The 115343-nt window shown below is 39.1% G+C and carries 118 protein-coding genes, 4 pseudogenes and 2 riboswitches (2 of these 124 only partly in view); of the genes and pseudogenes, 42 read left to right on the forward strand and 80 right to left on the reverse strand.

Annotation, left to right across the window (positions count from 1 at the left end):
* The 14 genes from thrS to rsgA form a co-directional block, all read right to left on the reverse strand.
* Window positions 1–871, reverse strand: partial view of a threonine--tRNA ligase gene (gene thrS, locus PYW30_RS08335; protein WP_023889894.1) — the 5' portion only. 1070 nt of this gene lie to the left of the window's left edge; only the first 871 of its 1941 coding nucleotides appear in the window; the start codon lies at window positions 869–871; the stop codon falls past the left edge of the window.
* Between the two features lie 363 nt (window positions 872–1234).
* Window positions 1235–2182, reverse strand: a complete 948-nt coding sequence (hemH, locus tag PYW30_RS08340; protein WP_042219582.1) for a ferrochelatase — start codon at window positions 2180–2182, stop codon at window positions 1235–1237.
* A gap of 190 nt (window positions 2183–2372) precedes the next feature.
* The gene (locus PYW30_RS10715) at window positions 2373–2456 is read right to left on the reverse strand and encodes an LPXTG cell wall anchor domain-containing protein (protein WP_231844129.1); all 84 of its coding nucleotides are present in this window, start codon (window positions 2454–2456) and stop codon (window positions 2373–2375) included.
* A 50-nt stretch (window positions 2457–2506) separates the two neighbouring features.
* Entirely contained in the window at window positions 2507–2812 is a 306-nt protein-coding gene (locus PYW30_RS08350) for a hypothetical protein (RefSeq protein WP_023889896.1), read from the reverse strand.
* A gap of 356 nt (window positions 2813–3168) precedes the next feature.
* Window positions 3169–3486: an ATP cone domain-containing protein gene (locus tag PYW30_RS08355; protein WP_003133409.1), complete on the reverse strand. Its 318-nt coding sequence runs from the start codon at window positions 3484–3486 to the stop codon at window positions 3169–3171.
* 204 nt (window positions 3487–3690) lie between these two features.
* Window positions 3691–4299 (reverse strand): nitroreductase family protein, encoded by a 609-nt coding sequence (locus PYW30_RS08360; RefSeq protein ID WP_042219585.1) that lies wholly within the window; start codon window positions 4297–4299, stop codon window positions 3691–3693.
* A gap of 150 nt (window positions 4300–4449) precedes the next feature.
* Window positions 4450–5079 (reverse strand): uracil phosphoribosyltransferase, encoded by a 630-nt coding sequence (upp, locus tag PYW30_RS08365; protein WP_003133406.1) that lies wholly within the window; start codon window positions 5077–5079, stop codon window positions 4450–4452.
* Between the two features lie 74 nt (window positions 5080–5153).
* Window positions 5154–6281: a cation:proton antiporter gene (locus PYW30_RS08370; protein WP_042219587.1), complete on the reverse strand. Its 1128-nt coding sequence runs from the start codon at window positions 6279–6281 to the stop codon at window positions 5154–5156.
* A 90-nt stretch (window positions 6282–6371) separates the two neighbouring features.
* The gene (locus PYW30_RS08375) at window positions 6372–7241 is read right to left on the reverse strand and encodes an aldose 1-epimerase family protein (protein ID WP_042219589.1); all 870 of its coding nucleotides are present in this window, start codon (window positions 7239–7241) and stop codon (window positions 6372–6374) included.
* A 15-nt stretch (window positions 7242–7256) separates the two neighbouring features.
* Window positions 7257–8201, reverse strand: coding sequence for a 3'-5' exoribonuclease YhaM family protein (locus PYW30_RS08380; RefSeq protein WP_003133400.1), 945 nt, complete (start codon window positions 8199–8201; stop codon window positions 7257–7259).
* A gap of 1 nt (window position 8202) precedes the next feature.
* A complete protein-coding gene (locus PYW30_RS08385) occupies window positions 8203–9489 on the reverse strand; it encodes a DNA recombination protein RmuC (protein ID WP_023889897.1) in 1287 nt (428 codons plus the stop codon).
* Window positions 9486–10145 carry a ribulose-phosphate 3-epimerase gene (gene rpe, locus PYW30_RS08390; RefSeq protein ID WP_003133398.1) on the reverse strand — a complete coding sequence of 220 codons (660 nt, stop codon included), beginning with the start codon at window positions 10143–10145 and terminating at the stop codon, window positions 9486–9488. The genes PYW30_RS08385 and rpe overlap by 4 nt, the downstream gene beginning before the upstream one ends.
* An 8-nt stretch (window positions 10146–10153) precedes the next feature.
* On the reverse strand, window positions 10154–10360 hold the full coding sequence (locus PYW30_RS08395) for a hypothetical protein (protein ID WP_003133397.1): 207 nt from the start codon (window positions 10358–10360) through the stop codon (window positions 10154–10156).
* Window positions 10332–11213, reverse strand: a complete 882-nt coding sequence (rsgA, locus tag PYW30_RS08400; protein WP_042219591.1) for a ribosome small subunit-dependent GTPase A — start codon at window positions 11211–11213, stop codon at window positions 10332–10334. The genes PYW30_RS08395 and rsgA overlap by 29 nt, the downstream gene beginning before the upstream one ends.
* 170 nt (window positions 11214–11383) lie before the next feature.
* On the opposite strand from rsgA, the pseudogene PYW30_RS08405 reads away from it, so the two are divergent.
* The 3 genes and pseudogenes from PYW30_RS08405 (at window position 11384) to PYW30_RS08415 (ending at window position 12670) form a co-directional block, all read left to right on the forward strand.
* Window positions 11384–11566, forward strand: a pseudogene (locus PYW30_RS08405) (helix-turn-helix domain-containing protein).
* A gap of 112 nt (window positions 11567–11678) precedes the next feature.
* Window positions 11679–12452, forward strand: a complete 774-nt coding sequence (locus PYW30_RS08410; RefSeq protein WP_003133394.1) for an XRE family transcriptional regulator — start codon at window positions 11679–11681, stop codon at window positions 12450–12452.
* A gap of 23 nt (window positions 12453–12475) precedes the next feature.
* Window positions 12476–12670: a hypothetical protein gene (locus PYW30_RS08415; protein ID WP_003133392.1), complete on the forward strand. Its 195-nt coding sequence runs from the start codon at window positions 12476–12478 to the stop codon at window positions 12668–12670.
* A gap of 64 nt (window positions 12671–12734) precedes the next feature.
* Here the strand turns inward: PYW30_RS08415 and PYW30_RS10670 are convergent.
* From PYW30_RS10670 to PYW30_RS08455, 6 genes and pseudogenes are all read right to left on the reverse strand, one after another.
* Window positions 12735–14373: pseudogene (locus PYW30_RS10670) on the reverse strand (hypothetical protein).
* A gap of 446 nt (window positions 14374–14819) precedes the next feature.
* Window positions 14820–15851: a 3D domain-containing protein gene (locus tag PYW30_RS08435; RefSeq protein WP_042219395.1), complete on the reverse strand. Its 1032-nt coding sequence runs from the start codon at window positions 15849–15851 to the stop codon at window positions 14820–14822.
* Between the two features lie 158 nt (window positions 15852–16009).
* Window positions 16010–18418 (reverse strand): phenylalanine--tRNA ligase subunit beta, encoded by a 2409-nt coding sequence (pheT, locus tag PYW30_RS08440; RefSeq protein WP_042219393.1) that lies wholly within the window; start codon window positions 18416–18418, stop codon window positions 16010–16012.
* Between the two features lie 114 nt (window positions 18419–18532).
* Window positions 18533–19573, reverse strand: a complete 1041-nt coding sequence (gene pheS / locus PYW30_RS08445) for a phenylalanine--tRNA ligase subunit alpha (protein WP_042219391.1) — start codon at window positions 19571–19573, stop codon at window positions 18533–18535.
* Window positions 19574–19907: 334 nt separating this feature from the next.
* Window positions 19908–20291, reverse strand: coding sequence for a hypothetical protein (locus tag PYW30_RS08450; RefSeq protein ID WP_232254534.1), 384 nt, complete (start codon window positions 20289–20291; stop codon window positions 19908–19910).
* An 8-nt stretch (window positions 20292–20299) separates the two neighbouring features.
* On the reverse strand, window positions 20300–20683 hold the full coding sequence (locus PYW30_RS08455; RefSeq protein ID WP_232254533.1) for a hypothetical protein: 384 nt from the start codon (window positions 20681–20683) through the stop codon (window positions 20300–20302).
* A gap of 448 nt (window positions 20684–21131) precedes the next feature.
* On the opposite strand from PYW30_RS08455, the gene PYW30_RS08460 reads away from it, so the two are divergent.
* Window positions 21132–21704, forward strand: a complete 573-nt coding sequence (locus tag PYW30_RS08460) for a TetR/AcrR family transcriptional regulator (RefSeq protein ID WP_014025367.1) — start codon at window positions 21132–21134, stop codon at window positions 21702–21704.
* A 64-nt stretch (window positions 21705–21768) separates the two neighbouring features.
* On the opposite strand, the gene PYW30_RS08465 is transcribed toward PYW30_RS08460, so the two are convergent.
* Window positions 21769–23058 carry an adenylosuccinate synthase gene (locus PYW30_RS08465; RefSeq protein ID WP_017368598.1) on the reverse strand — a complete coding sequence of 430 codons (1290 nt, stop codon included), beginning with the start codon at window positions 23056–23058 and terminating at the stop codon, window positions 21769–21771.
* A gap of 307 nt (window positions 23059–23365) precedes the next feature.
* On the opposite strand from PYW30_RS08465, the gene hslO reads away from it, so the two are divergent.
* From hslO to PYW30_RS08485, 4 genes are all read left to right on the forward strand, one after another.
* Window positions 23366–24250, forward strand: a complete 885-nt coding sequence (gene hslO, locus PYW30_RS08470; RefSeq protein ID WP_023890052.1) for an Hsp33 family molecular chaperone HslO — start codon at window positions 23366–23368, stop codon at window positions 24248–24250.
* Window positions 24247–25791, forward strand: coding sequence for a ClC family H(+)/Cl(-) exchange transporter (locus PYW30_RS08475; RefSeq protein WP_014025370.1), 1545 nt, complete (start codon window positions 24247–24249; stop codon window positions 25789–25791). Before hslO ends, PYW30_RS08475 begins: the two co-directional genes overlap by 4 nt.
* 87 nt (window positions 25792–25878) lie before the next feature.
* Window positions 25879–26874: a tRNA dihydrouridine synthase DusB gene (gene dusB / locus PYW30_RS08480; protein WP_003133380.1), complete on the forward strand. Its 996-nt coding sequence runs from the start codon at window positions 25879–25881 to the stop codon at window positions 26872–26874.
* Window positions 26875–26940: 66 nt separating this feature from the next.
* Window positions 26941–27183 carry a hypothetical protein gene (locus tag PYW30_RS08485; protein WP_023889911.1) on the forward strand — a complete coding sequence of 81 codons (243 nt, stop codon included), beginning with the start codon at window positions 26941–26943 and terminating at the stop codon, window positions 27181–27183.
* Window positions 27184–27223: 40 nt separating this feature from the next.
* Here the strand turns inward: PYW30_RS08485 and PYW30_RS08490 are convergent, their stop codons facing one another.
* The 8 genes from PYW30_RS08490 to yfmF all read right to left on the reverse strand — a co-directional run bounded on the left by PYW30_RS08490 (window position 27224) and on the right by yfmF (window position 36692).
* Window positions 27224–28105 (reverse strand): YitT family protein, encoded by an 882-nt coding sequence (locus PYW30_RS08490; RefSeq protein ID WP_017368602.1) that lies wholly within the window; start codon window positions 28103–28105, stop codon window positions 27224–27226.
* A gap of 122 nt (window positions 28106–28227) precedes the next feature.
* Window positions 28228–29091 (reverse strand): YitT family protein, encoded by an 864-nt coding sequence (locus PYW30_RS08495; RefSeq protein WP_016171050.1) that lies wholly within the window; start codon window positions 29089–29091, stop codon window positions 28228–28230.
* A gap of 10 nt (window positions 29092–29101) precedes the next feature.
* Window positions 29102–30850: an aspartate--tRNA ligase gene (gene aspS, locus PYW30_RS08500; protein WP_023889912.1), complete on the reverse strand. Its 1749-nt coding sequence runs from the start codon at window positions 30848–30850 to the stop codon at window positions 29102–29104.
* A 45-nt stretch (window positions 30851–30895) separates the two neighbouring features.
* Window positions 30896–32179 carry a histidine--tRNA ligase gene (gene hisS / locus PYW30_RS08505; protein ID WP_003133373.1) on the reverse strand — a complete coding sequence of 428 codons (1284 nt, stop codon included), beginning with the start codon at window positions 32177–32179 and terminating at the stop codon, window positions 30896–30898.
* Window positions 32180–32624: 445 nt separating this feature from the next.
* Window positions 32625–33176 (reverse strand): CDP-diacylglycerol--glycerol-3-phosphate 3-phosphatidyltransferase, encoded by a 552-nt coding sequence (gene pgsA / locus PYW30_RS08510; protein ID WP_003133372.1) that lies wholly within the window; start codon window positions 33174–33176, stop codon window positions 32625–32627.
* A gap of 47 nt (window positions 33177–33223) precedes the next feature.
* The gene (locus PYW30_RS08515; RefSeq protein WP_042219385.1) at window positions 33224–34132 is read right to left on the reverse strand and encodes a helix-turn-helix domain-containing protein; all 909 of its coding nucleotides are present in this window, start codon (window positions 34130–34132) and stop codon (window positions 33224–33226) included.
* A 51-nt stretch (window positions 34133–34183) separates the two neighbouring features.
* Window positions 34184–35467, reverse strand: a complete 1284-nt coding sequence (gene yfmH, locus PYW30_RS08520; protein WP_042219383.1) for an EF-P 5-aminopentanol modification-associated protein YfmH — start codon at window positions 35465–35467, stop codon at window positions 34184–34186.
* Window positions 35448–36692 carry an EF-P 5-aminopentanol modification-associated protein YfmF gene (gene yfmF, locus PYW30_RS08525; RefSeq protein WP_023889915.1) on the reverse strand — a complete coding sequence of 415 codons (1245 nt, stop codon included), beginning with the start codon at window positions 36690–36692 and terminating at the stop codon, window positions 35448–35450. Before yfmF ends, yfmH begins: the two co-directional genes overlap by 20 nt.
* A 133-nt stretch (window positions 36693–36825) precedes the next feature.
* Here yfmF and PYW30_RS08530 point away from each other — a divergent pair, with 133 nt between their 5' ends.
* From PYW30_RS08530 to PYW30_RS08540, 3 genes are read left to right on the forward strand one after another with little or no spacing between them, the layout of a single operon-like run.
* Entirely contained in the window at window positions 36826–37188 is a 363-nt protein-coding gene (locus PYW30_RS08530) for an RNA-binding S4 domain-containing protein (RefSeq protein ID WP_003133368.1), read from the forward strand.
* 2 nt (window positions 37189–37190) lie between these two features.
* Entirely contained in the window at window positions 37191–38285 is a 1095-nt protein-coding gene (recF, locus tag PYW30_RS08535; RefSeq protein ID WP_023889918.1) for a DNA replication/repair protein RecF, read from the forward strand.
* On the forward strand, window positions 38257–38478 hold the full coding sequence (locus PYW30_RS08540; RefSeq protein ID WP_003133366.1) for a transcriptional regulator: 222 nt from the start codon (window positions 38257–38259) through the stop codon (window positions 38476–38478). The genes recF and PYW30_RS08540 overlap by 29 nt, the downstream gene beginning before the upstream one ends.
* Window positions 38479–38499: 21 nt before the next feature.
* Here the strand turns inward: PYW30_RS08540 and PYW30_RS08545 are convergent, their stop codons facing one another.
* Window positions 38500–39960, reverse strand: a complete 1461-nt coding sequence (locus tag PYW30_RS08545; RefSeq protein WP_042219379.1) for a basic amino acid/polyamine antiporter — start codon at window positions 39958–39960, stop codon at window positions 38500–38502.
* A gap of 366 nt (window positions 39961–40326) precedes the next feature.
* The gene (locus tag PYW30_RS08550; protein WP_042219377.1) at window positions 40327–40521 is read right to left on the reverse strand and encodes a hypothetical protein; all 195 of its coding nucleotides are present in this window, start codon (window positions 40519–40521) and stop codon (window positions 40327–40329) included.
* A gap of 263 nt (window positions 40522–40784) precedes the next feature.
* Between PYW30_RS08550 and PYW30_RS08555 the strand changes: the two genes are divergently transcribed.
* The 11 genes from PYW30_RS08555 (at window position 40785) to PYW30_RS08605 (ending at window position 47926) form a co-directional block, all read left to right on the forward strand.
* Entirely contained in the window at window positions 40785–41612 is an 828-nt protein-coding gene (locus PYW30_RS08555; protein WP_042219375.1) for an endonuclease/exonuclease/phosphatase family protein, read from the forward strand.
* A 2-nt stretch (window positions 41613–41614) separates the two neighbouring features.
* Complete coding sequence (locus tag PYW30_RS08560) at window positions 41615–41827, forward strand: hypothetical protein (protein ID WP_042219373.1); 213 nt, start codon at window positions 41615–41617, stop codon at window positions 41825–41827.
* Window positions 41824–42042 carry a hypothetical protein gene (locus tag PYW30_RS08565; protein WP_042219370.1) on the forward strand — a complete coding sequence of 73 codons (219 nt, stop codon included), beginning with the start codon at window positions 41824–41826 and terminating at the stop codon, window positions 42040–42042. The genes PYW30_RS08560 and PYW30_RS08565 overlap by 4 nt, the downstream gene beginning before the upstream one ends.
* The gene (locus tag PYW30_RS08570; protein WP_042219367.1) at window positions 42035–42229 is read left to right on the forward strand and encodes a hypothetical protein; all 195 of its coding nucleotides are present in this window, start codon (window positions 42035–42037) and stop codon (window positions 42227–42229) included. The genes PYW30_RS08565 and PYW30_RS08570 overlap by 8 nt, the downstream gene beginning before the upstream one ends.
* Complete coding sequence (locus PYW30_RS08575) at window positions 42222–43649, forward strand: FtsK/SpoIIIE domain-containing protein (protein ID WP_080719686.1); 1428 nt, start codon at window positions 42222–42224, stop codon at window positions 43647–43649. Before PYW30_RS08570 ends, PYW30_RS08575 begins: the two co-directional genes overlap by 8 nt.
* Window positions 43624–43794 (forward strand): hypothetical protein, encoded by a 171-nt coding sequence (locus PYW30_RS08580; protein WP_180752996.1) that lies wholly within the window; start codon window positions 43624–43626, stop codon window positions 43792–43794. The genes PYW30_RS08575 and PYW30_RS08580 overlap by 26 nt, the downstream gene beginning before the upstream one ends.
* Window positions 43795–43981: 187 nt before the next feature.
* Window positions 43982–44338: a hypothetical protein gene (locus tag PYW30_RS08585; protein ID WP_042219365.1), complete on the forward strand. Its 357-nt coding sequence runs from the start codon at window positions 43982–43984 to the stop codon at window positions 44336–44338.
* A gap of 361 nt (window positions 44339–44699) precedes the next feature.
* Window positions 44700–46001, forward strand: coding sequence for a Rep family protein (locus PYW30_RS08590; RefSeq protein ID WP_042219364.1), 1302 nt, complete (start codon window positions 44700–44702; stop codon window positions 45999–46001).
* Window positions 46002–46020: 19 nt separating this feature from the next.
* A complete protein-coding gene (locus tag PYW30_RS08595) occupies window positions 46021–46215 on the forward strand; it encodes a DUF3173 family protein (RefSeq protein WP_080719688.1) in 195 nt (64 codons plus the stop codon).
* A 1-nt stretch (window position 46216) separates the two neighbouring features.
* On the forward strand, window positions 46217–47359 hold the full coding sequence (locus PYW30_RS08600) for a tyrosine-type recombinase/integrase (protein WP_042219361.1): 1143 nt from the start codon (window positions 46217–46219) through the stop codon (window positions 47357–47359).
* 114 nt (window positions 47360–47473) lie between these two features.
* Window positions 47474–47926: a hypothetical protein gene (locus tag PYW30_RS08605; RefSeq protein WP_042219359.1), complete on the forward strand. Its 453-nt coding sequence runs from the start codon at window positions 47474–47476 to the stop codon at window positions 47924–47926.
* Window positions 47927–47990: 64 nt separating this feature from the next.
* On the opposite strand, the gene PYW30_RS08610 is transcribed toward PYW30_RS08605, so the two are convergent.
* The 11 genes from PYW30_RS08610 to PYW30_RS08660 all read right to left on the reverse strand — a co-directional run bounded on the left by PYW30_RS08610 (window position 47991) and on the right by PYW30_RS08660 (window position 59802).
* Window positions 47991–48215: a hypothetical protein gene (locus PYW30_RS08610; RefSeq protein ID WP_042219358.1), complete on the reverse strand. Its 225-nt coding sequence runs from the start codon at window positions 48213–48215 to the stop codon at window positions 47991–47993.
* 242 nt (window positions 48216–48457) lie between these two features.
* A complete protein-coding gene (gene galE / locus PYW30_RS08615; RefSeq protein WP_042219355.1) occupies window positions 48458–49447 on the reverse strand; it encodes a UDP-glucose 4-epimerase GalE in 990 nt (329 codons plus the stop codon).
* Window positions 49448–49518: 71 nt separating this feature from the next.
* On the reverse strand, window positions 49519–50997 hold the full coding sequence (gene galT, locus PYW30_RS08620) for a UDP-glucose--hexose-1-phosphate uridylyltransferase (RefSeq protein ID WP_042219352.1): 1479 nt from the start codon (window positions 50995–50997) through the stop codon (window positions 49519–49521).
* Between the two features lie 11 nt (window positions 50998–51008).
* Window positions 51009–52208, reverse strand: a complete 1200-nt coding sequence (locus tag PYW30_RS08625) for a galactokinase (protein WP_003133362.1) — start codon at window positions 52206–52208, stop codon at window positions 51009–51011.
* Window positions 52209–52218: 10 nt separating this feature from the next.
* Window positions 52219–53247, reverse strand: coding sequence for an aldose epimerase family protein (locus PYW30_RS08630; RefSeq protein WP_042219350.1), 1029 nt, complete (start codon window positions 53245–53247; stop codon window positions 52219–52221).
* 51 nt (window positions 53248–53298) lie between these two features.
* Window positions 53299–54696 (reverse strand): glycoside-pentoside-hexuronide (GPH):cation symporter, encoded by a 1398-nt coding sequence (locus PYW30_RS08635; protein WP_003133358.1) that lies wholly within the window; start codon window positions 54694–54696, stop codon window positions 53299–53301.
* 247 nt (window positions 54697–54943) lie between these two features.
* Window positions 54944–55681, reverse strand: a complete 738-nt coding sequence (locus PYW30_RS08640) for a MurR/RpiR family transcriptional regulator (RefSeq protein WP_014025383.1) — start codon at window positions 55679–55681, stop codon at window positions 54944–54946.
* 10 nt (window positions 55682–55691) lie between these two features.
* A complete protein-coding gene (locus PYW30_RS08645; protein WP_016171051.1) occupies window positions 55692–56564 on the reverse strand; it encodes an adenylyltransferase/cytidyltransferase family protein in 873 nt (290 codons plus the stop codon).
* 22 nt (window positions 56565–56586) lie between these two features.
* Window positions 56587–57876, reverse strand: coding sequence for a peptidase U32 family protein (locus tag PYW30_RS08650; protein ID WP_042219348.1), 1290 nt, complete (start codon window positions 57874–57876; stop codon window positions 56587–56589).
* 67 nt (window positions 57877–57943) lie between these two features.
* Window positions 57944–58882, reverse strand: a complete 939-nt coding sequence (locus tag PYW30_RS08655) for a zinc-binding dehydrogenase (RefSeq protein ID WP_080719685.1) — start codon at window positions 58880–58882, stop codon at window positions 57944–57946.
* Window positions 58879–59802 (reverse strand): peptidase U32 family protein, encoded by a 924-nt coding sequence (locus PYW30_RS08660; protein ID WP_042219346.1) that lies wholly within the window; start codon window positions 59800–59802, stop codon window positions 58879–58881. The genes PYW30_RS08655 and PYW30_RS08660 overlap by 4 nt, the downstream gene beginning before the upstream one ends.
* A gap of 172 nt (window positions 59803–59974) precedes the next feature.
* On the opposite strand from PYW30_RS08660, the gene PYW30_RS08665 reads away from it, so the two are divergent.
* Complete coding sequence (locus PYW30_RS08665; RefSeq protein WP_003133353.1) at window positions 59975–60253, forward strand: DUF3270 domain-containing protein; 279 nt, start codon at window positions 59975–59977, stop codon at window positions 60251–60253.
* A gap of 43 nt (window positions 60254–60296) precedes the next feature.
* Here the strand turns inward: PYW30_RS08665 and PYW30_RS08670 are convergent, their stop codons facing one another.
* A complete protein-coding gene (locus PYW30_RS08670; protein WP_042219343.1) occupies window positions 60297–61106 on the reverse strand; it encodes a putative RNA methyltransferase in 810 nt (269 codons plus the stop codon).
* A gap of 217 nt (window positions 61107–61323) precedes the next feature.
* Here PYW30_RS08670 and PYW30_RS08675 point away from each other — a divergent pair, with 217 nt between their 5' ends.
* The gene (locus PYW30_RS08675) at window positions 61324–61950 is read left to right on the forward strand and encodes a copper homeostasis protein CutC (RefSeq protein ID WP_042219340.1); all 627 of its coding nucleotides are present in this window, start codon (window positions 61324–61326) and stop codon (window positions 61948–61950) included.
* Between the two features lie 197 nt (window positions 61951–62147).
* On the opposite strand, the pseudogene PYW30_RS10720 reads toward PYW30_RS08675, so the two are convergent.
* The 4 genes and pseudogenes from PYW30_RS10720 to PYW30_RS08705 all read right to left on the reverse strand — a co-directional run bounded on the left by PYW30_RS10720 (window position 62148) and on the right by PYW30_RS08705 (window position 66186).
* A pseudogene (locus PYW30_RS10720) lies at window positions 62148–63777 on the reverse strand (hypothetical protein).
* A 141-nt stretch (window positions 63778–63918) separates the two neighbouring features.
* A complete protein-coding gene (locus PYW30_RS08695) occupies window positions 63919–64212 on the reverse strand; it encodes a hypothetical protein (protein WP_275090561.1) in 294 nt (97 codons plus the stop codon).
* Window positions 64213–64433: 221 nt separating this feature from the next.
* Window positions 64434–65453 carry an ABC transporter permease gene (locus tag PYW30_RS08700; RefSeq protein ID WP_042218417.1) on the reverse strand — a complete coding sequence of 340 codons (1020 nt, stop codon included), beginning with the start codon at window positions 65451–65453 and terminating at the stop codon, window positions 64434–64436.
* Window positions 65446–66186: an ABC transporter ATP-binding protein gene (locus PYW30_RS08705; protein ID WP_026063900.1), complete on the reverse strand. Its 741-nt coding sequence runs from the start codon at window positions 66184–66186 to the stop codon at window positions 65446–65448. Before PYW30_RS08705 ends, PYW30_RS08700 begins: the two co-directional genes overlap by 8 nt.
* A gap of 254 nt (window positions 66187–66440) precedes the next feature.
* Here PYW30_RS08705 and PYW30_RS08710 point away from each other — a divergent pair, with 254 nt between their 5' ends.
* Both PYW30_RS08710 and PYW30_RS08715 read left to right on the forward strand, forming a co-directional pair.
* Entirely contained in the window at window positions 66441–66836 is a 396-nt protein-coding gene (locus PYW30_RS08710; protein ID WP_003133345.1) for an HIT family protein, read from the forward strand.
* Complete coding sequence (locus tag PYW30_RS08715) at window positions 66833–67060, forward strand: hypothetical protein (RefSeq protein WP_042218420.1); 228 nt, start codon at window positions 66833–66835, stop codon at window positions 67058–67060. Before PYW30_RS08710 ends, PYW30_RS08715 begins: the two co-directional genes overlap by 4 nt.
* A 475-nt stretch (window positions 67061–67535) precedes the next feature.
* On the opposite strand, the gene rplA is transcribed toward PYW30_RS08715, so the two are convergent.
* From rplA to typA, 16 genes are all read right to left on the reverse strand, one after another.
* Window positions 67536–68225, reverse strand: a complete 690-nt coding sequence (rplA, locus tag PYW30_RS08720; RefSeq protein ID WP_003133341.1) for a 50S ribosomal protein L1 — start codon at window positions 68223–68225, stop codon at window positions 67536–67538.
* A gap of 89 nt (window positions 68226–68314) precedes the next feature.
* Window positions 68315–68740 carry a 50S ribosomal protein L11 gene (rplK, locus tag PYW30_RS08725; RefSeq protein WP_003133340.1) on the reverse strand — a complete coding sequence of 142 codons (426 nt, stop codon included), beginning with the start codon at window positions 68738–68740 and terminating at the stop codon, window positions 68315–68317.
* A 127-nt stretch (window positions 68741–68867) separates the two neighbouring features.
* Window positions 68868–69497: an ABC transporter ATP-binding protein gene (locus tag PYW30_RS08730; RefSeq protein ID WP_042218425.1), complete on the reverse strand. Its 630-nt coding sequence runs from the start codon at window positions 69495–69497 to the stop codon at window positions 68868–68870.
* Between the two features lie 6 nt (window positions 69498–69503).
* Window positions 69504–71564, reverse strand: coding sequence for a DUF1430 domain-containing protein (locus PYW30_RS08735; protein WP_042218427.1), 2061 nt, complete (start codon window positions 71562–71564; stop codon window positions 69504–69506).
* 6 nt (window positions 71565–71570) lie between these two features.
* Window positions 71571–71969, reverse strand: coding sequence for a hypothetical protein (locus PYW30_RS08740; protein WP_042218429.1), 399 nt, complete (start codon window positions 71967–71969; stop codon window positions 71571–71573).
* 232 nt (window positions 71970–72201) lie between these two features.
* Window positions 72202–72573: a lactoylglutathione lyase gene (gloA, locus tag PYW30_RS08745; protein ID WP_003133332.1), complete on the reverse strand. Its 372-nt coding sequence runs from the start codon at window positions 72571–72573 to the stop codon at window positions 72202–72204.
* Window positions 72574–72589: 16 nt separating this feature from the next.
* Window positions 72590–72805 carry a YozE family protein gene (locus PYW30_RS08750; protein ID WP_003133330.1) on the reverse strand — a complete coding sequence of 72 codons (216 nt, stop codon included), beginning with the start codon at window positions 72803–72805 and terminating at the stop codon, window positions 72590–72592.
* Window positions 72802–73317: a peptide-methionine (S)-S-oxide reductase MsrA gene (msrA, locus tag PYW30_RS08755; RefSeq protein ID WP_003133327.1), complete on the reverse strand. Its 516-nt coding sequence runs from the start codon at window positions 73315–73317 to the stop codon at window positions 72802–72804. Before msrA ends, PYW30_RS08750 begins: the two co-directional genes overlap by 4 nt.
* Before the next feature lie 157 nt (window positions 73318–73474).
* Entirely contained in the window at window positions 73475–74335 is an 861-nt protein-coding gene (locus PYW30_RS08760) for a CvfB family protein (RefSeq protein WP_042218433.1), read from the reverse strand.
* 107 nt (window positions 74336–74442) lie between these two features.
* Window positions 74443–75000, reverse strand: coding sequence for a ribosome recycling factor (frr, locus tag PYW30_RS08765; protein WP_003133324.1), 558 nt, complete (start codon window positions 74998–75000; stop codon window positions 74443–74445).
* Window positions 75001–75029: 29 nt separating this feature from the next.
* Window positions 75030–75746, reverse strand: coding sequence for a UMP kinase (pyrH, locus tag PYW30_RS08770; RefSeq protein ID WP_042218435.1), 717 nt, complete (start codon window positions 75744–75746; stop codon window positions 75030–75032).
* 90 nt (window positions 75747–75836) lie between these two features.
* A complete protein-coding gene (locus tag PYW30_RS08775) occupies window positions 75837–77030 on the reverse strand; it encodes an acetate kinase (RefSeq protein WP_042218438.1) in 1194 nt (397 codons plus the stop codon).
* Between the two features lie 118 nt (window positions 77031–77148).
* Window positions 77149–78342 carry an acetate kinase gene (locus tag PYW30_RS08780; RefSeq protein ID WP_042218440.1) on the reverse strand — a complete coding sequence of 398 codons (1194 nt, stop codon included), beginning with the start codon at window positions 78340–78342 and terminating at the stop codon, window positions 77149–77151.
* 84 nt (window positions 78343–78426) lie between these two features.
* The gene (locus PYW30_RS08785; RefSeq protein ID WP_014025404.1) at window positions 78427–79362 is read right to left on the reverse strand and encodes a class I SAM-dependent methyltransferase; all 936 of its coding nucleotides are present in this window, start codon (window positions 79360–79362) and stop codon (window positions 78427–78429) included.
* A gap of 45 nt (window positions 79363–79407) precedes the next feature.
* The gene (locus PYW30_RS08790) at window positions 79408–79638 is read right to left on the reverse strand and encodes a DUF3165 family protein (protein ID WP_003133314.1); all 231 of its coding nucleotides are present in this window, start codon (window positions 79636–79638) and stop codon (window positions 79408–79410) included.
* Between the two features lie 74 nt (window positions 79639–79712).
* Window positions 79713–81554: a translational GTPase TypA gene (gene typA, locus PYW30_RS08795; RefSeq protein WP_003133313.1), complete on the reverse strand. Its 1842-nt coding sequence runs from the start codon at window positions 81552–81554 to the stop codon at window positions 79713–79715.
* 320 nt (window positions 81555–81874) lie between these two features.
* Here typA and PYW30_RS08800 point away from each other — a divergent pair, with 320 nt between their 5' ends.
* The 3 genes from PYW30_RS08800 to PYW30_RS08810 are packed head-to-tail and all read left to right on the forward strand — an operon-like array spanning window position 81875 to window position 83445.
* Window positions 81875–82087 (forward strand): YqgQ family protein, encoded by a 213-nt coding sequence (locus PYW30_RS08800; protein ID WP_003133311.1) that lies wholly within the window; start codon window positions 81875–81877, stop codon window positions 82085–82087.
* A complete protein-coding gene (locus PYW30_RS08805) occupies window positions 82080–83045 on the forward strand; it encodes an ROK family glucokinase (RefSeq protein WP_003133309.1) in 966 nt (321 codons plus the stop codon). The genes PYW30_RS08800 and PYW30_RS08805 overlap by 8 nt, the downstream gene beginning before the upstream one ends.
* A 19-nt stretch (window positions 83046–83064) precedes the next feature.
* A complete protein-coding gene (locus PYW30_RS08810) occupies window positions 83065–83445 on the forward strand; it encodes a rhodanese-like domain-containing protein (RefSeq protein WP_017368654.1) in 381 nt (126 codons plus the stop codon).
* A gap of 37 nt (window positions 83446–83482) precedes the next feature.
* Here PYW30_RS08810 and PYW30_RS08815 read toward each other — a convergent pair whose 3' ends face one another.
* On the reverse strand, window positions 83483–83929 hold the full coding sequence (locus PYW30_RS08815; protein ID WP_003133306.1) for a Dps family protein: 447 nt from the start codon (window positions 83927–83929) through the stop codon (window positions 83483–83485).
* 110 nt (window positions 83930–84039) lie between these two features.
* On the opposite strand from PYW30_RS08815, the gene PYW30_RS08820 reads away from it, so the two are divergent.
* Window positions 84040–84549 (forward strand): prepilin peptidase, encoded by a 510-nt coding sequence (locus tag PYW30_RS08820; protein WP_232254528.1) that lies wholly within the window; start codon window positions 84040–84042, stop codon window positions 84547–84549.
* A gap of 93 nt (window positions 84550–84642) precedes the next feature.
* Here PYW30_RS08820 and dinB read toward each other — a convergent pair whose 3' ends face one another.
* The 4 genes from dinB to PYW30_RS08840 all read right to left on the reverse strand — a co-directional run bounded on the left by dinB (window position 84643) and on the right by PYW30_RS08840 (window position 91181).
* Complete coding sequence (dinB, locus tag PYW30_RS08825) at window positions 84643–85740, reverse strand: DNA polymerase IV (RefSeq protein WP_042218446.1); 1098 nt, start codon at window positions 85738–85740, stop codon at window positions 84643–84645.
* Between the two features lie 184 nt (window positions 85741–85924).
* Window positions 85925–87256: a UDP-N-acetylmuramate--L-alanine ligase gene (gene murC, locus PYW30_RS08830; RefSeq protein WP_042218448.1), complete on the reverse strand. Its 1332-nt coding sequence runs from the start codon at window positions 87254–87256 to the stop codon at window positions 85925–85927.
* A gap of 50 nt (window positions 87257–87306) precedes the next feature.
* A complete protein-coding gene (locus tag PYW30_RS08835; RefSeq protein ID WP_003133299.1) occupies window positions 87307–87936 on the reverse strand; it encodes a hypothetical protein in 630 nt (209 codons plus the stop codon).
* A gap of 134 nt (window positions 87937–88070) precedes the next feature.
* Window positions 88071–91181, reverse strand: a complete 3111-nt coding sequence (locus PYW30_RS08840; RefSeq protein ID WP_003133297.1) for a DEAD/DEAH box helicase — start codon at window positions 91179–91181, stop codon at window positions 88071–88073.
* Between the two features lie 560 nt (window positions 91182–91741).
* Here PYW30_RS08840 and PYW30_RS08845 point away from each other — a divergent pair.
* Complete coding sequence (locus PYW30_RS08845; protein ID WP_042218450.1) at window positions 91742–93082, forward strand: amino acid permease; 1341 nt, start codon at window positions 91742–91744, stop codon at window positions 93080–93082.
* A gap of 73 nt (window positions 93083–93155) precedes the next feature.
* Here PYW30_RS08845 and PYW30_RS08850 read toward each other — a convergent pair whose 3' ends face one another.
* A complete protein-coding gene (locus PYW30_RS08850; RefSeq protein WP_042218452.1) occupies window positions 93156–94100 on the reverse strand; it encodes a serine hydrolase domain-containing protein in 945 nt (314 codons plus the stop codon).
* Window positions 94097–94873 (reverse strand): CppA family protein, encoded by a 777-nt coding sequence (locus PYW30_RS08855; protein ID WP_042218454.1) that lies wholly within the window; start codon window positions 94871–94873, stop codon window positions 94097–94099. Before PYW30_RS08855 ends, PYW30_RS08850 begins: the two co-directional genes overlap by 4 nt.
* 77 nt (window positions 94874–94950) lie before the next feature.
* On the opposite strand from PYW30_RS08855, the gene PYW30_RS08860 reads away from it, so the two are divergent.
* The 4 genes from PYW30_RS08860 to PYW30_RS08875 all read left to right on the forward strand — a co-directional run bounded on the left by PYW30_RS08860 (window position 94951) and on the right by PYW30_RS08875 (window position 97425).
* Complete coding sequence (locus PYW30_RS08860; protein WP_042218457.1) at window positions 94951–95739, forward strand: CPBP family intramembrane glutamic endopeptidase; 789 nt, start codon at window positions 94951–94953, stop codon at window positions 95737–95739.
* Window positions 95740–95773: 34 nt separating this feature from the next.
* Window positions 95774–95872, forward strand: a riboswitch (TPP riboswitch).
* Window positions 95873–95928: 56 nt separating this feature from the next.
* Complete coding sequence (thiT, locus tag PYW30_RS08865) at window positions 95929–96465, forward strand: energy-coupled thiamine transporter ThiT (RefSeq protein WP_042218459.1); 537 nt, start codon at window positions 95929–95931, stop codon at window positions 96463–96465.
* Between the two features lie 12 nt (window positions 96466–96477).
* Window positions 96478–96957, forward strand: coding sequence for an aminoacyl-tRNA deacylase (locus PYW30_RS08870; RefSeq protein WP_003133285.1), 480 nt, complete (start codon window positions 96478–96480; stop codon window positions 96955–96957).
* Window positions 96958–97065: 108 nt separating this feature from the next.
* Entirely contained in the window at window positions 97066–97425 is a 360-nt protein-coding gene (locus PYW30_RS08875) for a DUF3397 domain-containing protein (protein ID WP_003133283.1), read from the forward strand.
* 70 nt (window positions 97426–97495) lie between these two features.
* Here PYW30_RS08875 and PYW30_RS08880 read toward each other — a convergent pair whose 3' ends face one another.
* A complete protein-coding gene (locus PYW30_RS08880) occupies window positions 97496–97711 on the reverse strand; it encodes a YdbC family protein (RefSeq protein ID WP_003133281.1) in 216 nt (71 codons plus the stop codon).
* Between the two features lie 46 nt (window positions 97712–97757).
* A complete protein-coding gene (locus PYW30_RS08885) occupies window positions 97758–99023 on the reverse strand; it encodes a UDP-N-acetylglucosamine 1-carboxyvinyltransferase (RefSeq protein WP_003133278.1) in 1266 nt (421 codons plus the stop codon).
* A 231-nt stretch (window positions 99024–99254) separates the two neighbouring features.
* On the opposite strand from PYW30_RS08885, the pseudogene PYW30_RS08890 reads away from it, so the two are divergent.
* Window positions 99255–99973: pseudogene (locus PYW30_RS08890) on the forward strand (hypothetical protein).
* Between the two features lie 94 nt (window positions 99974–100067).
* Here PYW30_RS08890 and PYW30_RS08895 read toward each other — a convergent pair.
* Together PYW30_RS08895 and PYW30_RS08900 are read right to left on the reverse strand one after the other, a co-directional pair.
* The gene (locus tag PYW30_RS08895; RefSeq protein WP_042218462.1) at window positions 100068–102161 is read right to left on the reverse strand and encodes an ABC transporter ATP-binding protein; all 2094 of its coding nucleotides are present in this window, start codon (window positions 102159–102161) and stop codon (window positions 100068–100070) included.
* Between the two features lie 53 nt (window positions 102162–102214).
* On the reverse strand, window positions 102215–103948 hold the full coding sequence (locus tag PYW30_RS08900) for an ABC transporter ATP-binding protein (protein WP_042218464.1): 1734 nt from the start codon (window positions 103946–103948) through the stop codon (window positions 102215–102217).
* A gap of 315 nt (window positions 103949–104263) precedes the next feature.
* Between PYW30_RS08900 and PYW30_RS08905 the strand changes: the two genes are divergently transcribed.
* The 3 genes from PYW30_RS08905 (at window position 104264) to PYW30_RS08915 (ending at window position 107227) form a co-directional block, all read left to right on the forward strand.
* Window positions 104264–105478: a cation diffusion facilitator family transporter gene (locus tag PYW30_RS08905; protein ID WP_019298976.1), complete on the forward strand. Its 1215-nt coding sequence runs from the start codon at window positions 104264–104266 to the stop codon at window positions 105476–105478.
* Window position 105479: 1 nt separating this feature from the next.
* A complete protein-coding gene (locus PYW30_RS08910; protein ID WP_003133267.1) occupies window positions 105480–105938 on the forward strand; it encodes a MarR family winged helix-turn-helix transcriptional regulator in 459 nt (152 codons plus the stop codon).
* A gap of 95 nt (window positions 105939–106033) precedes the next feature.
* Window positions 106034–107227 carry an MFS transporter gene (locus tag PYW30_RS08915; protein WP_042218466.1) on the forward strand — a complete coding sequence of 398 codons (1194 nt, stop codon included), beginning with the start codon at window positions 106034–106036 and terminating at the stop codon, window positions 107225–107227.
* An 11-nt stretch (window positions 107228–107238) separates the two neighbouring features.
* Here PYW30_RS08915 and PYW30_RS08920 read toward each other — a convergent pair whose 3' ends face one another.
* Both PYW30_RS08920 and PYW30_RS08925 read right to left on the reverse strand, forming a co-directional pair.
* On the reverse strand, window positions 107239–107778 hold the full coding sequence (locus PYW30_RS08920; RefSeq protein ID WP_042218468.1) for a folate family ECF transporter S component: 540 nt from the start codon (window positions 107776–107778) through the stop codon (window positions 107239–107241).
* Window positions 107779–107821: 43 nt separating this feature from the next.
* Window positions 107822–107920, reverse strand: a riboswitch (THF riboswitch).
* A gap of 156 nt (window positions 107921–108076) precedes the next feature.
* Window positions 108077–110617 (reverse strand): M1 family metallopeptidase, encoded by a 2541-nt coding sequence (locus PYW30_RS08925; protein WP_042218469.1) that lies wholly within the window; start codon window positions 110615–110617, stop codon window positions 108077–108079.
* Between the two features lie 234 nt (window positions 110618–110851).
* Here PYW30_RS08925 and PYW30_RS08930 point away from each other — a divergent pair, with 234 nt between their 5' ends.
* Window positions 110852–111652, forward strand: coding sequence for a hypothetical protein (locus PYW30_RS08930; RefSeq protein ID WP_042218471.1), 801 nt, complete (start codon window positions 110852–110854; stop codon window positions 111650–111652).
* A gap of 9 nt (window positions 111653–111661) precedes the next feature.
* On the forward strand, window positions 111662–112138 hold the full coding sequence (locus PYW30_RS08935) for an effector binding domain-containing protein (protein WP_003133261.1): 477 nt from the start codon (window positions 111662–111664) through the stop codon (window positions 112136–112138).
* 35 nt (window positions 112139–112173) lie between these two features.
* On the opposite strand, the gene tsaD is transcribed toward PYW30_RS08935, so the two are convergent.
* Genes tsaD through tsaB form a run of 4 tightly spaced genes read right to left on the reverse strand, consistent with a single transcriptional unit; the run spans window position 112174 to window position 114849 of the window.
* Window positions 112174–113193 (reverse strand): tRNA (adenosine(37)-N6)-threonylcarbamoyltransferase complex transferase subunit TsaD, encoded by a 1020-nt coding sequence (gene tsaD / locus PYW30_RS08940; protein ID WP_003133260.1) that lies wholly within the window; start codon window positions 113191–113193, stop codon window positions 112174–112176.
* 1 nt (window position 113194) lies between these two features.
* Window positions 113195–113629 carry a ribosomal protein S18-alanine N-acetyltransferase gene (gene rimI / locus PYW30_RS08945; RefSeq protein WP_014025420.1) on the reverse strand — a complete coding sequence of 145 codons (435 nt, stop codon included), beginning with the start codon at window positions 113627–113629 and terminating at the stop codon, window positions 113195–113197.
* Window positions 113619–114155 carry a ribosomal protein S18-alanine N-acetyltransferase gene (gene rimI, locus PYW30_RS08950; protein WP_017371110.1) on the reverse strand — a complete coding sequence of 179 codons (537 nt, stop codon included), beginning with the start codon at window positions 114153–114155 and terminating at the stop codon, window positions 113619–113621. Before rimI (PYW30_RS08950) ends, rimI (PYW30_RS08945) begins: the two co-directional genes overlap by 11 nt.
* Window positions 114139–114849: a tRNA (adenosine(37)-N6)-threonylcarbamoyltransferase complex dimerization subunit type 1 TsaB gene (tsaB, locus tag PYW30_RS08955; protein ID WP_042218474.1), complete on the reverse strand. Its 711-nt coding sequence runs from the start codon at window positions 114847–114849 to the stop codon at window positions 114139–114141. Before tsaB ends, rimI (PYW30_RS08950) begins: the two co-directional genes overlap by 17 nt.
* Before the next feature lie 422 nt (window positions 114850–115271).
* Between tsaB and PYW30_RS08960 the strand changes: the two genes are divergently transcribed.
* On the forward strand, window positions 115272–115343 hold the start of the coding sequence (locus tag PYW30_RS08960) for a DNA-directed RNA polymerase subunit epsilon (RefSeq protein WP_017369648.1). It continues 159 nt past the right edge of the window; 72 of the gene's 231 nt are visible here — the first part of the coding sequence; it begins with the start codon at window positions 115272–115274; the stop codon falls past the right edge of the window.

Raw genomic sequence — 115343 nt, forward strand, 5'->3', positions numbered from 1 at the left:
AGTAACCTGCAGCGATTTCACGGTCTTCTACGAAACGTTGGATTGTACGGCGAATAGTTGCACCATCTGGAAGCCAATAAGCTGTACCTGCTCCCAAAGAAGCTTCATTGAAGAAGAGGTCTAATTCACGACCGAGTTTACGGTGATCACGTTCTTTCGCTTCTTCACGCATTCTCAAGTTTTCTTCTAGGTCTTCTTTATTAAACCAAGCAGTACCGTAAACACGTTGCATCATCGCGTTATCACTATTTCCACGCCAGTAAGCTCCTGCCACGTTAAGCAATTTGAAGAATTTAATGAAACCAGTTGACGGTACGTGTGGGCCACGGCAAAGGTCAGTATATTCGCCTTGGCTATAGATTGTTAAACCACCTTCATCTTCATTGTGTTCTTCGATAAGCTCAAGCTTATAAGGATCACCAGCAAAGATTTCTTTCGCTTCTTCTTTTGTAACTTCTTTACGAATTGAAGGGAAATTTTCTTTGGAGATACGACGCATTTCTGCTTCGATTTTTTCCAAATCGTCGTTTGAAATTTGTCCTTCTTCATTATCAGTATCGTAGTAGAAGCCATTTTCAATAGCTGGACCTACACCAAGGTGAATATTTGGAAAATGACGACGTGCTGCTTGAGCAAATAAGTGAGCTGCGGAATGACGAAGTAAGCCAAAAGCATCTTCATGTTCAGGTGTTACAATTTCAAAAGTTGCATCTTCTTTGATTGGGCGGGTCACGTCAATAAGCTTGCCGTTGACTTTACCAGCCAAGGCTTTTTTTGCCAAACCAGGTGAGATTGATTTTGCGATTTCAAGTGTTGAGATGCCTGCCTCAAATTCTTTGACAGCACCATCTGGGAAAGTGATTTTAATCATATAAGCCTCCAATTTTTTTGTTAACATATTTTAGGGTTGGGGATGAGCACTGAGGAAATAAAAAAACGCAGATCAGCTTCCTCTTAAAGGACGCGATCTGCGTGTTACCACCTTCTTAATTTTTTCGGCACAAAAAGCCTCAAAAATATCTCATCTTTGACGTAACGTGTCAGCCGCGCTTTCTGTTCTCAGAAAGAATTATCAGAGTGGTATCTTTAGCAATCACAATACGAGTTCACACCACACACTCGCTCTCTTGGAAAGAATTGGTTAAAGACTTGTCTCTAATGACCATTTTAGGATTTTCTTTATCTTTTGTCAAGCCCTTTGGAGTAAGTTTTTTGATTTTTTAGAAAATAATGTTTATTTTTTCTCTGCAATCTCTTTGACAAGCTCAGCAAAAGCCATATCTTCATTGAAAGGTGAGACATAAACATACTTTTCACCACCATTTTCAAGGAAGTATTCTTTATTTTCTTCTTCAAGCTCTTCAATTGTTTCTAAACAATCTACCACAAAGCCAGGCGCAACGATAAGAATTTTTTTGATCCCTTGCTCGGGTAGTTTCTTCAAGGTATCGTCTGTTGCGGGAGTTAACCATTCAGCGGGCCCAAATTTCGACTGGTAAGTTTGATAATGTGGGAAATCGCCAAGTTCTTCCATAATTAAGCGTGTTGTTTCCGTGCATTCCTCTGGATAAGTGTCACCATCTGTGACGTAAGAAAGCGGAATACCGTGGTAAGAAAAGACAACAGCTTCAATGTCTTCTTCCTTTACCAGGGTTTCTTTTATCTTCTGCGCAAAATAGCTGATATAGAGAGGTTCTTTATAAAATGAGCGTATAAACTTTAAATCGACAATATGATCTTTTTTCAAAAAGAAGTTCATGACACTGTCAAAAACCGACCCCACTGTCGTCCCAGAATATTGTGGATACATAGGAAGAACAGTTAAGTCCTCCACACCTTTACTCAAGAGAGTTTCCAAGCTGCTTTCAATGCTAGGATCACTGTAGGACATCCCCATAGCTACTTCAACCTCAGGCCAAAGTTCCTGCAGATTTTTTTCCTGTGCTGCTGTGTAAGTCAGTAGCGGAAATTCACCATCTCTGACAATTTTTTCGTAGAGCTTGGCGGATTTTTTCGGGCGCGTATTAAGAATAACCCCGTTGAGAAGCGGTTGCCAGAGCAAAGGATGGGTTTTAATCACGCGTCGGTCAGATAAAAATTTCTTCAGGTATTTTCTTAGAGCTTGGGGCGATGTATTCTCGGGTGTCCCAAGATTAACCAAGAGGATGCCTCTTTTTTTCATGCGATATATGTCTCCTGTATTTTCTAAAATTCAACGGACAATCCAATAGTCCTATTTTCTATTTTACCTGAATTTCAAAAGTTATTCATTAATAGTTCGAGAAAATCTATGACTTAAGGCAAAATGTGCAAAAAAAACGAGAAAATTCATAAACATTCTCGTTTTCAAGTCCTGTTTTTCGGAATAACTCTTACTCTTTTCTCTTCTTTTTTCGTAAAATGGCTGCGCTGGCAAGAGCGATTAAACCAGCAATACCAAGTCCTGAGCCAATCATTTCTCCTGTACGAGGTAATTGGGTTCCTTCTTCTTGTTCCTCCTCCCTTGTTACCGGATCTTCTGTAGGAGTTTCCTCCTTACACGTACTGCTTGTGTCCGCGTAACGGGCAATTCTTGAGCCTTCAGAATACGTCCTATCATTTCAACCTCTTCATCAAAGACATACTCATAGTTACGGTTAATATTGCCTTGCTCATCACGCAACTCTACACGAACATCTCCTCTTCCCACTTCTTTGCCTTGTGCATCAACAAATACCAGCTCATCTTCAGCTACATGGGGTTGACCATTTGCCAAACGTGACATCTGATCCACAATGCGTAACGTTAGGTAGTAATCTCCAATGGCATTCATCGGTTGTCCTGTTTCTACATTTATCCATTTTTAGCGTTGCTACTGGTGCTCCCTTGGACATCACAAGTGGCAGCATTGCAGCGACAGTCCCTACTTTTTTGAGGCGCGCACGGCGTATGGCTTGCCTCTTCACTTTGATTACTTTTCTTTCTGTCATATATTCTTCTCCTGACCTTTTGAAGATCTCATAATACTTTTTAAATGTAACCGCTTTGTTTCTTATATTACAAATTATACCAAACATTACAATTACAAAGAAACTATATTACATTCCTTATTTTTAATTAAAGAACACAAAAAAAAGCAGATTCCAATAGAATCTGCTTTTTACTTTCAATAGAGTATCGTCCAGCTATTTAGTGCTTACGATTAATTTCTTGTTTAACTTTATATTCAAGGAAATCTTTTGCTACTTCTTTGTCAAAGTCATTGAGTTGGTTGACCACTTGGTTTTGAATGGTGTCAATCTCAATCTTATCAAAGGGAATTTCAGCGATGACTTTCTCAACAACCTTAGCAACATTATTGGCAATCATATTGGCATGCAAAGGTTTGTCTTTGTATTTTCCATTGATTGCAGCTTTAAAAACTGCTGTTTGTATACGAAATGAATCCCAGTCGACAACGCGACCATTACGTTTTATCACTACTTTATTGAGCAATTTTGCTTCCATATCTTCTCCTTTATATGCTGTATCTGGCGTCCTTAATGCTAAGGAATTTTTCGAAATCATATTTTGGCTCATATCTTGATTATTTCAAAATATTTTATTGCCTCAAACAGTAGCAACGCTAGTCTTTTCGAGTAGTATTACTTTCTTTTATTATAGCAAATTATCATTTTTCCTACAAAAAAAAGCCCTAAGGCTTTTATTAACTTATTTTACGATAATGAAACGGTCATCATCTGCCATGTAAGTTTTTTCTCCTGCTTCATCTTCGATAGAGCCGAATACAAGTTGGCCACGTAATTTCCAGTTTGCTGGAATGTTCCATTCTTTAGCAACTGCTTCGTCAATAACTGGATTGTAGTGTTGCAAGTTTGCACCAATACCAAGTTCAGCAAGAGCAGTCCATGCGTTGACTGAAGTAATACCTGAAGCTTGTTCGCTCCATACTGGGAAGTTGTCTGCATAAAGGGCAAATTGTTCTTGCAAGCCTTTAACAACATCTTGATCTTCAAAGAAGAGAGCTGTACCATAAGCAGCTTTGAAGCCATCAAGTTTTGCTTTTGTACTTTCCCAAGCTGACTCAGGAACGCCTTGTGCTTTCATTGTTGCTTTCAATTCATCAGCCACGATTTGGCCCCAAAGTTTTTCTTGAGCTTCACCTGTAACGATAAGCACACGTGTTGTTTGGCTGTTGAAAGCTGATGGGCTGTGTTTTACTGCTTCTTTAATTGTTTCGATAGCTTGGTCTGCATCTTTAACATTTTTGCCAAGTGCGTAGATTGAACGACGGTTTTTGAGTGAGTTGATAAATGACATAATAATGTCTCCTTTTATTTTCTTATTTATGTTTACAAATGTAATCTTAACACATGAATTTACGTTTGTAAACTATTTAGCTCAGAATTTTTATTTTTTTATAAAAAAAACGCTAGAAAGCTTTTCACTCTCCAACGTTTTAAGTTATTATTATTTTGTTCCGAACAAACGGTCGCCAGCATCACCAAGTCCTGGGACGATGTAGCCATGTTCGTTAAGGTGATCATCAAGTGCAGCCACATAGATATCGATATCTGGATGTGCTTCTTGGACTGCTTTTACACCTTCTGGTGCTGCAACAAGACACACGAACTTGATGTTGTTCGCATTACGTTTTTTAAGGCTATCAATTGCAAGAATTGCTGAACCACCTGTGGCTAACATTGGGTCAACCAAAAAGATTTGGCGCTCAGCAATGTCAGTTGGAAGTTTAACCAAGTATTCAACTGGCTTGAACGTTTCTTCATCACGATACATACCGATGTGGCCCACACGCGCTGCTGGGATAAGTTTCAAAATCCCATCTACCATTCCGATCCCTGCACGAAGAATTGGCACAACGGCTAATTTCTTACCTGCAAGTTCTTGCGCTGTCATGTGCGCAACAGGAGTATCAATTTCGACATCTTGTACAGGCAAGTCACGAGATACTTCGTAAGCCATAAGCATACCAATCTCATCAACGAGTTCACGGAACTCTTTTGTTGAAACGTCTGCACGACGCAAGATTGAAAGTTTGTGTTGGATAAGTGGATGTTTTACTACTTGACAGTTTGACATAAGAAACCCCTTCATTTTATATACTTTGACTATTTTATCATTTTTCTTGTCATAAGTCTGTTATTATTGTTATTTTAGTCTTTTTTCAAAGAGAGATTGATCAGGAACGGTGCAATCAAAGTGCTGAGGATAATCACGATGACGAGCTCGGAATAAATATCGCTATTAATCACTTGCGAAGCAAGACCAATTTGCGCGATGATTAAGGCCATTTCGCCACGAGAGACCATTCCTGTGCCGACCAAAGCACTGTCTGAGCTTGTAAGTCCCGTCGATTTACCAATGAAATAAGCCGGAATAAACTTCGTCAATACGGCCAATAAAGTAAAGAAGAGAATCAAGATTGGATGTTCAAAGATGCTCTCGAAAGTTACGGAAATCGCAATGGAAACAAAGAAAACGGGGATGAAGACGACATAAGCAATAGCAGAACTGTATTCCTCAATCTTATGAGAAACGTCGGTTTGACTCAAGGCTAATCCCGCAAAGAAAGAGCCAATCACAGCCGACATACCCGCTGCATCAGCGAGCAGGCTTAAAACCAAGCAGAGAATAAGTGCCGCTGTTGTGTTCTTCGCATATACCGGAAGTTTCTCCACAAAACGCCAAACTTTCGGAATGGACTTGTGTACCAAGACAAGGAAAAGAAGGAAAAGGAATTCCATGAAAAACTGCTTGGGCAAGTTGCCGGAAGAACTCTGTGTAGATGTGAAGATAGATAAAGCTAAAACAGCCAGAATATCGTCTACAACAGCCGCACCCAAGATAATGGAGCCTGCCTTTGTAGAAAGTTTACCGTACTCTTGCAAGACTTCAACTGTAATCGAGACAGAGGTTGCTGCAAAGACGATACCATAAAAGATAGCTGTTGAGAAGGCGTAGCCCATCATCGTCGTCACGCCCCAGAAAACCAGTAAAGGTACAAGGACACCCGCTAGGGCAACCAGTAATGCAGGTTTAAAGTTTTTCTTTAATACCCCAAGGTCACTCTCTAGCCCTGCCAGGAACATGAGCAGAATCACCCCAATTTCGGAGAGGACCTCAATGGTGTGTCCTCCTTGCAACCATCCCAAAGCAGCTGGTGCCAAGACAATACCAATCAGTATTTGACCGACTACTGCGGGAATTCTTATTCTTCTTGCGATCAGCGTTGCGACCAAAGAAGCAACTAAAATCAGTGTAAGTTGGAAAATATCATTCATACTTTCTATTATAGCAATTTACAGCTTCTTTTTCTCGCGGTCTTTCTTTAAAATTTAGAAAAAGATAGACTTACTGTCTATCTTTTTGACTTAGTTTATTTCAATGACATATTCACAGCTAAACATTTCATGTGGTGCAAGTTGATTCATGCCAAATTTTTCGGTAAGTTCACCTGTTGTATTCACTTCATCAGCAATACCAACCCAAGGTTCGATACAAACAAAAGGCGCTTCAGCTGGGTAGGGACTCCAAAGGCCAAAGAAGGGCATATTTTCCCATGTGACTTTCACACTTCGGCTATCCAAACGGTTTGTTAAGGCCACTGACATTTCATCTGATGATGTATAAACGAGAGCATCTTTAGCAAAGCGTTCATGGTTGAGTGCTATATCACTTACCTCAACTTCGGATTGGTCTTCTCTTTTAAGCGTACCCGTTGGCAAATCCAAAGGAATAAAAGTACGTTTTTCTGCTGGAGCAATCGTCAAGGTGTAATCTTCAAAGCTGCCTTTTTCTAGAGGAACGTTAAAAGCGGGATGCGCACCAACACCAAAAATCATTGTCTTTTCATCTTTATTTTCTACTTGATAACGTACGCGCACTTGATTTCCGGTTAATTTGTAACTTACCTTGAAGCTAAATTCAAAGGGATATTGGGCAAGTGTATCCGCATTTGCAGTAATTTCATAGACCAACTCATCTTCTGTTTCCTGTACAAGTGTGAATTCTGTATCACGTGCAAAGCCATGGCCTGACATCTCATAGTTTTTACCTGAGTAGCTGTAGTGTCCGTCTTTTAACTTCCCAACAATCGGGAAGAGAACAGGAGCATGCCGTCCCCAAAATGCAGGATCTGCTTGCCAAAGATATTCGATACCCTCTTTTTGAACAGAGTGTAGTTCTGCACCAAAAGTATCAACTGCAACCGTTAATGTATTGTTTTTAAGTGTGTGTTTCATCTTTTCTTCTTCTCTTTAGTTATCCAATGGTTTATAAAAGTTACGATTTTCTAAGGCAAAGACGCGTTGACTTGATTGCCCTGGCTCAACATTATTCAGAGCGGTCATCATCATCATCATGCTCGCATCCATCATATCAATCTGATGGATGATTTCTGCTTCCATGATTTTAGGGCGGACCGGGCTACCGTATTCTAACTGCCCGTGATGACTCAGCAAGACGTGGCGCAGTAAAAGCAAGTCCTCTTTCTCATCACTAATGTCAAGTTCGATGGCTGCTTTACTGACTTCTTCGTCGATAAGAACGATATGGCCTAAGAGATTTCCACGTAAGGTATAACTTGTATTTTCATAACCCGTAAACTCTAAACATTTGGCCATGTCATGCAAAAGAATACCGGCAAACATCAAAGATTCATTGAGCTGTGGATAAACTTCGCATACTTTTTCGGCCAGTTGGAGCATCGTTGTGGTGTGATAAGCCAATCCACCTTCAAAAGCATGATGATTGGTTTTCGCAGCAGGAAACTGATAAAATTCACGGTCAAATTTTTTCAAGATATGACGAACGATACGGTTCCACGTTGCATTTTCAATACGGAAAACAATACTTTCAACATATTTACGGAGATCCGTCTCATTTACCGGTGATTTTTCACGATAATCTGCAGGATTAGCTGGTTCGTTACCTTCTGGCAAACGCAGGCTAATGCGATTGACCTGTGGCATACCATTGTAGAGTTCCTTTAAAGCTTTCATATGAACAACGCGACCTGCAACAAACTGCTTGACAGCTTTAGGATTGGCATCCCAAATATTGCCTGAGATTGTTCCCGTACGATCTTGAAAAACAATCGCAAGGAAGTCTTTACCTGCGCGTGTTCGACGAAGCTCAACTGATTTTATCAGGTAGAATCCTTCAAAAAATTCTCCCATAGCTATGTTTTTTATCAGAACCATCTTAGTCCCCTTCTATTTCTAAAAGCGCAGCACTCGTGTCTTTGTCAACGGCATCAATCGTGCGCAATTTACGATTCATGACATTCGTTCTTGTCGTAATCAGCGTATTGATTTCTTTTTCGGACTGTTGCAAACGTTCGTGAACTTTCTTAAGCGAGGTTTCAAACTTACCAAATTCGGTCTTAACCGCTCCAAGCATTTCATAAACTTCACTTGATTTTTGCTCTATTTGTAGCGTTTTAAAGCCCATTTGCAAGCTATTCAAAACTGCTGTCATGGTCGTTGGACCCGTAACATTTACTTTATAATCACGGCTGAGTTGTTCATAAAGCTCTGTATTATTCACCACTTCCATGAAAAGCCCCTCAATAGGTAAAAACATGATTGCAAAGTCCGTGGTCTTTGGCGGGAGAATATATTTCTCAGAAATTGATTTTGCCTGAGCTTTAACTGCTGCAAATAAGGCTTTTCGTGATGCTTCAATAGCCAACATATCGTTTGTTTCAAGCGCGGTTTGCAAACGTTGGTAGTCTTCCAAGGGAAATTTTGAGTCAATCGGCAATAAAACATCACTGCCTGCTACTTTACCGGGCATGGTAACCGCAAAGTCGACTGCATTTCGCTCTTGAATGTTGACTTGCTCCTGATACTGACTTGAAGTAAAAATTTGCTCTAAAATACGGCCAAGTTGTACCTCACCAATGATGCCTCGCGTTTTCACCCCTGTCATTACTTTTTGTAGACTGTCCACATCACTCGCAAGGTTACGCATCTCGCCTAATCCTTTATCGACTGAAGTCAGAAGGTTTGTAACCTGCTCAAAGCTTTGGGAAATTCTTTTGTTCAATGTTTCCTGAAGCTTTTCATCCACCGTGTTCTGGATTTGACTGAGCTTTTTATCATTCGCTTCTTGCAACTCCTGAAACTTACGGTCAAATTTATCCGTAATAGATGCTGACATTTCTGCTAAGTTGAGCGCAATTTTATCTAGTTTTTGCTCGTTGGAACTTTGTAAATCCTTAAACTGATAATCAAATTTAGCATTGATATTTTCTGTCAGATTTCCTAAGTTTGCATTCATATTATGCGATAAGCTTGAAACTGTTCCAGAAATTTCTTGGCGGTTTTGACCCAACTGTTGCGACATTTCTATACGTAACTCTGTCAAGTTTGAAGACAGGTTTTCGACCCGCGCATTCAGTTTGGTGTTAGATGCGGGCTTTTTGAAAAAATTAGCAATCCCGATCAGAATAGCTAAAATCAAAAGAATAATAATGACGATGTTCATAATCTATCTCTTAACTTTTGAATGTTCGCAGCCACATCTCCCTTAAAGACAAAAGATCCAGCTACAAATACATTAGCTCCTGCTTCGCGTGCTTGGTCAACCGTTTTATCATCAATACCACCGTCAACTTCAATATCAAATTCAAGCTGTTTAGCTTCACGTAATTTCACAAGTTCACGAATTTTATCCATTGTTTCAGGAATGAAGGCTTGACCTCCAAAACCAGGATTGACCGTCATCACCAAGACCATGTCCACCATATTGAGAACAGGTTCAATCATTGAAACGGGTGTTCCAGGATTGATAACCACGCTTGCTTTCATTCCAGCAGCTTTAATCTTTTGCAATGCACCATGGATATGTGCTGTCGCTTCAACATGAATACTCATGATATCCGTACCGGCTTTTGCAAACTCTGTTACGTATTTTTCAGGATTTTCGACCATCATGTGCACATCCAAAACCATATCTGTATGTGGGCGAAGTGCAGCAACGACACCAGAGCCAAAAGTTAAGTTGTCCACAAAGTGACCATCCATAACATCAATGTGTACATAATCAGCACCGGCAGCATCAATCTTTGCGACTTCTGCTGTAAAAGCACCAAAGTCCGCAGCGAGAATAGACGGTGCGATTTTATTTGTAAATTCTTTCATGTTTCCTCCTATTTTTTCAAGCCAAAGAAAGCTTTATTGATTTGGTATAAGCCCCAAATAGTCAAGACAACAAGCAGGCCAAAGAGTGGCCACTTCCAGTCTCCCAAACTATTTTTAAACAGAATGATCAGGCCCCAAAGAATCACTAAACCTAAAAAGCCGGCTTGCTTCATCCAAATGTTCCCTTTAATTTTGTTTTTTTCTTTGCTTGGCATAAGTTTCCCTCGTGTTATTTATTTCGGTTAATAGTTGTAGGTAGTTCTCATAGCGACTCGATAAAATCCTGCCTTCTTCAAGTGCCTCCTTGACAGCACAAGAAGGTTCATGTGTATGGGTACATTCTCTAAACTTACACCCATGACTTTCTCGTAAAATTTCTGGAAAGGCCGCATTTAAATCAGGTTGGTTAGAGACATCATAGTCTAGATTTGAAAATCCTGGAGTATCTGCAATTAAGCCCGATGCAACTTCAAAGAATTCCACGTGGCGCGTGGTGTGACGTCCGCGTCCTAGTTTGTCGGAAGTCTCTCCCGTAGCCAAGTTCATACCTGGCGCAATCAGATTCAACAAGGTTGTTTTTCCAGCACCCGTTTGCCCCATAAAGACCGTGACTTTATCTGCTAATACTTGAGTCAGCTCTTTCCAGTCAAAGAAAACCTGATAACCAATCGCTTCATAATTTTTCTTGAACTGGTCATATTCACTTCTATCCTCAAGCAAATCGAGTTTCGAAATGTAGATGAGGGGCTGAATATCTTTATGTTCCAGAAATACAAGGAAACGATCCAACAGATTCAAGGAAAAATCAGGATTAACCGTTGACATGATGATGACAGCCTGATCGATATTCGCAATGGAAGGGCGAATCAAGCTGTTTCTGCGTTTGTGTATATCTAGGATATAACCTTCTGAATTTTCTTCAGCTGAAAAGTCCACAAAATCACCAACGATTGGCTTCATTCCTTTCTTACGAAAGTTACCACGTGCCCGCGTTTGATAAACTTGTCCTTCAGATTCTACATTGTAAAACCCTGCTAAAGATTTAATAATACGTCCTTTTTTTACCATACTGATATTTTAACACATTTCATATAATTATTATTCTCTGCTCCTTGAAACTCTTACGACTATCTTTCATATAAAAATCAATTGTTCTTTACATGAGAACATTTATACACACAAAATCATGCTCAACCCCTATCGCACAACGATATTTTCATAAAGTACACACAGATCGCATGCTTTTAGGACGTGAAATGTCCGTGATTGAACGTTCAGAACGCGTGGGTATCACAGGGGCTAACCTTTCTATTTAAAAAAATGGTAAGGCTAAAGCAATACGCTTCTCTACACTTGAAGCACTTTGCAAAGCACGCGATTGTCCACCTAAAGCTCTCCTTGAATATCGAGAAGATAAATAAAATGCAAGGAAGCAAGCCCGCTTCCTTTTATTGACGCATTCAATTTTTCAGCTTGACTTCTCTTCTATTTTAGCTTATAATATTGATAAATTCAATAAACGAGGATGGAAGCATGAATCTAGGACAAACTTTAAAAAAGCTACGTAAAGAACATCAGTTTACTCAAAAAGAAATTGCTGAGATGCTTGACATCACTCAAGGGACTTATGCGCTTTGGGAAAAGAAAACCAGCAATCCTGCTTTAGAAATGATGACTAAACTTGCCGATATTTACAATACCCCCATTGATCTTATCCTCAATGAAAATCAAGGGCATTCTCCTTTTATTGAGCTTCTCAATATTTACAAACAGTTAGATGCTGAACAACAAAAAAATGTCATGAATTTTTCACAGTTTCTTGCCAGTCAAACGCCACAAACTCTCCCTACCCCTGATAATATCATTCCTTTACGCACTTACCGTCGTGAGGAACTCTATACGATTGAGGTAGCAGATGAACAATTATCCGCTGGTTTTGGTCAAGCTTTGAATGATACTCAGGAAACGTACACCATCTTTACAGACGTACGTCCTGGCCGTTATGATGGGGCTGCGCGTATCAAAGGGGACTCCATGCAACCAGAGTATCCTAACTTCTCTATTGTCACCTTTGTTACGACAGGCTTTGATAGAGACGGCGATATTTATGTTATTTCAGAGGGCGGACCTGGGGAAGAACAGCTGTATTGTAAACAAGTTTTCCGAGACGGAGAAAGTTTCCGCTGTCACTCACTCAATACCGATCCGCAATATAAGGATTTTTACTTAGATGAAGAAACTTCAAGAATCGTCGGCCCTGTCGTTGATTGTATCGAAGAAATAAACCCCGAATTAATCGAGAACTAAGAATATTATAAAAGAAGGTCACCATGGAATTTATAGAAATTGTTTTAATGTTTGGAGGAATAGGCTTAGGTTTTGCTGCGCTCTATGAAATCGCCCTCTGGTTTAGTCCGGAGGAGAGAGATTTACGCAAGTCTAAAAAGGCAAAACAAGTCAAAGCACAAAAATTCATTACTCTGCCAACCGTAATCAAGTTAAAAACAGGTCAAAAAGTTTCATGAAAGAAAGATGGGGCTATACCTGTAGATGAAAAAAACGTTCACCGTGAGTGAGCGTTTTTTTGCTTTAGTTTGATTGGTTGATGATGAGGGCGGGGCGGACTCCTCCAGTCGAGTATGTACTCCCCAAAGGATAAGCTTCCAGATTACTGTTTCTCAGACGCAGTACCCAAGCTCTATTAGGTTGAGCAGGGGTACGCGTCCACCACGAACCATAACGTGCACCCACACGCTGTCTAGGATTCGGGAATGGCCCTGTTTCGGTAGACAGATGGACAACATCTGCCAGTGAAAGCGCGAAAGCTTGTGGTGTACCAGAATTATTCACAGCTGTTCTATCTGCTCTGACAGCGTCAAATCGACTAGTTGCCCACTCTGCAGGTAACCACTGTGATACTTCACCAAAAGTTGTCCAAGGCGCAGCTCCGGTATCTGAAATACCCGGAACAGGTTCTGGTAGAGATACAGGCTGTACCATAGCCTGAACAGCTGGTGTGAGTCCTGCATAGAAATCTGATAAAACTTGTGGCTGGAAATGGTAGGCTGTGTGGCGAATAGGATCATGACGAATAATCATATGATTACCATTGCCCATGTCTTCAAGATAGAGGTACTCTTCCCCTGCCATGGTGAAGACACGGCCAGGAAGCATAGTGTCAAAGTTAAAATCTGACGGTGGAGAGTCAACCTCATAACGTGGGTTTGTCGTTCCCTCATCATTCATCGAGTTGTTCTTAATTCCTGTAAGGAAAGCTTCTAAACGGCTGTCGCCACCCGGGAGAAACTCCTCACTGTTATCCGGGCTGATCAGTTGGCTGTCCACATGGATACCATAATAATAGCTGCCGTTAAAGACTGTATCTTCGATGACCTCGGTCAGTTCTGCGGCATCCAGAAGGTAAGAGCTGGCCTTTCCGGGCTCCAAGAGCGAGGCCCAATAGGCCCAGCCTGTGGTGTGGTCCACCACCCAGAAGTCCCCAATTTGTTGGTAAGGGAGGAGATTAGATCACTGTTCAATGGTCATTGGGGCACGTTGCTGGCGCAGGTTTTGTGCGGCTTCATTTTCAAGGGTAGCCCCCGGCCATATCCCTGCACTGTTATCAAAGGTATCCCCACTTGACCAGTAGGCATCCGTACCATCCCCAGGGTGGGTGGTACCATCGGTTGTCCCATCGGTCGCCCCTGCGCCTGCGATATAGTCCCGGGCATGACCGGCAGCTGCAGTCCTTAGATCTAAGTTGTCATGGTTGAAGGTTGGCATGTACCACGGGGCTGTTTCGCCTTCACGGCTCCAGCCAAAGGTCAGCTGAGCGTAGCGGTTAAAGGCGCTAGAGTTCCCGGTATCGGCACGCTGATTGATATTGTTTGCGCTTGGGATCCAAGTGATCCAAGTCGCTAAGTTGTTGCGTTCACTGCCAGCAACGAGCGGTGTAAAGGACTCGTCCTCTTTGGTACTCCAAGAACTCGGACAGGCGGATACGGGCCATGATGGGACGTTCGCCATAGTTTTTCACAAAGACATCCTTGTTTTCGGTGTCTCTATTGTAGTAGTCGTGGACACGGCCACCGACATTGACCTGTACAGTGTTTTCTCGGTCATTGATGGCTTGTTGGTTAAAGGCTTGGAAGGCCATGGTCCCGCCAATTAAGCCAAGCAAGGAGAGGAGTGCAATGTTCCGTAGTTTTCGTTTCTTTTCTGGTGTCATAATAATACCTTTTCCCTTTCTTTATGATTCTTTATGATTTTTTTATCTTTACCTGACCCTCCGCACGAAGGGTCAGAGGACGGAAAAAACGCTCCAGTGGTCCAGAGCGTTTGGGGGCAAGCAAAAAGAGGCGGTTATTATCTACCGCGTGCTGTGCTGTGCTGTGCTGTGCTGTGCTGTGCTGTGCTGTGCTGTGCTGTGCTGTGCTGTGCTGTGCTGTGCTGTGCTGTGCTGTGCTGTGCTGTGCTGATTATAAGTCATAGCATTTCCCTCGTCAAGTATTTTGTTATCACTAAGCAACATAAATAACATTTATATAATATTATTGTAATGTTTTCTTATGATTTTCAAAATAATATCAGAAGAGTGAGCAGATGAGAAATAGGGATTGAAACCACAAAAAACCCCTGTGAGCAGGAGTTTTTGACTTATTTATTCAAAAATTTTTAAGAAAGTACATTAATCTGAAGTGTTTTACGTCCCCAAGCTTGCGCTTGAGCTGTTGTGGGAAGATGCACATCAATAATATTTCCCCTGATAGCTCCACCTGTATCGCCTGCAATAGCGATACCATAACCTGGCACTTCAACCATCTTTCCTAAGGGAATGACGGAAGGATCAACGGCAATACACATTGGATTTTGGTGCAAGTTAATGCCTGTTGCTGTGATAAAGCCTAAGCCGTTATCTGAGGAATAAGCTGTAGCTGAGACTGTCAAGGAAGTTCCACCCTCACTACTCGGAGTTGTAATTGTAGTATCTTTAGACTCCGAAACTTTAGGTTCTTCTTTTTTCTTTGAAGCCAAGGCCTCTATTGTTGGCTTATCGGCATCCTCGTCTACGGGAGTATCTTTATCCATTTCTGCTTTGGCTTTCATCTCTTCCAGTATATTCTGGTTGTCGGCCATTTTGTTTTTTAGCATATGGATACGCTCTTCCAGGTTCTCTGTTTGCGCTTGGTAGTCGGCCTGAGCGGTTTTTAACTCCTCTTTCGTTTGCAGAAGAGAGCTTTGCATTGTTTCCAAATTTTTCTGCGTGTCGACTAAATCCTTAGCTTGTGCATCCTCAGCGCGTAATATGACACTCAAGTTTGTCCAAGCCTGTATCGCTTCATGAAAATCATTCGCATTCAAGACTACGTTGAGAACAGAAGCTGAGGCACCTCCGTGCGCTTGCATGGCACGCATTTGCTTTGCTACTGTCTCTTTTAAGGAATTGTATTTTACCTCAGTTCTCTCAATTTCTTGATCCAGACTTTCAATCTTTTCTTGCGTTAATTTGAGCTTGTTTTGTGAAACAGTTGCTTTCGCATAGATTGCATTTGTCTGAGAAAGTTCCGAGTTGAGCTGTTGCTGAAAGTTCTCGATATCTTTATTGATCGTACTTTCGTCAGCATTAGCAACTTGTAGGCCCATTGTCAGCATTCCAACTGACACTCCAAGTAAAGTTGCTCCTTTTTTCCAATTGTTCTTTTTCATATTTTACCATTCTAACACAAAAAGAGCCCTGTTTGATTGCATTTTGATTACGTATGGTTATTGAAACTTAATGTAAACCGCTTTTATTAATACTTTATCTCTTGACTTTTTTTAAAACTTACAATAAAACCTTGGAAAAAATTCCAAGGTTTTATGATTTAACGAATTTCAACTGCTAAAGTTTCTACAAGATTTTTAGTAATTTTGGCCATTGCTTTTGCAATTTCTTCTTCCGTCATGGTCTTTTCACGACTTTGGAAAGTTAGACTGTAAGCCATTGATTTCTTACCATCAGGTAAATTTTCTCCTTGATAAATATCAAAAAGTTCTACCTTACTTAAGGTTTTAACTTTACTTGAGGTGATTGTGTCAACGATTTCGGCATGTGTTTTATCTGTATCTACCAACATCGCGATGTCACGATGGACAGCTTGGACTTTTGGAATTTCCACAAATACTGTCTGTGCTGGCGCAAGCTCAAGCATTGCATCCAAGTCCAGTGAAGCCACATAAGTTTCTTTAACATCATAAGCTTTTGCTGTTGCAGGATGAACTTGCCCTACGAAACCAACTTGACGGTCGCCGAGAAGAACACGTGCCGTACGTCCTGGGTGCATTTCTTTGATTTCAGAATAAGCTTCAAACGCAAGATTATCATAGCCTGCTAAAAGTTGTTCAACAATAGCTTTTGCATGATAAAAGTCCACAGCTACAGCATCAGAACTGTAAGTTTTGTCTTCGACATTTCCAGAAATCGCAAAGGCAAGATGAGGAATTTCAAGAGGACGTGTATCTTCAGAATCAGTCGCTACAAAGATATTACCTACTTCATAAATCGCAACATCTGCATTTTTGCGGTTTTGATTGTAATTCACAATATCTAAGAGACCTGGAATTTGACTCCCACGTAAGGTCTGACGATCTTCTGTCATTGGCAGCATCAACGATGTTGTTGCTCCTTGTTTTTCCACAAACTCTTGCGCTTTTTCTGCTGTAGTTAAAGAATAACCAATAACTTCTGAAAGTCCTGCTGCTTCAACGTGTGTGCGGACCTTGCGACGTAATTTTTGCATAGCCGTTAATTCACCTGCTGTCGCACCTGAAGGTAAGGTACTTGGCAAATTATCATAGCCATAAATACGCGCTACTTCTTCCACGATATCGGCTTCAATCTTAATGTCCCAACGACGTGAAGGAATTTGAATATTAAATTGGCCTTCTTTTTCTTGTGTTTCAAAACCTAGTTGCGCTAAAATCGCAAGTACTTCTGCTGCTTCAAGTGATGTTCCTAAAGCTGCATTGATACGGTCCAAAGTAATGTTAACTTCTTGGGGCTCTGGCATGAAGTCATTTGACTCTACTACACCTGCAAGAACTTCTCCACCAGCCAGTTCTTGAATCATCGCTGCTGCAAAGTCTAATGCTTCGCGTACTGTCCCTTGGTTGATTCCTTTTTCAAAACGGCTTGATGATTCTGAACGTAAGGCAAACTTATGTGAAGTTTTGCGGATTGAAGTTCCGTTGAAAAGGGCAGCTTCTAGAGCTACTGTGACTGTTTGATCAGTAATTTCACTGTCAAATCCGCCCATGACGCCCCCAAGCGCTACCGGTTGGTCCTTCGCTGTAATCACGATATCTTCAGGGCTAAGTTCATGCTCTTGCTCGTCAAGAGTAACAATCTTCTCTCCTTGTTTCGCCTGACGCACTACAATTTCATCTGCTCCAAATTTATCAAAATCAAAAGCATGAAGCGGTTGACCATAGTACATCAAAACATAATTAGTGACGTCAACGACATTATTGATGGGACGAATTCCAGCATTCATCAAGGTATTTTGTAACCAAAGTGGAGATGGTGCAATTTTGACGTTTTCAATCATACGAATTTTATAAGTCGGAACTTGTTCTGTACTTGTTTCAACTTTTACAGCTACTTTGTCTGCCGCTTTTTTTGCTCCTTCGGTTACAGTTTTTTCTTCAAAATTGACTGTTTTACCATAGATAGCCGCTACTTCATAAGCAACTCCACGCATTGACATCGCATCAGCACGGTTGGCCAAGATATCCGGTTCGATAATTTCGTCGTCTAAGTCAAGATAAGGCAAGACACTGTCACCAATCACTGCATCTTCAGGTAAAATATAGATCCCATCTTCATGCTTCATTGGGTTAACAGATTCAGGAATACCAATTTCATCAAGGGCACACAGCATTCCTAATGAAACGATACCACGGATTTTTCCTTTTTTGATTTTATAGTTATCCGCAATACGTGCACCAACAAGTGCTGTAATTACCTTAATTCCTGCTTTGACATTGGGAGCGCCACAGACGATTTGGAGTGGTTCTTCTTCACCAACATCAACTTGGCAAATATGTAAATGTGTTTCAGGAACATCTTCACAAGTTAATACTTTACCGACAACAATTTTTGACAAACCTTGGCCTGGTACTGTTACCCCTTCAATTTCAATACCTGAAAGTGACATTTTTTCTGCCAAATCAGCAACAGGAACATCATCAAGTCCGTTGACTAATTTTTTTAACCATTTATATGATACTAACATTTTATTTTTCCTTTTATTCCGTTTTCTTTTATGGGCATCTCCATACTCTGCGCTTTGAGCGACAGCAGTAAAGTCTGAGTTTTTAGAGATGCGCTTATGCCTTTACTTCTGAAATTATTTTCCGAATTGTTCTAAGAAACGTAAATCTCCTTGATAGAAGCCACGAATATCGTTGATACCATAGCGGAGCATTGCGATACGTTCTTGTCCCATACCAAAAGCAAAACCAGAATATTCCGTGCTGTCGATACCACTCATTTCTAAAACGTTAGGATGAACCATACCCGCACCGAGAATTTCAATCCAACCTGTGTATTTGCAGACATTACATCCCTTGCCGCCACATTTGAAGCAACTTACATCGACCTCAACAGAAGGCTCAGTAAATGGGAAGTAAGAAGGACGGAGACGGATCTCACGGTCAGCACCAAACATTTTTTGGATGACAAGTTCAAGCGTACCTTTAAGGTCGGCCATCGTAATATTTTTATCCACAACTAAGCCTTCAACTTGATGGAATTGGTGGCTGTGCGTCGCATCATCAGTATCACGACGATAAACGCGACCTGGAGCAATCATGCGCAAACCACCTTTACTAAAGTCATGCTGATCCATCGTGCGCGCTTGCATTGGCGATGTATGTGTACGTAATAAGACCTCGTTTGTTACATAGAAAGTATCTTGCATGTCACGTGCAGGGTGGTCTTTAGGCAAGTTCATGCGCTCAAAATTATAATGGTCTGTTTCGACTTCATAGCCATCTACAATTTCATAGCCCATGCCTAAGAAAATTTCTTCAATCTCTTCTGCTGTTTGAGTCAAAATATGACGTGCACCTTTTTTAGGTGCATGACCAGGTAAAGTCACGTCTAAAGTTTCAGAATTTAAGGCTGCGTTCATGGCTGCTGCTTCAAGTTCTGCTTTTTTCTCCTCAAGCTTTGCAGCAAATTCATCACGGAAGGTATTGGCTAGAGCACCGATGACTGGACGTTCTTCATTTGTTAGGTCTTTCATCCCTTTGAGGATTTCTGTTAACTCGCCTTTTTTACCCATGATTGCTGTTCGTAAATCATTCAGCATTCTTTCTTCAACGGCAGCTGTTAAATTATTCAAAGCCTGTTCACGTAAAGCTTCAATTTTTTCTTGTAAGTTCATTTTTTCTCCTCATACCTTCTAACCGCGATGACAAAAAATACCACGATTTCAACCCCTATACAAAGGAGCGAAAACCGCGGTACCATCCTATTTTATCACTTAATTAAAGACTATTTTAAATTAGAATGAGGTGAACTTCAATAACTTTCCCGTGTGATGATTTGCAGTCGACGACATCACTCCCTTAAACGTTCCAGTAACCTACTCTTCTCATTCTTTCTATGTTCTTATTTTAGCAGATTTATCTCATTTGTCAATCTTTAATCTCCTGCTTTCTTTGGAGCAAAAAGCACTACTGCGCATGAGGATTCAGCATATTCTATAGCGCGCAAACTCATTCTGTCCCATTAATGACGATATCCATCGTGCTTTCTGTAATTTTCTTTTCTTGTTCCATTTCATAAAACTCTAATAAAAGACGCGCTTTATGTTTCCCATGCAGGTATTTTTTCTCCAATGGAATCTCCTTGACAGCATAGCCCGGAGCAATCATTTCCGAGCGAAACAACGGTTCTGCTTCACCATCCGCAAGCAATGTAAACCTTAAGCGCATGTGATTGGTAGGTAGGTTTTGAATGACCAGCCGTCCAGAGTTTCGTTTCTTTTCTGCTTTGATTTCTAAAGATACACGCACTCTTGCCATATTGTCAGAAGAATTATCATTTGTTTGTTCAAGCTCGCCGTCAGGCATCGGTTGTGGTCCACTTTGAACGGTCACGTTATAGCTTAGAGGGATATGTCTACATTTTCTTTTTTTAATGCTTCATTTTGCGCTTTCAGTTCCTCAAAGGCTACAAGATCTCCTTGATTATTTTCAATATTTTTTTGAAGAGCATTTTCCAATTTTTGCACTGCTTGTTCTTTCTCCAGCAGCTGCTTCTCTTGTTCTGCTTTAAGCTGTTGGAGTTCTGTTTCCAGTTTTTTTCTTTCAACAATTACTTTGTGCTTCTCTCCCTCTGTTTTATGGAGAGCATCTTTCAGGCTTTGGTTATTGGCCTCAAGTTCCTCACGGAGCTTATTAAATTCTTCCAAATGGATCATCGTTCTTCCTTCATTTTGTGCCACACTATTTTCTTCACCATTTCGGCTGCTTGCAAATAAATTTTTCATCTTTTTCCTCTTTTTAGTTCGGAGAGATTACCTCTCTGCTCCATTTTTAAACTATTTAAATTCAATATATACATTTTTGAATTTGTTTTTTGTTACTTATTTTATATAATACTATTATATATTCGTATCATTAGTAATGTAAAGCAATAACAAAATAAACTGTATTCATCTTTTTTTAATAAAAAAAATCTATAAATAAGAGGAATACCCTATGTTTTAGTGAGTACATACTCATTTTTACCTGTATCCATCTTTTTTAGATTTCATTTTAGTCCCTAAAGATAAATAAGGGCAACCATTTTTAGGGCAATATAAATTATTGGGCTAAAAATTAACCCTAACAGTTTCTTTTGTAAAGAAATTCTCGCTGGATTCCTTTCATTTCTTATTGCAACTCAATTAGTTTTCTAATATTTTCTACCCCAAATAACATATAGGAGAATGAAAAATGGCTAAAAACACAAAAGAAATAGTCATCAGAACCTTACTTAATATCGCTGCTGAAGGCGGAATTATAAACATTGAGGAAATTACTCGACGGACGGGAATTACTCGAAACACGATTCGCCATAACTTTGGAAATCGAGGAATTGATGACATTGTCGCATATATCTATCGTGGTATTTTTCAAGAAATCAATGCACAACTTTTTCGTCATAGTCCAGATGAAATCCCTGTCGAAATTTTCGCTGACATTATTTTACCCATTTTGTGGCAACATCGAGATGAAGCCCATATTCTTGTGACGAGTAATCTCTTGTACCGCACGGATGCTGGAGCAATTGATCTCCTCTACCCGTGGGCGAAAGAGCGTTATGATTATCTAGTAAAAGAGCATCAATTAAGCCCCTATTTCTCCTCTAGACAGCTGCTATCATTCTGGATTTCATATCTGGATATTATCTTTACGCTTTGGTTCAGCGTCCAAATTCCTCTGACGCCCGAAAAATTTAAACCCATATTCATCAAATTAGTCAAAACTTCAATGTACGATCTCATCTATAAGGATATTGGGCGCTAGAAAACCTACAAAAAAAAGCAATCACATCCATGATTGCTTTTTTCACTTTATTTATTTACTTATTTTAGGCTTCCCAAACGTTTTCCAAAACGTTGGTTTGGTCACGGTCTGGACCAACAGAGAATGTGGAGATACGAACACCAACGAGCTCTGCAACGCGAAGTACATAGTTGCGTGCTGTTTCCGGAAGTTCTTCAAGAGTACGCATTCCTGTAATGTCTTCAGACCAACCTGGCATTTCTTCGTAAATTGGTTTACAACGTTCCAATTCTTTAAGACTTGCTGGGTAGTGCGTGATTTCTTTTCCATCAAGTTCATAAGCTACACAGATTTTAACTGTTGGTAAGCCTGCAAGAACATCGATAGAGTTCAAGCTAAGATGAGTCAAGCCTGAAACACGACGTGAGTGACGCATCACGACTGCATCAAACCATCCCACACGGCGTGGACGACCTGTTGTTGTGCCATATTCATGTCCAACTTCACGGATTTGGTGGCCTGTTTCATCAAAAAGTTCTGTTGGGAATGGACCATCTCCAACACGTGAAGTGTAGGCTTTACATACACCAACTGCTTTATCAATTTTTGTTGGACCAACACCTGAACCGATAGCTACTCCTCCTGCCAATGGGTTTGAAGATGTAACAAAAGGATAAGTACCTTGGTCGATATCTAACATAACACCTTGTGCACCTTCAAAGAGAACACGATGTCCCTCATCAAGCGCATCGTTCAAGATAACTGAAGTGTCCGCTACATATTTTTTAATTTGTTGACCGTATTCATAGTATTCGTTAAAGATTTCATCGAAATCAAGTGCTTCACTGTCATAAAGTTTAACGAATTCACGGTTTTTATTTTCAAGATTTGTACGTAGACGTTCTTCAAAAATTTCTTTATCAAGAAGGTCTGCGATACGGATACCGACACGTGCCGCTTTATCCATGTAAGCTGGACCGATACCTTTGATTGTTGTACCAATCTTTTGATCACCTTTAGCTTCTTCTTGAAGTGCATCTAACTTGATATGGTAAGGCAAGATAACGTGGGCACGGTCTGAGATACGAAGATTGTCTGTTGTTACACCGTTTTCGTGAAGGTATGCAATTTCTTTAACCAGGGCTTTGGGGTTGATTACTACACCATTACCGATAACAGATGTTTTTTCTGGGAAGAAAATACCAGATGGGATAAGGTGGAGTTTGTACTTAAAGCCGTCAATAACAATAGTGTGACCGGCATTGTCTCCTCCTTGGTAACGCGCAATAACTTCTGCGTCTGAGCTGAGGAAATCCGTAATTTTACCTTTTCCTTCATCTCCCCACTGCGTTCCTACAACAACAACTGATGGCATAATAGCTCTCTTTTCTTTTAATATTTGTACGCTCTATGTCTCCTTTTCAAGAGGCACAGCTGGCATTTTGATATTGAAAAGCTCCTATCGCACTATTCCTATTATAGCAAAAAAATAATCTGCTTTGAGTAAGAAACAAGTTCTTTTCTAGAAAACCATTATTTCGTTCGGAAATGTCTAACTTTATCTCTATTTTCTCTAAAAATCTTACTTTTTTGACCCCCTTTGTTCTTGATATAAACCATCAATTCCGAAATAAAAGCCTAATAATCCATGCAGTTAAAAATATGTTAAAATAGAAGAAGTTATGACTGATAAAATATTAAAATCCATTTCAAAAAATGGTCACTTTCGTGCTTTTGCTCTTGATTCAACATTGACTGTTCGTGAAGCTCAGGAACGTCATCAAACGATGCCTACTTCTACTGTTGCCCTTGGTCGTACCTTGATTGCTGCTCAAATTTTAGGCGCCAATGAAAAAGGGGACAGTAAAATTACGGTCAAAATCTTGGGTGATGGTGCTATGGGTGCAATTGTTGCTGTAGCAGATGCTAAAGGAAATGTTAAAGGTTATGTCCAAAACAAAGATTTAGACTATAAAAAAGCTTCAACGGGAGAAGTACTTGTTGCTCCTTTCGTTGGAAATGGCTTCTTTGTGGTCATTAAAGATATGGGACTTCGTCAACCTTATACAGGGCAAACTGATTTAATTACCGGAGAAATTGGTGAAGATCTGGCCTGGTATTTCCTCTCCAGTGAACAAACTCCCTCTTCTGTTGGTTTAAATGTTTTGCTCAACGATGGGGAAGACAGTGTTAAAATCGCAGGTGGATTTATGCTCCAAGCCTTGCCCGATGCAACTGAAGATGAAATCACCCTCATGGAAAAAAATATTAAAGCAATGCCAAGTATTTCGGAAATGCTTTTAAAAGAAAAGCCGCTTGAAGCTATGCTAGCTGCACTTTATGGGGAGCTCGAATATACGATTCTTGCTGAATCACCTTTAGCCTTTGAATGTGACTGTTCAAAGGATCGATTTGCTGAAGGATTGCAAAGCCTCGGCAGTCAAGCTCTCACCGAGATTATTGAAGAAGATCATGGGGCTGAAGTCCTCTGCCAATTCTGCGGACGTAAATATGAATTTACTGAAAAAGAGCTCAATGATTTAATCTTGGGAGCTGCTCAAAAATGAGACTATTGATTAAAGATCTTTCACAATCGTCAAACAAAAATATAGGTTTAATTTTTTTAAGTCTATGGGTTGGACTGGCAGCTGGCTTCTTGGCCAGCTTTTATCGTTTAGCCCTTTCCCTAGCTGAAAAATTAGGTGCCACTCTCTACCACCAAGCCAGCACTCATCTTATCTACGGGCTTTTCCTTCTTCCCACCTTGCTTCTCCTTGTCTTTATTGTCTCTACCTTGATGAAAAAATATCCTATGTCGAACGGCAGCGGAATCCCTCAAGTCAAAGGGCAATTGCTGGGCTACTTTAAGCCAGACTGGTTTTCAACGGCTTGGGCTAAGTTTGTCGGGGGGACACTGGCCATGTTTGCTGGCTTATCTTTAGGGCGAGAAGGTCCATCGATCCAGCTCGGTGCTGCGATGGGACAAGCCCTCGGCCAAAGGTTTTCCTCTACTGAGCGCCACCAACGTTTGTTGATTGCTTCTGGAGCTTCGGCTGGTTTATCTGCGGCTTTTAATGCCCCACTTTCTGGTATCATGTTCACGCTTGAAGAGGTCTTCAAATACTTCTCACCTTTGATTATATTAACCTGTATGAGCTCTGCTATCATGGCAGATGCCGTTTCACGTATTATCTTTGGTCCAGCCAGCATCTTTGATTTCCAAATCGTGAGCAGCTTTCCCCTCTCGGATTATTGGTTACTCTTGCTTTTAGGCATCCTTATGGGAATTTTTGGAGCAGTTTATAATGCTGCCCTGCTAAAGAGCCAAAGCCTTATGAAAGGAAAGATAAAAAGTCCTTTTCTTCGTGTCTTGTTCAGTTTTGCTGCTTCTGCTCTTGTTGCACTCTTCTTTCCACTCATCAGCGGCAGTGGTCACCAATTGATTGACCAACTGACGCTTACTTGGGGGATTGCCTTTCTCTGTCTGATCTTTGTTGCAAAGTTTTTAATTTCTCTCATCAGCTATGCTTCAGGTGTCCCCGGAGGTATATTCTTTCCCCTCTTAGTACTCGGTGCTAGCCTTGGGAGCATTTTTGCGACAGCAGTCATTCCCCTCTTGCACTTGTCGCCCCACCTTTTTCCAAATTTTATTATTTTAGCGATGGCCGCAACATTTACTGCTATCGTTCGTGCACCAATGACTGGAATTCTCCTTTTAGTCGAGATGACCGGTTCCTTTGATCATTTATTGCCTCTTGCTTTTGTTTCCCTAATTTCCTATATTGTGGCCGAGCTTTTACACTCTAAGCCAATCTACGATTCATTACTCCACAATCTTCTTACTGCTGATTCGGAAATAGCTACTGAAAAAGAAGGTCATATTATGATTGAAGCTTTGGTTCAGTTTGATTCGGAAGCTGACCATCAACCGGTTCAAAATCTCCACCTTCCTAAAGACAGTCTTCTGATTTCTATTCAAAGAAATGGTGAAAAAATTATTCCACGAGGAGACACACTCCTCCATGCTGGAGATATTGCAACCTTTTTAACCACTCAAGCGCAGGAAGTTTCTGTGCGTCAAAAAATAAAGCACTTATTTACAGATTAAGCTGAAAAACCTTCGTGAATTTATCTACGGAGGTTTTTTCAGTGCAAAGTTTTAGCAAATCCCCTAAAAAATGGTAAAATATTCTCTATGACTATGGATTCAAAATACACACGCCCATGGAAAATTGGGGATATAGAAATTGCTAATAAAATCGTACTCGCTCCAATGGCGGGGATTAATAATAAAGCCTTCCTAACAACAGCGAAAGAGTTTGGAGCAGGACTTGTTGTTACTGAAATGATTTCCGATAAAGGTATCGAGCACCGCAACAAAAAAACGCTACAAATGATGGACTTTGAAGGCGTACCACATCCACTTTCAATGCAAATTTTTGGTGGTGAAGTTGATACACTGGTTGAAGCAGCAAAATTTGTTCAAGAAAATACAGTAGCAGACATTATTGATATCAATATGGGCTGTCCCGTTCCGAAGGTAACAAAAAATGAAGCGGGAAGTCGCTTGCTTCTTGATCCAGATAAGGTTTACGATGTAGTGAAAGCTGTCAGCTCTGCGATTGATTTACCACTGACTGTAAAAATTCGCATCGGTTGGGATTCTGACCATCTCTATGCGGTTGAAAACGCCAAAGCCATTGAAGCAGCGGGTGGTGCAGCTGTTGCAATGCACGCACGGACACGTGCGCAACTCTATGAAGGTAAAGCAGACTGGACCTGGCTTGAAAAAGTAGCAAGCAACATTAACATTCCTTTCATCGGAAACGGCGATGTTAAAACACCTGAAGATGCTAAACGTATGATTGATGAAACAGGTGTTGATGCAGTCATGATTGGTCGAGCAGCTCTCGGAAATCCGTGGATGCTTCACCGTACGGAACACTACCTTCGCACAGGAGAATTACTCCCTGAACCAACTGTCGATGAAAAAATGCGTATCGCTAAGATTCACTTGCAACGTCTTGTTGACCTCAAAGGCGATAACTTAGCCTCACGTGAATTTCGTCAACATGCAGCTTACTACCTCAAAGGTGCAAAACGTGCTGCAAAAGTTAAAGTAGCTGTAAATCAAGCAGAAACACAAGCAGAAATTGTCAAAATCCTAGATGATTTCGTTGCTCAAAATTAAGAGATTGGCTTTTGCCAGTCTTTTTGTTTATAATAAGGTTAGTATCATAAAACAAGGAGGGACTCTATGCGTACATCAAAAGCTCTTGTCGAAATCGAAAAGGCAATTATTCACCTCAAGAAAGCTAAACGTGAGATTAGTAACTATAGTTTTGAAAATCAAACTCAAAGTCTCATTCAAATCAATCAAGCTATCGATCGCTTACAAATTCTTAAGGATGGCGTTAATGCGGATTCTTCTGATGTTGAAGGTGTTTCTTCTGTGGGCCAACTTGAAGGTGAACGTCTCACTTCAAAACTTTTTCAATAATAGCCATTAAAATAAAAAAGAACCAAAAACTGGCTCTTTTTTATTTTTTCTTACGTTTATATTTACTTTGTGGATAAGTAAAATCTCCCATGACTTCGTGCACATTTATTACTGTTGAGAAGGCCTGAGGATCTATTTCGGCTATTAAGGCTTTAACCGTCATAACTTCTCGAGGGTTAAGAACCACATAGACCACACGTTTTTCTGTGCCTGAATACGCACCTTCACCATGTAAGAATGTAGCACCGCGTCCAAGTTCTGCCAGAATAGCATTTGAAATTTCTTGATATTTAGGACTGATAATAAGCATCCCACGAACGGTATAACCACCAGATTGGATAAGGTTAATCACTTGAGCACTCACAAAACTTGCAATTAATGTATAAACCATATGATTAACATCAATGTAAGTGAGGGAAAGTGTCATGACAAAAAGGTCTATTGTGAAAATCACACGTCCCACTGCGGTGCCTCGCTTAATTTGCAACAGCTGAGCAATGATATCTGAGCCCCCAGTTGTTCCGCCAAAGCGGAAGATAATCCCAATCCCCGTTCCGGCAAATACCCCGGCCAGGAGAGCTGCGACTAAGTTATCATGCAAAAGATTAATACTAAAATCAAATGCTTGGAAAACTGAAAGGAAAAGCGAGATGTTAACAATCGCATAGACCGTATAGGTAAAGGTCCGTTGTCCTAAGAAACGGTAACCAATAAAAAGCAAGGGTATATTCAGAATGAACTGACTTAGTGCCGGATCCAACTTGAATAATGCGTGCAATATCAAGGTAATACCGGAAAGGCCACCTGCAGCCAACTGATTGGCCATATTTAACTTTACAAAACCAAAAGCAAAGATAATTGCGCCTAAACTGATGGCAATAAAGTTACGAAAATGGATTTTAATGAGGCTCATATCCTTCATACAACTCTCCAATCTAATACCATTTTTAACTTATAAAAATGGCTTTATAATTTCTTGTAAAACCTCTGTCAAAGTTGACAGAGGCCTTCTCTAATTTATACTAAAACGGTCATTTTGTCAACTTAATCAGTAATCTCACTAAAGTTCCCTATTACACGAACGTTTTCGGAGATGGAGACAAAAGCTTTCGGGTCATATTTTGTGATGATTTCTTTAAAATCTTGATACTCATACATGGTGATAACCGTAAACAAAATTGTCCGTTTCTCGTGTGAGTATGCACCTTCAGCATTGTTCAAAATTGTTGCACTGTGATGCATTTTTTCAAAGAGTTTGCGGATAATGATTTCCGGATTTTCGGTAACTATCATCACTTGCATACGTTTTTGACGGGTAAAGATTGCATCTGTGACACGTGAGCTCACAAAGATAGCAATCATAGAATACAGCATATATTCCCAGCCAAAGAGCACACCTGCAGTAAAGATAATTACACCATTGACGATGAAACCTAGTGTACCAACATTATGGCCTGTTCTTTTACGGATATAAAGGGCAATGATGTCCGTACCGCCACTTGAAATACCATTACGCATGGCATAACCAACACCTGCACCCATGATAGTACCACCAAAAATAGCATTGATGATTGGATCAGGTGTCAGTGTTGTTTCAGGAACAAAGTGGATAAAGACGGAACTCATGGTAACCGTCAACAAGGTAAACAGAGTAAACTGTTTTCCCAAACGGAACCAAGCCAGAATCATTAACGGAACATTGATCAGAAAGAGCGTGGCTGATATAGGAAGATAGTTGTGCCCTAAAATCCGTGTTAAAATTTCCGTTGCCACCTGTGCTGCCCCTGTTGCACCACTTGCATAAACCCTTCCCGGTTGGTAAAAGAAATTCAATGCAAAAGCAGAGGTGATTCCATATAAGACAGATGCTGAGAAACGATGTGTCAACTTTTCCCAGCCACCAAACATGTTGATAAATTTAGTCAAGTTTTTCAAGTTTAATTCTCAATTCTTCCAGTTGGCTCTCACTGACTACTGATGGCGCTTGTGTCATCGGGTCTGTGGCTTTATTATTCTTAGGAAAGGCAATAACTTCACGAATATTGTCTTTTCCTGCAAGCAACATAACGAAACGGTCCAAACCAAGGGCCAATCCTCCATGTGGTGGGAAGCCATAATCTAAAGCTTCCAACAAGAAACCAAATTGCTCTTGGGCATCTTCTAAACTAAAGCCAAGTGCTTTGAGCATTTCTTCTTGTAAATCACGTGTATTAATACGGAGTGAGCCACCACCGAGTTCGTAACCATTCAAAACAATGTCGTAAGCATGCGCACGGACTTTACTCAAATCTCCTGAAAGTTCCCCTTGTGTTTCAGCAGTTGGTAAAGTAAACGGATGGTGCGCACTCATATAACGGCCTTCTTCTTCTGACCACTCAAACATTGGCCAATCAATAACCCAAAGGAAATTGAATTTCGAATAATCAATTAAGCCTTGCTCTTTGGCAATCGTTTGACGTAAAGCACCCAGTGCTGAATTCGCCACTTCTAAGCTGTCTGCCACGAAGAGAACCAAGTCGTTGTTTTCCAAGCCCAAAGTCTCAACGAATTCTGTTGTTTTATCTGTCAAGAATTTTGCAATTGGACCTGCCAATTTATCGTCTTCAAACTTGATCCAAGCCAAGCCTTTGGCACCATTTTGCTTCGCTTGCTCTGTTAATTTATCAATGGCTTTACGCGAGTACTTATCTGCATTATTTTTCACAACAATAGCTTTAACGACAGGTGCTTCACTAAACACTTTAAAGTCTACTGTTTTTGCAAGTTCTGTCAAGTCCTTCAAGAGTATTTCATAGCGTGTATCTGGCTTATCTGAGCCATAGAAATTCATCGCATCGTCGTATTTCATACGAGGAAATGGCAAAGTTACATCGACGTTTTTAACGTCTTTCATAACTTTCGCAATCAAACCTTCGGTTAAATCTTGAATTTCTTCTTCCCCAAGGAAGCTTGTTTCTAAGTCGACCTGTGTAAATTCTGGTTGACGGTCGCCACGTAAGTCTTCGTCACGGAAGCACTTTACGATTTGATAGTAACGATCGAGACCCGCAGTCATCAACAATTGCTTCATAAGTTGTGGACTTTGTGGTAAGGCATAAAATTCACCTTTATTGACACGAGAAGGTACAAGGTAATCACGCGCACCTTCTGGGGTTGATTTGTTTAAGAAAGGTGTTTCAACATCGATAAAGCCTTGATTATCTAAGTAGCTACGGATCGCACGTGTGGTCGCATGACGCATCGTAATGTTATTAAGCATTTCTGGACGACGTAAGTCGAGATAACGGTATTTCAAACGTGTATCATCAAGTACCTCAACACCATCTTTAATCTCAAAGGGTGTTGTTTTTGAAGTGCTAAGAATTTTCATGTGGTTGGCTTCAATTTCGATTCCACCCGTTTTAATGTTTTCATTTTTGCTGGCACGTTCCACCACTTTACCTGTAATCTCAAGTACATATTCGTTACGGGCTTTGTCTGCTACCTCAACAATTTCTTTTGCTGCAGTTTCAGGGTTAACCACGATCTGGACAATGCCTTCACGGTCGCGTAAATCAATAAAGATTAAGCCACCCAGATTACGACGCTTCGCAACCCAACCTTTAACAGTAACTTCTTGATTTAAATATTCTTCTGTAATATTTCCTGCATAGTTTGTTCTCTTCAAATTTAATCTCCTTACATTTCTTTAGTATACGTCTACTGAACTTTTTTATTCTCCAAGCGCTTCTTCAAAGATAGGTGCAAAACCTTTCGCAATTTCTGCCAAAGTTGTTTTTACTTCTTTACGTGTTTGGTTATGTTTGACCGTAATCTCACCTGTTTCCACTTCATTGTCGCCAAGCGTGATAATCACTTCTGCATTTGCTTTTTCAGCTGATTTAAATTGTGCACCAAGCTTGCGATTAGAGAAATCACGTTCCACTTTAAAGGCTTGAGCACGTAGGCTTTCTGCAAGTTGTGTCGCTGCTAAGCTGGCTTTGTTTCCCATAACAGCAATATAAACATCAAGTGTGTCTTCTTCGTGGAAATCGATACCTTGCATTTCAGCAATCATCAACAAGCGCTCTACACCAAGACCAAAACCAAAACCTGGTGTTGCTGGGCCATCAAAGTATTCAACCAATCCATCATAACGGCCACCTGCACAAACCGTCAATTCTTGTCCTTTTACATCCACGATAAATTCAAAGATAGTATCATTGTAATAGTCCAAACCACGAACCATATTTGTATCAATGACATATTCAATGCCCAAACCATCGAGCAGAGCACGTGTCATGTCAAAGTGATCTTGAGACTCTTCTGTAAGATAGTCTAAGATGGATGGCGCCCCCTTAACGATTTCCTTGTCTTCTTTTTCCTTGCTGTCAAGTACGCGAAGAGGATTTTCGTGAAGACGACGTTGGCTATCTTTTGAAAGTTGATTTTCAAAAGGTGTCAAATAATCAACCAAAGCTGTACGATAAGCCTTACGCGTTTCTAAATCACCCAGAGAATTCAAGTGAAGCGTCACACCAGAAATACCAATTTGTTCAAATAATGATTGTGCCATGGCGATAATTTCGACATCAATTGCGGGATTTTTTGCTCCGAAACACTCTACACCAAATTGGTGGAATTCACGTAAACGTCCGGATTGAGGGCGTTCATAACGGAACATTGAACCCATATAATACATTTTTACAGGTTTTGGCACTTCGGGGGCAAAAAGTTTATTTTCAATATACGCGCGAACAGTTGACGCAGTTCCTTCAGGACGTAAGGCAATATGACGTCCCCCTTTATCGTCAAAGTCATACATTTCTTTCGTTACAATATCACTTGTTTCCCCTGTTGCACGACTGAACAGCTCATAACTTTCAAAAAGTGGTGTACGGATTTCTTTGAAATTATAATCTTCAAATACTGCACGTGCCATCATTTCTACATATTGCCATTTTTGTGACTCTTGAGGCAGAATATCTGCCGTACCTTTTGGTTTTTGTAATTTCATATTATCTCCTTTGTATCGACTCCATTTGTGTTTAAAACATTACGAATAAAGCTCGTGTGAGCCATGCCGTCGAGCACTCATTAATAGCTTTAGCTGCAATGTCTTGGCAATTAAGACGGTAAAATGTAAAAAACGATATTTTTTTACATTTTACCTAATAAGTTGCTCAGGCAAGACCCCATAGGGATTGCCGTCTAGCATTAGTGCCTTTAGGCGCAATGCTAGTAGCAAATTAAAACGCCCTAAGCATAAAAGCTCTAGGGCGTCAGTAATCTTATCGCGGTACCACCTAAATTTGTCCTGTCTTCCAGAACCTCAGTTTAGCTATAACGTTGCTACCGTTTTTTATCGTCACTTTAGGTTTTGTAAGCTTTCAGCCAAGTCTTACTCTCTGTATCTTTAAGTATAACGCAGACTTCTGTTTTTTTCAAGCTTTAAATTCATATTAATTTTTAAAAACTTGCATATTTTTGGCAAAGTAATCATAGCCGGAATAAATTGTGAAGATAAGGCAAACATAAAGTAAGATTGTACCAATATAAATGGGATCTCCAATTAATAAGAAAATAATAGACAACATTTGTGTAAATGTTTTAATTTTTCCTGGCATCGCTGCAGCCAAGACTGCTCCCCCTTGTTCAACCAATAAAAGGCGAAGTCCAGTCACGGCAAGTTCACGACATACAATGATGGCAACAACCCAAGCTGGAGCTAAGCCTAGAGCAATTAGCATCACAAATGCAGCCATCGTTAGCATTTTATCTGCTAATGGATCCGCAAATTTACCAAAATTAGAAACAACTTTCCACTTGCGCGCCAAATAGCCATCAAGCCAGTCTGTGATTGAAGCTACAGCAAAGATAATTGCTGCAACAATCCATGAAACATAGCTTGCACCCACAGTTGCACCATGTGGCAGATAAAGGACAATGAGAAAGACAGGAATCATAAAGATTCTTAGTATCGTTAATTGATTGGGGAGTTTTTCTTTTTTCATAATTACTTTCTTCGCTTCTTAGAGTTGGCCTACTCGGGCTCAACTTTTTATTGTGTTACAGGTGCTGTAGTGCTTGCATAAGTCACCGTTAATTGCACTTGAACTGGAGTTCCTACTGTAAGAGCAGACAAATCGACAGTGCTGCCGTTGATTGTCATCGTGAGACCTTGTGTATTGGACAAGTTAATCACTGAGTTGGTTAATCCTGCTCCGAGCGTTGCTGTAGCTGTATTTTCGGCATCAGACAATGTGCGTACGGTTGCCCAATCCGCATTAGTCAGTGAAACTGTGGTCACTGCGCCAGCTGCTGTTGTAAAAACAATTTGTGTTGGACTCGTAGCATTTTCTACCTTGACGTTGAGTTGCGCACCACTGCCAGTAACGGTAATTTGATTTTGGGGTTCTGGTTTTGATTCAACAGGTTTTTCTGATGATTCTGTTGTTTTCTTTGGTTCTTCTGTTGTCTTTTTTGTTTCGCTCGTTTTATAAGTATAAGAAGTATCACTCAAATCTGGTTTTGGCGGACGGGTGAGTAACACGACAGCTGTGACACTTCCGACAATGGCTAGTGCAACAGCAGAAAGCAAGATAATGGGAACATAATGACGCCATGCAGGCTTATTGCTTTCTTCCTCTTCCTCTTCCTCTTCTACGCGTTCACTCGGTTTCACAAAGCGGTAAGTTTCTTGGATGTCTTCATGTTCTTCCACAGACATCGATCCATCCTTCTCGTATGCAAGCATGATTTGATCTGCATCAAGATCTAATTTTTCTGCATATTGTTTAAGATAAGCTTTTATATAAAAATCACCGGGTAAAGCCTTATAGTCCCCTGTTTCTAAAGCAATAATATATAATTTCGGAATGTTTGTAAGTTTTTCGGCTTCACTCAGCCCGAGGCCAAGTTCCGTCCTCTTGTCTTTGAGGACTTCGCCTATTGTTTTAATTGCCACCATGTCCTCCTCTCAGCTTTATGAAATACATGGATTTATTCATAACTGTTCGTATTATTTAGGGTAGATGATAAAATCTACAGTTTGCATATTCTCTACAAATTTTTCAGCATGCTTGCTGACTTTTTCAAGTGTTAATCCTGATAAAATTTCAGGAAGGTCAAAGAAGTTAATCTCGCCATAAATATTTGATGAAAATTGATTGGCGATATATTCTAAAGAGTTTAGGGATTTATAATAATCTCCCAGTGTTTCACGTTTCAGTGTTTCGAGATTTTCTTTTTCAAAATCCTTATCTATTTTATAACTTTTTAGGGCTTCCTGCAAAACTTTACTGATTTGCTCTGGTTTTTCAGTATCCACGGTAATGTTCGCAAAGTGAAAACTTTTATCCATGTCAAAACCATAGCCAAAAGAATCATCAACTAAACCTGCATTATACATTTCCTCATAACGATGACTCGTTTTCCCAAAAAGCATGTCTAGAAGCAACTGATTCGAAAGTTTATATTCTAATAATTCGCGGGCATCAGTGGGTAAAGCATCTTCTCCACGAAAACCAAGCGCCAACTTGGGCAGCGCAACTTCGAATTTGAGCGTTTCTCCTAAAAGAGGCTGACTGCCTTCCACCGTTTTTCTCTGTATAGGCTCCGCTTTAACAAAAGATTTTCTCTCTTGATTGTCATTTACAAACGCAGCCATATGCTCCACATCAAAAGGACCTGTTAAGAAGAGGTTCATGTTGGAGGGATGATAAAAAGTTTCATAGTTGGCGTACAAGTCTGCTGCTGTAATTTCCTTAATAGAACGGGGAGTCCCCCCGATATCATCTGCCAAAGGTGAATCAGGATAGAGCGAAGCTAAGAGCCCTGCGAACAAACGCCAGTCACTATCATCTTGATACATCTGGATTTCTTGTTGAATAATACCTTGCTCTTTCGAAACATTTTCTTCTGTAAAGTAAGGTTCTTGTACGAAATCAAGCAGTAAGTCTACACACTCATAGATATTTTCACGTGTCGAAAAAAGATAAGATGTTCTTGAAAAGCTTGTAAAAGCATTGGTTTGCGCCCCATAGGCACCAAACTTGTACATTACATCACCTTCTTTTTTCTCAAAAAGTTTATGCTCCAAAAAGTGAGCTATACCTTCTGGAAAAGTCTTCATCTCTTGACTTCCCATAGGGATAAAAGAGGTATCTAAGGAACCAAAGTTTGTCGTAAAAAGACCATAGGTCCGATTGTAATCCGATTTCGGTAAGTAATACACCGTTAAGCCATTGGCGAGAACATCAGTATATAAGATTTCTCCCGTTTTTTCATAGCTCTTCTTCTGCATAAACTTCTCCTTTCATGAAATATTGAGCCTGTAGTTTTAAACTTTGCGCCAAGCGCATAATATCTTCTTTGTTCACAGCCTCTAATGCCTTCAAAAAGGTTGCTTCATCAATATAAAGTTCAGGTAAAACTTCGTGAATGAAAGCTTGTTCAATAAGATTTGAAGAAGAATCAAGCGACATGAAGTAAGAGTTTTTGAGCATTGTTTTAGTCTGCTCAATTTCTTGTGCGGTAAAGTCTCCAGATTGCATGGCTTGAAGTTGTTCTAGAATCAGCGCACGTGCCTGTTGATAATTTCCGGCATCAATTCCGGCATTAACTCTTAACAGACCAGTAAAACTATCAAAAGCTGAACTTGCATAGTAAGCCAAACTTGCCTTTTCACGGACATTCATAAATAATTTCGAATGCGCAAAGCCACCGAAAAGGCCATTCATCACTTGTAAAGTCATGTAATCCTTGCTGCCATAAGTCGTCGGTTGCGCAAAGGCCATTTGTAAAATAGACTGTTGCACCTCTTTAGCTTCGATTTTTTCTTGATAATCCTTGAGCTCTTGCTTATAAAAAATTTCAGAATGCCCCTGACGATCTTTAAAGTCAAAGTTTTGGAACAAACGTACAACCTCAGCTTCTTCCACATCACCGAGAACAAAAATATCAATAAGATTGTGGTTAAGCATTTCAGTGTAATAATTAAAAACAGCTTCTGCTGTTTCTGCCTGCAAGAGTTCCACAGTTGCTACACCTGGGAGAGCTTGATTGGAATCCGTAAAGAAAAGGGTAGCCAACTGACGACTGGCATAGTAAGAGCGGTCTTCGTTCATAGCTTTAAGGTAGTTGATGAGATTTGCCTTTTCCCGCTCAAAGACTGCCACATTATTATCTGGACTAAAGAGCGCGTTGTGCATAAAATCAACAGCACCTGCTAAAGTATCCATATCAACAAATTTAGGATTCACGAGATTCATATGAATGCTTAACAAATGTTGGCTGCCTTTTTTATTTACTGTAGTTGAGAAAGAGGTCCCATAAAGTTCTGACAAGCGGCTTGAAAATGCTTGAGCTGTTGGGTATGCCGCATTAGTCGTTTCCCATAAATTAGAGATAATCACACGCTTAGCAATATTTTCTCGCGAAAGTTCTTCACGAAAGCGCACCATGAGACGTATTGTTTTGAATTTTGTTTCTTTTATAACATGGAGATTTACTCCGCTGGCTAGTTTCATAGATATCCCTTGTCTACTCCTCTTTTTAAGTTTAAAGGAAATTCTTTTAATCCTAAAAAGAGCAGGAGCTGTAATATCTCTATTATAGCAAATTTTCCACTATTTTTGAGACTCTTTATGCTAAAATAGAGTTATGCAAAATTACATTTTATTTGAAGAATACATCACCTTAGGTCAAGTCATTAAAGAGTTGGCCATTGTCAATACAGGAGGCCAAGCGAAGCTTTTTCTCGCTGAAAATGAAGGCAATATTTTCTTAAACAAGGAAGCTGAAAATCGCCGTGGCAAAAAACTGCGAGCGGGAGATGTTTTGGAGATTCCTGAATTTGGACTGATCCTCTCATTTGTCCAAGCGTCTGCAGAAGAAATTGCTGAGCGTGAAGAAGATAAGGCCGAAGAAGAACGCGTCAAAGCGCTGGTCAAAAAAATGAACGCTCAAGTCAAAACACAAAAACCAAAGAAAGCAGCCAAGCCAAGATTTCCTGGCGCTAAATAAGCATGAAACTTAACAATATTCAGCTCTATAATTTTCGAAATTATGCTGAGCTTTCTCTTGAATTTCATCCCAATCTCAATATTTTTTTGGGACAGAATGCCCAGGGTAAAACAAATATTTTAGAAAGCATCTACTTTCTTGCTCTGACACGTAGCCACCGTACGCATCATGATCGGGAACTGATTCGGTGGAATGCCAAAGAAATGAAGGTTTCTGGGACTGTCGAAAAAGGGCACGGGAATGTCCCACTTGAAGTTGCTTTGACCCCTAAAGGACGTACGGCTCATGTCAATCACCTGAAAGAAAATCGCTTAGCAGACTATATTGGTCAGCTGAACCTTATCATGTTTGCACCTGAGGATTTAGAACTTATCAAAGGTGCACCAAGCATTCGTCGTCGCTTCCTTGATATGGAAATTGGTCAAATACGTCCCGTGTATCTTTATGATTCAGTGCGCTATAATCGCGCTTTAAAAGAACGCAATGCTTACCTCAAGATGGAAGGCAAACAGATTGACGCTACTTTCTTAGATGTTTTAGACAGCCAACTGGCAGAACACGGTCAGAAGATTAGTACTGAACGTCAACATTTCATTAGCAAACTAGAAAAACTGGCACAAAAAATTCATGCTCAGCTCACTCATGGGATGGAGGAGCTGCAGATAAATTATAAAGCCAATTCGACAGCGCTCATAGAAGATTTGAAACGTGCACATGATAAGGATATTTTTCGTCACCAAACCTCTGTCGGTCCTCATCGAGACGATTTGACCTTTTTTGTCAATGGCATTAATGTTGCGGACTTTGGCAGTCAAGGTCAACAAAGAACTGTTGCTTTATCTGTCAAGCTCGCCGAGATTGATTTGATTTTTGAAGAAACTGGAGAATATCCTATTCTTTTACTGGATGATGTAATGAGTGAGCTCGATAATAGCCGTCAGTTGGATCTTTTAGAAACAACGCTTGGAAAAACACAAACCTTCATCACTACAACGACGCTTGACCACCTCAAAAACCTGCCCGAAAATTTAAGTATTTTCAATGTGAAGCAAGGAGAAATTGAAACAAATGGACAAGAAAGAACCACCACTGACTAAGGATAACCTCCTTAAATTTAAAGCCTTGGCTGAAGAAGGGGATGCGACATTATTAAAGCGTATTTCTCTTCTGGTTGAACAAGAACGTGAATTACGCCAACAAAAAGATAAACTCGAAGAAGATTTACGTGTTTTGGTGCATATCAAAAACAGTCATTACTCACAATTAGAGCAAAAAAATTCGGAACATTAATTCCGAATTTTTTTATGTCAATTATAAGCCAAGTAACTCCCTTAGACCATAATGGTTGCCAATTAAGCCAAAAGCCGCAAAGATAGACAAAGCGATAATTACAAGAAGGACAATAATTTCTACACGAGAAAGTGTTTTGCCATTTTCTTTCTTCGCTAAGTAGTAGAAAATAAAACCAATTGCATAGAGAATTGAAGCCATCCAAACATATTGCCAGCCTGAAAGCCACAGAGCTAAGATTTGGAAAACAAGAGCCACAAAGCCGATGACTATATTTTTTGTATTTTTTTCTTCAAGGCCATGTTTCATCATATATGCACCTACCAAAGCGTAACAGATCATGATACATGCTGTACAGAGGTACACCATTACATTATAAGCATTTGCAACATAAAAAGTGACTATGATGAAAAATTGAACAAAGATTTGTGTAAGCCAAAGAGAATTTGCAGGAGCGTTATGTTTATTTAAGCGCCCAAACCATTTCGGGAGTAATTTTTGATTGGCCAATTGTGTCGTTGATTCCACTGGAAGCATCGTCCATGATATCCAAGCTCCTAAGACGGAAACAACCAGACCACTGGCCATCAATGCCCCTCCAAAACTGCCAAGCATATCTTTCAGCATGTAAACCATGCCTGGTGTTTTCATGGCAGCTAGTTCTGCTTGATTATAGTAGCCGAAAGGTAAGAGTGAAAGTAAGATGTAGATAAAAAGCAAAACAACAAGACCAATGATTGTCGCGCGCCCTGCATCAGATTTTTTCTTCGCACGGTCTCCCATCATTGCAGCACCTTCAATCCCGACAAAGACCCAAATCATGACCATAAGAGAGCTTTTAACTTGATCAAGTAAACCGCTAGCGGTTATGGACCCTTGTGCTTGAATCAAGCCCTGAGCATTTTCTGTAATATTGTTCCAAAATCCTGCAGTGAATACTCCTATTTTGAACATAAAGATCCCTGTAAGCATGAAAACAAAGATTGGGATTAATTTACAAACCAGAACAATGGCATTCACAATCGCTGCAGATTCGACACCTTTACTCACCATCAAAGCTAAAAGCCAAGAAAGGATCGATACAGACACTACTGCAAAAACACTTAAACTTCCATTTGCATCTGCGAATTTCCCAGGGAAAAAGTAATCCATAGAGATCATCATGAGCACGGCAAATGCAATATTACCTAGCCATGTAGACAACCAGTAGCCCCATCCGGAAAGAAAACCTACCAAATCGCCAAAGCCTTCTCGCGCATAATCAGAAACTCCTGAAAGCTGTGGTTTGTTAATAATCAGATAGTTTAAACTCAAGACAAGCGCTAAAAGTCCTAAACCAACGAAGAACCATGCTACGATGACACCACCTGCAGTAGCTCCATTGGCTAAATCATTGGAAAGGTTAAATACCCCACCACCAATAGCACTGGATACAACGATGGAGACAAGGGCTATCAGTCCCATTCCTTTTTTATTTTCCATTTATTTTTCCTATAATTCCATTTTATTTATATTGAAATATTTTCTTAATATAACATTTTTTGCATTTTCATGCAACTTTCATCAGGTTCCAATCCTATTTTCTTTATATTTTTACATTTTTAAGCGTTTTCTTACAAAAATAATGAAAAAGCAATCCAAATTAAAAGATTGCTTTTTCATTTGTATTAATATCCATTTGGATGAGAGCTATGCCATTTCCAAGCAAAAATTTAATATTTAGTTGAATTTTTTATCTTGATTTTATTAGTATATTCACTTTCTTTCAAATTACGATTTTATAAAAAAAACTGCCTTGTTTTTAAAGTGGGAAAAACCTGGGAAAATATTAAACAAAAAAACACTAAATCATTTTTTAGTGTTTTTTGATTCAAAATCAAGAATTTCAGATTCCATTTTCTCATACAGCTCTTTTAATGCTAGATTTATTACCCATGTTTTATTTTCTCTTTCAAGCATATTTTTATATTTAAAGTATTTTGATAAACGAGGTAAATTCTCTTCATTTTCGCTATTGAGATAAAAATTTGTTAATTTGGCCATGATGTCTCCTTCACTATATTTAAATATCACATTTATATTTTATTATAACATATATCTTGGTAATACACAAAATCACAAAACAAAAAAGTAATTACTTGTTTTTTTATATGTATCATGATATTATATACATGTATCTAACATGTATTATCGAAAAACATAGAACTAAAAGGAGATAGTATTTATGAAAATACGTTCACCAGTAAGAAAAAATTGAGAACTTACTTAATGATAAATTCAAGATATAAAAAGAAAGACAATCTAAAATGAAAAAAATAAATATATATGTGGGAAATGTCAACTGTACTGCTGGCAGCGGATATGGAAATACTGAATTAATGCCTTTATTGGGAGATATATTTCCTAAAAATACTAATATCCCTGATATTGTAATTCTTAATGAATTTTATAAGTATAAAGATTATCAAGACTTTCAAGCATATTTTTTAAACAAAGAATATACTGTGGCAGTTAATCCGTTGAAAAAGAAAGGATTTAACGATGTCTTTGTAGCAATATCAAATAGATTAGACTTAGATATTGAAACAGTAGAATATGCAACTCAAGACAAAGATAGAATTAGTCCGGACTATACTTCCATTATTTTGAGAAATAAGAAAAATGAAAAGTTAGCTATTGTTGGAGTACGCATCAGGTCTTATAAAAATCTCGATTATAAAGGTAATGCCTCTGAATTTAAAGAATTATTGAGCTTTATCGAAAAACTTAGAAAATCTGGTATTACTCAAATTATGGTAGCTGGAGACTTTAACCACGCTAGACTATTAACAGATAGAAATGAAAATTTAACATGGGAAGAAATCGATATTTTGTACAAGGAATATGCTCAGTTCCCTCATAATTTCCATAGTATTAAGCAAAATCTGAGTCAGAACAACTTAATATTGCATACTCCTGAAGGCTACTCGTATCCAATTAATAAATCATATCCAGTTTATAATCAGGAAACACCCAATGACCACCTCGTTACTTCAAATGACTGTGAAATTGATTTCATTGAATATAGAGATGAAACAAAATACTCAGATCATAAAGCCTTAGTTGCTACTCTGCATTTTAATAGGAAGGACTAATATTGAAAGAAAAAATTTATAGAAATCTTTGTCTTGCTTTTGGGGCATTAATATTAATTATTTCTGGTTATGTTGTTGTGACTGGAATTGTAATTCCTCATGAGGTTATTGTTAAAGCCTTCTTTCATCCAGAAAAGACGATTATTAGCGGATTATTATTAATTATAATTTGGTTATTAATTAAATTGATTGCAAAAAAAGGAGAAGAAAAATGAAAAATTTTTATCGTAATTGCACTTGGTGTATGTTATTACTCATCAGTATAGGAGTCGGCTTTAGTGGAAATGTAAAATTTAGTGTTGGTGGATATAATGCTTTTCTTACTATTAAAGCTTTCTTGTTATTAGTTATAATTCTAACTTTAGCAAGTTTCCCAGAGCTAATTATTTTATTTCAAGGCAAAAATAGAAAGGAAGTAAAACATGAATGATACATTTAAACATTATTTTTTCTTTATTTTAGGGTTAATTTTACTTGTAATTTCAGTGAGCTTATTTACTGGATTTCTGCAAATATTGTTGGGAAGCATTGGTGGTATTTCTTTAATGATAGGATTGTATTTTTTAATGAAAATAAAAATTAAATCATTTTTGCGTAAGGTTCGTGGTGATGAATAAATTCATTAATAACTGTGTGTCTTTGTATATATCAATCTTCTTACCCTCTCCTCCGCAGGAAATCTCCTTGTATCAAACTGTGCCTAATTTCAAAAAAAAGCTCAGCAGCCTAAGCCTTATATGGGTTGCCTTTATCATCCTCCTCTTCTTCTTAAGCTTTGCAATTAATAATATTTTGATTTTACCCTCGTGGTTATTTCTCTTTTACTTGGCAGGAAAAATATTTCGGATTCGTAAAGAGTTCAAAAATAATATTTCTATATGGGATAATTTCTTGATAGTACAGGAATTTATTATTAATAACGGCTTATATAAAGAGACTTCTGATATTTTTTTGTCTTCAGTATTTAAAATAGAGCAAACTGAGGATGAAATTATCATCATTGCTGAAAAGAGAGGAAATTTCTTAGATTCTAAGGTTGAGAACCTTGAAACCGAACTCAGTGGACTCCTGTCCTTGGATATAACTAAAAAGGATATTCTCGCTGACAGAGTAGAGTATGTCTTTGAAAAGAATAAACGAGAAATAGAGCAATATGTTTTTGCTAATTCTGATAGTAAAGAAAATCTAACAAGAGATTTTTTCCAAAATATTCCAAAGGATATAATAAAATTGTCAAATACTCAGCAATTTTCTTTGAAACAGAATACAAATATTGGATTGTACGGTAGGACGGGGACAGGGAAAACCGTTACATTGCAATGGATGCTCTATTCAGCTCTTGCTAAAGGAAGTGGAATAAAAGGGAGTGATAGCTATATCAAAATATGTGATGGTAAAGGGGCGGATTTATTTGCTCTCGGTGGAATCTTAAAAAATATCTTAGGAGAAAATATTAGTGTAGGACAAACTCCTAATTCTTTGGCAAAGCTAAGTAGAGAAATGGTAGAAATCATGGATGAGAGATATGAGCTCATTTCAAAAAGTCAGGCTCTGAATGCTGACGGATACGATTTAAATATGATTCCCAGCTTCCTTTTTGTGGATGAATTAGCCAGTATAAAAGACAGTTGTGGCTCTTCTAAAGAAGGTAAAGCTCTCTGGAATGAAATATTACAAAACTTAGGTTTAATAGCAAGGAAGGGACGTCAAGCCTGTTGCCATTGGGTTTGTAGCACCCAAGACCCAAATTCAGAGAATATACCTGTTGAGCTCAGAACTCAGATATCTGCAGTTTTGTACGGGGGTTCTCCCTCTAGCGAAAGATTGAGAATGGCTTTTTCAATGTGTGACTTAGAGAATGTTCCGCGAGGGAATGGAGAACGTGGAGAGGCTCTCTTTTATGCTGATGGGCTATCAATGAACGAACCTGAGCTTACCAAAATACCCTTCGTAAATCTGCAAACCAAACAAGAATTTGGAGAGGTAGTTCTAAATATTATTCCAAGCATTAATGAATCGAGGACAGAATATGAATGAAATCAGCTTAACTGTCAAATTACCTAATGGGTCTAAATTGACAACCTTTGAAGATGATGAAAATCTATATAGAGCAATCGTACGAGCATTAATTGACGTAGAAGTCTTCTTAATAGAAATGGATGTGAAAAATGAGGAACAATAAAGAAAACAACCAAAAATAAATAATTACAACTACTTTTAGTACTTTCGTTCAGGTTTTTTTGAATGAAAGTACTAAAAGTAGTCATCATGCAGGTGGCGGAATGACGGGCCACTCGGACGATAAGTCCGACTCAAAATAGAAAAAGTCCAAAACTGAAGACAATAAAAGCTGATGAAAGGAAAAAACAATGGCACTACAAATTCCAGATAATAAACGTGATTTATTTTTTACAAGAATCAGCGAGCTTGCTGATGAAATCATTGAATTACCAGAAACTCTGAAAATTGTCTCAAAAGAAATGGGGGAGTTTTCAGGCAATAAGTGGGGAAAGATTGGCGCAGTAAACGCCGAAGGAACGCCTCATGAGCTAAAAATCTCTGGATTTTCAGATAGCAATCTCAATCTAACAAAACTTATGTTTAAGGATATTGAAACTAACCAAATAGTTAAAAGCCTAGCCTTAAAGCAAGGGAAAAACGGTGCTTATATTGCTGGCTTTGACCTTAGAGTTACAGCGGATTATCTAAAAACACTTCTAAAATAAGCAAAGTGGACGGCTTGCCTTAGGCATAAAAACACTCTTAGCGAAAGGAGAGCGGAGCTCTCCTAATGGAATGGAGAAGCTAAGAGTGTTTTTATTTCTCAAAATTTGAGGTTAAGAGTTTTTGGGATTTTATAGTAACAAAATCCTTTTCTATGCGCGACCATTCTAGGGCTTGTCAAGAGAATGGTGGTGTAAACATAGTCATATCAAGGATTGACGGTAAAATATAAATCAGACCATCTGGCTTAAAAACTAAAAAAATGTGGATTTTATTGATGGATTTTATAGAACAAAGAATTTAATAAAATCCACTTTTCAATAATATAAAATCCATTTGAGGGATTTGAGGAAATTTAAGAAAATGAGAGATAAAAGAGTAAAGTCCTTTATTTTCACTCAGTATCAACGAGCAGATTTTTGGGATTGGGATGAGGATAAAAAAATTCTTTTTGAAAATAGTAGAAATAATCAAGCTGAAATTTTTAATGAGATTTATAATCGCTTAAAAAATTTAGAGGGTTTAAAAATGATTGCTTTAGTAAATCATGATAAGGATAAAAATGCAAAAGGTGAGCTTAAACATCCTCATATTCATGGTTATATTGAATTTGAAAAGTTAAAGACTATTGCGAGCGTTTCCGCCTGCTTAGGAATAGAGCCTCAGTATGTTGAGGTCCCTCGTAAAGGGCGTTATGGACGATTAAATTGTTTGGCTTACCTTGTACACGCAAAGAATTTAGACAAATATCAATATTCCCCTGAAGAGGTGCAAACTTTTGAAACTTTTGATTACCAAGAATTTATTGATGACAATTTAGAAGATTTTAAGAAGTATAATGCTACTGATAAACGAAAAAAGAATGAGATAGGCTTAGACCTTGCTTTACAGGAAGTTCAACAAGGAAAATTAAAACTACGTGAAATCATGAGGGATGAAAATCTAGCACTTCTCTATGCTAACCACATGAATCAATTTAACGATTCTTTTAACTTCTATGGCTTACGTAACGCTATGCTTCGGTTGGACGAACTAGAAAGAGGCAATTATGACCTCACAGTGCTTTATATTCAAGGTGCACCAGGGATTGGAAAAAGCTTTTTAGCACGTGAAGTAGCAAATAAAGTTAGAGAATTTGGAAATGCAAATGGCTTTGAAAGTGATATATTTTCAGCCAGTTCATCAAACCCTTTTGATGATTATTATGGGGAGGATATTTTAATCTTAGATGATCTTCGCCAAGAGAGCTTAAAAGTTAGTGATTGGTTGAAACTATTTGACCCACTTAATACAGCTAAAATGTCTGCTAGGTATAGAAATAAGATGATTGTTCCTAGATTAGTAATCGTAGCAAATTATCAAAGTGTAGAGCAGTTCTTTGGTAGTTTTAACTTCAAAAATGAAGATATTAATCAGTTTAAACGAAGAATCAACTTTACTTCGAAAATAAGTGAGAAAACTTTTGGGATTCCCCCTTTTGATAGAGTATATAGTTTATCCGCTTCAAAAAAATTAAATGAGCCAGAAAACATGAGAATTTCTAAAAATGAATTTATTACTTTAAATTATGGGACAAAGTTACTATTTGCATATGATGATAAGGAAAAATTTATAAATGAATTGCTTACTCAGCACGTTTATCCTAGAATTTTCTCTGAAAAATAAGATACGAAAGGATGATAAAATGGAAAAAAATAACAAAGGCATAACAGCGAAGGAGCTAATCGAGGAGTTACATCTAAAGCCTGCCACTGCACAAAAAGCAATCCGATTAGCAAAAGAACAATTAGTAAAACAAGGCTTTGATTGGTATGCAAATAAACGATTAGGAGTTGTACCAAGAGACGTAGTTTCCAAAATTTTAAGAATGGAGTTATAAAATGGCTTCTATTAGATACAGACAGAGAAAAGGAAAAAGTGGTGTTTCATGGTCTTATGAAATTAGACAAGGTGATAAAACGTTGAAATCTAAGTCAGGTTTCAAGACAAAAAAGGAAGCTTCAATAGATGGTCTTTCTATATTGAGAGAGTTTAAAACTGGGCTTACTATTGACAAAAATACCGATTTACCTACACTTTATCAAGAATGGTATAACCTAAAGGTTCTTCATAGTGGGCGTTCTGAACAAACACTCTACAAATATCGTTATTTTGGAAAAATCATCAAAAATAATTTTGACGGTATTCCTATAACAAGTATTAAATCCTCTCAGTACCAGAGAATAATGAATAAGCTAGGTACTGATGACAAAATTAGCTATAATACCCTTATTCGTGTTAATTCTGTAATTAGGCAGACAATTGAAATGGTAAAAGCTGATGATGTTTTTATTAAAGATTTCACTACAAGTGTTGTGATTCAGAGTAAATTTAAACCGCAAACAGCAGATGAAAAGTATATACATTCATTAGAAGACTACAATAAAATTATTGAGTATTTAAAAGATAATTTAGATTATAAAAAATCAATTAATAATTATATTGTCTACTTCTTGTTTCATACAGGACTACGCTATGGAGAACTTGTAGCCTTAACTTGGTCTGATATTGACTTTGAAAATGGCTATTTAAAGACGTATAGACGTTACAATACAAATATTAATAAGTTTGTACCTTCCAAGACTGAAACATCTATAAGACGTGTTCCTTTGAGTTCTACGGATATATCAATATTGAATGACTTGAAAAAAACACAAGAATTTATAGTCGAAAGTCTTGGATTTGAAAATGAATATAATATGGTATTTTACCATCCATTTTTAATTCACGGTATTCCTCATAGTACAACAATCAATAATCATTTAGCCTTATTATTAAAACAACTTAATATAGAGCCAGTAATCACATCAAAAGGCGCTCGTCATACTTATGGTTCCGTACTTCTTGCTAAAGGGTATAGTATGGATGTAGTTTCGAAGTTACTCGGACACAAAGATATAATGATGCTAGTACGTGTGTATGGTCATGCTCTCGAAGAAAATATTTCTAAGCAAATCGAAAGTATAAAAAAATTACTGGATTAATATGATAAAATAAATAGACAGAGATTTGAAATAGGAATAACGAGGATATTAAATTTAAAATTTATGGAGCAGAGTGACTATATAACCCACTGAGAGAAAGGATATATTACTAATATGATAAAATATTTGTTACTAGATATTGATAGTACAATTGCTCCCAATATGTACAGGGGGACAGATGCTGTTGAGGTTGAGACTTGGGGACAGGCACACATATCAATTCCCAGATATATAGTTGATTGGTTAAAACTTTTCGCAAAAAAAGAAAATCATCGTATAATATGGTGTACAGACATGGGAAATATAAGCGCTCAGATTGAGTCCCAATTTAAGATAGATGTACAAGATAAGTTAAAATTTAATACTGCTCCATTAGGTGTTTGGAAGAAACAAGCAGCCATTATAAAATTTGCTACTGAACATCCCGAGGATATGGTTATTTGTGCTGATAATGATGCTGACCTTATTAAAGTAGATACCTTACCTAAGAATTTACACTTAGTTATTCCCACAGGAACTATAAAAGCTCTATCAAAGGAAGATTTGAATAAAATAGACTCATATTAATGTCATAAAAATAACCATGATTTACTACCAATGAAATATTCCAAATCCTCAAAAAAAAAAAACGCTAATTAGGCGTTTTTTGATTTTCAATGAGCTTTAAAACTAACATGACACTCATAACAATTTTTTCAAGTGCTTTCGTGTCATCTAATTCTAAACAAGATTCATCAAGTCCATCGTTTAGAAATTCAGAGATAATATCTAGTGTAGCATGGTATTTATCCTTACTTTTGGCCACAAAGTCAAAATTGTCGAAATTTATATTAGCTGATTCCATTTTGTTTTCCATTTGAGTCTCCTTTTTGCTATATGTTTTTTGATAATACATGTTAGATACATATACAATATTACCACAATCCCTGAAAAAAGCAAGCAAGTTTATATTTGAAAATCTTTTAGAACTAAAATATTATCCCATTATATATAAATTAATAATTTAACTCCCCAAAAAATGGGATAAAATACGGGAAAATATAAAAAGGGATAAAACAAAAAAGCTCAATATCGTTATGATACTGGGCTTTCTTAGTACTATTTTTGATATAAATCTGGATGTGAGCTATGCCATTTCCAAGCATTCTCGATAATATATTCTAAATTATTCTTCACGTGCCAATCCAAAATTTCTCCAGCTTTCGTCGAGTCTGCCACCAGCATATCTGGGTCACCAGGGCGACGTTCTCCCATTTGTGATGGAATTTCTTTACCGGTAACACGGCGTGCAGTTTCCAAGACTTCAAGGTTAGAGTATCCTTTTGAAGAGCCAAGGTTAAACTGGTCCGAAGCACCGCCTGCTTTAAGATATTCTAAGGCTTTGATATGTGCTTCAATCAAATCTTCCATGTCAATATAGTCACGTACACATGTACCATCAGGGGTATTGTAGTCATCCCCATAGATAGTGATAAACTCACGTTGTCCTAAAGCCGTTTGTAAAATGAGTGGAATCAGATGTGTTTCATTTTTATGTGCCTCACCAATACTGCCATCATGTTTCGCACCTGCAACATTAAAGTAGCGCAGGGCCACATAAGTCATATCAGTTGCCTCCGATTGCCACTTCATCATTTTTTCCATGATGAGTTTGCTTTCCCCGTAAGGATTAATTGGTTTTTGTGGAGTTTTTTCAGAAATAGGACTTTCTTCTGGTATCCCAAAAGTTGCAGCCGTACTTGAAAAGACAATATGCTTGATACCAAATTTTTCCATGGTTTCAAGGATAACCTGTGCCCCACCAACGTTATTATTAAAATACATCAGTGGTTTTTGCATTGATTCACCCACCAAAGAATAGGCACAAAAATGCATTAAGCCTTCAATATCTTTTTCTTTTGTAAAAACATCAGCCAAAAAAGCTTGATCGCGCACATCTCCTTCATAGAAGCGTACATCTGCTGGGACAGCTTCACGATGTCCTGTCACAAGATTGTCTACAACGGCCACATCATAACCACGTGCCACTAGAATATCAACAGCATGGCTTCCTACATAACCTGCGCCTCCAAGTACTAAGACTGTCATTTATTTATCCTCCATTACTTTGATGTACAAAGTTCTTCAATACTATTTATCAATCACTTACAAGTATAACCTTATTCATTTATAAAATCAATGAAGCGCTTAAATCCAGCATGTCCTGCTTCGTTATCTTTAAACACTCCCGCATCTTGCAGTACTCTTGTAAAGACAGCTCCAACTGCTTCACGGACATACTCTGAGACATTTTCTTCAGTAAAGTTTCCTTGATTTTTTAACTCTTGTGCCCAAGGTAAGTGCATCTCTTTCATATGATGTGGCTTCCCTAAGAGGTATTGTTCCACTTCTTGCAGTTCATCTTTCAATCTTGGAGGTAAAACAGCCAAACCCATGACCTCAATCAGACCAATATTTTCTTTCTTGATGTGGTGGAGGTCGGCATGGGGATGAAAGATTCCATCAGGGTAAGTGTCACTAACATTATTATCTCTCAGGACCAGATCCATCTCGTAAGCATCATCACGTTTACGAGCGATCGGTGTAATCGTATGGTGTGGCGTACCATCAGCAGAATGCGCAAGAAGATCAATACTTGTATCCGAATACTGTTGCCATTTCTTCAAGATAAAGTCCGCAAGTGTCAGAAGCTGCCCTTTGTCCTCAGAAGACAAACGCAACACACTCATGGGCCAATTCACAATACCAACAGCTACTTCTGGGAAATTCTTAAAGACTACTTGTTCCCGCAACTTAGCTTTAGCCATCGGAAATTCATGACGTCCTGCTTGATAGTGATCATGGGTCAAAATAGAGCCACCGACAATTGGTAAATCAGCATTGGACCCAATCATATAGTGAGGGAACAAATCCAAAAATTCCAAGAGATTACTAAAAGAACGGCGATTAATTTTCATTGGCTTGTGCACGTTGTTCAGCACAATGGAGTGTTCATTATAATAAGCATAAGGCGAATATTGAAAGCCCCATTCTTCATCGTGCAGTTTTAAGCGGATAAGACGATGATTGCTGCGTGCTGCTTTATTTCCTCCACCATAAAGCCCTTCATTTTCAATACAGAGCGCACAAGCTGGATAACTGGAATCCTTGATCAATTTAGCTGCAGCAATAGCCTTAGGATCTTTCTCCGGTTTCGAGAGATTGATGGTGATTTCTAAATCACCATATTTTGAATGATGATTAAAAGCAATATTTTTTGCAATATCTCTTGTCTTAACCTGATTAATTTCCTGAGTCAGTCCATAGAAATAGTCTGTCGCTTTTTTCGGGCTCTCTTGATAATTTTTCCAAAATTCACGATTAATTTGACCGGGGGTTGGGCTAATAAAATCCATCAGTGCCGCTTCATAAAACTCTTCCTCTTCAGGCGGAAAAGCGTGATTTTCACGCGCAAGTGTCATGAGTTGGTCCATTAAAATCAGAGGCTCATGTTCTTCCGTAACTTGTGGTTCGTCCCAATCGTTCATGCCCAAGAAATGGAGCAATTGATTACGCCAATATATTTTATCAAGCGTTTCAATTCGATGATTTTTTTCTGCTAAATTAATAAATTCTTGAATAGCTTGATATTTATCCATTTTTACTTTTCCTACTCCACATCCAGTTTTGTTGATCCTGAACCGATTTGGGCGACATAGAAGCTTGCTGGGTAGCCAACTACTTTTTCATATTCCGCACCAACTGCTTCTTCAAAATCAGCGACTTTATCATGTGCAACTAAAGCAATTGCACAACCTCCAAAGCCTGCACCTGTCATACGTGCACCTAACACTCCTGCTTGTTTTTGTGCGGTTTCAGCCAGCGTATCAAGCTCAATCCCCGTCACTTCATAATCGTCTTTGAGGGAAGCATGTGAAGCATTAAGTAATTCACCAAATTTCGTCAAATTACCCGCAACAAAAGCTTTTTGAGCTATTTTAGTACGGTTATTTTCATATACGGCATGGCGTGCACGTTTAATCAAGGTTTCATCGCCAATCAAGTCTGTGTTAGCGTCAAATTCCTCATTAGAAAGTTCCCCTAGTGATTCGATAGCTAACTTACTTTGCATACGTTTCAATGCTTCACGTGTTTCAGCAAAACGCTCATTATATTTTGATTCTGTTAAAGCACGTGGTTTATTTGTATTCATGATGACAATATCATAATCACGTAACTCTACGGGTACCATTTCATATTTAAGAGTATTACAGTCCAACAAAATTGCTTTTTTCACTTCACCAAAACCAATCGCAAATTGGTCCAAAATACCAGAGTTGACACCAATGAATTCATTTTCAGTTTTTTGTCCGAGTTGCACAAGCTCCAAACGTGGGACTTGTAAGTTAAACAAGTCGTCTAAAACTACACCGACTAAAAGCTCTAAAGAAGCTGAAGATGATAAACCAGAAGCTGTTGGAATTTCACCATTAATAAGTAGTTCAAAACCTTTATCGATGGTATAGCCTGCGCCTTGAAGCATCACAATCATTCCTTTAACATAATTTGACCAACTGTCATCCTCTTTTTCCTTGACCTCAGTTAAATCAAATTCGATAAGACCTGCTTCCGGAAAGTTTTGTGAAAAAAGTCTGATTTTTGTATCCTCACGTAAACGGGCCAGACCTGTTGTCCCAATTGTGATTGAAGCGGGGAAGACGTAGCCGCCATTATAGTCTGTATGTTCACCAATCAAGTTAATACGTCCTGGAGAAAAGAAATATTCCACATTTTCTGTATCTCCAAAGACTTTTTCAAAACTATTTGTTAATGCTGTTAAAACTTTACTGTTTTCTACGATTGTTGTCATTTTCTTTTCCTCATTTTTTCTCTTCTTTATGAAGTTTATAAATTGTTTTTGAATAGTATTTCTCGCCTGCTTTGAGTGTGATATCGCCCAACTCCGGAATTTGCTGACTGCCTGGCGCCACTTGTGTTTCAAAAGTGATTGCGCCATGATTGACTTCTTTTTTCCCTTGATACACTGCACCAGATTCGCCAAAATTGGCAGAAAAAATGACAATACTTGGACGATCAGTATAAACAGAAACACTTAAATCTTCAAAGCTTAAACGTGCTTGCTCTTTCTCTATGCTTGGCTCATCTAAAAGGAAAGGATGATCAAGGCCATCAACCAAAGTCACTTGCTCCATAGTGCTTTGAAAGACTTCCGAGAGCTTTTTACCTGAACGCAAGTCTAAATCTGTACCTGCTAACTCAGCAATATCTCCACGTACCACTTCGCTCTTGTCCAGCAAAGGAATAAAGCGAGAGGCGCCTAAACGCAAGAAATGATTGTCAATACTTTGACCGACATCCCCGGATAAATTAAAGTAAACATGACCTGTGGGGTTAAACACCGTGTCTTTATCTGAAACGGCATCATATTCAATGGAGCAAGCTCCATTTTCATCAAAACTGTGGGTCACAGTCACCTGCATTTGTCCCGGATAACCATTTTCGCCATCGTTTGACGTCAAGTAAAATTGAACTTTTGCTTGTTCTGCTTCCTGAAAGACTTCAAACTGCCAGAGTTTGCTTTCAAAGGAATCTTGCCCTCCATGTAAGGTTTGCGCAGCTTCATTTTGCTGCAATTGCACGGTCTTTCCCGCTATCTCCACTTGTCCGTCTTTGATACGACCAGCTGTTCGGCCAATTGTGGCACCAGGATAATTGTCTTTTTCCACATACTCTTGTGTAGAATCAAAGCCCAAAACGATTTTCTTACCATTGACTGTCCAATCCACAATTCGGGCACCATAATTGCTCAATGAGAGCGTATCTCCTGTCTTATTGGTTAAACAAATCAAATGCGCACCTAAGCCAAAGTCTTTTGTTGTTATTTCCATCATTCACCTTCTTTAAATAAGGAGAGCTAGCGTCACCGCTAGTCCTTATCTTTATTTTAATTTATTTTCGAGTTCAGCAACAATTTCTTTATGACGTTTCTCTGTTAATTTCACCTTAAGAAGATAAATAGTGAGTGAGATAATCATCAGAACGGCTGGAAGAGCGAAAGCATAAAGCTTAAATGTTGTAACCCCGTAAACCTTATTAGGATCAAAAGTTGAACCGGTCATACCAGCTGCAATCGCCACAAATCCGAAGATCCCATTTGAGAAAGCACCGGCAATTTTATCAAGTAAAGGACGCATTGCCAAAGTGACTGCTTCATTACGCACACCATTTTTCCATTGTCCATATTCGACAGAGTCTGTGATAGTCATCAAAACAGATAAGAATACAAGCTGGTAGGGTGTAGTCAGAAAGATAAGACCGAGAATTGTCATTGGCACTGAACTTCCAAAGATAAAGAAAGCATAACCGATAAGCATGGAGAGGATTGCGCCTGTCAAAACTTTACGACGGCCAAACTTCTTCGCTAAGGCAGGGAAGAGTGGCACTAAGACGATAGAGCCGATAAAGCCGACAATCCCTGTAATTGAATACAGTGCAGCTTGTCCTAAAACGAAGGTAAACATCAAAATCAAAGTTGCTGTTGTTGCCACATAGGCTAAAGCAAACAAGATATAAGACAAGGATAACCACATCAGCTGATCATTTTTCAATAATGCTTTAAACACATCAATAGTTGTTGTTTTTTGTGATTGTTGACGGATAACAGAATCCTTTTCTTGAGTCCCCCAAGCTGTAATTAAAGCTGTCCCACCTGAAACAATCGCAGCAATGACACCGAAAGCAAACCAACCGGATGCACCTTGTGCATGGTGGCCCGTCATGAGTTGAGTGAAGCCATAGGTAATCGGGATAACGAGAATAGTTGTTCCTTGAGCACCAATAGCTGAACCAAAACGCGCAAACGTTCCGAGTGACTCACGTTCTTCGTTCTTTTCAGAAAGCGCAGGAATCATTGACCAAAAGGCAATATCCTTGAAGGAATAAAAAGCATCCAGAATGACAAAAGAAATGATAAAGACAATAATAAATAAGGTTGTATTTGAACTTTTGGCTAATCCAAAAAAGTCTGAAAACATCAGGACAATCATCACAGAGGAAATCAAACCGCCAGCCACCAACCAAGGTTTAAATTTTCCCCAACGCGTGCGCGTGTTGTCAATAATGCTCCCAATAATGGGATCAAAAACAATTTCTACCAATCGAATAATGACGACAAGTGATGTCACGAGAGCAATCATTGCATCTTCATGTTCACTTCCTGCAAACATTTGACTCGTAACAAAAGCAATAAAGAATACGCTAATTGCTGCATAATAGGTATCGTGACCCAAAGCACCTAAAGCATACGAAATTCTTTGTTTCATTTTTCCTCCCTCCATGGGGAACCTCCTTTTTTCGATTTCCTTACACCGAAATCGCTTACATTAACATGATAGCATTTTCTTATTTGGAAAAGTTTCCCATTGGATAAAGAAGGCAGGAAATACTTCCTAAAATATCGCTTACAAAATGAAGGAGGCAGCCGTTGTTGCTCGATTCGCTCCCTGCGTATTATCGTTCTAATTTGCTAAAGCAAAAAGAACGATAATAAAAGCAAAGCTCACTTGCTTTGCTTTTTATTTGTTTTCATTGTTTTTTATAAATAGAGTAAGCGTCAAAGAGGACACGTACTAAAATGTACAAGGGCAGTCGACTATGGACATCAAGATCAAAGTAGTTCACCTCTAAAGAACTTTTATAGCCAATGAGGGAGACATCTGCGAGACGTACTAAGGGACTTTGCTCCGTTACAGTCAAGGTCAAAATTTTTGCGCCATGGGCTTTTGCCACTTCCGTTGCTTCAATCAGTTCTGAAGTTTCGCCACTCAAGGACAGATTGATGATTAAGCTGTTCTCTTTGACAAAACTTGCATAATAAGTCATATACTTATAGTCATCATGAAGCGTCACTGGCTTATGGAAAAGTTGGAGCTTCTTCATCATCTCTGCAGCAGCATGAGTGGAAAGACCACGCGCAAAGAGAATGATCTCATCTGCTTGGTCAATAGCACGCACAGCCTGTTCGATAGCAGGAGCCGAAATATTATGAATCGTACGTAAGAGTTCCTCTTCGTTTTTACCAATTGCAGCCAAAACTTCATTTGAAAATCCATTAATATTGGGAAGGGGCTTTTCTTTTATGGAATAGCGAAATTCGGCATAGCCTGAAAAACCTTTCTTCCTTACTGTGCGATTAATCGTTGACAAGGAGCAATGCGCTAATTCTGCCAAATCTGTAATCGAAAGTTGGGGAATTTCATCATAATGCTCCTGAATAACTTGCCATGTGTAGGCTTCGGCACTTGATAACTTTTGGTTAACCATGTTTCCTCTCCTAATATTTTAAACGGTCAATTTGAATCCCTGTATACTGACTAATCGCATCAATAGCATGGTAATAACGCCCGAGATAAGCGCGTGTGTCACGCACCGTTTCTTCATCATCTAAACGTACAACTTTTTCAGCAAGTCCTTGCTCGGCTATCTCCCTTAAAAGCGCTTCGTCATTATCCGATGGAATTAAAAGCACCAGATCCATATCTGGAGATAAGGTATTGTCAATAAAGATGATACCTTGGTTGCCAGCGGAAGTGATAGCCTGTTCAATGTCCTTTGCAAAAGGGGCATTGTTAAAAGAACGCGCTAAACGTCTGGCTAAGGTTGATTTGCCACTTTGCCTGCCACCAATTATACCCACAATTTTAGTGAAGTGTCTACGAAAGACGGGATTGATCTCGTTCCAGTGTAACAGTGGATGTGCACGTATCTCTGTTGCGGATATCTTAATGTCTTGCCTATCAGCCATTTCTACCTTATAAGTATGCGAATCTTGCGGAAAACGTGCGCTTAGCTCCGTCACATATTCCGGCTCTCCCACATAAAAAGTAATTTCCTGACTCTGGTAATTTTTTAATAAGTCAAACAAACGTGTAAACCAAGCATCCCATCCTTGGGGCATCGGAGGTAAATCCGTTTCGTCTAACATTGCAACATCAATATCGTCTTCGTCCGCAAAAGCTTCCTGTAAGTACTGATAACGCAAGGCTAAAGGCAAGCCAATCTTGTCCCCTCGATCATGAGTATAGCCTGATACAACTAAGAGAACCTGATCATTAAGTGCAGCGCACTTGTAGATTTGTTGCTGGTGCCCCTTATGAAAAGGAGCAAAAGTACCAAAATAAACGCCTAATCTTGTCTTTTCTGTCATTGCACTCCTCTATTCGATCTTTTTAAGCACGCACTGTTTTAGCCGCACCTGATTTTTCGTAAAGATTGATTAAGCCTGCACCTGATTTACGAATCATATCTCCAGGTTGTACAGGAGTTTCCACATCAATATGTAAAAGTGTCATTGGATTTGGAGCACGATCGATGGATTCTCCTGTTTCTGCCAAGCGTAAGTTTTTAATTGTTGTTTCGGAATGACGGAAACCTGGTCCATAAAATTCAATAGTGTCGCCTTCTGTGATGACATTACGTTGACGAATTGTCGCCACCTTACTGTCCTCATCGTAAGCAACAACCTCGCCAATAAACTTGTATTCTGGAATTTTACGACGTGCACCAAAAAGTTGTTTATTTTCATCAGGAATACCATAATAAAAACCTGTATCCAACTCACGTTGCGCAACTTTCCAAAGTTCATCGACCAAATCTGACTTAATAGCTTCAAACTTTTCCGGACTTTCTAAATAAGCATCAATGGCCGCTTTGTAAACATTTGAAACTGTCGAAACGTAGTGAATAGATTTCATACGTCCTTCAATTTTCAAGGAATTTACACCATTTTTAATCATATCAGGAATATGTTCAATCATGCTCATGTCCACAGCAGACATTGAAAATTCTTCGGGAATTTCACCTTTGATTGATTTGCGCTCACTACCAAAAGGCATATCATAAAGGTCATATTTCCAACGACACGATTGTGAACAACCGCCACGATTGGCATCACGCATACTCATATAGTTTGAGAGAACGCAGCGTCCACTATAAGAAATACACATGGCACCATGGACAAAGGCTTCAATTTCTACAGATGTATGTTTACGGATTTCCGCCAATTCTTCCATTGAAACTTCACGGGCTAAAACGACACGTTCCAGACCTAAACCTTGCCAGAATTCTAAAGTTTCGTAATTCGTTGCTGAAGATTGTGTAGAAAGATGAATAGGTAAACCTGGCGCTTCAGCTGCACAAATTGCAATCAATGCAGGGTCCGAAACGATAACTGCAGAAATTCCTAAATCACGCAGTGTACGGAACCATTCGCCCGCACCTTCTTCATTTCCTTCGTGTGTGACCATATTGGCCGCAACATATACCTTTGCATTATGAGCTGAGGCGTACTCTACGCCTTCACGCATCTCATCAAAGGTAAAGTTACCTGCGCGTGACCGTAAGCCATAGGCTTGTCCACCAATATATACAGCATCTGCGCCATAATCAATCGCAACTTTGAGTTTTTCCAATGTGCCTGCAGGTGAAAGTACCTCAGGTCTTGTATAATTTTCTTGCATTTTTTCTCCTATTTTCAAGATAAGATTTTTGATAAGGTCTGCCGACCAAAACTTCTTTAATAATAAACTATGGTTTTAATAAAACCTTGCCAATATTTTTTCCAGACTCTAAATACTGATGCGCTTCCTTACCTTCAGATAAGGGAAATACAATTGCTTCAGCTGTTTCAACTTCTCCTCTTTCAAAGTAATCAAAGAGACGTTGACTTCGGCGTTCCCTTTCTGAAAAGCTGGTCAAAAAATCCCATAAGTCACCCGTTAGGATGCTTTTGGATTGGGACATCATCTTCACGAGATCAATTTGTGGTGGATTTCCTCCTGCCATGCCAAAGAAAATCAAGCGTCCTCTGTTCTTCAAAAGCTCTAAATTTTTATTCACAGTGCTGCCCACACCATCATAAACCGTGTCAAATTTAATAGCCAAGGTTTGGCGCCATTCATCTGTTCGACTTGGATAGACTTGACGCACACCACGAGAAAGAGCCAAAGCTTGTTTTTCTGCACTTGACGCCGTACCATATACTTCCATGCCATCTGCCACAAGAATTTGGGACAAGATCTGCCCGACACCGCCACTAATTCCCGTAACAAATACTTTATCCCCTGCTTGATTTTTTCCCAAATCATGCGCTAAGAAATCTGCAGTTAAACCTTGAAGACCAATACTGGCAGCTAACTTTAAATCAATATGATCAGGCAAATAAATCAGCTTTTCTTTAGGTACAGCGACATATTCGGCATTGGCAAAGGGAACATCAACAAAAAGAACTTTTCTTCCTTTCTGCTTTCCTTCGACAATTTCACCAGAGCCCTCGTATCCATTAATATAAGGGTGGTGTTCCTCGATATGATAGCCTCCTCGGCGGCGATAAATATCTGCAAAATTGAGACCAATATATGCTGTTTTAACTAGAACTTCATCTTCTCGCACTTGCGGCAAGGGAACTTCACCATATTTAAGGACATCACTCTCCCCAAATTCTTCAAAATACAAGGCCTTCATCATTTAATTTTACCTGGGTCTAAGTCATAGAAGCCATGTGATAAAGTACGCCCTGCTGGATGAAGTTTACGCACTTCTTCTTCAAGCTGAAAAGCCTTGTCTGCAGTGAAATTTCCTGCTTCAATAGCATTTTTCGCTTCAACAAACAACTTCGTAATGGCAACAAAATCCGCACCGCGTGTAAAAATACCATCCAGTTTCCAGTGGTCAAAGCCCATTTTTACCAGATCCGAGAGCTCACTCATCATATTAAGATCATCGTTAGCAAAAATGTGTGTGCCATGATTGTCTTCAAAGATACTATAGTGGGTATCTTCCTTTTTAGGTTCCGAAACAAAAAGATTACGTTCACGATCTTTTCCCGTCTCTTCTGTCTTAATAAAATTATAGTAATTTTGCACTAAAGGACGTTTACTTTGATGGATAACCGTTGCGCCATAGACCAATACCTCGCCGGGTACATCTAAGTTTCCCGTCATGGCTTCAAGTTCAGCTTTGGGAAGCTCACGTGCCAATACAGCTTCGACAGCACCTTGCCCTGCCCAGAAGTTGATTTGGCGGCTTGAAGTCACCATTGTAGAAGCATCATAAGTAAATGGCAAGTCATATTTGTCTCTTTGAAGGACAAAGATAACGCCTGCATCTCCTACGGCTATGCGGTCTACTTGAATGTCTTGCAGGAAGTCTAAGAAGGGTTTGATTTTAGCCATCATGTCAACGTGCATCAGTGCATTTACAGCAACAGTCACTGTTTTCCCTGCTTCATGTGCAAGGGCTGTAATCTCACGAATCTCATCATAGCTAAGCGCTGTGGGTAAGCGTAACCCATACTCGGCTTCACCAATATAAAGGTTGTCAGTTCCAGCAGCAAGTAGAGCTTTGGCTTGCTCCACACTTTCTGCGGTAGTAGTAATTTTAATCATAGACTCAATTATATCACTATTTATCGCTCTTGACACGCTAGATTTTCATTTTATTTTATTTTATGGTTAACAAAAATGTAACATAAGACACAAAATTGTATTGCAAACATTTACATAATTTGTTATGATGTAGTGTAGAGCTTAATTATCAGGAAAACTTAGGAAAAAAACTATGGAATTAAAAAATTTAAACGATTTCTATGAGAAGCAAGAATACTATTCTTATGATGAGCTACATGAACAAGAAAGCCATCTTACAACGCGTGTCCACGAGCTGACTTTCTTTCTCAATGTTGCCAGCTTTTCAGTCATCATGGCCATGATGGTCTATATTTTTATTACAATGACAAGCAGTTTAGTTGCCGTTCCAGCTGCTCTTGTTGTTGGTTTTATCGTTTTCCTTGTTTGCAAAAAAGGAATCAAAAAGATCGTACACCTACTCATGAAATAATAACTTTTATTTTCTAACAGAAAAAACCTCAAGAAGAGGTTTTTTATTTTTGTCCGATTAAAACTTGCACGTGAATCGTTGCCTGAGTGGGGGGATTTTTCCTCGCTGCTTCTTTTATCTCCGGAGATACCGCCCATTCTAAAGGACTCATTTCTAGAAAATCTAAACGAAGTGCCTCAGGAATCTCAAAGCTATAATGTAGTTCTTTTTCCACGGCATTGGGATATTCTTGCTTAAAGCGTTGCATCACTTCTGTATTGTCATAGTTAACAGGAAAGCCATATACTTTACGCAGCTCTTGAAGATAATATCGATCAGGTACAATCTTGATGATATTTCCCTCTGACTGTAACACCCGGTTAAATTCTTTATAGTTGGAAGGTGTAAAAATATTTAAGACACTCGAAATAGAAGCGTCAGCAAAGGGCAATCTTGTCAAATCTGCCAAACTTAGAAAGGCTGAAAAGGGCAAGTCTGTCGCCATTTCAATACCATCCTTGGCAATATCAAAACCAAACTTGTTTCCTTGATAAGGCAATAACTCCAAAAACTTACCTTCACCTGTACCCACATCCAACAAATTGCCAGGTAAAAGGGCTGTTTCAATCTCCTTAAGTACAGGTGCGTACATTCCAGCCGCGATTAAGCGACGTCTTGGTTCAAACATCTTCTTTGTATAATGTTCCGTATCTGCTTTAGTTTGTAAAAAGTTGACATATCCTTTTTTATTCAAATTGAAGGTATGCTTATTCACACAACGTAGTGCATAAGGCTCCAAAGAAAAGGGAGCATGACATAAAGGACAGCTGAGACTTTCTAGATTTTTTTCTAAGTATAGATAGGCTTTTTCAATTTTTTTAACATAGGTCTATTATAGCATTTCCTCATGCGCTTTAATTTTTCTGACTTCAACTCCTCACAGGAAATAAGGAAAACCCAAACACCCAAGAAAGTCTTTCTTCTATTTATGTAATATTTTATATCCCATCGCTTATTCACTCATTAAAAACAGCAAAGCTGCTTTTTTTGTTATAATAAAGAAAAAGTCAGAAAAGGAAATAAAGAAGCCAATGATTATTCGTGAACTTTGTGTTGAAAATTTTACTGAAATTCCTCAAGCCATTGCTGCAGGAGTGGAGCGTATCGAACTTTGTGATAACCTTGCTGTGGGTGGGACAACACCGAGCTATGGTGTCATTCAGCAAGCCGCTGAATTTATCGGAGACCAAAAAACTACTCTAGCTGTTATCATCCGCCCACGTGGAGGCAATTTTGTCTATAATTCTTATGAATTAAAAATCATGGAAAATGATATTCTCAAAGCGATTGAAGCTGGTGCACAAAATCTCGTTTTAGGCGCTCTAACAGAAGACAATCAAATTGACCTTGAAGCCCTTGAAACACTTCTGGTGGCCTCTCAAGGCCTTCCTGTAACCTTCCATATGGCCTTTGATGAGATTGAAGACCAATATAAAGCTATTGATACACTCATCGAAGCTGGCGTAGAAAAGATTCTTATGCATGGTGACAGTCTTGACAAACCCCTCAATACCGAAAAAATTGCAGACCTTGTTAAATATGCGAATGGAAGAATTGCTATTATTATTGGCGGAGGTGTAACTGTCGATAACTTTGAAGAATATGCAAAATTGACGGGGACAAATTTTGTCCATGGAACAAAAATCATTGCAAAATAAAAAACAGCTTAAGCTGCACTATCATTAATAAAAGCCACTGATTTCAGGAATCAGTGGCTTTTATTCTCAACGTTTAGCTCCTGCTCAACTTTCCCATCTGGAACGAGTACCTGTCTAATAAAAAAACCATCAAAACAATGGTTTGATGGTTTACTGACTTAAGGATATTGACCTTGAGGTCTTTTCATTCCCAGCTTTCACTGGTATATAATGATGGCGGGGCGGACACCACCAGCATGATTGCTATGGTTTGGGAGAGTAGCGCCATGTAGCCGACCACCAAAGTTACCCCAACCCACAGCCCAAGCATGACTAGTATTATGAGTACGGAGCCACCACCAACTGCCACGGGCACCAGTACGTGTATCCTTGTTTGTGAAAGGTCCTGTTTCGGTAGACAGGTGAATAACATCTGCCATTGAAAGCGCAAAAGCTTGTGTCGTGCCAGAACTATTCACAGCGGTTCTATCCGCTCTGACAGCGTCAAATCGAGTAGCTGTTGCCCACTCTGCAGGTATCCAACGGTATACCTCCCAAGGTGCCGCTGCGGCATCGGAAATGCCCGGTACTGCTGTTGGTATTGACACAGGTTGAACCATGGCCTGAACCTCAGCGTCAAGGCCACTGAACCAGTTGCTCAGAACTTGTGGCTGGTCGTTGAAACTTGTCTCGCGAATAGCTTCGTGACGGATAATCATATGGTTACTGTTGCCCATGTCTTCAAGGTAGAGGTACTCTTCCCCTGCCATAGTAAAGACACGGCCAGGAAGCATAGTGTCAAAGTTAAAGTCTGACGGTGGAGAGTCAACCTCATAACGTGGGTTTGTCGTTCCTTCATCATTCATCGAGTTGTTCTTAATTCCTGTAAGGAAAGCTTCTAAACGGCTGTCGCCACCCGGGAGAAACTCCTCACTGTTATCCGGGCTGATCAGTTGGCTGTCCACATGGATACCATAATAATAGCTGCCGTTAAAGACTGTATCTTCGATGACCTCGGTCAGTTCTGCGGCATCCAGAAGGTAAGAGCTGGCCTTTCCGGGCTCCAAGAGCGAGGCCCAATAGGCCCAGCCTGTGGTGTGGTCCACCACCCAGAAGTCCCCAATTTGTTGGTAAGGGAGGAGATTAGATCACTGTTCAATGGTCATTGGGGCACGTTGCTGGCGCAGGTTTTGTGCGGCTTCATTTTCAAGGGTAGCCCCCGGCCATATCCCTGCACTGTTATCAAAGGTATCCCCACTTGACCAGTAGGCATCCGTACCATCCCCAGGGTGGGTGGTACCATCGGTTGTCCCATCGGTCGCCCCTGCGCCTGCGATATAGTCCCGGGCATGACCGGCAGCTGCAGTCCTTAGATCTAAGTTGTCATGGTTGAAGGTTGGCATGTACCACGGGGCTGTTTCGCCTTCACGGCTCCAGCCAAAGGTCAGCTGAGCGTAGCGGTTAAAGGCGCTAGAGTTCCCGGTATCGGCACGCTGATTGATATTGTTTGCGCTTGGGATCCAAGTGATCCAAGTCGCTAAGTTGTTGCGTTCACTGCCAGCAACGAGCGGTGTAAAGGACTCGTCCTCTTTGGTACTCCAAGAACTCGGACAGGCGGATACGGGCCATGATGGGACGTTCGCCATAGTTTTTCACAAAGACATCCTTGTTTTCGGTGTCTCTATTGTAGTAGTCGTGCACACGGCCACCGACATTGACCTGTACAGTGTTTTCTCGGTCATTGATGGCTTGTTGGTTAAAGGCTTGGAAGGCCATGGTCCCGCCAATTAAGCCAAGCAAGGAGAGGAGTGCAATGTTCCGTAGTTTTCGTTTCTTTTCTGGTGTCATAATAATACCTTTTCCCTTTCTTTATGATTCTTTATGATTTTTTTATCTTTACCTGACCCTCCGCACGAAGGGTCAGAGGACGGAAAAAACGCTCCAGTGGTCCAGAGCGTTTGGGGGCAAGCAAAAAGAGGCGGTTATTATCTACCGCGTGCTGTGCTGTGCTGTGCTGTGCTGTGCTGTGCTGTGCTGTGCTGTGCTGTGCTGTGCTGTGCTGTGCTGTGCTGTGCTGTGCTGTGCTGTGCTGTGCTGTGCTGTGCTGTGCTGTGCTGTGCTGTGCTGTGCTGTGCTGTGCTGTGCTGTGCTGTGCTGTGCTGTGCTGTGCTGTGCTGTGCTGTGCTGTGCTGTGCTGTGCTGTGCTGTGCTGTGCTGTGCTGTGCTGTGCTGTGCTGTGCTGTGCTGTGCTGTGCTGTGCTGTGCTGGCTGATTATAAGTCATAGCATTTCCCTCGTCAAGTATTTTACAAGTCTTTTATTACATATATCTAATAATGTTTCTTATTTAATTCTAACATTTGTAGTTTTGATGTCAAAATGATTTCGTTAGAGTTTCATTTGTATTAGGATTCTTACGTGAGGAAACAAAAAAGTTCCAACAGCTTTTACACTGTTGGAACTTTTTATTTTTCTTCGCTTAAGGGCAGTGACTTAAGCTGTTTTTTATTTGCCTTTCAAACGCATTTTTATATAAAATTTCACTAAGAGGAAATTCACCAGTAAAAGCACAATCAGATAAAGGCGTACTTGCAGAAAGATTAAGCCAAAGATGACTTCTACGACTGTTGCAAAAAGCATTATACGTGAAAGTACATTCTTAATCGCTGAAAATTTTGAAGACTGACGTAACGGATAGATTCGCGTCAAAACTTGATAATCAAAAGAATCTTGCAATGCAAAAAGTTGAAAAAGCAACAAGTAATTAAAGACCGATGCTAAAATAACAGCAAGAATCGGATTGCCAATGAAGATTAAAGAAAGCACACTCAGCGCAATTAAACGCAAGGTCAGTGAGAGATAATCTCCTGAGCGCAAAAAGGCACGACTGAAAAGATATTCATAGGTCCGCAGTGTTTTAGGTAAGAGGAAATCTAAATATTTGCGACGACGACTTTGTGTTTTCAGTCCTTTGACATTGGTAAAAAGGGCAAAAAAGCGTAACGTATTCGTTTTGCGGTTTTCTTCGTAGGCAATAAGCCTCTCCCAAGAAATAATTCCATTGGGCATGAGTTGCCGTAAGCGAAGGCCTAAACCCGCTGCTTTTAATAAAACTAAAAGGACAAACCATAGCAATAGATAGAGGAAAGACCATTTTAAAAGAGGTGCCACAATGCCAACTAAAACCAGACTAATGAGCGCAGGGAAGAGAAGGGAACGAAGGCAAGACGAAAGTAAATGTTTGCGCACTGCATTTTCTTGCGGTAAGAGAAATACCTTATCCGCAGGTTCCACGAAGCTGGCCAATCTTCCAAAAATCTGGCTTAGAATTGTAATTAAAAAGACTAAGCCAACTTTTCCCGCAGTGTTTAAACTGTGAGCTTGTAAAAATTGAGCATACTGTACGGCTAAAGCGCCCAATAAAATCATCAAAAAGAGGACAAAATGATCATTAAAAACATAACGCAAATATTTGAGATTTTGCCGATAGTATACTTTGCGGCGTTCTTCAAATAAGCTATTCATGAGCATTTACACCTTTCGTCAATTCTAAGTAAATTTCATCCAAGCTGGCCTCTTCCTTGCCAAATTTGGCACGTAAATCTTCCATAGTCCCTGCAGTCAACACCTTACCTTCATGAAGAATGACAAATTTGTCACAGAACTTTTCTGCGGTTGAGAGAATATGCGTGCTCATCAAAATTGAAGCTCCGGCATCACGCATGGAAAGCATAAGTGTGATTAAATCTTGAATCGCTAAAGGATCCAAACCTAGAAAAGGTTCATCAATAATGTAAAGACTTGGGTCCGTCAAAAAGGCACAAATAATCATCACCTTTTGCTTCATCCCTTTAGAAAAGTTGACGGGGAACCAGTCCAACTTATCCTCCAAACGGAAGGTTTTTAAGAGTTCTTCTGCACGAGGCATTGCTTCTTCTACAGGAACGCCATAAGCTAAAGCTGTGAGCTCGATGTGCTCACGAAGCGTTAATTCCTCATAAAGACTTGGTGTTTCCGGGATAAAGCCAATCTTTTTACGATAACCTTCAAGATCTTCTTGGAGCGTAATTCCATCCAATTCGATCTGACCAGAGTAAGGTGTGAGCAATCCCATAATTTCCTGAATAGTTGTTGATTTACCCGCACCATTGAGACCAATGAGTCCAACCAATTCTCCGTCCGCTATCTCAAAGCTTACATCTTCAAGAACCGGATTGCCAAAGTAGCCTCCAGTCACGTTATTTATTTTTAGAGCCACGTTAATATCTCCATTTCTATTCAAATTTAGTATAAGTTAATTTTATCATATCGCTTCTTCTTTTGCTTCCCTCTAATGTCATCTCTTTTTTCTTAATTTTTGCTGCTCAAAAAATGATAATTTTTGTCACAAACTTATAAAAAATATATCTTAACAAGTCTCACTAAGCAAAAGTAAAAGAATTTGTTATAATTTACTTATAACAAAGTAGTGTTCAACTTTTGAAACTCTACAAATGAACAGGGAGATTTCTTATGGATAATTGTATTTTTTGTAAAATAATTGCGGGTGAAATTCCAAGTACGAAAATCTACGAAGATGATAACTTGATGGCCTTTCTTGATATCACACAGACAACAAAAGGCCATACTTTAGTTGTGCCTAAAACACACACACGGAATTTATTGGCGATGGCCCCTGAGCAAGCCGCACAGCTTTTCTCTAAAATCCCAGAAATTGCCAATAAACTTGTGGATTCACTCGGTGCTAAAGGGATGAATATTTTGCAAAATAATGAGGAAATAGCTGGGCAAACAGTCTTCCATACTCACGTCCATCTCATTCCCCGCTATGCCGAAGATGATGGTTTCTCTGCTGCTTTCACAGCGCACACTTATGATCTTAATGCAATTGCGGAGGAAATCTTATGAAAGAATTCATCAATGATGTTTCAGAAATCTTTTCAAGACTAAGTAAAGAGATAGATGAAGTCAAAGCTAACTTAGAAAACGTAAAAGTGGAAGCAAAAAAGGCTGAACTTACGGGACAAGAAATTCAAAGAAAAGTGAATGAATTCCAAGCCCTTGCTCAGCCCAAAGTTGATAAAATCAATGAAATTTTAGAAAAACTTTCAGAAAAAAGTAGTGAAGATTAGTTCACTACTTTTTATTTGACTTAATATAAAATTGACTTCCCCAAAATATCCCTACAAGTTGAGATATGATAAATGATCCGGCGATAATAAAAAGTTCCGTTCCATCACTATCATATCTGATATATGTGAAAAAATAACGCGAATGATAAAAAATAAAGAGGAAAAACACCAAGAAAATATCGATAATGAGTAAGTAGGGCCCGGCATGAGTGCCGTCATGTTTCACAAAATGAAAAGTTGTAAAGAGTAACAGTAACGAAATTATTTGTAAACTTATCAAGGGAAATCCAAATACTGTTCCAATAGAAATAATTATCCAAACGGCTGCTATAAAGCCTATCAATAGGGTCATCTTCTTCATATTACTATTGTAACATGAAAAAGAACTCTTTTCTAATCCAAATTACTAAAATTACGAATATATTTCTAAAAATATACAAAAAAAGCTCCCTGAGGAGACTTTTTTATTTTTAACTTAGAAGCTTGTTGTATCAACTTTAACACCAGCACCCATAGTTGTAGTAACTGAAAGGTTTGTGATGTAAGTACCTTTAGCTGTAGCTGGTTTAGCAGCAACAACTACGGCATTGATCGCTTTGAAGTTTTCGATAAGTTTTTCGTTGTCGAATGAAACTTTACCGATTGGTACGTGGATGTTACCTGCTTTATCAGCACGGTAGTTAACTTTACCAGCTTTTGATTCTTCAATAGCTTTAGTTACGTCCATTGTTACAGTACCAGTTTTAGGGTTTGGCATGAGGTTACGTGGGCCGAGGACACGTCCAAGACGACCTACAACAGCCATCATGTCAGGTGTTGCGATTACAACGTCGAAGTCCAACCAACCACCGTTGATTTTAGTCACGAGTTCATCAGCACCTACGAAGTCTGCACCAGCTGCTTCTGCTTCTTTAGCTTTTTCGCCACGAGCGAAAACAAGAACACGAGCAGTTTTACCAGTACCGTTTGGCAATACCATTGCACCACGGATTTGTTGGTCAGATTTTTTAGTATCGATGTTAAGGTTGTATGCAACTTCTACAGATGCATCAAATTTTGCGATTGAAGCTTCTTTAGCGAGTGCTACTGCTTCTTCAACGCTGTAAAGTTTAGTTGCGTCTACTTTTTCGATAGCAGCGCGCATTGATTTGCTTTTTTTAGCCATTTCTATATTTCTCCTTGTGGTAATATCGGTTGTCTGTTATTATAACAGCCTTCCACTTGTGTGGAATATGAGCGATGATTAATTAAGAATTAACCTTCTACTACAAATCCCATAGATTTCGCAGTACCTTCGATCATTGACATTGCTGCTTCAAGTGAACCAGCGTTAAGGTCAGCCATCTTAGTGTTTGCAATTTCTTCAACTTGTGCTTTTGTTACAGTTGCAACTTTAACTTTGTTAGGCTCACCTGAACCTTTTTCAACTTTAGCTGCTTTTTTCAAAAGAACTGCTGCTGGAGGAGTTTTTGTAATGAATGTAAATGATTTGTCTTCATATACTGAGATTACAACTGGGATGAGCATACCAGCTTGGTCAGCTGTACGCGCGTTGAATTCTTTAGTGAATCCCATGATGTTGATACCTGCTTGACCCAAAGCTGGACCAACTGGTGGAGCTGGTGTTGCTTTACCGGCAGGAATTTGCAATTTAACGAGTTTTTCTACTTGTTTAGCCACGATAAATTTCTCCTTATAATATTGTTTTTCGTGATGTGGTATGATGATAGACCATTCTATCTTCCACGCCTATATGCTAAAAACATACTTAAACAGTCTACCAAATATAGGGGCTTTTGTCAAGCCTCTATATTTCAATGTATTCATCACATGCCGCAACAACAGCAGGATCATGCGTTACAATGATCACTGTTTTTCCTTTTTCTACTTCTTGGCGTAATAATCCCAGTATCAAGACTCTATTTTGCTCATCTAAAGATCCTGTCGGCTCATCAGCCAAGAGGATTTGACTGCGCTTCAGTAAAGCACGCGCAAGAGCTACACGCTGTTTTTCTCCACCTGATAATGCATATACCTTTTCATTCAAGTGATGAGGGATACCAACTTGATTTAAAACTTCTCTCATCCTACGGCGCTTTTCTGTCCCTTTTATTTTTTCATAAACAAGAGAAATGTTTAGATTTCGCTCAATGCTTTCATCTTCAATCAAGGCAAAGTTTTGAAAAAGGAAGGAAATAAAATTGCGTCGCATAAGCAGTGCCTCCTTACTGTTTATCTGTGGTGCTTTTTTCCCCGCTATGTAGACCTGTCCCGAATCCGCTTCTTCGATTAGTCCAATAAGATTAAGTAGAGTTGACTTTCCAGCTCCGCTTCTTCCTAAGATAGCTGTCATTTTCTCAGCTGAAATACTTAAGGAATAGCGATCGAAAATCTGATGTTTACCAAATTTTTTGGTCACTTCTTGTAGTTCTATCATGCTTTGTTAAGCTCCTTTCAGGGTGGTGACTAGTTCTTTCTTTTCAAGACGGGAAAGAAAGTGGAACACTATGATAAGTTCAATAAAAGCGTACAATATATAAGCTTCAATAGTTGCTCGCTCATATCCCCGTAGTAAGGAATGCGTTAAGAAAATCAAATTTTGAATAACAATAAGCATAAAAAGTATCTTATATGTTCTAAAGTATGAAATACCTTGCACGCGACTGAGTACTAATTTTTTCTTATTTATTTTGAAATAGATGAGCGTTGTCGATAAAATCATCAAAATAAAAAGGACAAAAGCTAAAACATTCATAAAGACCCATGTTATCGGTTCACCAATAAAACGTTTCACCTCAATTTCGGCAATTTTTGATGCAGGGACAAAGGAGACAAAATTTGCCGCTACCTTGTCTTTCTTCAAGCTCGGAAGTAACTCTAAATACGTTTTTTCTACGCTCTCTTTTATCGGAATCAAGACACCAAGGGTATTTTCACCGTAAAACATATTACGGTAAGTATTGGCCCCGGCATTATTTACCGTGTGCACCTCGATTATATCTGCTATAAGCTCTTGTTTTTTTCCGTTAGAATAAACACCGCCTGCTTCCCCTTCAAATATAGGCATGCTTTGTCCATCTTTGATCATAATAAATTGAAGCTCTGTTGCACGAAACCAGGCTCCCTCCATTCCCAGCAAACTATTATAAGCTTTTTTTATATCTGCTAATTGACTTTGATGACGTTCGTTGACGAGCAGAACACCTTTTTTTGTACTTTTATCTATATGAATTGGCTTATCCTGATTATCTTTAACAGAGTATTTATCTAGATAAGCAGAATTAACTTCTATTCCTTGATAATCTTGTAGTTTCTCATGCCCCAATAGTTTCTTGGTGGCGTGTAAACCACCGTTACTTTCTATATATTTAAACATCTCTGTATGCCTCGAGCTATCTTTAGCTTCGGAATAACCTAAATTCCAACCTGCAAAAACACCGTAGTTATCTAAGGGTGTCTTCTGCATTAAGCCTAAGCTGTTATTCAATAAAAGGATAATCCCCATACTTGTAGAGATACTGGCAGCAAAGATATAAACTTTAACCAGATAAACCGAGATGTGGACACGTTTGAGGAAAGATTTATTATTGGCTTGGTTTGCTAGAGAAGACCTACTCACTATACCAATAACAAGCAGAACTAAAAGCATACTTAAGCCCATAAACACACTCAACCACATCATATATTGAAAATCGAAATCTTTTAAAAGAAAGATGCTATTCAATAACCATACAAAAAGTTGGACCCTCAGGAAGCTCCTCATATAAATACGCAAAAGGATTTCCCAATTTCCTATACCATTAAGAGCATATATAGCAATTTCTTTACTTCGTAAAATCAGCCATACAAAAAGGAAAATAAAATAGAAAAAGAAAATCATTTTAATGAGGAAATGGTACATATCATTCACTCGAGTGATTAAAGGGTAAGGATTATACCATTCGGGTTGAGAAACTAAGCTGCTTGGACTAGTGGCTAGCGCAAATTTTCCGTTTATTTTTGTACTTAAAGCCTCTAATATTTTCTCTTTTTCACTTGATTCAAAAAATATTGCCGAACCCTGGTATTGTTCATCCGTTAAGTTTTTAAATGGTGCATTGCTCACTCTTACTTTTGCACCATGATCCATAAATTCTTTTTGACTGTGTTGTTTATAAGCAGACTGAAAGTAGACTATATTGGCCATTGGTCGGCTATAGTAGATATTTCCTTTACCGTCATAATCAGCACCAATAAAGCGAGCACGAACAGTAAAAGGAGTGTTGTACTCCCTTGATACTTCCTCTATAACTGAGATAAGATCTTTTCGCTCAAGTATTTTTACATCATCTGTCTCATAGCGCTCAGCATCTCTTATTTCAGGCGGATAAATTTGTATATAATTCGTTTTACTCACATATTGAGTAAGCCTGTCCGCCTCAATGTCGTTGTAGCGCATATAAGCCATCATCACACTAACTAAAGAGAATAAAAGCAACAATGTAACTTTTAATACTTTATTCATGCTCCCCTACCACTTGTTGCCCCTTGCTTCATACTTCCAATCCATTTTTCCATAATAATCGCCTGTCGACGATGTCCAAACTTTCCAACCAGGACCGTACCAACCACTATACCCTCTTCGTCCTCCAGATACGAAGGCTTGACTTTGATGAGAAACAGCCCAGTTATAATACTCTGCTGTCAAGGTCTTTTTCCCCCAGGAAGCATCTGGCCAAGTCCTAGAATAGGCCACCTGTCGTCCATGCTTGGTGAAATTACTTTGCAAGATACGAACAGCACGCTCTATCTTTTCCACACTGTCGCCAAAAACACCATCGGCAGAGACTTTGGCAGTAGTCATAATCTGACTTGCCCCAAAAAGAGCTAGTCCTAAAGTTGATACAGCAATAATTTTTTTGATTTTCATAACACTTCCTTCTTTCAAAGATAAATTTTTCTGGCTCGACTGTACTTTTTAAACTCCTCCCTTTATTTTTTGTTTCCTTTGCTTAGTCTAACATGGAATTTTTCTTATAATTTTTCATCAATATTTATTTTTCATGAGAAAGCAGAAATCCTTTAAGCTTGAAAAATGCTGCTGCTATATTCAGATGGAAATAAAAAAAGACCGAAACAGTTCAGTCTTTTTACATTTTATTTCACTCCGCAATCACTTCAACCTTATAACCATCTGGATCAATGATAAAGTAATAACGTGTGTCTGAGTTAGGAAGCCCTTTAAGTTCTGTAACTTCAAACCCTGCTTGTTTTTGTTTTGTATGCAGTTCTTCTAAATTATCAACCGAAATAGCAATATGCCCATAGCCATTACCCAAATCATAGGCTTCATGATTGTAATTATAAGTCAATTCTAATTCATAGTCATCACCAGGTAAAGTCAGATAAACTAAAGTGAATTCATATTCTAAAAAGTCACGACGACGTTTTTCTTCAAAGCCAAAAGCTTCTTGATAAAACTTGATTGAAGCATCCAAGTCTTTTACGCGGTAACAAGTGTGTGCCATTTTCATTGTTTTTCCTCCATTTTTAGGCTTCTAAGTACATTGCCCATATATCATCAAAAAGTCCCAAGTTAAAGTAAAAAGGGGCATAGGTCTCCAGATATGTGGAAACTTCATCAAAGTCTTTTGATTGTTTCGGAAACTGTGTGTCCGCAAAAGCAAGATTAGCTAAACGTGTCACATCATCCACCTCAACTGGCGCGCGATGGCGCATCAAATAAGTATAAAAAGGCTGTCTCATTTCCAGTTTTCCTCCAAAAACTCATGACGTAAGCGGCTAGATAAAGCATAACGCTCAGGATTTGTTTTATAAAATCCTTGATGATAGTCCTCTGCGGGCCAGAACTTTTGTGCAGGCTCTATTGTGGTGACAATGGGGCGATCAAAACGTCCCGAGTTTTGAAGGGCTACTTTTGATTTTTCAGCAATGTTTCTTTGAGATTCACTGGTATAAAAAATGACAGGTCGATAGTTGTCTCCACGGTCCTCAAATTGACCAAACATATCTGTTGGGTCTGTCTGCTCCCAGTAAAGCTCTACCAAGTTATCATAAGAAATCTTTTCGTTATCAAAGATAATTTCCACTGCCTCAGTATGTCCTGTCTGATGGTTACAAACTTGCTCATAAGTTGGATTATCCACATGCCCCCCTGTATAACCGCTTGTCACAGCAAGAATCCCCGTTTGTTCCTCAAAGGGCTGTACCATACACCAAAAACATCCGCCCGCAAATATTGCTCTTTCTTTACTCATCCTCTTCCCCCGTTCTTCTTAGTTGAAGATATTATAACAAAAGTCCCTCTTTCATGCACTTATTTTTTTCTTTTAATGCCAAACGGCGGTTATTTCTGGGAAAATAAGGTTCAAAGCTCAAAAAAGTTGGAAATCATTCCAACTTTTTTGCCATTTATTAGAGAAGTTCTGTTCCTTCTGGTCCTTGTGTGATTTTTTTATTCTTCATCAAACCACCAAGCGCTTTTTTAAATTGTCCTTTAGATATACCAAATGTCGCTTTGATATCATCTGGCGCTGACTTGTCATTGAAAGGCATTTTTCCGCCCATACTTTCAAGATAAGCCAAGATCATCTGTGCATCAGCATCCAACATTTCATAAGCACGTGGTTTCGCACTAAGATTTAAACTGCGGTCTTGGTCACGGAAACCAATGACACGTACTTGAAGCTCTTGTCCAATACGAAGTGTCCCAAAGGCTTCGTTAGGATGAATAAAACCAAGCATATTATTATCTGGAAGATAGACGAAGGAACCTGTTTCTTTGTTACGATAAACAATCCCGCGTAAGTCTTGGTTTTGCATATTATCATAGGCAGGTCCTGACATTTCCCAGAAATATTGATGCCAAGCTAACTTGCCCCAAAGACGATCTTTAGCATCAACGACGATTTTGACAAAGAGCTTATCCCCTTTTTTAGGCCATTGTTCTTTATCTTCTGGCAAAGGAAGATCGTCGAGCGAAACTACGATATCTTTCCCCGCTAAACCAATATCAACGAAAGCTCCCAAGTCACGACGCACATCTGTCACTGTACCCCAGCCGAATTTTTCGCGTGTTGCAGTTGGTTCTTGCGTTGTCATGCACATCTTGTCAGATTTATCTACATAAGCAAAGCCTGTGACGATATCCCCTACCTGATGTTCTCCTTCTGACTTTGCCAGACGGATGATATTATCATCTTTCTGCAAAAAGTAAAATTGATCATTCTCAGCCGTAATAATCGCTGAAAATGTAGTTGCTAATAAATTATTCATTCTTTTTCCTTAAAAACGGCTCCGCAGAGCCGTTTATTTCTGATTGTTTTTTGCTCTCTTTCGATTATATAGAATAAAATCTTTTACAATCAAATGACGATACAAACTTAAACATCCAAAAGTTCTTTTTCTTTTTCGGCAGCCATTTTATCTGCTTCTTTAACAGCATTGTCTGTTATAGTTTGAATGTCTTTTTCGAGTACTTTCAAATCATCTTCTGTGATTTCTTTAGCTTTTTCTTGTTTTTTCGCTGTATCGATAGCATCACGACGGATGTTACGAATCGCAACTTTTGCACCTTCGATGTATTTGCCCATCTCTTTAACGAGCTCTTTACGACGTTCTTCTGTCAACATTGGAATAACCAAGCGAATAACTGAACCATCATTGGCTGGTGTGATTCCAATATCACTTGCATTCAAGGCGTGCTCGATATCTTTCAAGATTGTTTTATCGAATGGTGTAATCATCAACACACGCGCTTCTGGGATTGTGATTGATGCCATTTGATTCAGTGGTGTTGGCGCGCCATAGTAGTCCACAGAGATGCGGTCAAGCAAGCTTGCATTGGCACGACCTGCACGGATGTGACCAAGGTCACGTTGCAAGCTGTTCAATGAGCTATTCATACGTTCTTTTGCATTATCAATAATTTCGTTTGCCATGATTTTTCCTTTTTATTTTATTATCTATTTTATTCTACTGTTGTTCCGATTTCTTCACCTTGAACCACACGTTTAATATTTCCAGATTCATTCATGTTGAAGACAACAAGTGGAATGTGGTTGTCCATTGACATTGTTGAAGCCGTTGAGTCCATAACGTGAAGCCCTTTTGTGATAACGTCCATGTGTGTAAGATTGTCAAATTTAACTGCTGTGTCGTCAAGTTTTGGATCGGCATTGTAGACGCCATCGACACCATTTTTAGCCATTAAAATAACATCCGCATTAATTTCTGCTGCACGAAGTGCTGAAGTTGTATCTGTGGAGAAGTAAGGTGAACCTGTTCCACCCGCGAAAATAACGACACGGCCTTTTTCAAGGTGACGTTCAGCACGACGACGAATGTAAGGCTCTGCGACAGCTTTCATTTCGATAGCTGTTTGAACACGGGTAGGTACGCCAAGTGCTTCAAGTGTATCTTGAAGAGCTAAGCCGTTCATGATAGTAGCTAGCATGCCCATATAATCTGCTTGGGCACGTTCCATACCGATTTTTTCACCGGTCACGCCGCGCCAGATGTTTCCGCCGCCACAAACGATGGCGATTTCTGCACCAAGAGCATATACTTCTTTGAGCTCTTCAGCAACTTTTTTCACTGTTTCAGGATCAATTCCAACCCCCTTTTCCCCAGCTAAAGCTTCGCCAGAAAGTTTCAAAAGTACGCGTTTATATTTAATATCAGCCATAGTTACCTATCTCTTCTCTATTCTTTTTTATCCCTACTATTTTACCATAAAATTTAGCTGAAAAAAAGACCATATGGTCTTTTAACAAGATTATTTATTTTTTGCAGCTTCAACATCACGCGCAATAACCAATTCTTCATCTGTTGGTATCACCAGAACTTTAACACGTGATTCTGGAGTAGAAATGATGCCATTCGCCCCGCGGACGTTCTTTTCTGGATTGATTTCCATCCCAAACCATGACAAACCGGCTACAATATCGCGACGCGCATCGGTATCGTTTTCCCCAATACCCGCTGTAAAGATAAGCGCATCTGCTCCATTAAGGACACCAAAGTACTGTGCGATAAACTTCTTCAACCGATCAATAAACATTTCGTAGGCGAGGATAGCTTTTTCATCGCCTGAGTTACGTGCTTCCTCTAGATCACGCATATCACTTGAAAACTCTGATACACCAAGTAAGCCAGATTTTTTATTGAGCACATCTATAACATCTTGCGCTGAGCGTAGGCTAGGATCACTTTCAAGCATATAAGAAATTACAGAAGGATCCATTTCGCCAGAACGTGTCCCCATCATCACACCAGCTAAAGGTGTGAAGCCCATTGAAGTATCAATAGACTTTCCGCCTTCTATAGCGGTAATCGAAGCACCGTTACCAATGTGAGCGGTGATAAGTTTTAAATCTTCGAGTGGTTTTCCTAAAACTTTTGCTGCTTCACGTGACACGTACATGTGTGAAGTTCCATGCGCACCATATTTACGAATAGCATAGTCGGTATAGTATTTTGTTGGAATTGGGTAACGGAAAGCTTTCTCTGGCAATGTCGTGTGAAAGGCTGTATCAAAAACAGCTACAGCAAGCGCATCTGGAAGCAAACGTTTAAAAGCCTCAATCCCCAGCACATTTGCTGGGTTGTGGAGAGGGGCTAAAGTTGAAAGGTTTTTAATCTCTTCTAAAACTTCAGGAGTGATGACAGTAGAGGTATTAAAAAATTCTCCGCCCGCAACTACTCGGTGACCAATGGCTGTAATCTCACGGAAACTGCTAATGAGTTTAAAATGTATCAACTCGTCCATCAAAAGCAAGACTGCTTGACGATGGTCAACAATATCCTGCTCTCTTTTATGCACTTGATCATCAAACTTTGTTGTTGAAATAGAATCTTTCAAACCAATACGTTCAAAAATACCTTTAGCAATAACTTTTTCTTCTGGCATATCATAAAGTTGCCATTTTAGTGATGATGATCCAGCGTTAACAGCGAGTGTTTTTTCCATATTTTAAAAATCCCTTCAATATGTAAGTGTTTTCTTTTTGTCTTACTAGTATAACATAACTTTAAAAAATATCTTAAAAGAAATATTAAAAAAACGGCATTTTACTCGCCGTTTTATTTTATTTCGCTTTTGCAGCTTCAACATCGCGTGCAATAACAAGCTCTTCATCCGTTGGAATAACGAAAACTTTGACACGTGATTCTGGTGTTGACATCTCCCCTTCAAAGCCAAACACATTCTTAGAGAGATCAACATCAATACCAAACCATGACAAGCCTTTTAAGACTCCTTCACGTACTGGAGCTGAGTTTTCACCCACACCGGCCGTAAATACAATCGCATCCGCGCCGTTCAAAACAGCCAAATATTGACCAATAAATTTTTGAATACGATCAACATACATTTCGAATGCTAATGCTGCATCCGCATCCCCAGCATCACGCGCAGTAATGATTTCACGCATATCAGAGGACAAACCAGAAACACCAAATAACCCTGACTCTTTGTTCATCATATTCACAACGTCTTGAGCATCCTTGAGTGAAGCATCGTTAGCAATAAGATAAGGGAAAACAGAAGGGTCCATATCGCCTGTACGTGTTCCCATCATAATACCTGCTAGGGGTGTGAAGCCCATTGAAGTATCAATAGACTTGCCACCTTTTACAGCAGTGATTGATCCCCCATTACCGATATGAGCGGTAATAATTTTTGTATCTTTAATATCTTTACCTAACATTTTTGCAGCTTCTTGTGCCACAAACATGTGTGAAGTCCCGTGAGCTCCATATTTACGTACTGCATTTTCAGTGTAATATTTTTTAGGCAATGGATAACGGAAAGCTTTTTCTGGCATTGTTGTGTGAAAGGCTGTATCAAACACGGCTACTGCTGTTGCCTCGGGCAACAACTCCAAAAAGGCCTTTATGCCAGCAGCATTTGCTGGATTATGAAGGGGAGCAAGTGGTGAAAGCTCTTCAATTTGTTTCAGGACTTCCTGATCAATCAACGTAGATTCTTTAAATAACTCTCCACCAGCGACAACACGGTGACCTACTCCTGTAATCTCTGCAAATTCTTCAACAATATGGAAACGTTTCAAGTCTTCAAGTAAAATATGAACCGCTTGTGTATGATCTACAATATCCAACACACGCTCTTCTTTTTGATCGTTAAATTTTACTGTTGTTACTGAATCTTTCAGGCCAATACGTTCGATCAAACCTTTTGCAAGAACTTTTTCTTCTGGCATTTCATACATTTGCCATTTCATTGATGATGAACCAGCATTAACCGCAAGAGTTTTTGTCATTTTATCTATCCTTCTTCTTTTAATTTTCTCTTAAATTATATCACAAAACCAATTTGAAGGCAGTGACTGGCCAAGAGTTTTTGGTCAAATCTTGACATTTTTCACAAACTCAGACATAAATTCTTGCAAAATAGAACGGTCTGCTAAATCAGCCAAGGGGTAAACAAAAGTTGGTGTATTTGTTTGGTTTTTACTTAATAAATAAATCGATTTTCCTGCACCTTTAAAGAGTGATGAAGGCAATGTAATGACTGCAGCAACATGTGCATGTTCTTTAATCCAAGCCTTCAAAAATTCTGACTGTGCACTTGTCAAAAGATTATCTGGAGCTAAGAAGAGCGCAAAACCACTCTCCTTCAGATACTTAAAGGATTGCTCAATCATTAAGTGGTGCACATAGGTATGTTCTGATTTGTCATGCACTTGAAAATGGCGAGCAGTTTCATCGTCTGGATAATAACCAACCGGGAGATCACTCATCACAACATCTACAGACTCCAAGGGCTGTGGTTTCACGGCGTCAATTTGGAGAAAACTTGCTTCTGTTCCCATGACTTCTGACATTGAAGCGGATAAATCCAACAAGAGGTCATCTACTTCAAAACCAACATAGTCTACTTCTTTTTGCATATGAACCAAGAGCGTTTCCGCTAAATTCCCTGTTCCTGAGCCAAATTCTAGTACACGAATCTTTCTTTCTTTGTGCAACTCTTCAATGATAAAATTAAAGATAAACCCAATAGAATCTGGTGTTAAATTATGATTTGCTTGCATTGGTGCGACACGTGACCCTTGAAGCAAGACAAACTGAAACAGCTTTTGCCACTCACTTTTCGTGAGGTTCATTGAACGAACCTTATCATTATTTTCCTTCGTCAGAGATGCAAACTCTAAAGCGCCTAAGTAAGCTGCATTTTGTTCCACAAAAGCATCATAAAAATCCGTCAAAAGCTCCGCTTGAATTGCCATAATATTTTCAAGAACCAATCCAAAGGCTTTTTCGATTTTCTCTATATCCATGTAACCTCCAAAAAATAGTCTGCCCGAGACAAACTATTTCTTATTTTATAATTTTTCAATTTCCACAAGAGCCTTAACAGCGAGAGCTAAAAGAGCAATCACCATTGCGATTTCATATAAGGCAGCACGGTGACTGACCGCTTGACCGATGGCTACAGCCACGATGAGGACAGACACCGACGCAAAAACAAAGATATCCGTACTTCTTCTCACATCCTTTGGCATTAAAAAGATATAGCCCAAGGCAAATAAAACTAAAAGTATCAGATAAAACATGCTTTTCTCCTTATTTTTGGCTTCTTAGTCTTTCCTCTAATCCCTCTGCTGTTTCAAGCTCCTTGTGAAATATATTATTCAGCAGTTTTTTTCTTTTTCGTTGCTTTTTCACGCATTGCTTTGTCAAGAATTTGTTTACGCAAGCGGATTGATTCTGGTGTTACTTCCATGTATTCGTCATCACCCAAGAATTCTAATGATTCTTCAAGAGACAAGATCTTAGAAGCGTTAAGCACTGAAGTTGAGTCTTTATTAGATGAACGAACGTTTGTTTGTTGTTTAGCTTTTGTAACGTTAACAGTCAAGTCATTATCACGTGAGTGCTCACCGATAATCATACCTGCATAAACTTCTGTTCCTGCTTCAACAAAGAGAACACCACGCTCTTGTACGTATCCCATAGCATAAGAGGTTACAGAACCTTGGTCCATAGAAATCAAGGCACCACGGCTACGTCCACCGATTGTTCCTTTAACCATTGGCATATATTGGTCAAAGGTATGGTTCATGATACCATATCCACGTGTCATTGACATAAATTCTGTTGTGAAACCAATCAAACCACGTGCTGGAACCAAGAAGACGAGACGTGCTTGACCATTACCAGTGATTTCCATGTCCAACATATCCCCTTTACGTTCTGAAAGAGCTTGGATAATTGAACCTTGGTATTCTTCAGGTGTATCAATACGCACACGTTCAAATGGTTCACATTCTACACCGTCAATTTCTTTAACGATAACTTCTGGACGTGAAACTTGAAGTTCATAACCTTCACGACGCATTGTTTCGATAAGGATAGACAAGTGCAATTCTCCACGACCTGAAACGATCCATTTGTCTGGTGAATCCGTATTTTCAACACGAAGTGAGACGTCTGTTTGAAGTTCTGCTTGCAAACGTTCTTCAACTTTACGTGCAGTGACCCATTTCCCTTCGCGACCTGCGAATGGTGAGTTATTTACAAGGAAAGTCATTTGAAGTGTTGGTTCGTCGATGTGAAGAACTGGCAACGGTTCGATGGCATCTGTTGGTGTAACAGTTTCACCAACGAAGATATCATCCATACCAGAAACAGCAATCAAGTCACCCGCTTTTGCTTCAGTGATTTCTTGACGTTCAAGACCAAAGAAACCAAAAAGTTTTGTTACACGGAAGTTTTTAGTTGAACCATCAAGTTTAGACAAGGTTACATTGTCCCCAACTTTAATTGTTCCACGGAAAACACGTCCAATACCAATACGACCCACGAAATCATTGTAGTCCAAGAGAGAAACTTGGAATTGCAATGGTTCGTCAGAGTTATCGATAGGAGCTGGGATATGTTCGATGATTGTATTGAAGATTGGATCCATTGTTGCTTCTTGATCTGCGGGATCATCGCTCAATGAAGATGATCCATTAATAGCTGAAGCGTAAACCACTGGGAAGTCCAATTGGTCATCGTCGGCACCAAGTTCGATGAAAAGTTCCAAAACTTCATCTACAACTTCTTGTGGACGTGCAGATGGTTTATCGATCTTATTCACGACAACGATTGGTGTCAAGTTTTGATCCAAAGCTTTTTTCAACACGAAACGTGTTTGAGGCATTGTACCTTCATAAGCATCCACGACAAGAACAACACCGTCGACCATTTTCATGATACGTTCTACTTCTCCACCGAAGTCCGCGTGTCCTGGTGTGTCCAAGATATTGATGCGTGTATCGCCATATTCTACGGCTGTATTTTTAGCAAGGATTGTGATCCCGCGTTCTTGTTCAAGGGCGTTAGAGTCCATTGCGCGTTCAGCAAGGTTTGTACGGGCATCAAGCGTTTGTGATTGTTTAAGCAACTCATCAACCAAAGTTGTTTTACCGTGGTCGACGTGGGCAATAATCGCAACGTTTCTGATGTTTTCGCGTAATTTAGTCAATTTATTTCTACCTATTCTTTCGAAAAATTCATACGGAAATCGCGTCTCCGTAGCTTGAACGCTAGCTTTTATGGTGCGCCCAAACAATATATCAGATTTATTATAGCACACTTTTTGTCAAAGGCGAAAATGCACGCGTTTACAAGTTTTCTAAGGGATAAAATTAATAAATTAGACACACTTCCTACTATGAAAATTAGTTTACAATTTTGAAATAGTTCAAACAAGTTCACCGTTTGTTAAGAAAAATAAGGAGTAAAAAGTCGCTTAAAAACTTATCGACACTTGAAAACCGCTTACAGTTACGGTAAAATAGAACAATGAAAACACTTTATGATGTACAGGAATTGTTAAAAAAATACGGTTTTATTAATTTCATGACCAATCGCTTAGATGCGATTTATTTTATGCAACAGGAACTTACAAATATGGTTGAGCAGGGGATTTTTGAGAAAAGTGATAAAGAATACCTCACAGCCCAACTTATTTTACGTCGTGAAGAAAGAATTGAGAAGGAAAAACTAAATGGCTAACAAAATTATTGGTATTGACCTCGGCGGAACTTCTATCAAGTTCGGTATTTTGACACTTGAAGGTGAAGTTCAAGACAAATGGGCTATCCCGACAAATATTCTCAGTGATGGGAAACATATTGTCCCTGATATCATTGAATCTATCAATCACCGTTTAAATCTTTACAACCTAGATAAATCTGACTTTATTGGTATTGGAATGGGAACGCCTGGTACAGTAGATATTGAAGCTGCTACTGTCCGCGGTGCCTTTAATCTTAACTGGGCAGATGTTCAAGAAGTCGGTGCGCCTATTAGCGAAGGTGTCGGCCTCCCCTTCATTCTTGACAATGATGCAAATGTTGCAGCTTTAGGTGAGCGCTGGGTCGGAGCTGGTGAAAATCAACCCGATGTTGTCTTTATCACTTTAGGAACTGGTGTTGGCGGTGGTATTGTTGCTGATGGAAATCTCATTCACGGTGTTGTTGGCGCTGCGGGTGAAATTGGGCATATCGTGGTAGAACCACATGATGGCTTTGCTTGCACTTGTGGAAACCATGGATGCTTAGAAACAGTCACTTCTGCTACTGGCGTTGTGCGCCTTGCAAGAAAATTCGCTGAAGAATACGAAGGAAGCAGCCAAATTAAAGCGAGCATCGACAATGGTGACGAAGTAACTTCAAAAGACATCTTCATTGCCGCAGAAGCAGGTGATGCTTTTGCACTGAGCGTTGTGGATAAGTTTGCTTATTACCTTGGTTTTGCTTGTGCTAACCTTGGCAGTACCCTAAATCCTGCCGCTATTGTCATCGGTGGTGGCGTTTCTGCTGCTGGAGAATTTCTCCGCTCTAAAGTTGAAACTTATTTCCAAAAATATTCGTTCTCAACAGTACGTGACTCTACAAAAATCAAACTTGCTGAGCTCGGTAATGATGCTGGTATCATCGGTGCCGCAAGCCTTGCTTTAAAATTCAAATAATAATCTTAGGAGAACTTAAATGATCTGGATCATTGACTTTATACTTTTAGCCCTCATTGTCGTCTTCTTCATCTACCCACGTTGGACACTCAAACGTAACGCCAAAGTAGTTGAAGCACCTGAATTTGAACGTTTGATGGCTACTTCTCAACTTATCGATGTCCGCGAAGCAGCAGATTTTCGAGTAAAACACATCCTTGGTGCTCGTAATTTGCCTGCTTCTCAAATGGAACAAAGTTTGAACGCAATCAACAAAAAGAAACCAGTATTACTTTATGAAAATGGTAAACCAACGGCTTCAGTCAAAGTTGCTAAACAACTCAAAAAAGCTGGCGTACCAGAAGTTTATATTCTTAAAACTGGCTTGAACAACTGGCCTGGAAAAATTAAAAACGGATAATAAAAAAGACCTTACCGTATATGTAAGGTCTTTTTTATTATCCAAGTTCTGCTTCGAGCATCCAGATTGTTTTTTCAACATCTCCGAGTGCAACTGTATAAAGGTCAACTGTAACTGCATCATTTTCAGATTCAGCAATATCCATGCCTTCTTGGAAAAGTTTAGCCAAGTATTTGTAAGTATCCAAGACACCGTGCAAACGTTCAGACATTGATTTGTCCCAAGTGGCTGGTTGAAGTTCAATTTTTGATTTTTCATCAAACTCTTTAAGCGTTGAAACTGGTGAACCACCAATGGTGATTAAGCGTTCAGCGAACTCATCTAAATGCTCATTAAGTCCATCCATGAACTCGTCCATTTTAGGATGCAGAGTCAAGAATCCAGAACCACGCATATACCAGTGTGTTTGGTGTACAAGTGCTGCTGCTTGAGATAAATCTGCAACTGTTTGATTCAAAACTTCTTGTGTTTTTTCCTTAGACATAGAAACCTCCAATTTTTTATTTCTATTACAATTATATAAAAAAAGAGGTCAATTATAAAATATTCTGCTTAAGATTGTGAGATTTTTCTCTTTTAATCGTGTTAATAAATATGCTTATAATTTTCTTCATTATCGGAACCATATTTGGCTCTTTCCTCGGTCTAGTAAGTGACCGCTGGGGTACAGGGGCCTCGATTATTTATGGGCGTTCACAATGTAGTTCATGCCAAACAGTCCTCAAATGGTGGCAACTTCTTCCTTTAATCTCTCAATTTATCTTTAAAAGTAGATGTGCTTTTTGCGGAGAAAAATTTTCTTATCATTATTTTATCTTAGAATTTCTTTCCGGAATTCTTTTTGGCGCACTTTGGTTTGATTTAGACTTACTACACTTTTTAATCCTCCTCATGAGTTTGCTTTTGAGCAAATTTGATATTGATACTCACTCTTATCCTTTAAATATTGGTTTAGGCTTTACTGTTTGTTTCTTTATTTTCTTCCCTACCGGTCCTATCAGCTATTTCTGGCTCGCTCTTGCTTGTTTTCTTTTTTTATTAATATTGGGATTGGTGCTGGAGACTTCCTATGGCTTTTCTTTGCATCTTTTTCTCTATCCTTAGTGGAAATGCTTCTACTTATCCAACTGGCTTGTGTGTTTGGACTGTGCTTTTTACTCATCAAAAAAAGGAAAAAGCTTCCCTTTATTCCTTTTCTTAGTCTTGCATATCTAATCGTAATTCTTCTGCCCCGAATCCTGTAAGGGTGACTCCAAGAAGTCGTACCCCTAGTGTTTCGTCATAATCAACCTCTTCCAGTAAATCCTGAGCCACATGTGCCAGTGTGGTTGCTTCATTTATCTTCTCGGGAAGCTTTTTGCGTTTCGTAATTGTCTTAAAATCAGAGTAACGCAACTTTAGCACAACTGTATCACCCAGAAGTTGATGACGTTTCAAATTAGTAGACACGCGTTCCGAGAGGTTGGTGAGTTCCTTCTTGATGTCCTCACTATTATAGAGGAGTTTGCTGTAAGTTCTTTCTTTACCTACGGACTTTCTTTGACGACTTGTGACCACTGGAGCATGATGAATACCATTGGCTTTCAAAAAAAGATTCCAGCCATAAACCCCAAAGCGTTCTGCCAAGAGTAAGGGGTCAGCTGCTTGAATCTCAGCACCTGTAAAAATCCCCAATTCATGCAGTTTTGCTCCAGTAGCCTTGCCCACACCGTGAAATTTTTCCACCGGTAGCTCTGCCAGAAAATCTTTTGCCGCCTCCGGAAGGATGACGGTCAACCCGTGAGGCTTTTCATAATCCGAAGCAATTTTTGCTAAAAATTTATTGTAGGAAACTCCTGCTGAACAAGTCAAACCGAGCTCCACAAAAATATCATGCTGAATAAGTTTTGCCACCTTAATCGCACTTGTCGATCCAATCTTATTTCGAGTGACATCAAGATAAGCTTCATCAATGGACGCTGCTTCCACTTCATCAGTATAGCGATTAAAAATTTCACGCGCTTGTTCTGATATGGCACGATATTTTTCGTAATTTCCACTGATAAAAACAGCTTGTGGACAGAGGTCGTAAGCTTCTTTTGCACTCATAGCCGAGTGGATCCCAAAGGCACGAGCTTCATAGGAACACGTGGAAACAACGCCACGTCCACCTGTTTCCAAGGGATTCCGGGCAATAACCACAGGCTTTCCCTTTAATTCTGGATTGTCCCGTATTTCTACTGATGCGAAAAAGGCATCCATATCAATATGGATGATTTTTCGTGATGTATCATTGACCAGTGGAAATGTTAACATGTTTTTATTATATCATAGAGCTGATAAGGGGTATGGATTTACAGATTGTGGTGTCTAACTATGCAAAACGAGCCATCACTTTTTAATGAGGCTCGTCTCCTGGATAATGATGGTCACTTTTTAATTCTTCATTTGCTCTTTTCACAAATTAAAAAACTTCCCATTGAGGAAGTTTTTTTGTTTTTTACAAAGTGTTTTTTGTCAACTGAATGAGCAAGTCTTCAAATGCTGCTTCGTATTGTTGGATATTTCCAGCACCCATGAAGACATAGACACCACGATCATGATCTAATAAAGGCGAAACGTTTTCTACAGAAATAACACGAGCAGGCTTGCGGACTTTATCTGCAAGATCTTGTGCGGTAATTTCATGATGGTCAACTTCACGCGCAGAGCCATAAATTTCAGCAAGGTATACAGTATCTGCTGAATCAAGGACTTGAGCAAACTCATCTGCAAAGGCGATTGTACGTGTAAATGTATGGGGTTGGAAAACAGCTACGATTTCACGGTCTGGGTATTTTTGACGTGCCGCATCAATTGTTGCTTCGATTTCGGTTGGATGATGGGCAAAATCATCAATAATAATTGTTTCCCCAACTTTTTTCTCTGTAAAACGGCGTTTTACACCAGAGAAAGTCAATAAATGATCAGCAATATCATTCATATCCAAGCCAAGCTGATGGGTCACACCAACCACTGCTAAGGCGTTCGCAATATTGTGCTTCCCATAAGCAGGAACTACAAAGTGACCGATTTTTTCGCCACGGAAATAAGCATCGAAAGATGAGCCACGTGTTGAGCGGATGATGTCTTTTGCTTGATAATCATCACCGTCTTCAAAACCATAGTAGTAAATCGGCGCATCTGCTGTAATTTTACGTAAATAGGGATCTTCACCAAAAACAAATATACCTTTTTTAATATTTTGGGCATAGTCTTGGAAAGCATAGGCCACATCATCAATATTTTGGAAATAATCAGGATGGTCAAAATCAACATTTGTAATAATTGTATATTCTGGATGGTAAGGCATGAAGTGACGTTCATATTCATCTGATTCAAAAACAAAATACTCACTGTCCGCATTTCCACGTCCTGTACCATCACCAATCAAGTAGGACGTATCCACAGCGTTTTTCATGACATGTGCCAGAATCCCTGTCGTTGAAGTTTTACCATGTGCTCCCGCAACACCAACGCTGATAAAATCTTCCATGAAATGACCTAAAAACTCGTGGTAACGTTTAAAATCAAAGCCGTTTTTTTCAGCAAAAGCAATTTCTACATTATTGTCGGTACGGAAAGCATTCCCCGCAATCAACTCAACTTCTGGTGTAATATTTTTCTCGTCAAAAGGAAGAATAGGAATACCCGCTTCTTCAAGTCCACGTTGTGTAAAATAATAGTCAGTTGTATCCGAACCCTGAACTTTTTTACCCATTTGGTGGAGCATAAGAGCGAGTGCACTCATGCCTGAGCCTTTAATTCCTATAAAATGATATACTTTTTCCATGATAAATAAGAAATTTCAGTCGGAACTGAAATCTTTTCTCCTTCTTTTATTTAAAGTCCGCGATCAAACAAGTTCTTTCGTTTGTTATCGAAATACTCATTTTTTGCAGTTTTCGTCTTGTCTTCCCCTTTTTGAGGAGAGCCAGAAATAATAGCTTCATCGAGGTTTAAACCACGTTTTTTCATATCCCGAATCGGGTTATTAGTGGCCGGACGTCTTGGAGACATCGGTTTTTGTTCGATTGTCTTCTTTTCGCCTGATGTAGGTTTCGCTGCGTTAAGCACTGCTGATGAACGGCGCAAAGAAAAATCATCTTTATCACGTTCTAGTGGGTGAACATAGCCTTTCGGACGTTTAGGAGGTACCGCTGCTTCTCTTTTAGCCTTTTCTTTTGATTCATCCACACTCGTTTTTTTAGGCATTTTATCAAAAGAACTGTACCCACTATGATTGCTATTTAATGGACGATGTTGAGTGCTATAACTGACCTTTGTCTTTATTGGCTTATAGACATCTGAGCGTTTTTTATCAGACATTTGAACACCACCAAAAGAAGCCTCGTCTTGTTGACTAGGATTCTTAGTAATCAGTTGTGAATTTGTCATGATAACGCGTGTGTCTTTTTCAAGCATTTCATCATCATCGATGATTGGAAATACGACTCTTCTTCCTTCGTTCATTGCTTGCCCTACTTAATTTTTTGTTTGTCTTGAAACTTTTCCTCTACATTCCTTGAAAAGTTTGTTTAATCTTATTTTTTTCTTAGGTAAGTGTTTCAACTATTATTATATCGCATTTCCAGCGATTTTTAAAGTTATAGTCCCAAAATTTCTCTGATTTCTGCTTCGCTGAGTGTCTTGTCAATCACATCACCGTCTAAAACATTGGCAATCAAATCTTTCTTACGTTCTTGAATTTCCATGATTTTTTCTTCAATCGTTCCTTGGGTAATCAAGCGAATGACTTCAACAGTACTCTTTTGTCCCATACGATGAGCTCTTGCTATAGCTTGTTCTTCAACTGCAGGATTCCACCAGAGATCGACAAGGATGACAACATCGGCGCTTGTGAGGTTAAGACCTACACCACCCGCTTTCAGCGAAATGAGGAAGGCATCACGGCTCCCAGCATTAAAGGCTTGAACCATTTCTAAGCGCTCTTTAACTGGAGTTGAGCCTGTTAACTTATAGGCTGTGAGGTCTAATTTTTCCATGGCTTCTTCAATATAAGGGAAAGTCTTGGTAAACTGTGAAAAAATTAAAGGACGATGACCAGAAGCCTTGACTTGCTCTAAAAGCTCCATCAAACTGTCTAGCTTTCCAGAACCCCCTTCATAGTTGTCCATGAAAAGTGCCGGTGTGTTACATATTTGACGGAGTCGTGTAATTCCTGCCAAAATTTCAATACGTGATTTTTTAAGACTGGCACTGTCCATTTGACGAACAGATTGTTGCATCAATTCTAACTGTGCTAAGTACAAGAGTTTTTGCTCTTCAACCATGTTATTGCGTAAGGTCATTTCCATCTTATCCGGCAACTCTGTCAGAACTTCTTCTTTTTTACGGCGCATAATAAATGGGTGGATAATGCGTGCAATAACTTCTGGTGACATTTTATTAAATGTTTCACGTTTCGGTAAAAAGCCGGGCATTACGACTTGGAAAATGGCCCAAATTTCTTCTAAGCGATTTTCCAAAGGTGTTCCAGATAAAGCAAAAGTATGCTCAACATTCAGCTGACTAAGTGCTCTATTTGTTTTACTGCTGTAGTTTTTCACAGCTTGTGCTTCATCCAAGAGAAGATAATTAAGCTGCTTGTCTTGGTAATCATCGAAGTCCTTAAGGAAGCTTCCGTAACTTGTGATATAAACTTGATGTTTCCCGTGAATCAATGCATCCCGATCGGCTTTCATACCGTCCACAACTACATAATCTACCGTATCGGTAAATTGCTCAAACTCACTGGCCCAGTTATAAATAAGGCTGGCGGGAGCAGTGACTAAGGCTGTTTCCTCTTCTTTTAGATTTGAAAGTAAATAGGTGATTGCTTGTACTGTTTTACCCAGACCCATGTCATCTGCCAAAACACCACCTAAATGATAGTGCGTCAACATAGACATCCAACGGACCCCTGTTTCCTGATAACTTCGCAGTTCTGCTTTAACATGCTCAGGTTTTTCGTAGGGGAAGGTTTCTGGGTGTGTCAAGTGTTCATAGAAAGCTTTAAATTCATTCGAAAAATTGCTGCTTGAAATGTTTTCGAATATTTTAGAAACTTGGAAGCTACGTGTCACATTGACTTCTAAGCTCGTTCCACTGATGGTAAAATTATCATCAAGTTCTCGTAAAGCCGATTTCAACTCACTGAACTTCTGGTCAAAGATAAATAATTTTCCATTTTCACTGACATAATATTCCGCATTATTTTGCAGCTGTGCAATAACATTTGCAAATTCATTCTCGCCGATGCTCGGCATTTCAAAGGCAATATCCAACAAGCCTCCTCGACGATCAATCATGATTTCAGGGACTTCATCGACCTTCATGTCCATTAGTCCTGGTGATAATTTCACTTGACCTAGCTTCTGGAATTGGGGCAGGATTTTGATAAAGAAAGTTTCTGCAAATTGTGCCGAAAGGGTCACCGAACTTGTAAAAGAGCGTGTAAAACCAAAACGAGCCATAAGCGTAAATATCTTATTTTCTAGGCGTAAGTCTCGTGAAAACTCGAGCGTTTCTAATTCATGGAAGTGTTCCACCTTAAAATTGCCATAGTCAAATTGAACGGAAAGTTCTATATTTTGTCCATCAGGATTAGCAAAGTTAAAAATCGGTGTAAAGGGACGAATAACAAAATTTTCAGGAGCTGAGATCTGACCTACAGTAGAAAGTTGTTGCAGGGCTTGAGCTACTTTGTCCTTGTCCATATATGAAAATTGATTATGTTTTTCACCCTCTAATTCTTTTTGAATCAGCTGCAACAAACGTTTTTGTTCATGGTCAACCTTATAAAAGACATGATTATAGTATAAAAGGGAGCCACTGTAAAAGGAACTGAAGGCATTATCTTCGATTTTTAACTCAATAAAGTCTCTTTGGCTTGTCACACTAAATTTAAAAATCTCTGAATCCTCATCAAGAGTAACAAAGGTAAAATAATTAATCAGTGCGCCCGATAATCTCAAGCTAAAACGTGACAAGTTAGAGGCCAAATCCATTGCCTCTTCAATAAAAAGATATGGAAAATTGAGGTAACGTCCATTTTTAATATACAGTTGATTGGCCATTTGGGCATCAAGTTTGCCATGTATTTTAAGCAAGAAATTCAAAAAGTCTTGACTCGCTTCATCGAAATTATCAAAAAAGAGATCAACATAATGAAGGGCGCCAAGTGAATATTGCCCAAAGTTTTGCAATGTTCTCAAAAAATAGGGAATATCCTTAATCACATAGGCTCTACCTAAGCGTTCACTGTATAAGCGTAAGTCAAAATACATGAAGTAATCCATAGAAAAAACATCATAGAGTTGCGAATTATCTTCAACATGCACTTCCATCGAGAATTGCTCTGCTCCAAAATTAACTTGTGTTTCCCCATTCAGGGCATCCAAAAAGGCAGCATTGGCAGTCAATTCATCATTCGCTACCAACTCAATTTTTTCTATATTCTTTTTATCGTCTTCGATTTCTTTGTTTTCATTCTTGAGATATTCTTCTACTGCAGCAATATGTTTACAATAGCGATGATTACGCTGAAAGTCAGCACAAGAACAATAGTCCTGCGCCCCATCCAGATCGTAAATTACTTGTTCTCCTTCAACCTCTGCAGAAAGTTTAAAATCTTCTATTGACGGATCAATTAAAAGCCCCTGACTATACAGGGCTATTCCTTCACTGCGTACACGTGCTGGCATCATTCTGCTCATTTTATCTTTATCCTATTTTTGATGCCTTTTTGCACCAACTCTCCGTCTATTTTTTCTTCTAAATCCCTTTAAAATGTGCATATATTATATCATATTTCGCTCTTTTTTTCACGAATTCCTTAATAAAAAATAGGAGAGCAGCCTCCAATAAAAATTTTTTCTATACCTTCATTTCTTCTGTATATTTCAATGTAAAAACCTTTTGACATAAAATTTTTTAAAGTCCAGTTTTAATTTTTTAATTTGTGCAAAAATTTGAATTTTTGCATTATTTGTATTATACTTTACACTATTAAAATGAAGAGGCTCAAAAATGATTAACGCTTATCACACAGTTTTGTTGTTGATTATGGGCTCACACTAAGTACTGGAAAGTAAAGGTGTGAGTCCTCTTTGGCGTTGGTCAAAAAGGGGCAAAAAGATGTCCCTTTGGGCATCTTTTTTAATTTGTTTTTATCGCTTATTGCTACTGGAACGTGACAATAAAATGAGAGGAGACTTGATTTGACTTAGAATTCTAAATTAAAAATATATATTTTTATAACGAGAGGAACTTATAATTGGAAAATAATCAAAATTTACAAAAGAGAATGGCAACACGCCACATCACTATGATTGCTCTTGGTGGAGCAATTGGGGCTGGCCTCTTTAAAGGGAGCGCTTCTGCTATTGAATCTGCTGGTCCTGCTGTCCTGCTTTCTTATTTCATCGGAGGTGTGGTTTTATTCTTCGTAATGAAGAGTTTAGAAAAATTAGTCCTCAACTCAGATGAACCGCATGGCCTTTCAGGCTTGGTGCAACCTTATCTGGGTAACCATGCGGCCGACTTTACCGACTGGGTGTATTGGTCACTGTGGATGATTAATATCATTGCCGAAGCTGTCGCTGCTGCTAGCTTTATACAGCTTTGGTTTCCTCATATTCCATCATGGACTTTTGTCTTACTCATCGCTATCCTGACGTCACTTATCAACCTCCTGTCCGTCACATTCTTTGCAGAAACTGAATACTGGCTTGCTTTTATTAAAATCAGCGTTATCATTCTTCTTATTATTTTTGGTGTCATTTTAGTTGCACAAAACATTTTTAATACCAACTTGATATCTGCATTTTCAGGAATGACAAAATATGGTGGCTTTGCACCACACGGCCTTAAAGGTGTCATCAATTCTTTATTAATCGTTATCTATTCCTATGGTGGTTCTGAACTTATTGCCATTACTGTCAGTGAAACAGAAGATCCTAAAACTGCTATTCCACGCGCTATCCGAGGCGTTATCGGACGTATCATTTCTTTTTATATCGTCCCAATGTTCCTCTTGCTCCTAATTTACAATTGGAACGACTTGGCAACATCAACAATGAGCCCGTTTGTAATGGTCTTTAACAAAATGCATATTCCATTTGCGGCAGATATCATTAACTTCATTATTATTCTTGCACTCTTTTCTTCAATCAACTCTGGCATTTATGCCTCTTCAAGGATTTTATTCTTCCGTTTGAAAAATCATAAAGGGAAGCTTTCGCAAAAGATTGCTACTTTAAATAAAAGCAAGGTCCCTCAAAGAGCTGTACTCTTCTGCTCTGGAACATTGTATATTGGTGTTGTTCTTTCTTACTTCTTAGGAGACAGCCTGTTCAACTACCTCGCTGGTTCTTTATCTTACACGGTCCTTTTAGTTTGGTTCTTGATTAGTCTTGCAGGCTTCTTATTGGCGCGCAAGACCAAAGCTTTAGGGACTATGAGCATGAGTCTTATTGCGCTTATTGCTTTGTTATTGATTTTCTTTGGCATCCTTACAACGAATCCTATCGGAGTAACCCTCTTCACTGCACTCCTTTACTTTATTATAGTGATAAGTTATCGTAAAAAGAACGATCCTGTAGACAATATTGGTTAAGAAATATTAAACATTTTCCTCTCTCAAAGGAAAATGTTTTTTTATACGCTAACAAAAAAAGCTGACAATCCTGTCAGCTTAAATTTTTTATAAGTGTTTCAATCAGTACATCGCGATCTGCAATCCATTGTGCGCGCTCATCTTTTAGATGCACACGATTGGATAAAAAAATCACTGCTTTTTTTGCTTCCAGGTTCATCAGGATGAAAGTCCCTGTGTAACCTGTGTGCAGCAACCATTGGTCATGTATAAAGTCCCAAGCTAAACTTCTCGGACGTTTACCCGCTGCATAATTTTTCTGTAGGGCCAAATATTTTGTGTCTGAAAAATAGCCTTGAACAAATTTCACCAAATCATTCATCGGTGCAAAAAGCCCTGCTGATCCACAGTGTGTGCCTAAAACTTTTGCTTTTGGATCATGAACCGTTCCCACTTTCGTATCCAGACTTGTAGGTACGGCATTGGTAACAGGTCCAAAAGATGTCTCAGACATATTCCATTGTTCAAAAATCTCTGCTTTAAAGATCTCATCCAAAGATTTACCATAAAGATTTTCGAGCATAAACCCCAATAAAATAAAGTTAATATCGGTGTAATGGCAACTTTTGTCTTCCGTCACCTCGATATGGTCAATCGCATCCTTTAAAGCTTCAAAGTCTAACTTGTCTCGGTTTTCAATAAACGGATTTATACCCGTTGTATGAGTAAGAAGCTGTCTCAATGTTATACTCTCATCATGAAAATCAGGGTAATAATCCGTAAACGGAGCATCCAGACTTATTTTTCCCGATAATACGAAGTTAATGACAACTGTTCCTGTGCCTACAACTTTTGAAACGGAAGCTAAATCCCATTTTTTCCCTGCCACCAATGGTTCGACTTGAGGAAGTATTGCTTGATTGCCTCTAACAAACTCTTGAACCTTTGCTCCTTCTACAATAGCAACATGGCAGCTTGGGAAAATGGCTTGTGCCAGGTAATCATCAAGTGTTGTTAAAAATTCTTTTTCATTTTTCATAGGCCTTGCTTTGTAAACCAAAGTTCCATGTGTTGTGGGATGTCAATAGCCAATGTCTTTGCTTTTTTATCCAGGTACAATTTTTCATTAGGCAAATCATTCGCAAACTGCGCCAAATCAAAGGATGGAGACACTTGAAAACGTAAAAGCATCAGGTCAAGCTTTTCATCCATATTCGCTGTCAAATCAGGACCATCATTTTGGCAAAAAACAAGATGCAAGCCAGAAAGATCTAAAAGATTACCTTGAGCTTTTACACCGAGAATTTTTTCATACTCTGAAATAATAGACTTTTCAGCGATATTAATTTGCACCTCTTTAACAGCGAAATCGGATAATCCTGAAAATTCTCCCTCATCAAAGTCAACATCAGCTTTAGCAACCTCTGTTAAGTCTGACCAATCATTTACAGCAACCATCAGAAAAACATCATTTTCTGGAGAAACAGCTTCAAAAGCCCAACTGTCTTTTACTTGATAAAGATGTGTGATTTGGTCTAGATTTCGCGCCAAAAGCTGCTCGATTTCATCCTCATCAGCTTGGATGACTGTACGTCCATGTTTTTTCACACCTTGAACTGGAACCACACCTGGTGATTCCTCTAAGATTAACCGTGGTTGCTTTGCTTCATGTCCAGACAAAAAAGCTTCTGCATTTTCTTCATGCAAGACTTTCATGCCAAGCACATCACGGTAAAAATTTAAATTATCTTCGCGATTGAGTACACGGTAGCCAGGTAAGCAAACTTCTAAATTATTTATGAATTCTTTCATTCTGATTCTCCATTTATCTTCTTATATTTTATTAAAACTTATACAAATTATCAATGATTATATGTTAGAATTGTTCTATGATTAAATTTCGAGACCTTATTAAAAAACCTTGGACCTGGACTATCCTTCCTGCTCTTCTCTTCGCCCTTCCTTTTTCTTTACAGGCGGGTTGGGGGCAATGGTTAGGACTTAGTCTCCTTCTTTACCTTATCAGTTTAATTTTTACTTATAAGAAATCAGTCTGGCTTGCTTTCTTTATACTTTCTTTATTGCCAAGTTTTGCTACATCACTTATTAGCCAGCTGCATTCTGGAAGAGCTTTTTCTTCTCTTGATCAAGTGATCTTTTTTGTGATTTTCTTTGTAGCTCTGGGCTTATCTTACTTTCTTGCTCGTCGTCGAAATATTATTCCGCCGATCGCTGTCAAAGAATTTCCTTTGGGCAAAATTGCACTCGGCTTTGGTTCTCTTTTCTTGGTTTCACTTTGTGTCAATATTTTAGCGCAGGTGCTTGGTTTACAAGCAAGTACAGAAAATCAAGAGGCCTTAAATAGTCTCGCTCAGGTTATTCCTTTAGGTATCTTTGCTGTCCAAACGATTTTTGCCGGTTTCTTTGAGGAACTCACTTACCGTGTGGGCCCTTTCGAAGTCCTCTTCACAAAAAATAAAATTCTAGCCTTCTTAACAGCGGCTCTCCTTTTTGCAGGCATGCACAGTCCCACAGATCTTTACAGTTGGCTTGTCTATGGTTCAATGAGCTTGGTGTTAACCACATTCTATTTTAAATACCGAAATTTTTACCTCAATATGGCCATCCATATGGCTTGGAATTTCTTGGGAATAAGTATGACATTTTTGATAAAGTAAACATCTTATGGTATATTAAGATTGTAAAATTAAAAATTTGCACAATGGGTGCTCTAGGATAAACCAAGAGCTGAGAAACACCATTTGACCTGATCTGGTTCGTACCAGCGTAGGAATGTGTTTGTATAGGGGACTGCTGTCCTCAATTCTCTCTAACCCTCCTTTGTGCCAACAAAAGGAGATTTTTTTATGTCTAATTCTAAAGTTTTAGAACTTACCGAAACAGCTATTGCTGCTGCATTAGCTCTGGTCTTGAGTTTCATCTCGATAAACTATGCTCAAGTTTTTTATCTTGAGCTAGCGGTTATTCCCTTACTGGTCTTGGCCTTACGCCGTGGTGTTTTTTGGGGCATGACAGGTGGTCTTGTTTTTGGTCTACTTCTGATTGTGTTAGGTCAAGCCACTATCTTGACTCCGGTACAGACCTTGCTTGAATATATCGTTGCACCTCTTTCTCTTGGTTTAGCGGGTATCTTGCGCAAAAAAGACTCTAGCCAAACACGTACAATCTTTGCTGTAGCTTTTCTCGGTGTCCTTATCAAATATTTTTGGCACTTTGTCGCTGGGGTCATTTTTTGGGGACAATACGCTTGGAAAGGCTGGGGTGCTCTTCCCTATTCATTTGTTGTCAATGGAATAAGTGGGCTTGCAACTGCAACTCTTGCTGCTCTAGTTCTTGTGGTCCTCTCCAAGAGTGCCCCTCAGATTTTTCACACGAAAAAGTGATATAATAAACGCATGAGCAAGAAAAAGAAACTGAAAAAAACACTAGTTGAACAAATTCTGGACAAAGGCCAAGTCAACCATGAAGGGCTTGCTCTCAATGCTTTAGAAGAAGAGCTCATGCCTGAAGACATCCAACGTCGCGATATTTATAAAACACTCGCCCTTATAGGTGATAAAACGGGTCCAATCGTAGGAATCCTTCCCCTAACAGAGCATCTTTCCGAAAAAAAATTAGCAAAGGTATCTGGAAACAAGAAAGTCCACATGATTCCCCAAAAAGATTTGCAAAAGACCACTGGATACATCCATGGCGCCAATAATCCTGTCGGTATTTGGCAAACAAAAAGGTTCCCTATCTATATTGATACCCTCGCATTGGATGCAGAAAAAATCATTGTCTCTGCTGGTGAAGTCGGCCGTTCTGTGCGGCTCAATCCAAAAGAACTGGCCACTTTTGTGCAAGCCGAATTCGCCGAAATTCGTGAAATTTAAATAAAAAGGAAAGCTTAACTCTCGCTTTTCTTTTTATTTTTACTTCTCGAGTTATAGCTCCGACAAATAACGCTTTACAAAAGCAGTCAAAACCGCTAAAATTAAGCTATGTTACCTAAGATTATTGCCACCTTATATCCGCTTCTCAGCTGGATCGTATTGGTTTTCGCTTTTAAATTTTTACGTATTCGCCAATTGACTAATCGAAAACTTCGCATTCCTGATATTTTTGTCCTCTTTTTAGTTTTTGGACTCCAACTTTTTTCAGAGCAATTTACTGCTATCAATATTTTGCCTTACTACTTCTTGATTATCTCCATTTTAGCTCTCGTCTTGTTGCTATTAGATTTGTTCTACTTTAAAGACTTCAAATATAAACGTTTCTTTAAACTTTTTTGGCGCATTACTTTTGTGATCACTTTTGCTCTTTACATCGCTATGATTGTCATGATTTACATGCATGGATAAAAGAACCATCCCCATGGTTTTTCTTTTTATATCTCATTTACAAATAAAAAAACCAGAAAAACTGGTTTTTTTATTTGTTTCCGAGTTCTTTCAAAAGAACAGCAAATTCTTCATCTGTCAGCGTAATCCCTTTACCCATCTTTTCATGATCAGGCGACCACTGGCGCAAATCATACTTCGCTTCCATGCCATTCCACGACACGCGGTTAAGTTCTTTTGTCCAGCCTTTGGCATTTTCAGATAGAGTAATAAGATGCTCCTCAATTTCAAATTTTAAATCAGCCATATACACCTCCTATGCATGATACGTAAAAAGCGTTAACTTTTCACTATTAATCTTCAATAAGTTGAATATCCACACCTAAAGCCGTCATTTTTTCGATGATACTGTCGTACCCTCGCAGGATAAATTCAATATTTTCAATTGTTGTTGTACCTTCGGCAATAATCCCCGCCAAAACTAAACTTGCTCCTGCACGCAAGTCGGTAGCGCGAACGTGAGCACCTTGGAGCTTATTTGGTGCTTCATAGATAATATGATCATCTACAGTTGAGATTGTAGCCCCCATACGTGCCATTTCTGGCACATGGTTGACACGTTTTTCATAAATAGTATCCTTAATCCATCCACGTCCTTGCGCTTTCAGTAACAACGGTGTAATCGGTTGTTGTAAATCAGTCGCAAAACCAGGATAAGGTACTGTCTTAATATTGATGGCTTTTAAGTTTTCTGAGCGGTGGACCTCGATAGAGTCCTCACGAATAGTCATGCGTACGCCCATTTCTTCAAGTTTAGCGATAAAGGATTCCAGGTGCTCGTAGATAACATTGTCAACGATGACACCATCTCCCATGGCTGCAGCCAAAGCAAGATAAGTCCCCGCTTCGATACGGTCAGGAATGACCGTATGACGTGCACCGTGCATTTCTGGTTTTCCTGTAATACGAATCACATCTGTGCCAGCCCCGCGCACCTTTGCGCCCATATTATTCAAAAGAGTGGCTACATCAATAATTTCTGGTTCACGTGCTGCATTTTCAATAATGGTCACACCTTCTGCTGTACTAGCTGCAAGCATTGTATTAATTGTTGCACCTACAGAAACCATATCCATATAGATAGTTGTGCCATGTAATTTTTCTTCTTTAGCTTCAAGGTGCATGGCATCTTCAAGGTAAGATAATTCTGCTCCTAAAGCTTCAAATGCTTTAACGTGAAGATCCATAGGACGTGGTCCTAAATCACATCCTCCTGGCAAACCAACCGTTGATTTCCCAAAACGACCAAGAAGCGCTCCATTGAAATAATAAGAGGCACGTAAAGAGTTTATCTTACCATAAGGCAATGGCTTTGAAACCACTTCACGGGTATCAATCGTCAAAATACCCGCAGCCGTATCACGTTGTATTTTTGCACCCATGATTTCCATGATGTCAACCAAACTTGCAACATCAGAAATGTCGGGAACGCCTTCAAGTGTAACAATATCGTTAGCTAAAATCGTTGCCGGAATAAGGGCAACTACACTATTCTTAGCTCCAGAAATCGTTACCTTCCCTGAGATACTTTTACCACCATTGATTACTATTTTTTTCATAAATTTATTACTCTATCACTTATTGTTTTATTTGAGACATGAAATACATGTACCCTCTATTCTACCATTTTTCCTGTCTTTTGAATAGATGAAAAGCATGCTTTTTTCTTCTCAGATATTCATCAATGATATGTATTCATTTTGCTGTCTAAAAACGCATTGTATATTATTATTTAACATTAGAAAAAAATGATAATATAACATTAGACACAAAAATAAAGAAAGGGATAAATGATGAATTTTTCACTCAAAACTTCTTTCATCCCAAATAAAAAGAAATCAAACTTTTTTAAAGCAAATTATTTTTCAATATTAATAAGGACATGCTCAACCATTTGGAACGTGCTCAAATAAGCCCGGTACCTTCTCTTAATGAAGCGGATTATCAAGCCTATAATAAAATAATAAGTGCTGAAGGAAAATGGATCGGGATGAGCTCTGAGCTTCTTCCTAAAAGTCAAAGCTATTCTCTCAAGGACAAAACCTTAAAACTCCCCGGCTATACCTTTGAGGGATGGGCTAAAGTCCGTAACCGTCACAATGTACTTGCTCACCCACAATCTCAGGAACAAGCCCAACTTTATGCTGGACCAAGTTCAGTTATCCATCGCACCAGAGTCTATAATCCTAGCTTTCTCTGGAAACCTCAAGAAAAACATCAGTTTGAACCTCTTGGGCAAATCTATGACTTTCATGCACAATGGACACCAATCAAATATCCTGTACGTTACAGCGCTAAAACGATTTGGAATGAACCCCTCGAGTGGGACCATCCCGAAGGGGTGCGAAGCATTGAACAAGGCTACATCTCACCAGCCAAAGTCAAATTGCCTCACTATCACTTTGTCGGCTGGCAAATCGAGGACTCTCCCTTAAGCAAAGAACAGCTAATCATTCCTGCTGGCATTGGTGCTGTCGATATTATCGCTATTTTCGAACAAATATCATAATTGAAGATTGATCAATACTTTCCCTTTTTGGGTAAAGTCTGACCCCATCAAAAAAAAAACGCTCGTTAAAGCACGAGCGTTTTTTATATTAATTTTATTCAAAGACAAATTGGTTGTGATAAAGCTCAGAGTAGAAGCCACCAAGATTTACCAGCTCATTATGGTTTCCTTCTTCAATAACTTCACCGTCCTTAAGGACAACAATTTTATCTGCGTTAAGTATTGTTTTCAAACGGTGGGCAATAACAAATGAAGTACGACCAGCAATTGCCGCTTCCATAGCCATTTGAATTTGTTCTTCTGTGACCGTATCAACGTTTGAGGTTGCTTCGTCAAGAATAAGCAAATCAGGGTTAGTCAAGATAGTACGTGCAATCGAGATTTGTTGTTTTTGACCCACAGAGAAGACATTGTCATCGTCATCCACAAGCGTTTCATAACCCTCTGGCAAGCTCTCAATGAACTCGTGGATGTGTGTCGTCTTAGCAACTGTGATAACTTCGTCCATCGTCGCATCTTTTTTACCAAACTTAATATTGTCCGCAATGGTTCCAGAGAAAAGGACAGATTCTTGCAAGACAATCCCGACTTTTGAACGTAATGAATCTAAGTCAAATTCACGAATATCGGTACCATCAAACTTGATTCCCCCTTTATCCACATCATAGAAACGGTTCATGAGGTTCATAACAGTTGTTTTACCCGATCCTGTTGGACCAACCAAGGCAACCATTTGACCCTTGTTTACATTAATGTTGACATCTTTGAGGACCGGCTTGCCAGGAAGATAACTAAAGTCAATATCTTCAATGTGTACACCTTCAGAAATACCTTTAAATGCTTTACCATTTTCAGGACGTACTTCTTCTTTTTCGTCGAACATCACATTCAGACGTGTTGCACCAGTTATCGCAAGTTGCAATTGACCGAAAGATGAAGAAATTTGCATGATCGGATTGTAGTATTGTTGCGCATATTGGATAAATGTAGCAAGCAAACCAAAGGCTGCAGCAGTTGACAATGAAGCATCGTTAAGTAGGATATTAGCACCTGCAAAAATAACCAAGGCCAAAGTCAAGAGAGAGAAGCCATTCATCAGTGGGAAAATCATACCTGACCACGCTTGAGCAGCAAAGGTTGTTTTACGTACTTTATCATTACGTACTTCAAAGCCTTCAATTGCATCTGCTTGAAGCCCTTCAACGATAATCGCTTTTTGCCCAGAGATTTTTTCATCCATATAAGCATTAAGTTCGCCGACTTCTTTTTGTTGTCTGTCTGTATATTTCTTAGCTTGAATAATGATAATCACAGCACAGAGGACGGCTACAGGAGTTGTAGAAATTGTCACTAATGCCATCTTGACATTTTGGTCGAAAATCATATACAAGATTCCGAGGAATAGGGCAAGGTTAGTGGTAACGTTCACTGCTGCTTGGTTCAATGTGTTTTGAATATTATCCAAGTCAGAAGTAAAGCGGGCGAGAATATCGCCATCCGCATGACGGTCAAAATAAGAAATCGTTAGGCGTTCCAACTTTCCAAAGAGACCTTTACGCATACGGTTTGTTGAGTGTGCAACGATACGTGTAAAGAGCAAGCTATAGATAAGTTGAGCAATTCCTGTCATCACGTAGAAAGCAAGCAGCATCCACATTGAACGCATAAAGTCAGCCTTGCTTGGTGCTTGTGAGGTAGCTACCTTCATCAAGTCAGAAATTGACTGACCGTTAAGGCTAGCACGGATCGTTTCTGGAACATTAGCATCTGTAAGCTGGTGCCAATCTGTCGGAATCTTAGCCATGGCTTGAAGACTATCAATTGTTGTTCCTGAAGGAAGGTTAGAAGTTACCGCAGATGGAACATTAGCAGATGTCAGGCTATGCCAATCCACCACTTGTCCAGTAACTTTTCCCATTTGCGCAGCAATTTGCTGCAGAGCGTCCTGAGCTTGGTTTGCTCCTGCCGCTATTTGTTGTAAACCTTTCATCGCTTCATCAGCGTGTTGATGACTAAAATAATCACTAACATAAGTCGAAAGGTGTGTGATAGAATCCCCGAGAAGTACCGGTGCTTTAACTTGCAGGTAAGTAGCCGCAATGATAAATATCGCAATCACGAGGAATTGTAATTTATATTTTTTGAAGTAGAGATAGAAGAACTTCAATGCACGAGATGTATCATTCATAATCTTTTTTCATTTTCTTGTTTTTCATAAACAGATTGAAGAACGCTGAAAATTTAGTCCTCCTTTGCTTTCTGTGTATCATAGATTTCACGGTAAACTGCCGAATTCTCAACCAGCTCTGCGTGTGTGCCTTGCGCAACAAGTTTACCTTCATCAAGGACAAGAATAGTGTCCGCATGAACGACAGATGAAATCTTTTGAGCGATAATAATTGTTGTCGTATCTTTTAAGTCATTGCTCAAAGCGTCTTGTACCAGTTTTTCTGACTTGGCATCAAGTGCTGATGTTGAGTCATCGAGGATAAGGACTTTAGGGTCTTTGATAATACCACGCGTGATCGACATACGTTGCTTTTGTCCGCCTGAGAAGTTATTCCCACGTTCTTCAACCTGTGATTCGTAATGATCTGGCAGTTTTTCAATAAACTCTGCAGCCTGCGCAATGCTGGCTGCACGGCTCATTTGCTCCAGGGTAGCGTCTGCTTTCCCTTGTTTCAGGTTGCCAGAAATTGTTCCAGAGAAAAGAATTGCTTTTTGCAAGACAATTGATATCGTGTTTTTTAGAGTAGCCTTAGAGACATGACGTAAATCTTTTCCGCCAACACTGACTGTACCTTCAGTGGGGTCGAAAAGACGCGGAATCAATTGAGCCAAGGTTGATTTACCAGAACCCGTTGCTCCGACAATCCCGACCATTTGTCCCGGTTGAATTTCAAAACTGATGTCTTGTAAGGTTGGGTGTTCATCGTTAGGGTAAGCAAAAGATACATGATCAAACTTGACAGAACCGCTAAGTTCTTCATCCGCAACGTCTTCAAACACCATGGCAGGTTCAGTTTTTAAAATTTCGTTAATACGTCCAATAGAAACAAAACCACGAGAGGCAAACATTGACATCATCCCACCCATGATAATCGCCATCATGATTTGCATCATGTATTGGATAAAGGACATAATCCCACCAAGCGTATTGGCCGCGGTATTCAAATCACGTGTTACATAAGTAGAAACCAGTAAAATTGCGCCAAAAACAGCCAATTGTGAAATGATTGTAAATGCAGGAATCATCGCAGCAAAAGTGTAACCTACAGCCATATTATGACCCAATAACTCATCCGATGTGGCATCAAATTTTTGGATTTGATCTTTTTCTTGAACAAAAGATTTAACGACACGAGCACCACGTAGGTTTTCTTTGGCAATTCCATTGATACGGTCCATCAATTTTTGGAAAACCATAAAGTGAGGGCCCATTGATTTCATGGATAACATCGTTACCAGCACAATAAGCACAACCATCACAATAATGATCCACCAAAGTTCTGGCATCGTGATAATAGACAAGATAAAAGCACCAATAAAGAGCAAAGGCACTCGAATCAAGACTTGGAAAGTCATCATTAGAAGTGTTTGTACTTGGTTGATGTCGTTGGTCATACGAACAACAAGATTACCTGCATTAAACTTCTCAATATTTTCATAAGAAAAAGTTTGAATTTTTCGGAAGGTTTCTTCACGGATATCCGCAGACACAGACTGAGCAATCTTTGCAGCAGTTACTGTATTAAGGATGGAACCAATTAATCCCACAGCGGCTATAAGTAAAAGATACACCCCATAATGATTAATTTTATCGACCTTGTCCGATATCGAAATAGATTCTGCCATAACACTCAAAATGTTCTTCATATATTGCGGCTGCCAAAGCGCAGCACCAACTTGAAGAAGCATGGTAGCAAGGGCAGCGAAGACAAGCAATTTGTACTTGCCGATGGCTTTCATTACCATAAATAAAAAAGTTTCCTTTCATTTTCTTGTCAAAAATAACAAGAATAAATACGTTAGCTGAAAAATTATAACATTTAAGCATCTATTTTGCAATGCTAATAACTAACACTGTTAGTCTTTTCTTTAGTTTATAACAAAAATAAACTAACAATCTAATTTTAACGTTTTTTAACAAGAGTGTCAATCATTTGCGACAACTTATTTACAGCAGAAATTAAGCGCAAACAGTTCCAAGTCTAAGGCCGAAAACGACCTTCCCAGATATTATTTTTCCTTTAAAAGCAGCTCCTCTGCTTTTTTGTTATAATTAAGCTTATGAATAATAGCAAAATATCACGCTCTCATAACCTTAAACTCGCCGAACGAGGCGTGTGGGTCAGTATAGCTGCTTATATATTTCTGTCTCTTTTACAACTTGGTGTAGCACAAATCACCAATTCAGCCTCTCTTCTTGCGAATGGTTTTAATAATGTCACCGATATTTTAGGAAATATTGCTATCGTGATTGGATTACGTATTGCACGTATTCCTTCTGATAACGACCATACGTATGGGCATTGGAAGGTTGAATCAATTGCTAGTCTGATTTCTAGTTTCATTATGTTCTTCATTGGCTTTGAAGTGTTGCGCCAGACAATCGTTGGTTTTATAGAAGGAAGTTCCACTGAAATTAACCCAATTGGTGCTGCAGTGGCCTTATTTTCTGCCTTTGTAATGATTGCCGTTTACCTCTACTCTAGCCGTTTAGCGAAGAAAACTCAATCGAAAGCACTTGAAGCTTCCAGTAAAGATAATCTGAGTGATGCACTGACCTCTTTGGGTACAACTGTCGCCATTGTGGCAGCAGCCTTGCATTGGATATGGCTCGACCGTATTATGGCTCTTGTTATCTGCGGTTTCATCCTTAAAACGGCCTATGATATTTTCCGTGATAGTGTTTTTTCACTTTCCGATGGCTTTGATGACAATCTTTTAGCAGATTATAAAGAAGCGATTGAGCTGGTAAATAAAGTCAAGTCTGTAAAGATGATTCGTGGTCGTACCTATGGCAGTAATATCTTTCTAGATGTTGTCGTTGAAATGTCCCGTGACCTTTCTGTCTATGAAAGTCATGCGGCTACCGAAAAAATAGAACGTATGCTCATGGCTGGTTTTGATGTTTATGATGTTGATGTCCATGTCGAACCTGCTGCGCTACCTGAAGAAGAACACTTTGCTTCACGTGCATTAGAACTCTTACCCAAAGAAGAGGCGCTTCTCAATGGTAAACATCTTGATCAACTTTTGGCCCCTCAATTTCAAGCTATTACGACAAAAGGGAAAATTATTCAACAGGAAGAATATATGGCAAATGCTATTGCAACAGAGGATTTAGCCATCAAAAATTACCAAGCAGAGCAAGTCAGCAAAAAGACCTTCATCCTTACCTATCATTACTTAGACAATCAAAAAAGTTACACTGTATCAAGTATCTGGCGTAGAAATGAATATTGGCGTTGCATTTATCGCCAAGTGACAGGAGAAAGCTAGTATGAAACAACAAGAAGAAATTATGCTAAGCCTTACAGATCTCTTTAATAAAATGGATCAGCTGCGAAAACCTCAAATGGTCGAAAAATTCAAAGGTTATTCTTTTTTGGAAATTGCCTGCATTGAGTTCATCGCCCAGCTTGATCACCCCAATGTCACACGGTTAGCCGATCAACTGTATGTCACTCGCGGCGCAATTAGTAAAGCAACGAAAAAGCTCCTCAAAAAGGAAGACATTACAACATTCAGAAATCCCAACAACAATAAAGAGATTTATTTTAAACTGACTTCAAAAGGAAGAAAAATAAATCAGCAGCACGAAGATCTTCACAAAGATTTTCTACTCAATGACCAAGCAGTCTTTGAGGCCTTCAGCTCTGAAAAATTAGAAACCATACTAGAGTTTACTCAACTCTACAATCAACACCTTGATAAAGAACTCCGTAACAACTCCATATAGAATGGGGTTGTTTTTTTATCTGTTTTTTTGTTGACAAAGAAACAATAATAGATTATACTTTTATAGTTTCCTAGGAAACATTAATAAGGAGTTCTATGTATACACTAAATAAACACGCATTAAGTTTTGGCTTATTTTCCGTTTTTCTTACGGGCCTTGGCTTTACCATTATCAATCCTGTGGTTCCTTTTTTACTGGAGCCCTATACCTCTTCCCAAAATCAACCCTTAGTCATCAGCTTCTTGAGTTCTATCTATGCCTTATGTACCTTTCTTGCAGCGCCAGCTCTAGGTACATTGAGTGATCGCTATGGTCGTAAACCGATTTTACTTTTCTGCTTACTTGGCTCTGCCTTGGGTTATCTTATCTTTGGCATGGCTGGAGCACTGTGGGTCTTTTTCCTTGGTCGCATCATCGATGGTATCTCCGGAGGAAACATTGCCACTTTATTTGCTTACTTTTCCGATATTACGCCAGCTGCTTCCCGCACTCAAATCTTCGGTTGGATTTCTGCCCTTGTCGGTGTCGGTACCTTGTTAGGTCCAACCTTTGGAGGACTGTTAGCACATTATGGTAACCGTGTCCCCTTTTATTTTGCTGCTGTTCTCAGCTTATTCAATCTTCTCTACGGCATGTTCTTTATGCCGGAAAGTCTTCCACCAAAAAAACAACTTGTTAAGCTGGATGTTCATCAGCTTTATCCCTTTGCCCCTCTCAAAAGTTTATTTAAGATAAAAAAACTGAACCGGTTATTTCTTGCTGCATTATTATTGTGGCTCCCAAATGGTGCCTTACAAGCTATCCTTGCTCAGTTTTCTTTAGACAACTTCTCTTGGCAACCGGTACAAATCGGGCTTTTGTTTTCTATTATGGGACTTCAAGATATTTTTAGTCAGGCGCTCATTATGCCTTTTCTCTTAAAAAAATTGACGGACCAATACATTATTAAATGTGCGATAATTGCCGAACTCTTAGGCTATATTTTTATGGCAATATCTGCCTTTACCCTACACCCTTTCTATTTTGTCCTTGGCATTTTTATCTACGGTTTTGGTGATTCGATTTTTGCTCCACCCTTCAATGGAACTCTTTCTAAATCAGTTGCTGAAGATCAACAAGGGCAAATCCAAGGGAGTAGCCAAGCTTTACAAGCACTCACTCGTATTTTAGGCCCTATTATTGGTGGACAACTTTATATTCTCTTCGGTTCTCCTGCTCCTGCCTGTATGGGAATTATCCTGTTAATCTTTGCATTTACAATTTTCAAAACAAAAAACCGTCAAAATTGACGGTTTTCTTTTTATGTTTTTAGACGCCTCATAATCTGCGGTAAACGTTGAATATTATCAAATACCAACATGAAGACAACCGTTCTTATAGGAATCTGTACAAGCAAAGGAAGACGCGTAGCTAAAAGAACCTTAAAAGGTGTCTGATACATGAGCGAAAGCCAAAAAGTATTCAGTAACACGGTTTGAAGAACCATCGTTACACTCACAACAGCTAAAATATAGAGCCAATCTTTACCTCGTGTTATGCTGAACTTCTTGTTGTAAAAAGCCCAACCATAGATAAAGCCGACTAGAGCTGCGGTCACTGTCATACCTGGCGAGGAAATACTTCCACGGAACAAGACGCCAAATATATCACCCAGTCCTAAAGCTAAACCTGTCCACAAAGGACCTACAAAGAAGCCCATCAAACCATCAGCGATAAATCCTGGCGATAACTTCCAAAAACTACTCCCAAAAGTGAAAGAACGTAAAATGATGGACAAAGCCAACAAAATCGCCAAAAAAACAAGCTGTATGAGTGACAGCTTCACAATAAATCTTTTCATATAGTACCTCCCAAGGATCTGGTGAGTAACTGATTATATGAGAATCAGCGGATGCGAGCCTCTACCGCACTTGAAAAACTCAAGTTTCGTCTGTGAACGACATCCCATTTCACAGCACTTAACGCATTGGCCCTACTCTGTTAAATTTTTACTTTTACAGTTTACCACATCCCTTGTTCAGATAATTCTCAATTTCAAGGCTTTTCTTTTACATTGGATTTTAGATGTTTACAGAAGTTTGCTAAACAGAAAAAACCTCTTAGAATTCAGCGCTTGCTGATTTCTAAGAAGTCTTTTTTTACAATTCTTTTTCTACATTTGCGATGGCAGCTTCGACTGCACTCTTTTGATTATTAATCAGTGATACACGCGCATCGATTTGTTTAATCGCCATCTCGATTGAACGTTTAAGTCCCGGATTACTCAATTTTGGTTCAAAGAAAGCTTTATATTCTTCAAATTTTTCGGCGGTCTTAAAGACATTACCTGGATAGATTACAAACTTATCATAGCTCATATCGCCCCCAAGTTTTTCAGCAATCCAATCCCAGTTCTCACGTTCCCAAGTCCATGCAGCATCTTGAGCGAAGTCTTTCGCTAAGAGGTAGAACCAAGAGAATGCAATATCTTGAGGTTTCACGATATCCGCATTTTTGAAATCTTCCAAGAGTCCTTTAATTGCTGCTTCATCACGGACATTGGCTACAGCTGCAGCTAATTCACGTTTTAGTTCTTGAAGACTTGTTTTCACATAAGTATCCATATAAGAAGCTACAAGTTCAGCAGAATTACTTGTTTTAATTTCATTATTCAAGACAATTGGACGAATATCTGCAGGAATAGTTGCTACATTGTCCTTATGCGCTGCGTAAATCTCGCTCGCCTTTTCTACAGCTTCAAGATTTTCAGAGTAAAGCGTACGTGAGAGTACTGTGCCACGTAAAGTTTCGTCTCCAGCTGATTCGCCAGCTTTTTTCTCCCATCCCAAACGTGCATAGTTTTTGGCAAAAACTTTACCTACAAGTGATTTGTATGATTTTTCTGTAGCTGACTCATCATCAATAAAGATATCTAACTCACTAAAGATTTGGTTAAGCGCTTGGTTAACGATATAACTTTCCTCATTTGCAAAGGCAGGTAAGATATTCACAACATCAGCGTAGCTGATAACTTCACCTTTAGCAAGATACTTACGGTCTTGAAGAATTTGGAATTTCGTAATATCTTCCAGTTTCCCAAGCTGAGCCAAAAGATTATCTAAAAGCTGACCTTTATAGTCAATAATATAATGTGCTGCGTGTGCTTCGTTGAAGAAGAGCGGTTGGCCTTCATTTTCAGCCTTAAGTGCTGCATAACCCGGAATTTCAATTCTTTCCGTAACCAATGTATCTGGCAAACCTTTCCAGTTTGTATTCAATGGAATTTGCCACAAGCGGCCTTTGTCTTCACCTTTACCAATGAAGAATTGTTGTTGGCTTAAAACTAGCGTGTCATTTACAACTTCCGCAGTCAAGACGGGGTATCCGGGTTGGTTTACCCATGAATGCATAAACTCGCCTACATTTTTACCTGATGTACTTGAGAGTGCATCCCAAAGATCATCTCCCACGGTATTACCATATTGATGCGTTTCAAAGTATTTGCGAAGTCCTGCAGAGAAGTCTTCATCTCCCAACCATTTACGGAGCATGACCATCAAGCGTGAACCTTTAGCATAGACAATAGCGGCATCAAAGAGTGTGCCAATTTCGTCAGGGTGGTTCACATCCACATGAACAGATTGAACACCATCTGTAGCATCACGATCTAAAGCAAGGCTAGCTTCTTTAACAGAGAAACTTTCCCAAACTTTCCAATCGGGTTCAATAGCGTCAATTGCCACATATTCCATATTGTTGGCAAATGACTCATTGAGCCACAAATCATCCCACCAACGCATTGTTACCAAATCACCAAACCATTGGTGTGCTAACTCATGCGCAATGACTGTTGCTACATATTGTTTGCTGGCAACTGTCGCATTTTCTGGGTCAACCAGCATGCAGACTTCACGGTAAGTGATACATCCCCAGTTTTCCATAGCCCCTGCCGAGAAGTCAGGCAGCGCAACATGCCAGCTGTGTGGCAATGGGTAAGGCGTTTTATAGTAGTCCTCGTAAAATTCAATGGAACGAATGGCGATGTCCAAAGGAAAATCTAAGACCTCTTCAGAATGTGCTTTTGTTGAGAAAGTCCCTACTTCCACGCCAGATTTTGTACGGCCTTTTTTATACTGCATATCCCCAAAGACAAAAGCAAGAAGGTAAGAACTCATACGGACTGTACGTTCAAAGACGTGAATTCCTTCAATATTGAGAAGTTCTGGCATATTGGAAATAATAATATCACCAGGTTCTTCATCAAATTTAACCGATAGGTCAAAAGTAGCCTTAGCTTCTGGTTCGTCAATTGATGGGAAAGCTTGACGGGCAAAATGTGATTCAAATTGCGTACCGATAAGCATTTTCTTCTCACCGTTTACTTCATAATATGAGGGGTAAATGCCCATCATATTATCTGTGATTTTACCTTCATATTCAAATGAAACGGTCACTTGACCTTTTTGGCCCACTTTAACTGTAAGTTCTTCGTTGGCATTATCCACAGTAAAGTCTGCTTCAACACTAAAAGCAGAAACTTTAGTAATGTTCAAATCTTTTTGGTGGAAATAAATAGTCTCAGCTTTAGCTTCACCTTTGATCGCCACCTGACCTTTGAAGGTCTTTGATTTGCGGTCAATGTCAAGGAAAATTTTATAATTTTCTGGTACAAATGTTTCAATTAAACGTTTTACTGCCATAATGTTGTTCGCTTCCTTTTTGTTAGTTTACTTAATTATAGCAAATTGTTTAGAAAATTTCGAGAAAAGCTTTGCTTTCCTGCATTTAATTTTTAAAGGTGCTTACGTAAATTATTAAATGGTCTATCTTTAATTTGCAGTAAAAAAGTTTATTAAATAAGTAGAAACGCTTTAATAAAATAAAGGATGTTCAAAAAAAGATGAAAAAACAGACTTTTCTGTTAAAATAAAGTTATGAAAAAAACAAAGTTTTCAGTAACGATTGATGAAAAAGGGAAACTCCTTCTCGAACTTTCCTCTGGTGCCACGGTACGTATCTTTGAGAGCAATAATAGTCGCTTTGCTCTCAAAAAGGGTGAAATATTTTTCCTCACGAAAAAAAGCCAAATTATTATGATTGCTGCCGATAAAACATTAATCCCTAAGTTGGAATTTGATAAAGTTATTGTCCTTGATCCTAAGGCTTACGAAATAGACACTCCTTATCTTGAAGCTTTTCTCCTTGAAAAAGCTCAAGAAGCTTCTATGAAGCTAGCCGTAGTTCCTGAAAGAGTTAAATTGCCCTCAAATATCTACAATATCTGTAGTAAAGCTGCCGATGAATTTTTACCTAGCCTTGAAGCATTCGGCTTTAAACTCGCAAAGAAGAAAGCTTTTTCAGCTAAAGCGCAACACCGCTGGAAAAAGGCTATTTCAGATATTCCATTTCATATTAAGCATGAAGGAACATCAGGCACAGTCATTTGGCAAAAATCTACCGAAATGCGTCTGCTTGCAGGTGCAAAAATGCTCCCTAATGATGCCGCACCTAAAAGGGCCGATGGTACTCTTGGCTTCACTGCAAAATTTACGTTAAACCTTAGGGAAGAAAATAAAGAAAAATTTGATCCTGAAACTTGGACCACTACTGAAGACATTATTCTGCGTTCCGTCAATGAACTCGGCCATTTCCTCTACTTTGCAGGAACAAACAGTTGGTTGGAAATGTTTGATGACGAAGGGCGTTCCATCCATGAACTAACCGTTGTAAACTAAGGAGCGATGATGATTGATTATACTCTAGAGCATAAAAGCCCGTTCATCTTAGCGGCTTACGGTTTTCCCATTCAAGCCTCACTGCAAGACTACCGCTCTTTGGCACTCGAAAGAGAAATCTTTGAGTCAAGTTTGCAAAAGGATGGTCGCTTAGCAAAGCTCAAGAAAAGAGCTAAAAATGAGCGTGAGTGGTCTGTTCATAAGGATTACCTCGGAAAACCTTGGAATTATTTTGCGGTGGAAAGTCGAAAAGAGCTGAAGGACGATTGTCGTTTACTTAAATTTCCGGAAAGTAATTATATTGTAATTTCTGATACAGCAGCTAAAGGAAAAATTTTTGAACACTTGTCACATCAAGCTTTTCGCAAGATTCTCCCCAAAGTTATGGACTATACCTATCTCGGTGGCCCTCATCTTGCTTATCGCCAAGAGCGTCCTGATGGCAGTTATTATGGTGAAATTTGGTTACCAGTCGTTAAAAAATAAAAAAAAGCTCAGAAATACTCTGAGTTTTTTTAGTCTCAAATATCACCAAAAACAAGGCTCGGCCGTGCATTAAGTGATAAATCCGCAAAATTTTCTTTGTCCATCTCGATAGTGGCTGCTGCTGCTATCATTCCAGCATTATCACCACAGAGGCGAAGAGGAGGCAATATGACTTTAATATCCTTCATATCGGTGGCAAGTCGCTCACGTAAACCTTGATTGGCGGATACACCCCCACCAACGATTAAAGTTTTAGCCGGGTATTGTTCAAGTGCACGTTTTGTTTTAGCAATCAAGACATCAACAACTGCTGCTTGAAAGCTGGCAGCTAAGTTTTCTAAATCCGTAGCCACTAAATCTTGCCCTTGTTGTTTTGCATTATGAACGAGATTGATAAATGCCGATTTCAAACCACTAAAAGACATTTCCAAACCATCTGCTGCAGTCATCATTGCACGTGGAAAAGCATAAGTATCTTCTCCTTTATGTGCCAACTCATCAATCTCTTTACCTGAAGGATAAGTTAGCCCCATGACACGGCCGACTTTATCGTAGGCTTCCCCTGCCGCATCGTCCCGTGTTTCACCAATTTTTTTGTAGTTCCCCTCAGATTCCACATAAACCAATTCTGTATGGCCCCCACTGACTAAAAGAGCCATAGCTGGGTATTCAATAGTATCTACTAAAGCCGCAGCCATAAGATGTCCAGCCATATGATTGACAGGTATTAATGGAAGGTTGTTGGCCCAAGCAAAGGTTTTCGCTGCCATAATGCCCACAAGTAAAGCCCCAACAAGACCTGGACCTTCTGTTACGGCTACAGCTGAGAGTTCTTTTGCAGTAATTCCAGCTTGCTCTAAAGCCTCATCAATACAGGCGGTAATTTGTTCCACGTGATGCCGACTCGCCACCTCAGGGACTACTCCACCAAAACGTTTATGGCTGTTTACCTGACTTGCGATAACATTAGAGAGAAGTTCTGTGCCATTTTTCAAAACAGCGACAGATGTCTCATCACAAGAGGTTTCGAAAGCTAATATATATTTATCATTCATTTTATTGTATCTTCCTCATTAGAATCGCATCTTCTGTCGGGTGCGAATAGTAGTTTTTTCGAGTATAAAAAGCCTCGAAATTATATTTTTTATAGAGATTTTGTGCTGGTTTATTGGATTCCCGTACTTCTAAAAACAGGGTCCCCGCAAAATTAGCCACTTGATCCATTAAGCTGCTGGCTATTTTGTTGCTTTGAAATTCTGGCTTCACTGCAAGGTTGGTAATTTCCATCTCTTCCATGACCACTTGAACGGCTAAGAAACCAACAAGCTCATCGTCTACTTCAGCTAGAAAATAGATATCCCTTTTCAGATTGCTAAGGAGATAAGCTTCCGACCAAGGAGATTCTCCATAGCAAAGGTCTAAAATTTCTTTCAGTTTACAAGCTATATCCTGCGTCTCAAACTTCGCAGAATCAAAACGTTCAATTTTCATGTTCGGTTCTCAACTGTCTTGACATCCACACAGCATCGCCACCGTCCTCATAATAGTGAGCAATCAGCTTTCCTGTTGAAAAACCTAAGCGACGGTAAAGACCTTGAGCTTTTGTATTGTCACGCCGTACTTCAAGCGTCATCTGCTGCTTACCAAGAAGTGTCATCAGACGAATCATTTGGTTGACGAGATTACTCCCAACCCCCTTACCTTGATAGGCTACAGCAACCGCAAGATTCGTGATATGCACGACTTTCCCCCGTTCCGTAAGGCGAATCCCAATGAAACCAATAAGTTTACTGTCAACGACTGCTGAAACAAAGAAGGCATTCTCATCCTGAACTATCTCATGTTCAAAATGTGAAAAAGTCCACGGCACTTCGCCATCATAAACATCACGCTCAATCGCAAGCATGTCTACAATATCTTTACGCTCTGCCAAGCGATAATCTACACCATCAATATTTGATTTTAAGTCCACTTCATCCATATTAAGATAACGACGTGGCTCAAATCCTTTGAACATATTCGCCAGTAGCGTTTTCAGATTCTTCATGTGTCTCCAACCATTTCTCTTCTGCTTCAACTTTTTTCAAATAATTTGGAGCAAAGCCGTGAACCGCTACCGGTTCTAGATTTTTACCAAATAGGGCGATTTGATAAGCTGAAGGTAATTTGTCTAAGCTGTCTTCAATAATTTCAAAATTTGTAAACCCTGCAGCTTCAATGTCAGCCACAAAGTTTTCTGTTTCCCCTGTAAATACAATCGGAAGGTTCTTATCTAAGTTGGCTAAGAATTCACGAAAGACACAATGCTGTCCTGGGACAACTTCTTTATCCCCTTGATAAAGCGCAGCATAAGCATTGCCACGACGTGCATCCATCACAGGAACAATCGCTCTGTCCGTTCTCAATCTTCTTGCAATAGCGAAAAGACTCGAAACACCAACGATATCCTTATTTAAACTGTAGGCAAGTGTCTTTCCAACAGTTGCTGCCAAACGCAATCCTGTATAAGATCCTGGACCCTGAGCTACAACAATGCGGTCAAGTTCACTCGCTTCTACTGCAGATTGGTGCATCAAAAAGTCAACAGATGTCATCAGAGTGGTGCTATGATTTTTCTTTAAATTTAGAGTAATCTCTCCCAACAAAACATCATTATCGACAAGTGCCACAGACAAGGCCTTACTCGAACTGTCAAAAGCTAAAATTTTCACGAGATCCTATTCTCCATTCTTCTTATTTTGTTATACCTAATACCCGCAACTCAGTCATTACTTTTCACACTATCGAATATGCAAGTCAGAACAAAGTGTGTAGCTCTTTTTAAACATCTAGAAGTATACGATAGCATCTATTATACCATTTTTTATATTTCTTGAAATTTTTCGCTTTCCGATTTTGCATTTTTCTTTAGCTCCGACAAAAGTCTTCCTATTTATTTTCACTCAACTTTTTCTTTGTCACTTTTGTCTGGCTTTTCCTTCTTTGAAAAAGCTCTTCTTGTTCCAAATGCTTTGGCTCTATAAACCTTTGCTTTTCATTATCTCCATTTTATGCTAAAATGAAAGTAACTGTAAAACTGAAACACTCGGAAACAAAAGAAAGGAAAGCGAATTTTTATTCGCTCAAATATAATATGATTTTCAAAGCATTTTACCAAGAAGATAAAACACGTTCACCACGTCGTGAAACAACTAAGGTTCTCTAC

It is taken from the genome of Lactococcus garvieae subsp. garvieae, from assembly GCF_029024465.1.
In the GTDB taxonomy this organism is placed as follows: domain Bacteria; phylum Bacillota; class Bacilli; order Lactobacillales; family Streptococcaceae; genus Lactococcus; species Lactococcus garvieae.

Bases quoted from the DNA above. Each gene is read 5' to 3' on its own strand.
- hemH (WP_042219582.1), bottom strand. From the start codon at position 2,182: ATGAAAAAAAGAGGCATCCTCTTGGTTAATCTTGGGACACCCGAGAAT.
- PYW30_RS10715 (WP_231844129.1), bottom strand. From the start codon at position 2,456: ATGATTGGCTCAGGACTTGGTATTGCTGGTTTAATCGCTCTTGCCAGC.
- PYW30_RS08350 (WP_023889896.1), bottom strand. From the start codon at position 2,812: ATGAATGCCATTGGAGATTACTACCTAACGTTACGCATTGTGGATCAG.
- PYW30_RS08355 (WP_003133409.1), bottom strand. From the start codon at position 3,486: ATGGAAGCAAAATTGCTCAATAAAGTAGTGATAAAACGTAATGGTCGC.
- PYW30_RS08360 (WP_042219585.1), bottom strand. From the start codon at position 4,299: ATGTCATTTATCAACTCACTCAAAAACCGTCGTTCAATCTACGCACTT.
- upp (WP_003133406.1), bottom strand. From the start codon at position 5,079: ATGTCAAACTGTCAAGTAGTAAAACATCCACTTATCCAACACAAACTT.
- PYW30_RS08370 (WP_042219587.1), bottom strand. From the start codon at position 6,281: ATGAATGATATTTTCCAACTTACACTGATTTTAGTTGCTTCTTTGGTC.
- PYW30_RS08375 (WP_042219589.1), bottom strand. From the start codon at position 7,241: ATGAAACACACACTTAAAAACAATACATTAACGGTTGCAGTTGATACT.
- PYW30_RS08380 (WP_003133400.1), bottom strand. From the start codon at position 8,201: ATGGTTCTGATAAAAAACATAGCTATGGGAGAATTTTTTGAAGGATTC.
- PYW30_RS08385 (WP_023889897.1), bottom strand. From the start codon at position 9,489: ATGAACATCGTCATTATTATTCTTTTGATTTTAGCTATTCTGATCGGG.
- rpe (WP_003133398.1), bottom strand. From the start codon at position 10,145: ATGAAAGAATTTACAAATAAAATCGCACCGTCTATTCTCGCTGCGGAC.
- PYW30_RS08395 (WP_003133397.1), bottom strand. From the start codon at position 10,360: ATGCCAAGCAAAGAAAAAAACAAAATTAAAGGGAACATTTGGATGAAG.
- rsgA (WP_042219591.1), bottom strand. From the start codon at position 11,213: ATGGTAAAAAAAGGACGTATTATTAAATCTTTAGCAGGGTTTTACAAT.
- PYW30_RS08410 (WP_003133394.1), top strand. From the start codon at position 11,679: ATGAATCTAGGACAAACTTTAAAAAAGCTACGTAAAGAACATCAGTTT.
- PYW30_RS08415 (WP_003133392.1), top strand. From the start codon at position 12,476: ATGGAATTTATAGAAATTGTTTTAATGTTTGGAGGAATAGGCTTAGGT.
- PYW30_RS08435 (WP_042219395.1), bottom strand. From the start codon at position 15,851: ATGAAAAAGAACAATTGGAAAAAAGGAGCAACTTTACTTGGAGTGTCA.
- pheT (WP_042219393.1), bottom strand. From the start codon at position 18,418: ATGTTAGTATCATATAAATGGTTAAAAAAATTAGTCAACGGACTTGAT.
- pheS (WP_042219391.1), bottom strand. From the start codon at position 19,573: ATGAACTTACAAGAAAAAATTGAAGCTTTACGTGAACAGGCTTTGAAT.
- PYW30_RS08455 (WP_232254533.1), bottom strand. From the start codon at position 20,683: ATGAAAAATTTATTTGCAAGCAGCCGAAATGGTGAAGAAAATAGTGTG.
- PYW30_RS08460 (WP_014025367.1), top strand. From the start codon at position 21,132: ATGGCTAAAAACACAAAAGAAATAGTCATCAGAACCTTACTTAATATC.
- PYW30_RS08465 (WP_017368598.1), bottom strand. From the start codon at position 23,058: ATGCCATCAGTTGTTGTTGTAGGAACGCAGTGGGGAGATGAAGGAAAA.
- hslO (WP_023890052.1), top strand. From the start codon at position 23,366: ATGACTGATAAAATATTAAAATCCATTTCAAAAAATGGTCACTTTCGT.
- PYW30_RS08475 (WP_014025370.1), top strand. From the start codon at position 24,247: ATGAGACTATTGATTAAAGATCTTTCACAATCGTCAAACAAAAATATA.
- dusB (WP_003133380.1), top strand. From the start codon at position 25,879: ATGACTATGGATTCAAAATACACACGCCCATGGAAAATTGGGGATATA.
- PYW30_RS08485 (WP_023889911.1), top strand. From the start codon at position 26,941: ATGCGTACATCAAAAGCTCTTGTCGAAATCGAAAAGGCAATTATTCAC.
- PYW30_RS08490 (WP_017368602.1), bottom strand. From the start codon at position 28,105: ATGAAGGATATGAGCCTCATTAAAATCCATTTTCGTAACTTTATTGCC.
- PYW30_RS08495 (WP_016171050.1), bottom strand. From the start codon at position 29,091: ATGTTTGGTGGCTGGGAAAAGTTGACACATCGTTTCTCAGCATCTGTC.
- hisS (WP_003133373.1), bottom strand. From the start codon at position 32,179: ATGAAATTACAAAAACCAAAAGGTACGGCAGATATTCTGCCTCAAGAG.
- pgsA (WP_003133372.1), bottom strand. From the start codon at position 33,176: ATGAAAAAAGAAAAACTCCCCAATCAATTAACGATACTAAGAATCTTT.
- PYW30_RS08515 (WP_042219385.1), bottom strand. From the start codon at position 34,132: ATGGTGGCAATTAAAACAATAGGCGAAGTCCTCAAAGACAAGAGGACG.
- yfmH (WP_042219383.1), bottom strand. From the start codon at position 35,467: ATGCAGAAGAAGAGCTATGAAAAAACGGGAGAAATCTTATATACTGAT.
- yfmF (WP_023889915.1), bottom strand. From the start codon at position 36,692: ATGAAACTAGCCAGCGGAGTAAATCTCCATGTTATAAAAGAAACAAAA.
- PYW30_RS08530 (WP_003133368.1), top strand. From the start codon at position 36,826: ATGCAAAATTACATTTTATTTGAAGAATACATCACCTTAGGTCAAGTC.
- recF (WP_023889918.1), top strand. From the start codon at position 37,191: ATGAAACTTAACAATATTCAGCTCTATAATTTTCGAAATTATGCTGAG.
- PYW30_RS08540 (WP_003133366.1), top strand. From the start codon at position 38,257: ATGGACAAGAAAGAACCACCACTGACTAAGGATAACCTCCTTAAATTT.
- PYW30_RS08545 (WP_042219379.1), bottom strand. From the start codon at position 39,960: ATGGAAAATAAAAAAGGAATGGGACTGATAGCCCTTGTCTCCATCGTT.
- PYW30_RS08550 (WP_042219377.1), bottom strand. From the start codon at position 40,521: ATGGCCAAATTAACAAATTTTTATCTCAATAGCGAAAATGAAGAGAAT.
- PYW30_RS08555 (WP_042219375.1), top strand. From the start codon at position 40,785: ATGAAAAAAATAAATATATATGTGGGAAATGTCAACTGTACTGCTGGC.
- PYW30_RS08565 (WP_042219370.1), top strand. From the start codon at position 41,824: ATGAAAAATTTTTATCGTAATTGCACTTGGTGTATGTTATTACTCATC.
- PYW30_RS08570 (WP_042219367.1), top strand. From the start codon at position 42,035: ATGAATGATACATTTAAACATTATTTTTTCTTTATTTTAGGGTTAATT.
- PYW30_RS08575 (WP_080719686.1), top strand. From the start codon at position 42,222: ATGAATAAATTCATTAATAACTGTGTGTCTTTGTATATATCAATCTTC.
- PYW30_RS08580 (WP_180752996.1), top strand. From the start codon at position 43,624: ATGAATCGAGGACAGAATATGAATGAAATCAGCTTAACTGTCAAATTA.
- PYW30_RS08585 (WP_042219365.1), top strand. From the start codon at position 43,982: ATGGCACTACAAATTCCAGATAATAAACGTGATTTATTTTTTACAAGA.
- PYW30_RS08590 (WP_042219364.1), top strand. From the start codon at position 44,700: ATGAGAGATAAAAGAGTAAAGTCCTTTATTTTCACTCAGTATCAACGA.
- PYW30_RS08595 (WP_080719688.1), top strand. From the start codon at position 46,021: ATGGAAAAAAATAACAAAGGCATAACAGCGAAGGAGCTAATCGAGGAG.
- PYW30_RS08600 (WP_042219361.1), top strand. From the start codon at position 46,217: ATGGCTTCTATTAGATACAGACAGAGAAAAGGAAAAAGTGGTGTTTCA.
- PYW30_RS08605 (WP_042219359.1), top strand. From the start codon at position 47,474: ATGATAAAATATTTGTTACTAGATATTGATAGTACAATTGCTCCCAAT.
- PYW30_RS08610 (WP_042219358.1), bottom strand. From the start codon at position 48,215: ATGGAAAACAAAATGGAATCAGCTAATATAAATTTCGACAATTTTGAC.
- galE (WP_042219355.1), bottom strand. From the start codon at position 49,447: ATGACAGTCTTAGTACTTGGAGGCGCAGGTTATGTAGGAAGCCATGCT.
- galT (WP_042219352.1), bottom strand. From the start codon at position 50,997: ATGGATAAATATCAAGCTATTCAAGAATTTATTAATTTAGCAGAAAAA.
- PYW30_RS08625 (WP_003133362.1), bottom strand. From the start codon at position 52,208: ATGACAACAATCGTAGAAAACAGTAAAGTTTTAACAGCATTAACAAAT.
- PYW30_RS08630 (WP_042219350.1), bottom strand. From the start codon at position 53,247: ATGGAAATAACAACAAAAGACTTTGGCTTAGGTGCGCATTTGATTTGT.
- PYW30_RS08635 (WP_003133358.1), bottom strand. From the start codon at position 54,696: ATGGAGGGAGGAAAAATGAAACAAAGAATTTCGTATGCTTTAGGTGCT.
- PYW30_RS08640 (WP_014025383.1), bottom strand. From the start codon at position 55,681: ATGGTTAACCAAAAGTTATCAAGTGCCGAAGCCTACACATGGCAAGTT.
- PYW30_RS08645 (WP_016171051.1), bottom strand. From the start codon at position 56,564: ATGACAGAAAAGACAAGATTAGGCGTTTATTTTGGTACTTTTGCTCCT.
- PYW30_RS08650 (WP_042219348.1), bottom strand. From the start codon at position 57,876: ATGCAAGAAAATTATACAAGACCTGAGGTACTTTCACCTGCAGGCACA.
- PYW30_RS08655 (WP_080719685.1), bottom strand. From the start codon at position 58,882: ATGATGAAGGCCTTGTATTTTGAAGAATTTGGGGAGAGTGATGTCCTT.
- PYW30_RS08660 (WP_042219346.1), bottom strand. From the start codon at position 59,802: ATGATTAAAATTACTACTACCGCAGAAAGTGTGGAGCAAGCCAAAGCT.
- PYW30_RS08665 (WP_003133353.1), top strand. From the start codon at position 59,975: ATGGAATTAAAAAATTTAAACGATTTCTATGAGAAGCAAGAATACTAT.
- PYW30_RS08675 (WP_042219340.1), top strand. From the start codon at position 61,324: ATGATTATTCGTGAACTTTGTGTTGAAAATTTTACTGAAATTCCTCAA.
- PYW30_RS08695 (WP_275090561.1), bottom strand. From the start codon at position 64,212: ATGACTTATAATCAGCCAGCACAGCACAGCACAGCACAGCACAGCACA.
- PYW30_RS08700 (WP_042218417.1), bottom strand. From the start codon at position 65,453: ATGAATAGCTTATTTGAAGAACGCCGCAAAGTATACTATCGGCAAAAT.
- PYW30_RS08710 (WP_003133345.1), top strand. From the start codon at position 66,441: ATGGATAATTGTATTTTTTGTAAAATAATTGCGGGTGAAATTCCAAGT.
- PYW30_RS08715 (WP_042218420.1), top strand. From the start codon at position 66,833: ATGAAAGAATTCATCAATGATGTTTCAGAAATCTTTTCAAGACTAAGT.
- rplA (WP_003133341.1), bottom strand. From the start codon at position 68,225: ATGGCTAAAAAAAGCAAATCAATGCGCGCTGCTATCGAAAAAGTAGAC.
- PYW30_RS08730 (WP_042218425.1), bottom strand. From the start codon at position 69,497: ATGATAGAACTACAAGAAGTGACCAAAAAATTTGGTAAACATCAGATT.
- PYW30_RS08735 (WP_042218427.1), bottom strand. From the start codon at position 71,564: ATGAATAAAGTATTAAAAGTTACATTGTTGCTTTTATTCTCTTTAGTT.
- PYW30_RS08740 (WP_042218429.1), bottom strand. From the start codon at position 71,969: ATGAAAATCAAAAAAATTATTGCTGTATCAACTTTAGGACTAGCTCTT.
- gloA (WP_003133332.1), bottom strand. From the start codon at position 72,573: ATGAAAATGGCACACACTTGTTACCGCGTAAAAGACTTGGATGCTTCA.
- PYW30_RS08750 (WP_003133330.1), bottom strand. From the start codon at position 72,805: ATGAGACAGCCTTTTTATACTTATTTGATGCGCCATCGCGCGCCAGTT.
- msrA (WP_003133327.1), bottom strand. From the start codon at position 73,317: ATGAGTAAAGAAAGAGCAATATTTGCGGGCGGATGTTTTTGGTGTATG.
- PYW30_RS08760 (WP_042218433.1), bottom strand. From the start codon at position 74,335: ATGAATAATTTATTAGCAACTACATTTTCAGCGATTATTACGGCTGAG.
- frr (WP_003133324.1), bottom strand. From the start codon at position 75,000: ATGGCAAACGAAATTATTGATAATGCAAAAGAACGTATGAATAGCTCA.
- pyrH (WP_042218435.1), bottom strand. From the start codon at position 75,746: ATGGCTGATATTAAATATAAACGCGTACTTTTGAAACTTTCTGGCGAA.
- PYW30_RS08775 (WP_042218438.1), bottom strand. From the start codon at position 77,030: ATGGAAAAAACACTCGCTGTTAACGCTGGATCATCATCACTAAAATGG.
- PYW30_RS08780 (WP_042218440.1), bottom strand. From the start codon at position 78,342: ATGACAAAAACTCTTGCGGTTAATGCTGGTTCATCATCAATGAAATGG.
- PYW30_RS08785 (WP_014025404.1), bottom strand. From the start codon at position 79,362: ATGGATATAGAGAAAATCGAAAAAGCCTTTGGATTGGTTCTTGAAAAT.
- PYW30_RS08790 (WP_003133314.1), bottom strand. From the start codon at position 79,638: ATGTTTTATCTGATACTTTTAGTTTTATTTGCCTTGGGCTATATCTTT.
- PYW30_RS08800 (WP_003133311.1), top strand. From the start codon at position 81,875: ATGAAAACACTTTATGATGTACAGGAATTGTTAAAAAAATACGGTTTT.
- PYW30_RS08805 (WP_003133309.1), top strand. From the start codon at position 82,080: ATGGCTAACAAAATTATTGGTATTGACCTCGGCGGAACTTCTATCAAG.
- PYW30_RS08810 (WP_017368654.1), top strand. From the start codon at position 83,065: ATGATCTGGATCATTGACTTTATACTTTTAGCCCTCATTGTCGTCTTC.
- PYW30_RS08815 (WP_003133306.1), bottom strand. From the start codon at position 83,929: ATGTCTAAGGAAAAAACACAAGAAGTTTTGAATCAAACAGTTGCAGAT.
- PYW30_RS08820 (WP_232254528.1), top strand. From the start codon at position 84,040: ATGCTTATAATTTTCTTCATTATCGGAACCATATTTGGCTCTTTCCTC.
- dinB (WP_042218446.1), bottom strand. From the start codon at position 85,740: ATGTTAACATTTCCACTGGTCAATGATACATCACGAAAAATCATCCAT.
- murC (WP_042218448.1), bottom strand. From the start codon at position 87,256: ATGGAAAAAGTATATCATTTTATAGGAATTAAAGGCTCAGGCATGAGT.
- PYW30_RS08835 (WP_003133299.1), bottom strand. From the start codon at position 87,936: ATGAACGAAGGAAGAAGAGTCGTATTTCCAATCATCGATGATGATGAA.
- PYW30_RS08840 (WP_003133297.1), bottom strand. From the start codon at position 91,181: ATGAGCAGAATGATGCCAGCACGTGTACGCAGTGAAGGAATAGCCCTG.
- PYW30_RS08850 (WP_042218452.1), bottom strand. From the start codon at position 94,100: ATGAAAAATGAAAAAGAATTTTTAACAACACTTGATGATTACCTGGCA.
- PYW30_RS08855 (WP_042218454.1), bottom strand. From the start codon at position 94,873: ATGAAAGAATTCATAAATAATTTAGAAGTTTGCTTACCTGGCTACCGT.
- PYW30_RS08860 (WP_042218457.1), top strand. From the start codon at position 94,951: ATGATTAAATTTCGAGACCTTATTAAAAAACCTTGGACCTGGACTATC.
- thiT (WP_042218459.1), top strand. From the start codon at position 95,929: ATGTCTAATTCTAAAGTTTTAGAACTTACCGAAACAGCTATTGCTGCT.
- PYW30_RS08870 (WP_003133285.1), top strand. From the start codon at position 96,478: ATGAGCAAGAAAAAGAAACTGAAAAAAACACTAGTTGAACAAATTCTG.
- PYW30_RS08875 (WP_003133283.1), top strand. From the start codon at position 97,066: ATGTTACCTAAGATTATTGCCACCTTATATCCGCTTCTCAGCTGGATC.
- PYW30_RS08880 (WP_003133281.1), bottom strand. From the start codon at position 97,711: ATGGCTGATTTAAAATTTGAAATTGAGGAGCATCTTATTACTCTATCT.
- PYW30_RS08885 (WP_003133278.1), bottom strand. From the start codon at position 99,023: ATGAAAAAAATAGTAATCAATGGTGGTAAAAGTATCTCAGGGAAGGTA.
- PYW30_RS08895 (WP_042218462.1), bottom strand. From the start codon at position 102,161: ATGAATGATACATCTCGTGCATTGAAGTTCTTCTATCTCTACTTCAAA.
- PYW30_RS08900 (WP_042218464.1), bottom strand. From the start codon at position 103,948: ATGGTAATGAAAGCCATCGGCAAGTACAAATTGCTTGTCTTCGCTGCC.
- PYW30_RS08905 (WP_019298976.1), top strand. From the start codon at position 104,264: ATGAATAATAGCAAAATATCACGCTCTCATAACCTTAAACTCGCCGAA.
- PYW30_RS08910 (WP_003133267.1), top strand. From the start codon at position 105,480: ATGAAACAACAAGAAGAAATTATGCTAAGCCTTACAGATCTCTTTAAT.
- PYW30_RS08915 (WP_042218466.1), top strand. From the start codon at position 106,034: ATGTATACACTAAATAAACACGCATTAAGTTTTGGCTTATTTTCCGTT.
- PYW30_RS08920 (WP_042218468.1), bottom strand. From the start codon at position 107,778: ATGAAAAGATTTATTGTGAAGCTGTCACTCATACAGCTTGTTTTTTTG.
- PYW30_RS08925 (WP_042218469.1), bottom strand. From the start codon at position 110,617: ATGGCAGTAAAACGTTTAATTGAAACATTTGTACCAGAAAATTATAAA.
- PYW30_RS08930 (WP_042218471.1), top strand. From the start codon at position 110,852: ATGAAAAAAACAAAGTTTTCAGTAACGATTGATGAAAAAGGGAAACTC.
- PYW30_RS08935 (WP_003133261.1), top strand. From the start codon at position 111,662: ATGATTGATTATACTCTAGAGCATAAAAGCCCGTTCATCTTAGCGGCT.
- tsaD (WP_003133260.1), bottom strand. From the start codon at position 113,193: ATGAATGATAAATATATATTAGCTTTCGAAACCTCTTGTGATGAGACA.
- rimI (WP_014025420.1), bottom strand. From the start codon at position 113,629: ATGAAAATTGAACGTTTTGATTCTGCGAAGTTTGAGACGCAGGATATA.
- rimI (WP_017371110.1), bottom strand. From the start codon at position 114,155: ATGTTCAAAGGATTTGAGCCACGTCGTTATCTTAATATGGATGAAGTG.